This is a genomic window from Streptomyces sp. NPDC048566 (genome assembly GCF_043199735.1).
Classification (GTDB): Bacteria; Actinomycetota; Actinomycetes; order Streptomycetales; family Streptomycetaceae; genus Streptomyces.
Genome location: NZ_JBICWL010000017.1, coordinates 1 through 112,020, shown reverse-complemented (window position 1 = coordinate 112,020; position 112,020 = coordinate 1). Strand labels below are relative to the sequence as shown.

The 112,020-nt window shown below is 73.8% G+C and carries 104 protein-coding genes, 1 pseudogene and 1 riboswitch (1 of these 106 only partly in view); of the genes and pseudogenes, 50 read left to right on the top strand and 55 right to left on the bottom strand.

The genetic code is table 11. The features are described from left to right. Positions 1 to 43, top strand: the end of a protein-coding gene (locus ACGFS9_RS23800; protein WP_393255952.1) for a hypothetical protein. 1,382 nt of this gene lie to the left of the window's left edge; only the last 43 of its 1,425 coding nucleotides appear in the window; its start codon lies off the left edge, out of view; the stop codon is at positions 41 to 43. Positions 44 to 738: 695 nt separating this feature from the next. Further along, the gene (locus ACGFS9_RS23795) at positions 739 to 2,211 is read left to right on the top strand and encodes an alkaline phosphatase PhoX (RefSeq protein WP_393255951.1); all 1,473 of its coding nucleotides are present in this window, start codon (positions 739 to 741) and stop codon (positions 2,209 to 2,211) included. Positions 2,212 to 2,414: 203 nt separating this feature from the next. Here the strand turns inward: ACGFS9_RS23795 and ACGFS9_RS23790 are convergent, their stop codons facing one another. The 8 genes from ACGFS9_RS23790 to ACGFS9_RS23755 form a co-directional block, all read right to left on the bottom strand. Further along, a complete protein-coding gene (locus tag ACGFS9_RS23790; protein ID WP_393256002.1) occupies positions 2,415 to 3,620 on the bottom strand; it encodes a TerD family protein in 1,206 nt (401 codons plus the stop codon). Positions 3,621 to 3,734: 114 nt separating this feature from the next. Further along, positions 3,735 to 4,724: a zinc-dependent alcohol dehydrogenase family protein gene (locus ACGFS9_RS23785; protein WP_393255949.1), complete on the bottom strand. Its 990-nt coding sequence runs from the start codon at positions 4,722 to 4,724 to the stop codon at positions 3,735 to 3,737. After that, positions 4,721 to 5,575: a carbohydrate ABC transporter permease gene (locus ACGFS9_RS23780; protein WP_393255947.1), complete on the bottom strand. Its 855-nt coding sequence runs from the start codon at positions 5,573 to 5,575 to the stop codon at positions 4,721 to 4,723. The genes ACGFS9_RS23785 and ACGFS9_RS23780 overlap by 4 nt, the downstream gene beginning before the upstream one ends. Continuing rightward, positions 5,575 to 6,510, bottom strand: coding sequence for a carbohydrate ABC transporter permease (locus tag ACGFS9_RS23775; RefSeq protein WP_393255945.1), 936 nt, complete (start codon positions 6,508 to 6,510; stop codon positions 5,575 to 5,577). The genes ACGFS9_RS23780 and ACGFS9_RS23775 overlap by 1 nt, the downstream gene beginning before the upstream one ends. Further along, a complete protein-coding gene (locus tag ACGFS9_RS23770; protein ID WP_393255943.1) occupies positions 6,507 to 7,877 on the bottom strand; it encodes an ABC transporter substrate-binding protein in 1,371 nt (456 codons plus the stop codon). The genes ACGFS9_RS23775 and ACGFS9_RS23770 overlap by 4 nt, the downstream gene beginning before the upstream one ends. Before the next feature lie 100 nt (positions 7,878 to 7,977). After that, positions 7,978 to 8,748 carry a DeoR/GlpR family DNA-binding transcription regulator gene (locus ACGFS9_RS23765; RefSeq protein ID WP_393255941.1) on the bottom strand — a complete coding sequence of 257 codons (771 nt, stop codon included), beginning with the start codon at positions 8,746 to 8,748 and terminating at the stop codon, positions 7,978 to 7,980. Positions 8,749 to 9,011: 263 nt separating this feature from the next. Further along, the gene (locus tag ACGFS9_RS23760) at positions 9,012 to 9,821 is read right to left on the bottom strand and encodes an NAD-dependent epimerase/dehydratase family protein (RefSeq protein WP_393255940.1); all 810 of its coding nucleotides are present in this window, start codon (positions 9,819 to 9,821) and stop codon (positions 9,012 to 9,014) included. A 337-nt stretch (positions 9,822 to 10,158) separates the two neighbouring features. Next, positions 10,159 to 11,346: a serine hydrolase domain-containing protein gene (locus ACGFS9_RS23755; protein WP_393255938.1), complete on the bottom strand. Its 1,188-nt coding sequence runs from the start codon at positions 11,344 to 11,346 to the stop codon at positions 10,159 to 10,161. 561 nt (positions 11,347 to 11,907) lie between these two features. Between ACGFS9_RS23755 and ACGFS9_RS23750 the strand changes: the two genes are divergently transcribed. The 3 genes from ACGFS9_RS23750 to ACGFS9_RS23740 all read left to right on the top strand — a co-directional run bounded on the left by ACGFS9_RS23750 (position 11,908) and on the right by ACGFS9_RS23740 (position 15,215). Further along, complete coding sequence (locus ACGFS9_RS23750) at positions 11,908 to 12,495, top strand: TIGR03086 family metal-binding protein (protein WP_393255937.1); 588 nt, start codon at positions 11,908 to 11,910, stop codon at positions 12,493 to 12,495. Positions 12,496 to 12,739: 244 nt separating this feature from the next. Further along, a complete protein-coding gene (locus ACGFS9_RS23745; RefSeq protein WP_393255936.1) occupies positions 12,740 to 13,534 on the top strand; it encodes an HAD family acid phosphatase in 795 nt (264 codons plus the stop codon). A gap of 229 nt (positions 13,535 to 13,763) precedes the next feature. Then, positions 13,764 to 15,215: an NCS2 family permease gene (locus tag ACGFS9_RS23740; RefSeq protein WP_393255935.1), complete on the top strand. Its 1,452-nt coding sequence runs from the start codon at positions 13,764 to 13,766 to the stop codon at positions 15,213 to 15,215. A 90-nt stretch (positions 15,216 to 15,305) separates the two neighbouring features. Here ACGFS9_RS23740 and ACGFS9_RS23735 read toward each other — a convergent pair whose 3' ends face one another. Both ACGFS9_RS23735 and ACGFS9_RS23730 read right to left on the bottom strand, forming a co-directional pair. Next, entirely contained in the window at positions 15,306 to 16,757 is a 1,452-nt protein-coding gene (locus ACGFS9_RS23735; protein ID WP_393255934.1) for a peptidoglycan D,D-transpeptidase FtsI family protein, read from the bottom strand. Between the two features lie 105 nt (positions 16,758 to 16,862). Then, positions 16,863 to 17,636, bottom strand: a complete 774-nt coding sequence (locus tag ACGFS9_RS23730; RefSeq protein ID WP_393255932.1) for an IclR family transcriptional regulator — start codon at positions 17,634 to 17,636, stop codon at positions 16,863 to 16,865. Between the two features lie 131 nt (positions 17,637 to 17,767). Here ACGFS9_RS23730 and ACGFS9_RS23725 point away from each other — a divergent pair, with 131 nt between their 5' ends. From ACGFS9_RS23725 to ACGFS9_RS23705, 5 genes are all read left to right on the top strand, one after another. Further along, a complete protein-coding gene (locus ACGFS9_RS23725) occupies positions 17,768 to 19,297 on the top strand; it encodes an aldehyde dehydrogenase (NADP(+)) (RefSeq protein ID WP_393255930.1) in 1,530 nt (509 codons plus the stop codon). Positions 19,298 to 19,445: 148 nt separating this feature from the next. Then, positions 19,446 to 20,054 carry a DUF1349 domain-containing protein gene (locus tag ACGFS9_RS23720; RefSeq protein WP_393255929.1) on the top strand — a complete coding sequence of 203 codons (609 nt, stop codon included), beginning with the start codon at positions 19,446 to 19,448 and terminating at the stop codon, positions 20,052 to 20,054. 92 nt (positions 20,055 to 20,146) lie between these two features. Continuing rightward, the gene (locus ACGFS9_RS23715) at positions 20,147 to 20,620 is read left to right on the top strand and encodes a GNAT family N-acetyltransferase (RefSeq protein WP_393255927.1); all 474 of its coding nucleotides are present in this window, start codon (positions 20,147 to 20,149) and stop codon (positions 20,618 to 20,620) included. Positions 20,621 to 20,694: 74 nt separating this feature from the next. Next, positions 20,695 to 21,414, top strand: a complete 720-nt coding sequence (locus ACGFS9_RS23710) for a DsbA family oxidoreductase (protein ID WP_393255926.1) — start codon at positions 20,695 to 20,697, stop codon at positions 21,412 to 21,414. A gap of 95 nt (positions 21,415 to 21,509) precedes the next feature. After that, positions 21,510 to 22,559 (top strand): aminotransferase class V-fold PLP-dependent enzyme, encoded by a 1,050-nt coding sequence (locus tag ACGFS9_RS23705; protein ID WP_393255924.1) that lies wholly within the window; start codon positions 21,510 to 21,512, stop codon positions 22,557 to 22,559. Between the two features lie 91 nt (positions 22,560 to 22,650). On the opposite strand, the gene thpD is transcribed toward ACGFS9_RS23705, so the two are convergent. The 5 genes from thpD to ACGFS9_RS23680 all read right to left on the bottom strand — a co-directional run bounded on the left by thpD (position 22,651) and on the right by ACGFS9_RS23680 (position 27,395). Beyond that, positions 22,651 to 23,538, bottom strand: a complete 888-nt coding sequence (thpD, locus tag ACGFS9_RS23700; protein ID WP_393255923.1) for an ectoine hydroxylase — start codon at positions 23,536 to 23,538, stop codon at positions 22,651 to 22,653. A gap of 7 nt (positions 23,539 to 23,545) precedes the next feature. Continuing rightward, the gene (locus tag ACGFS9_RS23695; protein WP_393255921.1) at positions 23,546 to 23,950 is read right to left on the bottom strand and encodes an ectoine synthase; all 405 of its coding nucleotides are present in this window, start codon (positions 23,948 to 23,950) and stop codon (positions 23,546 to 23,548) included. A gap of 50 nt (positions 23,951 to 24,000) precedes the next feature. Beyond that, a complete protein-coding gene (gene ectB / locus ACGFS9_RS23690; protein ID WP_393255919.1) occupies positions 24,001 to 25,272 on the bottom strand; it encodes a diaminobutyrate--2-oxoglutarate transaminase in 1,272 nt (423 codons plus the stop codon). Between the two features lie 59 nt (positions 25,273 to 25,331). After that, positions 25,332 to 25,871, bottom strand: a complete 540-nt coding sequence (ectA, locus tag ACGFS9_RS23685) for a diaminobutyrate acetyltransferase (protein ID WP_393255917.1) — start codon at positions 25,869 to 25,871, stop codon at positions 25,332 to 25,334. Between the two features lie 423 nt (positions 25,872 to 26,294). Further along, positions 26,295 to 27,395 (bottom strand): pyridoxal-phosphate-dependent aminotransferase family protein, encoded by a 1,101-nt coding sequence (locus ACGFS9_RS23680; RefSeq protein WP_393255916.1) that lies wholly within the window; start codon positions 27,393 to 27,395, stop codon positions 26,295 to 26,297. Between the two features lie 176 nt (positions 27,396 to 27,571). On the opposite strand from ACGFS9_RS23680, the gene ACGFS9_RS23675 reads away from it, so the two are divergent. The 5 genes from ACGFS9_RS23675 to ACGFS9_RS23655 all read left to right on the top strand — a co-directional run bounded on the left by ACGFS9_RS23675 (position 27,572) and on the right by ACGFS9_RS23655 (position 32,596). Further along, entirely contained in the window at positions 27,572 to 28,417 is an 846-nt protein-coding gene (locus tag ACGFS9_RS23675; RefSeq protein WP_393255914.1) for a transporter substrate-binding domain-containing protein, read from the top strand. Next, complete coding sequence (locus tag ACGFS9_RS23670) at positions 28,414 to 29,244, top strand: amino acid ABC transporter permease (RefSeq protein WP_393255913.1); 831 nt, start codon at positions 28,414 to 28,416, stop codon at positions 29,242 to 29,244. Before ACGFS9_RS23675 ends, ACGFS9_RS23670 begins: the two co-directional genes overlap by 4 nt. Continuing rightward, positions 29,241 to 30,071, top strand: a complete 831-nt coding sequence (locus tag ACGFS9_RS23665) for an amino acid ABC transporter ATP-binding protein (protein WP_393255912.1) — start codon at positions 29,241 to 29,243, stop codon at positions 30,069 to 30,071. Before ACGFS9_RS23670 ends, ACGFS9_RS23665 begins: the two co-directional genes overlap by 4 nt. 165 nt (positions 30,072 to 30,236) lie before the next feature. After that, positions 30,237 to 31,328 (top strand): amidohydrolase family protein, encoded by a 1,092-nt coding sequence (locus tag ACGFS9_RS23660; protein WP_393255910.1) that lies wholly within the window; start codon positions 30,237 to 30,239, stop codon positions 31,326 to 31,328. Between the two features lie 284 nt (positions 31,329 to 31,612). Continuing rightward, the gene (locus ACGFS9_RS23655; protein WP_393255909.1) at positions 31,613 to 32,596 is read left to right on the top strand and encodes an SCO1860 family LAETG-anchored protein; all 984 of its coding nucleotides are present in this window, start codon (positions 31,613 to 31,615) and stop codon (positions 32,594 to 32,596) included. A gap of 100 nt (positions 32,597 to 32,696) precedes the next feature. On the opposite strand, the gene cobC is transcribed toward ACGFS9_RS23655, so the two are convergent. The 6 genes from cobC to cobM form a co-directional block, all read right to left on the bottom strand. Beyond that, complete coding sequence (gene cobC / locus ACGFS9_RS23650; RefSeq protein WP_393255907.1) at positions 32,697 to 33,776, bottom strand: Rv2231c family pyridoxal phosphate-dependent protein CobC; 1,080 nt, start codon at positions 33,774 to 33,776, stop codon at positions 32,697 to 32,699. Beyond that, entirely contained in the window at positions 33,766 to 34,695 is a 930-nt protein-coding gene (locus ACGFS9_RS23645) for a sirohydrochlorin chelatase (RefSeq protein WP_393255905.1), read from the bottom strand. Before ACGFS9_RS23645 ends, cobC begins: the two co-directional genes overlap by 11 nt. Beyond that, a complete protein-coding gene (locus tag ACGFS9_RS23640; protein ID WP_393255904.1) occupies positions 34,692 to 35,327 on the bottom strand; it encodes a precorrin-8X methylmutase in 636 nt (211 codons plus the stop codon). The genes ACGFS9_RS23645 and ACGFS9_RS23640 overlap by 4 nt, the downstream gene beginning before the upstream one ends. Beyond that, positions 35,324 to 37,030, bottom strand: a complete 1,707-nt coding sequence (cobJ, locus tag ACGFS9_RS23635; RefSeq protein ID WP_393255902.1) for a precorrin-3B C(17)-methyltransferase — start codon at positions 37,028 to 37,030, stop codon at positions 35,324 to 35,326. Before cobJ ends, ACGFS9_RS23640 begins: the two co-directional genes overlap by 4 nt. Further along, positions 37,027 to 38,286, bottom strand: coding sequence for a precorrin-6y C5,15-methyltransferase (decarboxylating) subunit CbiE (gene cbiE / locus ACGFS9_RS23630; protein ID WP_393256001.1), 1,260 nt, complete (start codon positions 38,284 to 38,286; stop codon positions 37,027 to 37,029). Before cbiE ends, cobJ begins: the two co-directional genes overlap by 4 nt. 77 nt (positions 38,287 to 38,363) lie before the next feature. After that, positions 38,364 to 39,200, bottom strand: coding sequence for a precorrin-4 C(11)-methyltransferase (cobM, locus tag ACGFS9_RS23625; protein ID WP_393255901.1), 837 nt, complete (start codon positions 39,198 to 39,200; stop codon positions 38,364 to 38,366). 109 nt (positions 39,201 to 39,309) lie between these two features. Between cobM and ACGFS9_RS23620 the strand changes: the two genes are divergently transcribed. Continuing rightward, positions 39,310 to 40,038 (top strand): ZIP family metal transporter, encoded by a 729-nt coding sequence (locus ACGFS9_RS23620; RefSeq protein ID WP_393255899.1) that lies wholly within the window; start codon positions 39,310 to 39,312, stop codon positions 40,036 to 40,038. Positions 40,039 to 40,112: 74 nt separating this feature from the next. Here the strand turns inward: ACGFS9_RS23620 and cobI are convergent, their stop codons facing one another. The 9 genes from cobI to ACGFS9_RS23575 form a co-directional block, all read right to left on the bottom strand. Continuing rightward, complete coding sequence (gene cobI / locus ACGFS9_RS23615; protein WP_393255897.1) at positions 40,113 to 40,844, bottom strand: precorrin-2 C(20)-methyltransferase; 732 nt, start codon at positions 40,842 to 40,844, stop codon at positions 40,113 to 40,115. Then, on the bottom strand, positions 40,841 to 42,322 hold the full coding sequence (locus ACGFS9_RS23610) for a cobyrinate a,c-diamide synthase (protein WP_393256000.1): 1,482 nt from the start codon (positions 42,320 to 42,322) through the stop codon (positions 40,841 to 40,843). Before ACGFS9_RS23610 ends, cobI begins: the two co-directional genes overlap by 4 nt. Continuing rightward, positions 42,319 to 42,918, bottom strand: coding sequence for a cob(I)yrinic acid a,c-diamide adenosyltransferase (gene cobO / locus ACGFS9_RS23605; protein ID WP_393255895.1), 600 nt, complete (start codon positions 42,916 to 42,918; stop codon positions 42,319 to 42,321). Before cobO ends, ACGFS9_RS23610 begins: the two co-directional genes overlap by 4 nt. Further along, the gene (locus ACGFS9_RS23600; RefSeq protein ID WP_393255894.1) at positions 42,918 to 44,942 is read right to left on the bottom strand and encodes a putative cobaltochelatase; all 2,025 of its coding nucleotides are present in this window, start codon (positions 44,940 to 44,942) and stop codon (positions 42,918 to 42,920) included. The genes cobO and ACGFS9_RS23600 overlap by 1 nt, the downstream gene beginning before the upstream one ends. Then, complete coding sequence (gene cobN, locus ACGFS9_RS23595; RefSeq protein ID WP_393255892.1) at positions 44,939 to 48,607, bottom strand: cobaltochelatase subunit CobN; 3,669 nt, start codon at positions 48,605 to 48,607, stop codon at positions 44,939 to 44,941. Before cobN ends, ACGFS9_RS23600 begins: the two co-directional genes overlap by 4 nt. After that, entirely contained in the window at positions 48,604 to 50,151 is a 1,548-nt protein-coding gene (locus ACGFS9_RS23590; protein WP_393255891.1) for a cobyric acid synthase, read from the bottom strand. The genes cobN and ACGFS9_RS23590 overlap by 4 nt, the downstream gene beginning before the upstream one ends. Beyond that, positions 50,148 to 51,095, bottom strand: a complete 948-nt coding sequence (locus tag ACGFS9_RS23585) for a cobalamin biosynthesis protein (RefSeq protein ID WP_393255889.1) — start codon at positions 51,093 to 51,095, stop codon at positions 50,148 to 50,150. The genes ACGFS9_RS23590 and ACGFS9_RS23585 overlap by 4 nt, the downstream gene beginning before the upstream one ends. 103 nt (positions 51,096 to 51,198) lie before the next feature. Next, positions 51,199 to 51,343: riboswitch (cobalamin riboswitch) on the bottom strand. 136 nt (positions 51,344 to 51,479) lie between these two features. Next, positions 51,480 to 51,698: a hypothetical protein gene (locus ACGFS9_RS23580; protein WP_393255887.1), complete on the bottom strand. Its 219-nt coding sequence runs from the start codon at positions 51,696 to 51,698 to the stop codon at positions 51,480 to 51,482. Positions 51,699 to 51,718: 20 nt separating this feature from the next. Then, on the bottom strand, positions 51,719 to 52,957 hold the full coding sequence (locus ACGFS9_RS23575) for an anion permease (protein ID WP_393255886.1): 1,239 nt from the start codon (positions 52,955 to 52,957) through the stop codon (positions 51,719 to 51,721). Positions 52,958 to 53,389: 432 nt separating this feature from the next. Between ACGFS9_RS23575 and ACGFS9_RS23570 the strand changes: the two genes are divergently transcribed. From ACGFS9_RS23570 to ACGFS9_RS23560, 3 genes are all read left to right on the top strand, one after another. Next, positions 53,390 to 54,133: a class II aldolase/adducin family protein gene (locus ACGFS9_RS23570; protein ID WP_393255885.1), complete on the top strand. Its 744-nt coding sequence runs from the start codon at positions 53,390 to 53,392 to the stop codon at positions 54,131 to 54,133. Between the two features lie 80 nt (positions 54,134 to 54,213). Beyond that, positions 54,214 to 55,341: an alpha/beta hydrolase gene (locus ACGFS9_RS23565; protein ID WP_393255884.1), complete on the top strand. Its 1,128-nt coding sequence runs from the start codon at positions 54,214 to 54,216 to the stop codon at positions 55,339 to 55,341. Between the two features lie 200 nt (positions 55,342 to 55,541). After that, positions 55,542 to 56,954, top strand: a complete 1,413-nt coding sequence (locus tag ACGFS9_RS23560) for a hypothetical protein (RefSeq protein ID WP_393255882.1) — start codon at positions 55,542 to 55,544, stop codon at positions 56,952 to 56,954. A gap of 484 nt (positions 56,955 to 57,438) precedes the next feature. Here the strand turns inward: ACGFS9_RS23560 and ACGFS9_RS23555 are convergent, their stop codons facing one another. Then, entirely contained in the window at positions 57,439 to 57,873 is a 435-nt protein-coding gene (locus tag ACGFS9_RS23555) for a VOC family protein (RefSeq protein ID WP_393255880.1), read from the bottom strand. Positions 57,874 to 58,025: 152 nt separating this feature from the next. Next, positions 58,026 to 58,916, bottom strand: a complete 891-nt coding sequence (locus ACGFS9_RS23550; RefSeq protein ID WP_393255878.1) for a neutral zinc metallopeptidase — start codon at positions 58,914 to 58,916, stop codon at positions 58,026 to 58,028. Positions 58,917 to 59,281: 365 nt separating this feature from the next. On the opposite strand from ACGFS9_RS23550, the gene ACGFS9_RS23545 reads away from it, so the two are divergent. The 3 genes from ACGFS9_RS23545 (at position 59,282) to ACGFS9_RS23535 (ending at position 62,454) form a co-directional block, all read left to right on the top strand. Beyond that, positions 59,282 to 60,880, top strand: coding sequence for an ABC-F family ATP-binding cassette domain-containing protein (locus tag ACGFS9_RS23545; RefSeq protein WP_393255876.1), 1,599 nt, complete (start codon positions 59,282 to 59,284; stop codon positions 60,878 to 60,880). A 404-nt stretch (positions 60,881 to 61,284) separates the two neighbouring features. Further along, positions 61,285 to 61,506: a helix-turn-helix domain-containing protein gene (locus ACGFS9_RS23540; protein WP_043439149.1), complete on the top strand. Its 222-nt coding sequence runs from the start codon at positions 61,285 to 61,287 to the stop codon at positions 61,504 to 61,506. Positions 61,507 to 61,650: 144 nt separating this feature from the next. Further along, the gene (locus ACGFS9_RS23535) at positions 61,651 to 62,454 is read left to right on the top strand and encodes an enoyl-CoA hydratase/isomerase family protein (protein ID WP_393255875.1); all 804 of its coding nucleotides are present in this window, start codon (positions 61,651 to 61,653) and stop codon (positions 62,452 to 62,454) included. Positions 62,455 to 62,525: 71 nt separating this feature from the next. On the opposite strand, the gene ACGFS9_RS23530 is transcribed toward ACGFS9_RS23535, so the two are convergent. Further along, positions 62,526 to 63,323: a nucleopolyhedrovirus P10 family protein gene (locus ACGFS9_RS23530; protein ID WP_393255873.1), complete on the bottom strand. Its 798-nt coding sequence runs from the start codon at positions 63,321 to 63,323 to the stop codon at positions 62,526 to 62,528. 88 nt (positions 63,324 to 63,411) lie between these two features. Here ACGFS9_RS23530 and ACGFS9_RS23525 point away from each other — a divergent pair, with 88 nt between their 5' ends. The 5 genes from ACGFS9_RS23525 (at position 63,412) to amaP (ending at position 65,870) form a co-directional block, all read left to right on the top strand. Beyond that, positions 63,412 to 63,894 carry an Asp23/Gls24 family envelope stress response protein gene (locus tag ACGFS9_RS23525; protein WP_393255872.1) on the top strand — a complete coding sequence of 161 codons (483 nt, stop codon included), beginning with the start codon at positions 63,412 to 63,414 and terminating at the stop codon, positions 63,892 to 63,894. Positions 63,895 to 63,997: 103 nt separating this feature from the next. Then, entirely contained in the window at positions 63,998 to 64,183 is a 186-nt protein-coding gene (locus tag ACGFS9_RS23520; protein ID WP_393255871.1) for a hypothetical protein, read from the top strand. A gap of 57 nt (positions 64,184 to 64,240) precedes the next feature. Then, positions 64,241 to 64,609: an Asp23/Gls24 family envelope stress response protein gene (locus tag ACGFS9_RS23515; protein WP_393255870.1), complete on the top strand. Its 369-nt coding sequence runs from the start codon at positions 64,241 to 64,243 to the stop codon at positions 64,607 to 64,609. Next, the gene (locus ACGFS9_RS23510) at positions 64,606 to 65,286 is read left to right on the top strand and encodes a DUF6286 domain-containing protein (protein ID WP_393255869.1); all 681 of its coding nucleotides are present in this window, start codon (positions 64,606 to 64,608) and stop codon (positions 65,284 to 65,286) included. Before ACGFS9_RS23515 ends, ACGFS9_RS23510 begins: the two co-directional genes overlap by 4 nt. A gap of 5 nt (positions 65,287 to 65,291) precedes the next feature. Continuing rightward, positions 65,292 to 65,870 (top strand): alkaline shock response membrane anchor protein AmaP, encoded by a 579-nt coding sequence (gene amaP, locus ACGFS9_RS23505; RefSeq protein ID WP_393255868.1) that lies wholly within the window; start codon positions 65,292 to 65,294, stop codon positions 65,868 to 65,870. A 32-nt stretch (positions 65,871 to 65,902) separates the two neighbouring features. On the opposite strand, the gene ACGFS9_RS23500 is transcribed toward amaP, so the two are convergent. The 5 genes from ACGFS9_RS23500 to ACGFS9_RS23480 all read right to left on the bottom strand — a co-directional run bounded on the left by ACGFS9_RS23500 (position 65,903) and on the right by ACGFS9_RS23480 (position 70,887). After that, entirely contained in the window at positions 65,903 to 66,658 is a 756-nt protein-coding gene (locus ACGFS9_RS23500) for an SDR family oxidoreductase (RefSeq protein ID WP_393255866.1), read from the bottom strand. Between the two features lie 55 nt (positions 66,659 to 66,713). Beyond that, complete coding sequence (locus ACGFS9_RS23495) at positions 66,714 to 68,543, bottom strand: glycoside hydrolase family 15 protein (RefSeq protein ID WP_393255864.1); 1,830 nt, start codon at positions 68,541 to 68,543, stop codon at positions 66,714 to 66,716. 85 nt (positions 68,544 to 68,628) lie between these two features. Then, on the bottom strand, positions 68,629 to 69,423 hold the full coding sequence (locus ACGFS9_RS23490) for an SURF1 family protein (RefSeq protein WP_393255863.1): 795 nt from the start codon (positions 69,421 to 69,423) through the stop codon (positions 68,629 to 68,631). A gap of 88 nt (positions 69,424 to 69,511) precedes the next feature. Then, positions 69,512 to 69,745: a hypothetical protein gene (locus tag ACGFS9_RS23485; protein ID WP_393255862.1), complete on the bottom strand. Its 234-nt coding sequence runs from the start codon at positions 69,743 to 69,745 to the stop codon at positions 69,512 to 69,514. Positions 69,746 to 69,900: 155 nt separating this feature from the next. Then, complete coding sequence (locus ACGFS9_RS23480; RefSeq protein ID WP_393255860.1) at positions 69,901 to 70,887, bottom strand: DEDDh family exonuclease; 987 nt, start codon at positions 70,885 to 70,887, stop codon at positions 69,901 to 69,903. A 322-nt stretch (positions 70,888 to 71,209) separates the two neighbouring features. Between ACGFS9_RS23480 and ACGFS9_RS23475 the strand changes: the two genes are divergently transcribed. From ACGFS9_RS23475 to ACGFS9_RS23465, 3 genes are all read left to right on the top strand, one after another. Beyond that, entirely contained in the window at positions 71,210 to 71,920 is a 711-nt protein-coding gene (locus tag ACGFS9_RS23475; protein ID WP_393255859.1) for a VIT family protein, read from the top strand. Positions 71,921 to 72,093: 173 nt separating this feature from the next. Beyond that, positions 72,094 to 73,032: a sterol desaturase family protein gene (locus tag ACGFS9_RS23470; protein WP_393255858.1), complete on the top strand. Its 939-nt coding sequence runs from the start codon at positions 72,094 to 72,096 to the stop codon at positions 73,030 to 73,032. 38 nt (positions 73,033 to 73,070) lie between these two features. After that, on the top strand, positions 73,071 to 74,114 hold the full coding sequence (locus tag ACGFS9_RS23465; RefSeq protein ID WP_393255856.1) for a zinc-dependent alcohol dehydrogenase family protein: 1,044 nt from the start codon (positions 73,071 to 73,073) through the stop codon (positions 74,112 to 74,114). Positions 74,115 to 74,336: 222 nt separating this feature from the next. On the opposite strand, the gene ACGFS9_RS23460 is transcribed toward ACGFS9_RS23465, so the two are convergent. The 3 genes from ACGFS9_RS23460 to ACGFS9_RS23450 all read right to left on the bottom strand — a co-directional run bounded on the left by ACGFS9_RS23460 (position 74,337) and on the right by ACGFS9_RS23450 (position 78,740). Then, entirely contained in the window at positions 74,337 to 75,389 is a 1,053-nt protein-coding gene (locus ACGFS9_RS23460) for a CopD family protein (protein WP_393255854.1), read from the bottom strand. Between the two features lie 255 nt (positions 75,390 to 75,644). Then, positions 75,645 to 77,060 (bottom strand): CoA transferase, encoded by a 1,416-nt coding sequence (locus ACGFS9_RS23455; protein WP_393255853.1) that lies wholly within the window; start codon positions 77,058 to 77,060, stop codon positions 75,645 to 75,647. A gap of 153 nt (positions 77,061 to 77,213) precedes the next feature. Continuing rightward, the gene (locus tag ACGFS9_RS23450; RefSeq protein WP_393255851.1) at positions 77,214 to 78,740 is read right to left on the bottom strand and encodes a S8 family serine peptidase; all 1,527 of its coding nucleotides are present in this window, start codon (positions 78,738 to 78,740) and stop codon (positions 77,214 to 77,216) included. 390 nt (positions 78,741 to 79,130) lie between these two features. Here ACGFS9_RS23450 and ACGFS9_RS23445 point away from each other — a divergent pair, with 390 nt between their 5' ends. The 3 genes from ACGFS9_RS23445 (at position 79,131) to moaA (ending at position 82,284) form a co-directional block, all read left to right on the top strand. Beyond that, entirely contained in the window at positions 79,131 to 79,487 is a 357-nt protein-coding gene (locus tag ACGFS9_RS23445) for a DUF485 domain-containing protein (RefSeq protein ID WP_393255849.1), read from the top strand. Then, positions 79,484 to 81,121 carry a cation acetate symporter gene (locus tag ACGFS9_RS23440; RefSeq protein WP_393255848.1) on the top strand — a complete coding sequence of 546 codons (1,638 nt, stop codon included), beginning with the start codon at positions 79,484 to 79,486 and terminating at the stop codon, positions 81,119 to 81,121. The genes ACGFS9_RS23445 and ACGFS9_RS23440 overlap by 4 nt, the downstream gene beginning before the upstream one ends. A 173-nt stretch (positions 81,122 to 81,294) precedes the next feature. After that, positions 81,295 to 82,284: a GTP 3',8-cyclase MoaA gene (moaA, locus tag ACGFS9_RS23435; protein WP_393255846.1), complete on the top strand. Its 990-nt coding sequence runs from the start codon at positions 81,295 to 81,297 to the stop codon at positions 82,282 to 82,284. 34 nt (positions 82,285 to 82,318) lie between these two features. On the opposite strand, the gene ACGFS9_RS23430 is transcribed toward moaA, so the two are convergent. After that, positions 82,319 to 82,555, bottom strand: coding sequence for a hypothetical protein (locus ACGFS9_RS23430; protein WP_393255844.1), 237 nt, complete (start codon positions 82,553 to 82,555; stop codon positions 82,319 to 82,321). A 378-nt stretch (positions 82,556 to 82,933) separates the two neighbouring features. Next, complete coding sequence (locus ACGFS9_RS23425) at positions 82,934 to 83,320, bottom strand: DUF3099 domain-containing protein (protein WP_393255998.1); 387 nt, start codon at positions 83,318 to 83,320, stop codon at positions 82,934 to 82,936. Between the two features lie 243 nt (positions 83,321 to 83,563). Here ACGFS9_RS23425 and ACGFS9_RS23420 point away from each other — a divergent pair, with 243 nt between their 5' ends. After that, a complete protein-coding gene (locus ACGFS9_RS23420; RefSeq protein WP_393255842.1) occupies positions 83,564 to 83,842 on the top strand; it encodes a GlsB/YeaQ/YmgE family stress response membrane protein in 279 nt (92 codons plus the stop codon). A 93-nt stretch (positions 83,843 to 83,935) separates the two neighbouring features. Here the strand turns inward: ACGFS9_RS23420 and tyrS are convergent, their stop codons facing one another. The 3 genes from tyrS to ACGFS9_RS23405 are packed head-to-tail and all read right to left on the bottom strand — an operon-like array spanning position 83,936 to position 88,163. Beyond that, the gene (gene tyrS / locus ACGFS9_RS23415) at positions 83,936 to 85,204 is read right to left on the bottom strand and encodes a tyrosine--tRNA ligase (RefSeq protein WP_393255841.1); all 1,269 of its coding nucleotides are present in this window, start codon (positions 85,202 to 85,204) and stop codon (positions 83,936 to 83,938) included. 44 nt (positions 85,205 to 85,248) lie between these two features. Further along, positions 85,249 to 86,643 carry a metallopeptidase TldD-related protein gene (locus ACGFS9_RS23410; protein WP_393255840.1) on the bottom strand — a complete coding sequence of 465 codons (1,395 nt, stop codon included), beginning with the start codon at positions 86,641 to 86,643 and terminating at the stop codon, positions 85,249 to 85,251. Then, on the bottom strand, positions 86,640 to 88,163 hold the full coding sequence (locus tag ACGFS9_RS23405) for a TldD/PmbA family protein (protein WP_393255838.1): 1,524 nt from the start codon (positions 88,161 to 88,163) through the stop codon (positions 86,640 to 86,642). Before ACGFS9_RS23405 ends, ACGFS9_RS23410 begins: the two co-directional genes overlap by 4 nt. 261 nt (positions 88,164 to 88,424) lie before the next feature. On the opposite strand from ACGFS9_RS23405, the gene fabG reads away from it, so the two are divergent. The 3 genes from fabG to ACGFS9_RS23390 all read left to right on the top strand — a co-directional run bounded on the left by fabG (position 88,425) and on the right by ACGFS9_RS23390 (position 90,432). Beyond that, a complete protein-coding gene (gene fabG, locus ACGFS9_RS23400; protein ID WP_393255836.1) occupies positions 88,425 to 89,144 on the top strand; it encodes a 3-oxoacyl-[acyl-carrier-protein] reductase in 720 nt (239 codons plus the stop codon). Positions 89,145 to 89,149: 5 nt separating this feature from the next. Next, entirely contained in the window at positions 89,150 to 89,917 is a 768-nt protein-coding gene (fabI, locus tag ACGFS9_RS23395) for an enoyl-ACP reductase FabI (protein ID WP_393255834.1), read from the top strand. A 152-nt stretch (positions 89,918 to 90,069) separates the two neighbouring features. Further along, a complete protein-coding gene (locus ACGFS9_RS23390; RefSeq protein WP_393255832.1) occupies positions 90,070 to 90,432 on the top strand; it encodes a hypothetical protein in 363 nt (120 codons plus the stop codon). A gap of 3 nt (positions 90,433 to 90,435) precedes the next feature. Here ACGFS9_RS23390 and ACGFS9_RS23385 read toward each other — a convergent pair whose 3' ends face one another. Further along, positions 90,436 to 91,140: a FadR/GntR family transcriptional regulator gene (locus ACGFS9_RS23385; protein ID WP_393255830.1), complete on the bottom strand. Its 705-nt coding sequence runs from the start codon at positions 91,138 to 91,140 to the stop codon at positions 90,436 to 90,438. Positions 91,141 to 91,239: 99 nt separating this feature from the next. On the opposite strand from ACGFS9_RS23385, the gene ACGFS9_RS23380 reads away from it, so the two are divergent. The 4 genes from ACGFS9_RS23380 (at position 91,240) to ACGFS9_RS23365 (ending at position 94,170) form a co-directional block, all read left to right on the top strand. Further along, positions 91,240 to 92,556, top strand: coding sequence for a CynX/NimT family MFS transporter (locus ACGFS9_RS23380; RefSeq protein WP_393255829.1), 1,317 nt, complete (start codon positions 91,240 to 91,242; stop codon positions 92,554 to 92,556). A 72-nt stretch (positions 92,557 to 92,628) separates the two neighbouring features. Beyond that, positions 92,629 to 92,745: an SGM_5486 family transporter-associated protein gene (locus ACGFS9_RS23375; protein WP_326788600.1), complete on the top strand. Its 117-nt coding sequence runs from the start codon at positions 92,629 to 92,631 to the stop codon at positions 92,743 to 92,745. A gap of 341 nt (positions 92,746 to 93,086) precedes the next feature. Then, the gene (locus ACGFS9_RS23370) at positions 93,087 to 93,299 is read left to right on the top strand and encodes a hypothetical protein (protein WP_393255827.1); all 213 of its coding nucleotides are present in this window, start codon (positions 93,087 to 93,089) and stop codon (positions 93,297 to 93,299) included. A gap of 352 nt (positions 93,300 to 93,651) precedes the next feature. After that, on the top strand, positions 93,652 to 94,170 hold the full coding sequence (locus ACGFS9_RS23365) for a SixA phosphatase family protein (protein WP_393255826.1): 519 nt from the start codon (positions 93,652 to 93,654) through the stop codon (positions 94,168 to 94,170). A 66-nt stretch (positions 94,171 to 94,236) separates the two neighbouring features. On the opposite strand, the gene serB is transcribed toward ACGFS9_RS23365, so the two are convergent. Continuing rightward, positions 94,237 to 95,454: a phosphoserine phosphatase SerB gene (gene serB, locus ACGFS9_RS23360; RefSeq protein ID WP_393255824.1), complete on the bottom strand. Its 1,218-nt coding sequence runs from the start codon at positions 95,452 to 95,454 to the stop codon at positions 94,237 to 94,239. Positions 95,455 to 95,771: 317 nt separating this feature from the next. After that, positions 95,772 to 97,610 carry a streptophobe family protein gene (locus ACGFS9_RS23355; RefSeq protein WP_393255822.1) on the bottom strand — a complete coding sequence of 613 codons (1,839 nt, stop codon included), beginning with the start codon at positions 97,608 to 97,610 and terminating at the stop codon, positions 95,772 to 95,774. Positions 97,611 to 97,849: 239 nt separating this feature from the next. Here ACGFS9_RS23355 and ACGFS9_RS23350 point away from each other — a divergent pair, with 239 nt between their 5' ends. Further along, on the top strand, positions 97,850 to 100,348 hold the full coding sequence (locus ACGFS9_RS23350) for an FHA domain-containing protein (protein ID WP_393255820.1): 2,499 nt from the start codon (positions 97,850 to 97,852) through the stop codon (positions 100,346 to 100,348). Positions 100,349 to 100,475: 127 nt separating this feature from the next. Here ACGFS9_RS23350 and ACGFS9_RS23345 read toward each other — a convergent pair whose 3' ends face one another. Both ACGFS9_RS23345 and ACGFS9_RS23340 read right to left on the bottom strand, forming a co-directional pair. Further along, positions 100,476 to 101,234, bottom strand: a complete 759-nt coding sequence (locus ACGFS9_RS23345; protein ID WP_393255819.1) for a transglycosylase SLT domain-containing protein — start codon at positions 101,232 to 101,234, stop codon at positions 100,476 to 100,478. A 488-nt stretch (positions 101,235 to 101,722) separates the two neighbouring features. Continuing rightward, positions 101,723 to 102,082: pseudogene (locus ACGFS9_RS23340) on the bottom strand (S-adenosylmethionine:tRNA ribosyltransferase-isomerase); the annotation flags it as partial. Between the two features lie 226 nt (positions 102,083 to 102,308). Here ACGFS9_RS23340 and ACGFS9_RS23335 point away from each other — a divergent pair. The 4 genes from ACGFS9_RS23335 (at position 102,309) to ACGFS9_RS23320 (ending at position 105,002) form a co-directional block, all read left to right on the top strand. Continuing rightward, positions 102,309 to 103,475, top strand: a complete 1,167-nt coding sequence (locus ACGFS9_RS23335) for a GAF domain-containing sensor histidine kinase (protein ID WP_393255817.1) — start codon at positions 102,309 to 102,311, stop codon at positions 103,473 to 103,475. Beyond that, on the top strand, positions 103,468 to 104,109 hold the full coding sequence (locus ACGFS9_RS23330) for a response regulator (protein WP_393255815.1): 642 nt from the start codon (positions 103,468 to 103,470) through the stop codon (positions 104,107 to 104,109). Before ACGFS9_RS23335 ends, ACGFS9_RS23330 begins: the two co-directional genes overlap by 8 nt. 211 nt (positions 104,110 to 104,320) lie before the next feature. Next, on the top strand, positions 104,321 to 104,566 hold the full coding sequence (locus ACGFS9_RS23325) for a chaplin (RefSeq protein ID WP_393255813.1): 246 nt from the start codon (positions 104,321 to 104,323) through the stop codon (positions 104,564 to 104,566). 196 nt (positions 104,567 to 104,762) lie between these two features. Further along, complete coding sequence (locus ACGFS9_RS23320; protein WP_393255812.1) at positions 104,763 to 105,002, top strand: chaplin; 240 nt, start codon at positions 104,763 to 104,765, stop codon at positions 105,000 to 105,002. Positions 105,003 to 105,249: 247 nt separating this feature from the next. On the opposite strand, the gene ACGFS9_RS23315 is transcribed toward ACGFS9_RS23320, so the two are convergent. After that, a complete protein-coding gene (locus ACGFS9_RS23315; protein ID WP_393255810.1) occupies positions 105,250 to 106,038 on the bottom strand; it encodes a hypothetical protein in 789 nt (262 codons plus the stop codon). Between the two features lie 121 nt (positions 106,039 to 106,159). Between ACGFS9_RS23315 and ACGFS9_RS23310 the strand changes: the two genes are divergently transcribed. The 3 genes from ACGFS9_RS23310 (at position 106,160) to ACGFS9_RS23300 (ending at position 108,573) form a co-directional block, all read left to right on the top strand. Beyond that, positions 106,160 to 106,951, top strand: coding sequence for an ABC transporter ATP-binding protein (locus ACGFS9_RS23310; protein ID WP_393255808.1), 792 nt, complete (start codon positions 106,160 to 106,162; stop codon positions 106,949 to 106,951). Between the two features lie 94 nt (positions 106,952 to 107,045). Beyond that, positions 107,046 to 107,480, top strand: coding sequence for an NfeD family protein (locus ACGFS9_RS23305; RefSeq protein WP_393255806.1), 435 nt, complete (start codon positions 107,046 to 107,048; stop codon positions 107,478 to 107,480). Positions 107,481 to 107,610: 130 nt separating this feature from the next. Then, positions 107,611 to 108,573, top strand: a complete 963-nt coding sequence (locus tag ACGFS9_RS23300) for an SPFH domain-containing protein (RefSeq protein ID WP_393255805.1) — start codon at positions 107,611 to 107,613, stop codon at positions 108,571 to 108,573. A gap of 62 nt (positions 108,574 to 108,635) precedes the next feature. Here ACGFS9_RS23300 and ACGFS9_RS23295 read toward each other — a convergent pair whose 3' ends face one another. The 3 genes from ACGFS9_RS23295 to ACGFS9_RS23285 form a co-directional block, all read right to left on the bottom strand. Beyond that, entirely contained in the window at positions 108,636 to 109,142 is a 507-nt protein-coding gene (locus ACGFS9_RS23295; protein WP_393255803.1) for an HNH endonuclease, read from the bottom strand. A gap of 144 nt (positions 109,143 to 109,286) precedes the next feature. Beyond that, on the bottom strand, positions 109,287 to 109,826 hold the full coding sequence (locus ACGFS9_RS23290) for a YbhB/YbcL family Raf kinase inhibitor-like protein (protein WP_393255801.1): 540 nt from the start codon (positions 109,824 to 109,826) through the stop codon (positions 109,287 to 109,289). 196 nt (positions 109,827 to 110,022) lie between these two features. Next, entirely contained in the window at positions 110,023 to 110,808 is a 786-nt protein-coding gene (locus tag ACGFS9_RS23285; RefSeq protein ID WP_393255799.1) for a sporulation protein, read from the bottom strand. 211 nt (positions 110,809 to 111,019) lie between these two features. Between ACGFS9_RS23285 and ACGFS9_RS23280 the strand changes: the two genes are divergently transcribed. After that, positions 111,020 to 111,661, top strand: coding sequence for a DNA-3-methyladenine glycosylase (locus tag ACGFS9_RS23280; RefSeq protein WP_393255798.1), 642 nt, complete (start codon positions 111,020 to 111,022; stop codon positions 111,659 to 111,661). Positions 111,662 to 112,020: the final 359 nt, after the last annotated feature.

The following is a 112,020-nucleotide window of genomic DNA, read 5'->3' as shown; positions in this document are numbered from 1 at the left end:
CCGCAAGGCGGCGTTCAAGGCCCGCTCCCAGCAGGCGGGCTGACGCCCGGCCCCGGGTGCCCGCGGCGCGGCCCCGGGCATCCGGCGGAGCGTACGCCGAGGCGGTGACCGGTCCCGCCGCCGCGAACGGGCCCGTCCCTCCGGCCACGCAACGGCTGTCGGCCGCAGTGCGGTCGGGGCCGGACCGTACCCGTCGAGCGGGCCGCGGACGCCGCGCGGCCCGATCGGCGGGCGCTGCTCCCTTCCGCCCGGCCCGCCCGCCCCGCCCGCCCGGCCCGCGCGGAGCGTTCGGCGCGGCCGGTGACGGCCCGACGTCCGTCCGCGCCGCCCGTGCGCCGGGCCCGCACCGGCCGCGCGACGGGTGGGGCGCGGACCGGGGCGAGCCAGTGCCCGGGCCCGGCGAACACCGCGCGGGGGAGCGGTGCCCGCCACGGCCGGGGCGGGTACGCGCACGCGGGTGCTCGGGTGCTCGGGTGCTCGGGTGCTCGGGTGCGACGACGGCGTCCGGGCGGCCGACGGGGTGCGGGATGGGGGCCGCGAGGGGTCCGGGCAGCGGCGGTGCCCGGCGCGGCGTGCGGTGCTCCGGATGCGCCGGGCGGGTGGATTCACGCAAGCGGGCCCCCTGGCGTCGGTGCGCGTTCAACTCGCGTTCAGACGGGGGCGGGACGGTGTGGCCGCGTACGAGGTCGCCACCCGCCCCCCACGGCAGCCCGAGTCCACCGTCACAGGAGACATCACATGTCGCTCACCCGCAGGGACTTCGCCAGACAGTCCGCGATCACCGGCGCAGGCGTGGCCCTGATCGGCAGCGTAGGAGCCCTCGCCACCGCGCCGAACGCGCTCGCGGCCACCGAGACGGACGCCCACGCCGGCGACGGGTCCGCCGCGGGCCGCCACGGTCACGACCACGGCCACTGCGGCGTCGGCTACGGTCCGCTCGTCACCGACCCCGAGGGCCTGCTCTCCCTCCCCGCCGGATTCAGCTACCGGGTCATCACCCACAGCGGTGTCACCAAGCTGGAGTCGGGTGAGTTCACCCCCTCCAACCACGACGGCACGTCCACCTTCAGCGGCCCGCGCGGCGCCACCCTGCTGGTGAACAACCACGAGCTGGCGGGCGCCCGCGCCAAGTGGCCCTTCCCCGTCCCGCTCGCCGAGGGCCTCGTCTACGACCCCGCCGCCGCGGGCGGCTGCACGGTCGTCGAGGTGCGCCGGGACAAGGTCGCCGAGTGGGTCGGCATCGCCGGCACGGCCACCAACTGCGCGGGCGGCAACACCCCGTGGGGCACCTGGCTCACCTGCGAGGAGACCGAGGACAAGGCCGGCACCAACGGCTTCACCAAGGACCACGGCTACGTCTTCGAGGTCGACCCCGAGGACCGCCGCCGCAACCGGGACCCCAAGCCCATCAAGGCCCTCGGCCGCTACGCCCACGAGGCCGTCGTCGTCGACCCCAAGCGCGGCCGCCTCTACCTCACCGAGGACGCCTCGGGCCCCAACGGCCTGCTGTACCGCTGGACGCCCCCGCAGGGCTTCGAGCACGGCCACGGCCGGCTCCGCACCCTCGGCGACACCGACGGCTCGCTCCAGGCCTTCAAGTGCTTCGACTCCGGCGGCCGGTACGTCGACGACCTTTCCCGCGCCACGAAGATCGGCACCGTGTACGGCGTGGACTGGGTGGACGTGCCCGACCGCGACGCGAAGACCGTCTCGGTCCGCAAGCAGTTCACCGACGGCCAGGTCACCCGCGCCCGCAAGCTCGAGGGCATGTGGTGGGGGGACGGCGGCGTCTACATCGTCTCCTCCTTCGCCCGTACCGAGAGCCCCGGCCGGCCGCACGACGGCGCCGTCTGGTTCTACGACCCCAAGCGCCGCACCCTGACGCTGAAGATCCTGCTGGGCGTGAACCCCGACCCGTCGGTGGACGGCGCGTTCGACGGCCCCGACAACATCACCGTCTCCCCGTACGGCGGGCTCGTCATCGCCGAGGACGGCGACGGCATCCAGCACCTCTTCGGCGCCACGGAGAGCGGCCGCACGTACCCGATCGCGCGCAACGAACTCAACATCGGCACGGCGGAGGAGCCCGAGTACAGCGAGTTCACCGGCGTCACCTTCTCGCCCGACGGCCGGACCCTCTACGCCAACATCCAGACGCCGGGCATCATGCTCGCCATCACCGGCCCCTGGAAGCGCCAGAAGCGCGGCTGAACACCCTTCCCCCCAAGCTCCCTGCCCGTCGGCGTCCCTGCCGGAGGGTGTCCGCGGCATCCGGCCCGGTCCCGTTCGCGGAGCGGGGTCCCGGGCGCGGCCGAGGGAGGGGGGCGAGGGAAGAGGGGCAGGGGCGCGAGAAGGCCGTGCGGGGCCCCGGGGGCGGGGAAGCGAGCCGCCCCCGGGGCCGGCGGGCCGCCCGGTCAGAGGGACTCGGCGGCCGGCTTCACCATGCTGCGGACGGTGCGGCCCTTGACGAACTCGCCCATGGCGGTCATCTCCCACTCGCCGGAGAACTGCCTGATCAGTTTCGCCATCATCACGCCCGTCTGCGCCTCGGCGTTGGTGAGGTCGAAGCGGACGAGTTCCTCGCCGGTGGCGGCGTCGAGGAGACGGCAGTAGGCCTTGGCGACCTCGGTGAACTTCTGGCCGGAGAAGGAGTTCACCGTGAACACCAGGCCGGTGACCTCCTGGGGCAGCCGGCCCAGGTCGACGGTGATCACCTCGTCGTCCCCGCCGCCCTCACCGGTGAGATTGTCACCGGAGTGCTTGATCGCGCCGTTCACGATCGACAGCTTGCCGAAGTAGCAGCTGTCGACGTGGTTGCGCTGCGGCCCGTAGGCGATGACCGAGGCGTCCAGGTCGATGTCCTTGCCGCGGTAGGCCGGCTCCCAGCCGAGGCCCATGCGGACCTGGGAGAGGAGGGGACGGCCGTCCTTGACCAGGGAGACCGTCTGGTTCTTCTGGAGGCTGACCCGGCCCTTGTCCAGGTTGATCTTCCCGCCGCCCGGGGCGGCGGCGGGGGGAGCCGGAGGCGCCGCCGGGGCCGGCGGAGCGGTGACGCGGGGGTCGGCGGCCGGCGCCGGGGGCGTCACGGGGGCCTGCGGTGCGGCGGCCTGCGGGGCGGCCGCAGCGGGCTCCTCCACGCTGACGCCGAAGTCGGTGGCGATGCCCGCCAGGCCGTTCGCGTACCCCTGGCCGACGGCGCGGGCCTTCCACGCGCCGTTGCGGAGGTAGATCTCGACGATCACCAGGGCCGTCTCCGTGCCCAGCCGGGGCGGGGTGAAGGTGGCCAGCACCGCGCCGTCGTCCGCGCCGCGGATCGTCGCGGTGGGCTCGATGCCCTGGAAGGACTGGCCGGCGGCGTCCGGGCTCGCCGTGACGACGATCTTCTCGATGCCCGGCGGGACCGCGGACGTGTCGACGGTGATCGCGTCCGGTGCGGCGCCGCCGCCGGAGCGGTAGGTCACGCCGGGGCCGGCGGGCTGGTTGTAGAAGATGAAGTCCTCGTCGGAGCGCACCTTGCCGTCGGCGGTGAGCAGCAGGCCCGACACGTCGAGCCGCACCGGGGCGGTGACGTCCACCGTCACGCGGGAGACGGGGAGGGGGATGTTCGAGCCGGGGGTCATAGCGGTCATGCCTGGGGTAACGAGCAAGGGCGCTTTACCGTTCCCTTACCCGGGACCCGGGACCCGGGAGCGAGGGCGGGACGAGCGGTCCGCCCCCGCACCGCACCGGACGGGTCAGGGCACGACGACGATCTTCCGTCCGACGCCGGAGGCGAACTGGGCCAGGGCCTCGGGATAGCCGCTCAGCGGCAGGCGGTCGCTGATGAAGACCGACGGGTCGAGGACCCCGGTCGCGAAGAGCTCCGCGGCGCGCTCGAAGCTGTGCAGCACGGCCATCGAGCCGGTGATGGTGATCTCCTGGTTGTAGATGCGGTACGGGTCGATCGTCACCCGGGTCGCGTAGTCGGCCACCCCGAACTGGAGGAACGTGCCGGCCTTGGCGACCCGGTCCAGCCCGTCCTGGATCGCGGCGGCGTTCCCGGTGGCGTCGATCACCAGGTCCCAGCCCTGCGGGCGGTCCAGCTCGTCGGGGGTCGCCGCCGAGCCGGAGACCCCCAGGGACTGGGCGGTGGCCAGGCGCTCGGCGTTGAGGTCGACGACGTCGACACGGGCCGCGCCGGTGCGCTTGGCGAGCTCCAGCATCATCAGCCCCATCGTTCCCGAGCCGTAGATGAGGACGTGGGCGCCGAGCCGGGACCGCAGGACGTCGTAGCCGCGGACGGCGCAGGAGAGCGGCTCGACGAGGGCCGCGTCCTGGGTGCGGACGTGCTCGGGGAGCTTCACGCAGTTCGCGACGGGCGCGGTCGCGTACTGGGCGGCGCCGCCCGCGGTGGTCACGCCGATCGCGGCCCACCGTTCGCAGAGGTTGTTGTGGCCGGTCCGGCAGTAGCGGCACTCGTAGCAGTACAGCGAGGGGTCGACGGCGACGCGGTCGCCGACGGCGAGTTCGGTGACCTGGGTGCCGACCCCGACGATCTCGCCCGCGAACTCGTGGCCCGGCACGATCGGCAGCTTGGGCGCGAACTCGCCCTGGAGGATGTGCAGGTCGGTGCCGCACAGGCCGCAGGCGGCGACCTCGACCACCACCTCGCGGGGTCCGGGCGTGGGGTCCGGGACCTCGGTGACGACGGCGCGGCCGACGGACTCGATGACTGCGGCCTTCATTTCACGGCTCCCAACGACAGGCCCTGGACCAGTTTGTCCTGGGCGGCGAACCCCGCGGCGAGCACCGGCAGGGAGACGACGAGCGAGGCGGCGCACACCTTCGCCAGGAACAGGCCCTGGCTGGTGATGAACCCGGTGAGGAAGACGGGGGCGGTCTCGGCGACCACACCGGTGAGCACCCGGGCGAAGAGCAGTTCGTTCCAGCTGAAGATGAAGCAGATCAGGGCGGTCGCGGCGATGCCCGGCAGGGCGATGGGCGCCACCACGCGGGCCAGCACGGTCGGCAGCCGGGCCCCGTCGATCTGCGCCGCCTCGATCACCGCGACGGGGACCTCGGCGAGGAAGGACTGCATCATCCACACCGCGATCGGCAGGTTCATGGACGTGTAGAGGACGACCAGCAGCCAGATGTTGTCGAGCATGCCGGTGTTCTTGGCGAAGAGGTAGATCGGCAGCAGGCCCGCCACCACGGGCAGCATCTTGGTGGACAGGAAGAAGAACAGGACGTCGGTCCACTTCTTCACCGGCCGGATGGACAGCGCGTAGGCGGCCGGCAGGGCGAGGAGCAGGACGCACAGGGTGGAGACGACCGAGGCCACCGTGGAGTTGGCGAGCGCGGGCCAGGGGCTCGCGCCGCCGCCCGTGCCGAAGAACTCGCGGTAGCCGTCGAGGGTCAGGGACGCGCCGAGGGCGGGCGGGTTGCTGGCCGCGTCGGACTCGGAGTGGAAGGAGGTCAGGGCCATCCAGGCGATGGGCAGGAAGAACACGATGCCCAGCGCCCAGGCCGCCAGGCCCAGGCCGGCTCCCTTGGCACGGCGGCTGCGGGCGTGCGTCGTCGCGGTGGCGCTCATCAGCGGGACACCTCCTCACGGAACAGGGACGACACGACGCGCAGGGCGAAGGTCGCGATGACGATCGAGCCGATGACCACCAGGACGCCGGCCGCCGAGGCGAGGCCGTTCTCGTGGGCCTGGTAGAAGCTCTGGTAGACGGTGTAGGGCAGGTTGGCGGTTCCGAGGCCGCCCGAGGTGAGGGTGAACACCGCGTCGAAGTTCTGGACGATGTAGATCGAGCCGAGCAGCGCGCCCAGTTCGAGGTACCGGCGCAGGTGCGGCAGCGTGAGGTGGACGAAGACCTGCCAGTCGTTCGCGCCGTCCACCCGGGCCGCCTCGATCTGCTGGTGGTCGCGGCTCTGCAGCCCGGCCAGCAGGATCAGCATCATGAACGGCGTCCACTGCCACACCAGGGAGGCCTCGACCGCGAGCAGCGGGGTGTTGGAGATCCAGTCGGGCTGAGGTCCGCCCACGGCGTGCAGCAGGCCGTTGAGCAGCCCGTACTCGGGGTTGTAGAGCACGTGCTTCCACAGCAGGGCCGCCGCCACCGGGACCACCAGGAACGGGGCGATCAGCAGGGTGCGGACGATGCCGCGGCCCCGGAACCGCCGGTCCAGCAGCAGGGCGAGGCCCAGCCCGAGCACCAGGCTCGCCAGGACGACGGTGACGGTCAGCAGGACGGTCGTCCACACGGACTGCCGCAGGGAGGCGTCGGTCAGGACGTCGGCGTAGTTGCCGAAACCGGTGAAGTGGCGGGCCTTGGGATAGAGGGCGTTCCAGTCGAAGAAGGAGATCACCAGGGTGGCGACGAAGGGGAGTTGGGTCACCACGATCATGAAGATCAGGGCGGGGAGCAGCGGTCCGCGCCGTGCCCAGGCGCGCAGCCGGGCCGGCGGTTGCTGGTGGGTGCGTACGGGTGGGGCGGCCACGCGGGCCGTGGTCGTGGCGGTCATCGTCCCTCGTACTCCTTGGAGATCTGCTCGGCGAGTTTCTGGGACGTGCTCAGGGCCGCGTCGACGGACTGGCGTCCGGCGATGGCCGCGCTGATCTCCTGCGAGACCTTGGTTCCGAGGTCGGTGAACTCGGGGATGCCGACGAACTGGATGCCGGGGGCGGGGCGCGGCTGGACGCCGGGGTCCTTCGGGCGGGCGCCCTCGATGGCCTCGCGGGTCATGTCCTGGAAGGCCGCCGCCTCCTTGCGGTAGGCGGCGTTGGTGTAGGTCGAGGCGCGCTTGCCGGCCGGCACGTCGGACCAGCCGGCGGTGTCCCCGACGAGTTGCTCGTACTGCCGGGAGGAGGCCCAGGAGACGAACTTCCACGCCTTGTCGGCGTTGTGCGATGCCTTCTGCATGCCCCAGGCCCAGGTGTAGAGCCAGCCGGAGGACTCGGTCTTCTCGACCGGCGCGGGCGCGTAGCCGAGCTTGCCCCGGACCGGGGAGTCCCCGGCCTCCAGCAGGCCGGCGGCGGACGTGGCGTCGTACCACATGGCCGTCTTGCCCTGGGTCATGTTGTTGAGGCATTCGGCGAAGCCGGCCTGCGCCGCTCCGGACTCGCCGTGCTCGCGCACCAGGTCCACGTAGAAGGCGGTGGCCTTCCTGAACTCGGGGGAGTCCAGGCGTGCCTTCCAGTCCTTGTCGAACCAGGTGCCGCCGAAGGTGTTCACGACCGTGGTGAGCGGAGCCATGATCTCGCCCCAGCCGGGCAGGCCGCGCAGGCAGATGCCCTTCATGCCGGGCTCGGCGCCGTCGGCCCTCGCCGCGAGGTCGGCCACCTCCTGCCAGGTGGGATGGGCGGGCATCTTCAGGCCCTTGGCGGCGAAGACGTCCTTGCGGTACATGAGGAAGGACGACTCGCCGTAGAACGGCTGGCCGTACAGCTTGCCGTCGTCGGCGGTCAGCGACTGCCGCATCGGCTTGAGGATGTCCTGCTCGTCGTAGGCGGGGTCGTCGGCGACGTAGGAGTCCATCTCGTGCAGCCAGCCGTTGCGGGCGTAGATGGGTATCTCGTAGTTGGACAGCGTGGCCACGTCGTACTGGCCGGCCTGGTTGGCGAAGTCCTGGCTGATCTTGTCGCGGACGTCGTTCTCCGGCAGGACGGTGAAGTTCACCTTGATGCCGGTGTCCTTGGTGAAGTGGGCCTTGGTGAGTTTCTGCAGCTCGACCATCTGCGGGTTGTTCACCATCAGGACGTTGATGGAGTTCCCGCCGGAGCCGGCCCCGCCCGCTCCGGCCCAGCAGCCGGAGAGGAGCGGGGTGAGCAGCGTCCCTGCGGCGACCGCGGCGAGCAGCGCGCGCGGCCTCCGTCGGCTCGGGGTTCGCATGGATCACTCCTGGAGAAATCTGGAGGAACGGGGAGACAGCGGGCGGTACGAGGCAGGGCGGTGCCCCGGGATGAGGATGCGGGGGAAGATCGTTCGGTTGTCAGACGCGGATGACCTGGGGGCCCTGGAGGGAGTAGCGGTGCGCCTCGGACGCCGGGAGCAGCGTGCTCGTGACGATCGCCTCCAGGGCGCTGATGTCGGCGAACCGGCAGAAGCTGACGGCGCCGAACTTGGTGTGCGTTCCGGCGAAGACGGTGCGCCGGGACGCCCTGATCGCCTGTGCCTTGACCTCGCTGACGGCCGGGTCGGGGGTGGTGAGGCCGTGTTCGCGGGAGATGCCGTTGGCGCCGATGAACGCCAGGTCGATGACGAAGCCGGCGAGCATCTTCGTCGTCCAGTGGTCGACGGTGGCGAGGGTGCCGGGGCGGACCCGGCCGCCGAGCAGCAGGACGCCGGTGTTCTCGGCCTCGGCGAGCGCGCCCGCGGTGGCGAGGGAGGCGGTGACGACGGTCAGTTGCCGGTCCCGGGGCAGCGCCTCGGCGATGAGCTGCGGGGTGAAGCCCTCGTCGACGAAGACGGTCTCGGCGTCCCCGAGCAGGTCGGCCGCGGCGGCGGCGATCCGGCGCTTCTCGGGCACGTGGCTCGTGGTGCGGAAGGCGAGCGTGGTCTCGAATCCGGCGCTCTCCACGGGGTAGGCGCCGCCGTGGGTGCGGCGCACCAGACCGTGGTCCTCCAGGGTGCGCAGGTCGCGCCGGACGGTCTCCTTGGCGACGCCCAGGGCGTCGGCGAGTTCCGTGACGTCGACCGAGCCCGTGCGGCGTGCCACCCGGACGATCTCGCGCTGTCGTTCTTCCGCCGTCATCGCCGTCATGGTCTCACCCGCTCCCTCGCGCACTGCCCGTTCGGGCCCGGTGGAGCCCTTGAGGGAAGTTCTACAGCGGGTACCGGCCACTCACCAGGTCTGTTGACCGCCCGATCCTGCCCGGCTGTGCCCGCTCGGCCGGGTCGCCCTCGCCGGACGACCTGGGAAGCGGCGCGAGCGGGGGTGTGTTCGGGCAGCGCGGGTGCCCGAACACCGGGGAGGGCGGGCCCGTTCGGTGCCCGCCCGCCGTCCCGCCGGTGCCGCGTCGCGCCTCAGTGCGGCCAGATCGGCGGGTCGGTGGTGAAGTGGCCCCCCAGGTGGGCCTGGCCGGGGTCGTCCGGGTCGAGTTCGCCCTGCTCGGCGACGAGCCGGGCGGCGTGCGGCTCGGAGTCGTCGCGCGGCTCGTAGCCGAGGGCCCGCGCGCTGGAGAGGTCCCACCACAGGCGGGTGTTGGCGGAGGAGCCGTAGACGACGGTGTGTCCCACGTCCTCGGCGGTGAGGGCGGCGTGGACGAGGCGGGCGCCGTCCTCCGGGCTCAGCCAGACCGACAGCATGCGCACGGTGGTGGGCTCCGGGCAGCAGGCGCCGATGCGCACCGAGACGGTCTCCAGGCCGTGCTTGTCCCAGTAGAACTGGGCCAGGTCCTCGCCGAAGGACTTGGACAGCCCGTAGAGGGTGTCGGGGCGGCGCGGGGTGTCGACCGGGATCAGCGGGTCGCCGTCACGCGGGCGGGGGGTGAAGCCCACCGCGTGGTTGGACGAGGCGAACACGATCCGGGCCACCCCCGCCTCGTGCGCCGCCTCGTACAGGTGGTGGGTGCCCTCGATGTTGGCCTTGAGGATCCTGTCGAAGGAGGACTCCAGCGAGATGCCCGCGAGGTGGACGATCGCGTCGACGCCGCGTACCGCCGCGCGCAGCGCCGTCCGGTCCGCGAGGTCCGCGGTGACGGCCCCGGGTTCGCCCTCCACCGGGCGCATGTCGAACAGGCGCAGGGTGTGGCCGTACCGCGGCAGCAGCCCGCGCATCAGGGTGCCGAGCCCGCCGGCGGCTCCGGTGAGCAGGACGGTGCGGGGAGCGGGCATACGGGTCTCCTCGGTGCGGGCCGGTCCGCCGCGGTGGCGGCTCCGCCGGCCGGGACGCCCGCGAGGGCGATCGTCTTCGTGCAGGAGATTCACATGCCTGGGCACGCTAGGGATCGCCGACGGATCGCGTCAAGGGCTGCGCGGGTGAGGAGTGCGGCACCGGCGAGTCCCCGCGCCGACCCCGAGGAGTTCGCCGTCCGCGACGGGCCGCCGCGGAGGTCACCGCGGGACGCGTGCCGGTGGTCGCGGCCGCCGGATGAGGGTCGTGAACGGGCGGGAGCGACGGTGCTCCCGGGCGACGGCTCCCCGGCCCCGCCCCCGGGGAACCGCGGGGCGGTCAGTCCCGCAGCAGCGCGCAGACGAAGTTCTCCTCGACCGCGCGGACCCTCTCCAGCAGGTCCGGCGTGGTCTCCTTGTTCACCTGGGTGGTGAGCGAGAAGGTCAGCGAACGCCGGCCGTCCGCGGTCGCCGCGATCAGCTGCGTGTAGCCGGGGAAGTTGCCGGTGTGGCCGAGGACCACTCCGCAGCGGGTCGTGTAGCGGAAGATCGCGGCCCCCGCCGCGTTCCTGCCCGGGCCCGCCGGCTCGGAGGCGCCGTCGACCCAGCGCCGCTGCTCGCGCAGCGTGGCCGGCGACACCAGGGCCCCGCCCGCGTAGCCGCTGACGAAACGCGTCATGTCCGCCGGGGTCGACACGATGCCGCCCGAGGCCCACACCCCCGACGCGCCGAGCGCCTCGCTCACGTCCTCCGGCGGGCCGGGCGGCGTGACGTCGTAGCCGTGCATGTACGGCTCGGGCATCCGGTAGCCCTGCGGGAGGCTGGTCTCGCGCAGGCCCAGCGGCCGGTAGATCAGGCCGCGCAGCAGTTCCTCGTAGCGTCTGCCGGTGGCCGCCTCGGCCATCAGCGCGACGGCGATGTTGTCGGAGTTGGAGTACGCGTAGCGCGATCCCGGGCGGAACAGCAGCGGATCGCCGGCCACGTAGTCGAGGAGCCGCCGGGAGTCGAAGCGGTGGTGCGGGTCGGCCGTGAGGACCTTCGCGAACGCCGGGCTGCGCGTGTAGTCGGGCAGGCCGCTGGTGTGGTTCAGCAGCTGACGCAGCGTCACCGCGTGCCACTTCCGGGGCAGGGACGGCAGCCGGCGTCCGATGGTGTCGCCGAGCCGCAGCGCGCCCCGGTCCACCAGGCGCAGCGCGACGGCCCCGCTGAACGCCTTCGCCGTGCTGGCGATCCGCATGTGGTCGCCGGTCGAGATCGGGCGCCCGCTCTCCACGTCCGCGACACCGGCGCGCACGACGCGCACGTCGCCGCCCCGCCGCAGCACGGCGATGGCACCGGGCGGTCCGCCGGGGCCGCGCACCAGCTCGTCGAGCTGTCGGCGCAGGGCCCGGTCCCGGTCGCGGTCGGCCGGCGCGGCGGAGTCCGCGCCGGCGGGGACGGACACGGCACCGGTCAGGCAGGCGGCGGCCAGCAGCGCGGCGAGCGGCAGGCGCAGCCGGGGCCGGCGGGACGGGGGTGATGACGGCATGGGGTTCTCCCGGGTCGGTCGGAGGCCGGAGCACGCCCAGCTTCGACCCCGCGCCGGCGGCTCGCCCGCGCCGCTGCTGCATCCGGCCGAGCGCCCTCACCACGGCCGGACGCGCGGGGCCCCCGTCCGCCCCGCCCGCCCGTGTGCGCGGTTGCTGTGGTCCGCTTCTCTCGCCGGGTGCTCCGCGCGGGAACGGCCGGTCGGGAGGGGCCTCGGTCAGCCTCCGGCCCGTCCGGCCGGGGCCGCGCCGGCCGCACGGTGGAGCTGCCGCTCCGGCCCCGTTCGGCCGCTGAGAGGGGCCGATGCGCCGGGGACTCGCCTCGCCACCGGCCCGTCGGCTGCCGCCCGGCCCGTCCGCCCCGTACGTCTCCGCCCGCCGGGCCGTCCCGGCCGTCCCGCCCCGGATTCCTCCTCCGGTGCCGCGTCCCGCCCGGCGCGAACCCGGCACCGGACGGGAGGGATCAGGGGCCCACCGATGAGTTCCCGGCGCGGACGGGGTCCCCATCGACAGGAGAAACCCTCCCCGGACCCTTCGGGTCCGCACCTGCTGAGGAGAAGCGGATGACCGGCCAGACCTTCGACCTCGGGCCGCAGGCCCTGATCGTGGCGCGCCTCGCGGAGGGCGTCACCGACGAGCATCTCGACGGCCGCACGCCCTGCCCGCAGTACGCGGTGCGCCACCTGCTGGGACACCTCGCCGGACTGGCCGTGGCCTTCCGCGACGCGGCGGGCAAGGAGCTGGGCGCCTCGACCGACACCGCCCCCGGCTCCCGGCTGCCCGACATCGGTCCGGACTGGCGGCAGGCGCTGCCCAAGGCGCTCGACGAGCTGGCCGGCGCCTGGCGGGACCCGCGGGCGTGGACCGGAACGACCCGCGCCGGCGGGGTGACCCTGCCCGGTGCGGTGGCCGGTGCCGTGGCCGCCGACGAACTCGTGGTGCACGGCTGGGACCTCGCCCGCGCCACCGGCCAGGAGTACGTCGCCGACGAGAGCGCCCTGCGGGCCGCGCACGCGTTCCTCGCCGCCGCCGCCCAGGACCCGACGGGCGGCGGCGGCATCTTCGGACCCGTCGTCGCGGTGCCCGACGGCGCGTCCCTCCTCGACCGCGCGATCGGCCTCAGCGGCCGGGACCCGGGGTGGACGCCGTAGCCGAGGCCATCCGACGCGGGCGGTGCGGGTCCCGGGGCGCCGGGCCCGCTCCGGCCTCGCTCCCGTCCCGCGCGCGGGACGAACTCGGCGCAGGGGAGGCGGACTTGGCCGACCGCGGGCGGACGCCCCCGTGGCCCGCGGGAGGGACGGCAGGGGGAATGCGGCGCACATCACACCTGTGGAGTGTGTATCGATCGGGCAAAGGGCCTCGCCTTCGGAGGCGTGACGCGCGTAGAAGATTGTCATGCATAAGCCACTGCGTATCGCGGCCGTCGCCGCCACCTGTGCCGTCGCCGGTGCCGCCCTGTTCGGGTCCGGTGCCGCCACCGCCCACCAGTCGACGGCCAACTCGACGCACGAGCCCTACAACATCGGGGTTCTCGTCAAGGACATCGACACCTACTACGGCGCCACGCTCGACGCCGACGGGGTGTACCAGGCGTCGCCGACCAGCCAGTACGCCAAGGACCTCGCGCGCATCGACGCCGCCGCCCGGCGGGACATCGACAAGGCGGCCCACAAGGCCCGCCACCACCACGGCAGGCCCGCCGTCGTCTTCGACATCGACGACACCCTGCTGCTCTCCTTCGACTACGAGAGGAAGACCAACTACACCTACAACTCGACGACCTGGGCCGACTACGTCGCCAAGGCGGACCGCCCCGCGGTGTTCGGCAGCCCCGAACTCGTCGAGTACGCCGCGTCCAAGGGCGTCGAGGTGTTCTACAACTCCGGTCTCAAGGAGTCGCAGCGCGCCTCGGCGGTCGAGAACCTGAAGAAGGTCGGTGTCGACGTCAACCTCGACTCCGCCCACATGTTCCTCAAGGACACGGCCAACCCGCCCGCCTACCTGGGCGACTGCGCCACCGCCGCGGCCTGGAACTGCACGACCGTGCAGTACAAGTCCGGCACCCGCAAGCACATCGAGTCCCTCGGCTACGACATCGTCGGCAACTTCGGCGACCAGTACTCGGACCTCGACGGCGGCTACGCCGACAAGACCTACAAGATCCCCAACCCGACGTACTTCGTGGGCTGATCCTCCGCGGTGCGCGAACGCCCCCGCCGGTCGTCACCGGCGGGGGCGTCGTGCTGCCGGCCACGAGGGGGGCTCAGGCCGGCAGGTCCACACCCTGAAGGACGCCGGGAACGGCCGACTGGTTGTCTGCCGGATTCCGTAACACGGGGAAAACCTGAACCGGGTCGAGGAAGGGAAGAATCCAGCCGGCATTCCCCCACCAGGCGCGCAGGTACCGAGGAGTATCGCCATGTCCGAAGCGCAGCAGGTCGACGCCCGGCCGAGTGCCGCACCCCCACCGGCTGGCGGGGTCGACGGGTTCTTCGAAATCTCCGCGAGGGGCTCCACGTTCGGGCGGGAGATCCGCGGCGGCTTCGCCACGTTCTTCACGATGGCCTACATCCTCGTCCTCAACCCGATCATCCTCGGCAGCGCCAAGGACAGGTTCGGGCATCAGCTGGACGCGGTCCAACTCACCACCGCCACCGCCCTGGTGGCCGCGGTCATGACGATCGTCATGGGTGTCGGCGGCAACCTGCCGCTCGCTCTCGCCGCCGGCCTCGGCCTCAACGCGGTCGTCGCCTTCCAGATCGCCCCGCTGATGAGCTGGGACGACGCGATGGGCCTCATCGTCCTGGAGGGCCTGCTCATCTGCGTCCTGGTGGTGACCGGCCTGCGGGAGGCCGTCATGCGGGCGATACCCCAGGCGATGAAGCAGGCCATCAGCGTCGGCATCGGTCTGTTCATCGCCTTCATCGGCTTCGTCGACGCGGGCTTCGCGACCCGCATCCCGGACGCCGCGAACACCACCGTGCCGGTGCAACTCGGCGGCACCGGCACGCTGTCCGGCTGGCCGGTCCTCGTGTTCTGCCTGGGCGTGCTGCTGACCGTGGCGCTGCTCGCCCGCAAGGTCAAGGGCGCCATCCTGATCAGCATCGTCACCATGACGGTCGTGGCGATCGCCGTCGACTCCGCGGCCGACGTCACGAGCTGGGGACTGACCACCCCGAAGGTCCCCGACGACGTCGTGGCCTCACCGGACTTCGGACTGCTCGGTCACTTCAGCCTGTTCGGCGCGTTCGGCGCGACGAGCGTGATCACCGTGGTCCTGCTGGTGTTCACCCTCATCCTGTCCGACTTCTTCGACACCATGGGCACGGTCGTCGGCATCAGCGCCGAGGCGGGCCTGCTCGACGAGGAGGGCAGGGTGCCCGGACTCGGGCGGGTCCTGCTCATCGACGGGGCCGCTGCGGTCGCCGGCGGCGCGGCCTCCGCCTCCTCGGCCACGTCCTACATCGAGTCGGCGGCGGGCGTCGGCGAGGGCGCCCGCACCGGCTTCGCCAACCTGGTCACCGGCGGGCTGTTCGCGCTGGCGCTGTTCCTCACGCCGGTCCTCACGATCGTCCCGCTCCAGGCCGCCGCGCCCGCGCTCGTCGCCGTCGGCTTCCTGATGATGACCCAGGTCAAGAACATCGACTGGGACCGCTACGAGATCGCCGTCCCCGCGTTCCTGACCATCGCCGTGATGCCGTTCACGTACTCGATCACCAACGGCATCGGCGCCGGCTTCCTCGCGTTCGTCCTGATCAAGGCGGTCCTCGGCAAGGCCAGGGAGGTCCACTGGCTGCTGTGGGCCGCCTCCGCGCTGTTCCTCGTCTACTTCGCGATCGACCCCGTGGAGCAGCTCCTCGGCGTCCGGTGACCGGCCCCGGCCGACGGGACGGCCCCCGCACCGGGCAGGTGCGGGGGGCCGTCCCGTCGCCCGGGCCGCCCCGGGTCCGGCGCGCCCCGGTCAGCTCCCGAGGGCAGCCCGCATCATCGCCCGGGCGACCGGGGCCGCCAGGCCGTTGCCGCTGACCTCGGAGCGGGCCGCGTCCGACTGCTCGACGATCACCGCGACGGCGACCTGCTTGCCGGTGGAGTCCGACGTCCCGTACGAGGTGAACCACGCGTACGGCGTCTTGCTGTTCTTCTCGCCGTGCTGCGCCGTGCCGGTCTTGCCGCCCACGGTCGCGCCGGCGATCCGCGCGTTGGTCCCGGTGCCCTTCTCGACGACCGTGCGCATCGCGGACCGCAGCTGGCGGGCGGTGTCCGCGCCGACGATCCGCTCGCTGCCCGCGTCGTCGTCGTAGTTCTTCAGCACGGTGCCGCCGGCGTCACTGGTCCGGGACACCATGTGCGGCGCGACCAGCTTGCCGTCGTTGGCGATCGCCGCGGACACCATGGCCATCTGGAGCGGGGTCGCGGTGACGTCGAACTGGCCGATGCCGGTCAGCGCCGTCGACGACCTGTCCATCCCGGAGGGGTACACGCTGGTGTACGCCCGCACCGGCACGTCCTGCGCCGTGTCGTTGAAGCCGAACTTCTCCGCCATCGCCCTGACCTTGTCCTGCCCGAGGTCGACGGCCATCTTGGCGAAGACGTTGTTGCAGGAGTACTGGAGCGCGACCCGGATCGTGGCGTCCTCGCACGGAGCGGACGTGTTCTCGTTGCGCAGCACGGTGCGCGTGCCGGGCAGGGTGTAGGGGTCGGGGCTGTCCGTGCGGACGTCCACGCCGTCGTACAGGCCGCTCTCCAGCGCCGCGGACGCCACGACCAGCTTGAACGTCGAGCCCGGCGGCAGCGGCTGCCGCAGCGCGCGGTTGACCAGCGGTTTGTCCGGGTCCTGGGTCAGCTGCCGCCAGGCGTCGCCGTCGCCCGTGCTGATCTTCGAGGGGTCGTACGACGGGGTCGAGACCACGCCGAGGATCCTGCCGGTCCTCGGGTCGATCGCGACGGCCGCGCCCTTCTTGTCGCCGAGCGCCTCGAAACCGGCCCTCTGCACCGCGGGGTCGATGGTCGTGATCACGTCACCGGGGTCGGCGCGCTGGTTCGTCAGGCTGTCCAGGGGGTTCTTCAGCCGGACGTCCGAGCCGTCGAGCAGGTTCCGGTAGATGCCCTCCAGCTGCGTGGCCCCGTACACCTGCGAGCTGTAGCCGGTGACCGCCGCGTACAGACTGCCGTTCGTGTACGTCCGCCGGTACTTGAGGTCGCCGCCTTTCGTCGGAGCGGAGCCGGTGATCGCGTCTCCGGCCACGATGATGTTCCCGAGCGGGTTCGCGTACAGCGAGATCGCGTTCCGCCGGTTGTCCTTGTCGTCCGCCAGTGCCCTGCCGTCGTAGAACTGCACCCACGTCGCCCTCACCAGCAGGGAGAGGACGAGCAGCAGTGTGAAGACGGAGGCACGCCTGATCGTCTTGTTCATGCCGAGGGTGAAGACGAGCGGGCGGGCTCCCTTCGTTCCCGTCCGTACCCGTTTCTCATGGTTCCTTCATGGAACCGGCACCCGCGCCCGGCCCCGCGCGGCCCCTCACAGGCGGCGCGTCGCCAGGGTGAGCCGGTCGCGGGCGTCGAACAGGGCGTCCTTGACCGTCTGCTCGTGTCCCGGGGTGAGCCGCGCCACCGGCACCGAGCAGCTGATCGCGTCACGGGCCGGCGTGCGGTACGGGATCGCCACGCCGAAGCAGCGCAGGCCCAGCGTGTTCTCCTCGCGGTCCACGGCGAAGCCCTGCTCGCGCACCCGGCGCAGCTCCTCGATGAGCCTCTCCCGGTCCGTGATCGTGTGCTCGGTGAGCGCGGGGAGCGTCTCGGGCAGCATCGTGCGCACCTGTTCGTCGGTGTGCGTGGCCAGCAGGGCCTTGCCGAGCGAGGTGGAGTGGGCGGGCAGCCTGCGGCCGACCCGGGTGAAGGGGCGCAGGTAGTGCTGCGACTGGCGGGTGGCGAGATAGACGACGTTCGTGCCGTCCAGGCGGGCGAGGTGGATGGTCTCCGTGGTGTCGTCGGACAGCCGGTCGAGGGTGGGGCGGGCCGCCGCGACCACCTCGTCGCCGTCGATGTAGGAGGTGCCGACGAGCAGGGCGCGCACGCCGATCCCGTAGCGCGTGCCCGTGGCGTCCGTCTCGACCCAGCCCAGCTCGACCAGCGTGCGCAGCAGCATGTAGAGGCTGGACTTGGGGTAGCCGACGGCCTCCTGGACCGCGGCCAGGGAGTGCATGCCGGGGCGGCCGGCGAAGTACTCGAGCAGTTCCACGGTCCGTACCGCGGACTTGACCTGTGCCCCGCCGCCTGCCTCGCCTGCCGACATCGCCCTTGACCCCTTCGCTGGACGGGAAATAGTCTCCGACCGATATTCATCACCAGAGACGGTGTTCAGCATATCGAACGCCCCTGGTGCGTGACACACGAACTGCGGCATCACATCTGAAGGGACCCGCGGTGGCAGCAGCACCAGTCTGGAGTGTCGACCCCCGTACCGGGAAGCAACGCGAACAGGTTGCGGCGGAGGCCACAGCCCAGGAGGTCGACGAGGCCGTCCGCGCCGCGCGCGCCGCACGCCCCGCGCTCGCCGACCGCACCGTCCGCGCCGCGTTCCTGCGCACCGCCGCCGACCTGCTCGCCGACGCGGGGGAGCACCTCGTCGAGGTCGCCGACGCCGAGTCCGCGCTCGGCCCGGTCCGGCTGAAGGGCGAACTCGCCCGCACCTGCCACCAGTTGCGTGCCTTCGCCGGCATCGTCGACGAGGGGGCCTTCCTGGACGTGGTCATCGACCACCCCGACGCCGGCGCGACCCCGCCGGTGCCCGACCTGCGCCGCCACAAGATCCCGCTCGGTGTCGTGGCCGTCTACTCGGCCTCCAACTTCCCCTTCGCCTTCTCCGTCGCCGGAGGCGACACCGCGAGCGCGCTGGCCGCGGGCTGCCCCGTCGTGGTCAAGGCCCACCCCGACCACCCCGCCCTCTCGGAACGCGTCGCCTCCGTGCTGCGCGCCGCCGCCGCCCGGCATGACGTCCCCGCCGGTGTCGTCGGCCTGGTGCACGGCTTCGAGGCGGGCGTCGAACTGGTGCGCCATCCGCTGGTCGCGGCCGCCGGGTTCACCGGCTCGGTCCGCGGCGGCCGGGCCCTGTTCGACGCCGCCGCCCGGCGCCCGGTGCCCATCCCCTTCCACGGCGAGCTGGGCTCCCTCAACCCCGTCGTGGTGACGGAGGCGGCGGCCGTGGAACGCGCCGAGGAGATCGGTGCGGGCCTGGCCGGCTCGATGACGCTGGGCGTCGGCCAGTTCTGCGTGAAACCCGGCCTGGTCCTGGTGCCGGCCGGCGCGGCGGGGGACCGGCTGGTGAAGACGCTGGCCGACGCGGTGGGCGGCACCGACGCCGGTGTCCTGCTCGACCACCGGATGCGCGACGGCTTCGTCGCGGGGGTCGCCGAGCGGGCGCAACTGCCCGACGTGGCATCGCCCGTCACCCCGGGCGCGGGCGGCGAGCACACGGTGAGCGCGGGATTCCTCACCGTGCCCGCCGGACGGCTCACCGGGCCGGGCCCGCACGACCTGCTCCTGGAGGAGTGCTTCGGGCCGCTCACCGTCGTCGCCCGCTACACCGACGCGGCCGAGGCGCACGCCGTCCTGTCCCGGCTGCCGGGCAACCTCACCGCCACCGTGCAGCTCTCCGCACGGGAGGCCGCGGGGGAGGGGCGCGGCGCGGAGATCCTCGCCGACCTGACGCCGATCGCCGGCCGGGTCCTGGTCAACGGCTGGCCGACCGGCGTCGCCGTCGCCCCCGCCCAGCACCACGGAGGCCCCTACCCGGCGACCACCTCCACCTCCACGTCGGTCGGCGGCACCGCCATCGAGCGCTGGCTGCGGCCGGTGGCCTACCAGGGGGTGCCCGAGCCGCTGCTCCCGCCCGAGCTGCGCGACGACAACCCGCTCGGCCTGCCCCGGCGCTACGAAGGACGCCTGGAGCGCTGAGCGCCGGCGGGACGCGGGCCGGACCGGGCCCCGACCGCGCCGCCGCCCGGCGCGCGCTCCCGTGTCCCCGGCGCGGCCCGCCGTCCGCACCCGCCGCCCCGTCCCCGCCGGCCTCCCCGGCGCGCGGCCCACCTGAGAGACTCGGACCATGGACGTCTCCCTTCCCGAACTGCCCTTCGCCCTGCGCACCTACGGGCCCGACGGCCACTGGTCGCACGAGGACGGCGTCCTGACCGGCTGGGCCGGTCCCCGGCAGGACCGCTTCGTGCCGCCCACCGGCGAAGCACTGGACCCGGTCGCGGACGCACCCCGGCTGCTCGGCGCCCCGGAGGGCGACTTCCAGCTCGTCGCCCGCGTGACCGTCGGCTTCCGGGCCTCCTTCGACGCCGGCGTGCTCTACGTGCACGCCGGCGAGCGGGCCTGGGCCAAGCTCTGCCTGGAGTTCTCCCCGGACGTGCCGACCGTCTGCACGGTGGTCACCCGCGGCCACTCCGACGACGCCAACTCCTTCACCGTGGACGGCAGCTCCGTCTGGCTCCGGGTGAGCCGCACAGGCCGCGCCTTCGCCTTCCACGCCTCCCGCGACGGCGAGCGGTGGACCTTCGTGCGCCTGTTCACCCTGGCCGGCGAGAAGGAGACCGGCGCCGCACTGGTCGGCTTCATGACCCAGTCGCCGATGGGGGAGGGCTGCGTGGTCACCTACGACCACATCGCCTTCCACGAGGAGTGGCCCCGCGACCTGCGCGACGGCGGCTGAGCCCGGGCCGGCGGCCGGCGGCCCGGAACCGGCGGGTCCGCGCCCGCGTCCTGACCAGTGTGATCAAGGACCGTGTGAACCCAGGGCGCCGGATGATCAGAACCGCGCTCCCCGCCGAGGCGGCGGCCGTCGCCGACCTGCACGCCCGGGCCCGGGCGACCTACTATCCGGACGGAGTGCCGCAGGACGGCACGGACTGGCTCGCGGCCTGGCGGAGCGCCATCGAGCGCCCCGACGGCCATGTGCTCTGCCTCGTCCAGGACGGCCGCATCGCCGCGATCGCCTCGTTCCGCACCGCCGAGGGCGCACCCTCCGACACCGTCAAGCTCTACCAGTTCCACGTGGAGCCCGACCAGTGGCGGTCCGGTCTGGGCTCGGCGCTGCACGCCGCCTGCGTCGAGGAGTGGCGTGCGGACGGCAAGCGCGCGGCGACCCTCGACGTCCACGTCGGCAACCGGCGCGCCCGCGCCTTCTACGCGCGCCTCGGCTGGGTCGCGGACCCGGCGCACCCGCCCGCCGAGGACGACCACCACCTGGCGCTGCGCCACCCGGTGACCGGGGAATGACGCGTCCCGGTTGAACGTTCACACACCGACGGCCCCGGAGGGCGCCCCCATCACGACCTGGAGAGAACCGAAGTATGCGCGTCGAGATCTGGTCCGACATCGCCTGCCCGTGGTGCTACGTGGGCAAGGCCCGCTTCGAGAAGGCCCTCGCGGCCTTCCCGCACCGCGACGAGGTCGAGGTCGTGCACCGCTCGTTCGAACTGGACCCCGGCCGGGCCAAGGACGACATCCAGCCCGTGCTCGCCCTGCTCGCCGGGAAGTACGGCATGAGCGAGGCGCAGGCCCAGGCCGGTGAGGACGACCTCGGGACGCAGGCCGCCGCCGAGGGCCTGGACTACCGCACCCGGGACCGCGACCACGGCAGCACCTTCGACATGCACCGCCTGCTCCATCTCGCCGGGGAGCGGGGCCGCAGGGACGAGCTGATCGGCCTGCTCTACCGGGCGAACTTCGCGGAGGAGCGGAGCGTGTTCGGCGACGACGAGCGGCTCGTCGAACTCGCGGTCGCCGCCGGCCTCGACGCGGCCGAGGCCCGCCGGGTGCTCGCCGATCCGTCCGCCTACGCCGACGCGGTCCGCGCCGACGAGCGCGAGGCGGCCGAACTCGGCGCGCGCGGCGTGCCCTTCTTCGTCCTCGACCGCGCCTACGGCGTCTCCGGCGCACAGCCCGCCGAGGTCTTCGCCCAGGCGCTGTCCCAGGCGTGGGGCGACCGGCCGCGGCTCACCCCGGTGCAGGGCGTCGCGGGTGACGCGGAGGCGTGCGGCCCGGACGGCTGCGCCGTTCCCCAGGGCTGAAAACGCAGGTCACGACGCTTCCATAAGCGCCGCTTGGGGGAACGGTACAGAAATCGGCAATGGACTTGGGGATGCTCCGGGCCCACAGTGGTCCCATGGAGACCTTCGAGACCCTCGTCCGTGCCGAGTTCGCCGCGAAGAACACCTATCTGAACACCGCGAGCACCGGTCTGCTGCCGGCCCGCACGGTCGCCGCCATGGGCGCTGCCGTCGCCTCCGTGGCGGCCGGGCAGCCCGCCGACATGTTCGCCGACGTCGAGGCGGCCCGCGCCGCGTTCGCCCGCATGCTCGACGTGCCGGCGCGCCGGGTCGCCGCGGGCGCCTCCGTCGCGGTGTACAGCGGACTGATCGCCGCCTCGCTGCCGCGCGGGGCCGAGGTCCTCACCGCCGAGGGCGAGTTCAGCTCGGTGGTGACGCCCTTCCACGTCCGCGGCGACCTCCGGGTCCGCGCCGTGCCGCTGGAGCGGATCGCGGAGTCCGTGCGCCCCGCGACCGCGCTCGTCGCGGTGAGCGCCGTCCAGTCCGCCGACGGGCGGACCGCCGACCTCGACGCGATCGGGGAGGCCGCGCGGCGGCACGGCGCCCGGACCTACGTGGACGCCTCCCAGGCGGCCGGCTGGCTGCCGCTCGAAGCAGGCGCCCACGACTTCGTCTCCTCGGTCGCCTTCAAGTGGCTCCTGTGCCCGCGGGGCGTCGCCTTCCTCGTCGTCCCGGAGGACTTCGGCGGGCTGACCCCGGTGTTCGCCGGCTGGGTGGCGGGCGAGGCGCCCTGGGACAGCTGCTACGGCCCGGTCGCGGAACTGGCCCGCTCCGCGCGGCGCTTCGACGAGAGCCCCGGCCTCTTCGCCTACGCCGGGGCCCGCCACTCCCTCGCACTCCTGGAGGAACTCGGCGTGGAGCGGATCGCCGCGCACGACCTCGCGCTCGCCGAGCGGTTCCGCGCCGGGCTGCGCGACCGCGGCCACGACCCGGTCCCCGCGCCCGCCTCCCCGATCGTCTCCGTTCCCGGACTCGGCCGCCTCCAGGGCGAGTTGAGCCGCGCCGGGGTGGAGGTCTCGGACCGGGCGGGCCATCTGCGGGCCGCGTTCCACCTCTACAACACCACGGAGGACGTCGACCGGCTGCTCGGCGCGCTGCCGGGCTGAGCACGCACGGCGAGGGCCGGGGCCCTTCCTCGCGTACGGCGTGCGTACGCGAGGAAGGGCCCCGGCCCGTGTCCCGCGAGGCGGGCGAAGGTCAGCGCACCGGGGTGAAGTCCCGGGCGCCGATGAACTCCGGCCTGCGCACCGGAGCCGCGAACGGCTCCACGGCGGCGTTCTCCACGCTGTTGAACACGATGAACACGTTGCTGCGCGGGAACGGCGTGATGTTGTCGCCCGAGCCGTGCATGCAGTTGCAGTCGAACCAGGTCGCCGAACCGGCCTTGCCCGTGAAGAGCTTGATGCCGTGCTCGGTCGCGAACCGGGTGAGCGCCTCGTCCGAGGGCGTGCCCGCGTCCTGCATCTGGAGCGACTTCTTGTAGTTGTCCTTCGGGGTCTCTCCCGAGCAGCCGAGGAAGGTCTTGTGCGACCCCGGCATGATCATGAGACCGCCGTTGGTGTCGTAGTTCTCGGTCAGCGCGATCGAGACCGACACCGTGCGCATGTTCGGCAGGCCGTCCTCGGCGTGCCAGGTCTCGAAGTCCGAGTGCCAGTAGAAGCCGCTGGCGCCGAAGCCCGGCTTGACGTTGATGCGCGACTGGTGCACGTACACGTCCGAGCCGAGGATCTGCCGGGCCCGGCCCACGACGCGCTCGTCGCGGACCAGACGGGCGAAGACCTCGCTGATCCGGTGCACCTCGAAGACGGACCGGATCTCCTGCGACGCCGGCTCGACGATCGACCGCTCGTCGGCACGGATCGCCGGGTCGGTGACGAGGCGCTCCAGTTCCTGGCGGTAGACGGCGACCTCGTCCGCGGCGATCAGCTCCTCCACGGGGAGGAAGCCGTCGCGCTCGTAGGCCTGGAGCTCGGGAACCGTGATGGGGCCGGGCTCGCCCGGGGCTCCCCAGAGGACCGGGTCCTGTCGGGGCACGGCCACTTCGGTGGCGCCTCGGCTGGGGTACAGATCGGTGAGCGTGGTCATCGGTATGTCACACCTCCTCGGGTTCGGTGAGCAGCGGGTAGACGCCGTTCTCGTCGTGGTCCTCCCGCCCGGTGACGGGAGGGTTGAAGACGCAGACGCACCGGAAGTCGGTCTTGGGGCGCATGGTGTGGCGCTCGTGGCCGTCCAGCAGGTACATCGTCCCGGGCGAGATCCAGTGCTTCTCGCCGGTCTCCTCGTTGGTGAGCTCGGCCTCGCCCTCGACGCAGAGCACGGCCTCGATGTGGTTCGCGTACCACATCTGCGTCTCCGTACCCGCGTACAGGGTCGTCTCGTGCAGGGAGAAGCCGACCTTCTCCTTGGCGAGCACGATGCGCTTGCTCTCCCAGGTGCCGGTCGCCGCCTTCACATGCCGGTCGGTGCCTTCAATGTCCTTGAACGAACGGACTATCACGGTGGTGCGATGCCTCTCTCTCGTGTTTCTCGTGGTGTGCGGCGGTCTGGTCAGGCGGTCTCGCGGACGGCGCGGGCGAGGGTGCGCAGCCCCGTGTCCAGCTCGTCGGGCGTGATGGTGAGCGCGGGCAGCAGCTTCACGACCTCGCTCTCGGGGCCGGACGTCTCGATGAGCAGGCCGAGTTCGAAGGCGCGCTTGGCCACGCGCCCGGCGCGGTCCTTGTCCTTGAACTCCAGGCCCCAGACCAGTCCGCGGCCCCGGTACTCCTTGACGTCGGCGAGGTTCTCCTCGGTGATGGAGATCATCGCCTGCTCGATCTGCTCGCCGCGCGAGCGGGTCTGCTTCTCCATCGCGGAGCCGTCGGCCCAGTAGGCCTCCAGGGCGGCGGCGGCCGTGACGAAGGCGGGGTTGTTGCCGCGGAAGGTGCCGTTGTGCTCGCCCGGCTCCCAGATGTCCAGCTCCGGCTTGAACAGGCACAGCGACATCGGCAGGCCGTAGCCGCTGATGGACTTGGAGACCGTCACGATGTCGGGCACGACCCCGGCCTCCTCGAAGGAGAAGAAGGCGCCGGTCCGGCCGCAGCCCATCTGGATGTCGTCGACGATCAGCAGCATGTCCTGGCGCTTGCACAGGTCGGCCAGGGCGCGCAGCCACTCGGCGCGCGCGACGTTGATGCCGCCCTCGCCCTGCACCGTCTCGACGATCACCGCGGCGGGCCGGTTGAGGCCGGAGCCCTGGTCCTCCAGGAGCCGCTCGAACCACAGGAAGTCCGGGACCTGGCCCTCGAAGTAGTTGTCGAACGGCATCGGCGTGCCGTGCACCAGCGGGATGCCGGCGCCGGCCCGTTTGAAGGAGTTGCCGGTGACGGCGAGCGAGCCGAGCGACATGCCGTGGAAGGCGTTGGTGAACGAGACGATCGCCTCGCGGCCCTTCACCTTGCGGGCCAGCTTGAGCGCGGACTCGACGGCGTTGGTGCCCGTCGGGCCGGGGAACATGACCTTGTAGGGCAGGTCGCGCGGGCGCAGCACCAGGTTCTGGAACGCCTCCAGGAAGCGGCGCTTGGCGGTCGTCGACATGTCGAGACCGTGGGTGACGCCGTCGCGCTCCAGGTAGTCGATCAGGGCCCGCTTGAGCACGGGGTTGTTGTGCCCGTAGTTGAGGGACCCGGCACCGGCGAAGAAGTCGAGGTACTCGTGGCCGTCCTCGTCGTACATCCGGCTGCCCTGGGCGCGGTCGAAGACGGTCGGCCAGTTGCGGCAGTAGCTGCGGACCTCCGACTCCAGGGTCTCGAAGACACTCAGGTCGGGCTGGGTGATGGTCACGAAATCGCTCCTCGAAGCGTCGGGGCGGAAGAACAGGGGGGGCGAGGGGTGAAGAACGTTCAGCGGGAGAACGGGCCGATGCGGTACAGCACCTCGGGGTCGTGCGGTCCGTCGGGGAACTGGCCCGTCTCGAACAGCACCTCGCGCTCGACGGCCGCGCCATGGCGTTCGGCGTACGACAGGAACAGGCGCTCGGAGGCGGTGTTGCCCGGGGTGATGGTCGTCTCCACGTCGGACAGTCCGCGCTCGGCGGCCACCCGTGCCGTCAGACCGTCGAGCAGTCGCGCGGCCAGTCCGCGACCGCGGTACGCCGCGTCCACCGCCACCTGCCACACCAGCAGGGTGCTCGGACGCTCCGGGCGTACGTACGCGGTCACGAAGCCGACGGGGCGCCCGTCGGGGTCGCGCGCCACCGCGGAGGTGCCGGCGAAGTCACGGCACCACAGCAGGTAGCTGTACGAGGAGTTCAGGTCGAGGGTTCGGGAGTCCTTGGCGATGCGCCAGAGGGCGGCCCCGTCGGCCACCTCCGGACGGTCGATCCGAAGGCCCTCCGGCATTTCCAGGAATTCCGCGGACAGGTCTGGGTGTGCGGCGGTCATGGGGATTTAATTTACCGACCGATGGTTGAAATTGCATCGTCGGGCGCGGTTACGGCAGGCCGTCGCATGTGTTATCACGCGCCCGTGAGGCGGGAGCCGCCGACGGGGCTCTATGACCGTTTTTGCGCGGAAAATACCTCAGAAAACGGACGCCCTGTGGAATGCGTCACAGCGACGTAATGCGCCGGAGATCAACCCGAATTACGTCGTCCGACGCTCGCCGATTCTTTGTGTTTAGACTCCGGGAAACCGGGCAGAAGAATGCGGGAAGCTGTGCTGGGCCAATTCAATACGAATTAATAACAGCATAAGCGCGGGGCGTCGATCTGTCATCGTCCCGCGGCTATCCTCGGGATGTCGTGTCTCTCCCGCCGTCCGTCCGGGAGGGGCCGGCGGACGCCGGCCCCCGTCGTGGGCGCCGGCTCAGCCCCGGACCCCCGCCACGGCGCGCCGCGCGGCCTGCGCGTCCACCGTGAAGCCGGACTCCGCCAGCGCGGCGCCGAGCCCGTCGAGGGCGCCGAGCACGGCCTCCCGACCGGCCGCCGGGCCGTAGTGGTTCACCCGGACCATCGACCGCGCCAGCGAGCCGCCCCCCGCGGCCAGCGGCAGCGCCGGGTCGGCCGCCAGCGCCTTCGCCACCAGCGCGGAGGCGTCCGCACCGGCCGGCACCCGCAGCGTCGTCGCCACCGGTGCCGCGTCGCGGGCGTCGTGCACGTACGGCGCCAGACCGCCGCCGAGCGCCACGGCCCCCGCCCGGCACGCCGCCGCGGCCTCGGCGTGCCGGGCCGCCACCGTGTCCGCGCCCTCGCTCTCGATCCGCTCCACGCACGCCTCCAGCGCCAGCATCTCCAGCTGGGCCGGGGCGTGCGGCAGCGTCCGGCGCCCGCCGTCGAGCCAGCGCTCCTTCCAGTCCAGCAGGGACAGGTAGGAGCGGCGGGGGGCGGCCGGGTTCGCGGCCATGCGCGCCCACGCCCGCTCGCTGACGGACACCGCGGACACCCCCGCGGGGCCGCCCATCGCCTTCTGGGCGCCGATCACGCACAGGTCGACGCCCCACGCGTCCGTCAGCACCGGCTCGGCGGCGATCGACGCGACGGCGTCCAGGTAGAACAGGGCGCCGTGCTCACGGACCACCCCGCCGATCTCCGCGACGGGGTTGGTGTTGCCGGTGGCGGCCTCGGCGTGCACGAGCGAGACGAAGTCGATCTCCGGGTGCTCGGCGAACGCCTCGCGGATCTGCCCGGCGGTGACCGCGGTGTGGAACGGCACCGCCAGGTCGATCACCGTGGCGCCGCAGTCCCGCAGCCAGTCGCCGAACGTCTGCCCGTACGGGCCGGTGACGACGTTGAGGGCGGTGGTGCCGGGGCCGGCGCAGCCGCGGATGGCGCCCTCCAGGGGCAGCAGCGCCTCGCCCTGCATGATCACGACGTCCCGCTCGGTGCGGAGCAGCCGGGCGACGCGGTCCTCGATCGACGCGAAGTGCGCGGCGCTCAACGGCGCCAGGTCCAGAAGGGGGTGGGTCACGGAGGTGCTCTCTTCGCTCGCGGAGGGTCGACGATCCGAGCGTATCCGCCGGTCTCCGGGGTGCCCGGACCGGAGAGTTCCGAGGCCGAGCGGGTGAGTGACCAACGGATTGTTTTGAGGAACTCAAACATCTCCTTATAATCGGAAGTCTGCATTCCCCCGCACAGGAGGTCCCCGTGAACCCCGCCCCCGGCCGCCGGCCCCTCATCCTGGCCGCCACCACCGCCACGGCAGGTCTGCTGCTCGTGGCCGGCTGCTCCTCCGACGGCGGGGGCGGCACGTCCACGACCGCGGACGGGGTGCCGCTCGTCAAGGCGGGCCAGCTCACCACCTGCACCCACCTGCCGTACCCGCCGTTCCAGTCGGAGATCGACGGCAAGGTGCAGGGCTTCGACGTGTCGCTCATCGACCTGGTCGCCAAGGACCTCGGCGTCGAGCAGCACATCGTCGACACCCCGTTCGAGAACTTCAAGACGGGCGCCTTCCTCAACTCCGAGCAGTGCGACCTCGCCGCGGCCGGCATGACGATCACGGCCGAGCGGAAGAAGAACGTCGACTTCTCGGACCCGTACTTCGACGCCACCCAGGCCGTGCTGGTGGACAAGAAGAGCGGCATCGGCTCCTTCGCCGACCTCAAGGGCCGCAAGGTCGGCGCCCAGGCGCAGACCACGGGTGAGGAGTACGCCAAGAGCAAGGGCCTCGACCCCGTCTCCTTCGAGTCCTCCGACGCCGTGCTCAACGGCCTGCGCACCGGCCAGGTCCAGGCCGTCGTCATCGACTACCCGGTCGTCCAGGGCTGGCTGAAGGACCAGGCCAACGCGGACGCCTTCACGGTGGTCGACAACCTCAACACCGGCGAGCAGTACGGCTTCACGGTCAAGAAGGGCAACACCAAGCTCGCCGCCGCCATCAACGAGGCGATCAAGGACGCGAAGGCCGACGGCACCTACAAGAAGCTCTACGAGAAGTGGATCGGCCCCTACGACGAGGCCGCCGCCTCCGCCTCGCCGTCCGCGTCATGAGCGATCCCGCCGCACGCCTCCAGCCGCGCCGCTCCGGCCTGAGCCCGCGCCGCAGGCGCTCGCTCTCGCGCGGCGCCCAGTACGTCGTCTTCGTGGCCGTCGTGGCCCTCGTGGCCGCGACGGCGGACTGGGGCAGGCTGAAGAACCAGTTCGCCCAGTGGGACCTGGTCCAGCAGATGTTCCCCGACGTCATCACGCTGGCGCTGAAGAACACCGTGCTCTACACGGTGTCCGGCTTCGCCGTCGGACTCGTGCTCGGTATGGTCATCGCCCTGATGCGCCTGTCGTCGGTGGGCCCCTACCGCTGGGTCGCCGGCGTCTACATCGAGATCTTCCGCGGCCTGCCCACCCTGCTGATCTTCGTCTTCGTGGGCGTGGCGGTGCCCCTGGCCTTCCCCGGCACGGAGATCCCCGGCGGAACGTACGGCAAGGTCGCCATCGCGCTCGGCGTGGTGGGTGCCGCCTACATGGCGGAGACCTTCCGCGCGGGCATCCAGGCGGTCCCCAAGGGGCAGATGGAGGCGGCGCGTTCACTGGGCTTCTCGCACGCCCGGGCCATGGTCTCGATCATCATCCCGCAGGCGTTCCGGATCATCCTCCCGCCGCTCACCAACGAACTCGTGACGCTCTTCAAGGACTCCTCGCTGGTGCTGATCCTCGGCGTCACCCTGGAGGAGCGGGAACTGTCCAAGTTCGGCCGCGACCTGGCGAGCACGTCCGCCAACTCCACCCCGATCCTCGTCGCCGGCCTGTGCTACCTCCTGGTGACGGTGCCGCTCGGCTTCGTCGTCCGGCGTCTCGAAGCGAAGTCCGCGGAGGCACAGTGAGCACCCCCGAGATCCAGGTCGAGGACCTGCACAAGTCCTTCGGCGACAACCGGGTCCTGCGCGGGATCGACCTGGAGGTCGCCCAAGGCGAGGTGGTCTGCGTCATCGGGCCGTCCGGCTCGGGCAAGTCGACGCTGCTGCGCTGCGTGAACCTGCTGGAGGAACCCACCGCGGGCCGGGTACTGGTCGGCGGCACCGAGATCACCGACCCCGACGTCGACATCGACGCCGTGCGCCGGCGCATCGGCATGGTCTTCCAGCAGTTCAACCTCTTCCCGCACCTGTCGGTGACCGAGAACCTCACGCTGCCGCAGCGCCGGGTACTCGGCCGGGGCAAGGCGGAGGCCGCGCGGGTCGCCGCCGAGAACCTCTCCCGGGTGGGGCTCGCGGACAAGGCCGCTGCCTACCCCTCCTCCCTGTCCGGCGGCCAGCAGCAGCGCGTCGCCATCGCCCGCGCCCTCGCCATGGGCCCCCAGGTCATGCTCTTCGACGAGCCCACCTCGGCCCTCGACCCCGAACTGGTCGGCGACGTCCTCGCCGTCATGCGGATGCTCGCCGACGAGGGCATGACGATGATGGTCGTCACCCACGAGATGACCTTCGCCCGCGAGGTCGCCGACCGCGTCGTCTTCATGGACGGCGGCGTGATCGTCGAGGACGGCACCCCGGCCCGGGTCATCGGCGACCCGGCCCACGAGCGGACCCGCAACTTCCTGTCCCGGCTGCTCGACCCGGCGATGGCCGACGTGCCGGAGGCGAGCGGGCGGACCGCCGGCGAGGGCGGCGACGGGGACGCGGCCTCCGGGAACCCGGCGGCCACGCCGTAGGCGCGGGCGGACGCCTCGCGATCCGCGGGGACGGCCGCCCGTGGCGCCGGGGCGCCTTCACCGGCGCCCTGACCGGAAGGGTTCGCCGGCTCGCGCTGCCCGGCACGGCACCTCGCCGCGAGCTGCCCGGCGAACCCCTCCGGCCACGGCACTAGGGTGCGGAGCATGAGCGATGACGCTGTGCTGCACGTGAAGGGGCGGGTCCTCGTCGGGCCGCAGGACGTTCGCGACGAACTGTGGGTGGTCGGCGGCCGGATCGCCTACGAGCGCCCCGGCGGCGCCCGCGACGTCCGGACCGTGGAGGGCTGGGCGCTGCCGGGCCTGGTCGACGCGCACTGCCACGTCGGCCTCGACGCGCACGGCCCGGTCCCGGACGAGGTCTCGGAGAAGCAGGCGCTGACCGACCGCGACGCCGGCACCCTGCTGGTCCGGGACGCCGGCTCGCCCTCCGACACCCGCTGGGTCGACGGCCGCGACGACCTGCCGAAGATCATCCGAGCGGGCCGGCACATCGCCCGCACCCGCCGCTACATCCGCAACTACGCCCACGAGATCGAGCCCGACGACCTCGTGGCGTACGTCGCCCGGGAGGCCCGGCGCGGCGACGGCTGGGTCAAGCTCGTGGGGGACTGGATCGACCGCGGCACCGGCGACCTGAGCGCCTGCTGGCCCCGCGACGCCGTCGAGGCGGCCATCGCCGAGGCGCACCGGCTCGGTGCCCGCGTCACCGCGCACTGCTTCGCCGAGGACTCGCTGCGCGACCTGGTGGAGGCGGGCATCGACTGCGTCGAACACGCCACCGGCCTCACCGAGGACACGATCCCGCTGTTCGCCGAGCGGGGGGTCGCGATCGTGCCCACCCTCGTGAACATCGCCACCTTCCCGCGGCTCGCGGACGGCGGCGAGGCGAAGTTCCCGGCCTGGTCGGCGCACATGCGCCGGCTGCACGAACGCCGCTACGACACCGTGCGCGCCGCCTACGACGCGGGCATCGCCGTCTACGTCGGCACCGACGCCGGCGGCAGCCTCCCGCACGGCCTGGTCGCCGCCGAGGTCGCCGAACTCGTCACCGCCGGCATCCCGCCCGTGGAGGCCCTCTCCGCCACCGCCTGGGGAGCGCGGAGCTGGCTGGGCCGCCCGGGGCTCGACGAGGGCGCCCCCGCCGACCTCGTGGTCTACGACGAGGACCCGCGCCGGGACGTGCGGGTGCTGGCCGCGCCCCGCCGCGTCGTCCTGCGCGGACGGGTGGTCGGCTGACGGGACCGCCCGGGCCGGCCGCCCGCGCGGTTGACGGCACGTGACGATCGGGGCGGTGCGATCGTTGGGCACCTCGCGCCGCTCCGGTGCACGCAGCGGCGCTCGACCAGCGCGTTCACCCGGAAGTGGGGAACAAGAGGCGCAGGGGAACGGCCGTGCCGCCGGATTCGAAGGCGTGCGCGGTAAACCCACGTACGGGTGAACTCACGCCAGGTCGCTGACTGTTCACTCTCCGTGCGTAATTCTTTCCGGGTCCCAGGCTTTCTCCTATGGGGGTCCCACCCTTGAACAGCACCAACTACCGTATGCCCGCACGCCGTTTCGCCGTCTCGGCGGCGGCCGTCGTGCTCGCCGCGGGTCCCGCCGCGCTGGCCGGTGCGGGTTCCGCCCACGCGACCGGCGACCACGGCCGCGCGAGCGCCTTCGTGCTCCGCACCGGGCTCGACGTGTCCCTCCTCGACAAGACCGTGGACGTCCCGCTCGCGGTCTCGCTGAACGAGGTGCGGGCGCCTCGCAGCGCGGACCGGACCGCGCTCACCACCCGGCTGGACGGCGTCGACCGCGGGCGCCCCTTCAACGTGCTGCGCGCGGACGTCGCCGAGTCCAGGGCCACCGTCGAGGACGGGAAGGCGGAGGGCTTCAGCCGCCTCGCGCACGCCAGGGTCCACGTCCCCGGGCTCCCGCTGCTGTCCGTCGTCGAGCTGGACGCGGTCTCCTCGACGGCCACCTGCGAGGCCGGCAGGCGGCCCGTGGCCACGGTGAACGTGCCGGGCTCGGTCCGCGTCCTCGGCAAGCGGGTGCGGCTGACCGCGGGCGGCCCGACCGAGGTGCGGGTCCCCGGCGTCGGCGAGGTGCGCCTGGAGCTGTCCAGGACGCGGACCACGACCCGCACGGCGGCCGCGTCCGCCCTCGAACTCAAGGTGTCCATCAACCCGTTGAAGCTGAACGTGGCGGAGGTCGAGGGAACGCTCACGCTGGCCGGGGCCGCCTGCCGGACGCCCGCGGCGCGGGCCGCCCAGGAGGCGGAGCCGTCCGAGCCCGCGGAGCACACCGAGCCGTCCGAGGCCGCCGAGGAGCCCGGGCCGGCCGAGCCGTCCGAGCCCGCGGCCGAGCCGGTGACCGAGGTGAAGCCGCAGGGTGCGCACGCGGAGGCCGGACTCGCCGAGACCGGCGGCAGCTCCACGACCCCCTACATCGCCGGCGGCGCGGTGGCGCTGCTCGCCGCGGGCGGGGGAGCGGTCGCGCTCTCCCGGCGCCGGCGCGGCTGACCTCCCGGTCCGGGGCCGCGGCCCCGGACCGGCGCCTCCCGGCCGCCGCGGGTGCTCGTCCCGGCACCGCGGCGGCCGGACGGCGGGGCCTCGTCCCGGGTCACTCCCCTCCCGCGGTGAGCGCCCGGTCCAGCGCCTGGAGGAAGCGGTTGACCGTCGCCCGGTCCCGCACCGCGACCCGCAGCCACTCCTCGCCGAGCCCGGGAAACGTGTCCCCGCGCCGCACCGCGAATCCGAGGCGGCGCAGACTCCGCCGCACCCCCGCGGCCCGCGGCAGCCCGATCAGCACGAAGGGACCCGCCGCCGGCTCCACCACCCGCAGTCCGTCCGAGCAGCCGAACTCCCGCAGACCGGCGACCAGATGGGCCCGGTCCGCCGCGATCCGGTGGGCCGCGTGCGCGGCCTCCGCCAGCGCCCGCGGGGACACGCAGGCCTCGGCGGCCACGAGTGCCGGGGTCGACACCGGCCACAGCGGCTGGGCCCGCTCCAGCGCCCTGATCGTCCCTGCTCCGGCGAGCACGTACCCGATCCGCAGGCCCGCCAGCCCCCAGGTCTTGGTGAGGCTGCGCAGCACCACCAGGCCGGGCACGTCGGTCCGCCCGGCGAGAGCCTCGCGCTCCCCGGGCACCGCGTCCATGAACGCCTCGTCCACCACCAGCACCCGGCCGGGGCGGGCCAGCCGGGCGACGTCCGAGGCCGGGTGCAGCACCGACGTCGGGTTGGTGGGGTTCCCGATCACGACGAGGTCGGCGTCCTCGGGGACGGCGGCCGGGTCGAGGCGGAAGCCGTCCTCCGCGCGCAGCACGAGTCGCTCCACCGTGTGGCCGGCGTCCCGCAGCGCTGCCTCCGGCTCGGTGAACTGCGGGTGCACCACGACCGGACGGCGCACGTCGAGAGCCCGCGCGAGCAGTACGAACGCCTCGGCGGCACCGGCGGTCAGCAGCACCCGCTCCACCGGCAGGCCGTGCCGGGCCGCCACCGCGGCCCGCGCGCCGCGGCCGTCCGGATAGGCCGCCAGGCCGGTCAGCGACCGCGCCATCCGCTCGCGCAGCCACTCGGGGGGAGTGTCCGCGCGGACGTTGACGGCGAGGTCCGTGAGCGCGGAGCCGTCGTCGCGCACCTCGGCGTCCCCGTGGTGCCGCAGATCGTGCCCGCCGTCGGCGGCCTCGTCAGTGCGCATGGGAGTGCGGGTGCCCGCCGTGGTGGTGCCCGTGCCCGTGCTCGCCGTCGTCGTCCGGGTGGAAGTGCGGCTGCTGGGGGAGTCCGACCTTGTCCTCGAAGCCGGGCAGCGCGATGCGGTAGACGCAGGAGTCGCAGTTCATCCGCAGGTCCCCTCCGACGGCCTCCCGGTAGCGCTCCATGACCAGGTCGAGCAGCTCCGGCTCGGGGCCGATCACGTCGGCGGACCGCACGTCCACCTCCGGGTGGGCGGCGGCCCAGCCCTCGGTCTGCCGGCGCACCCGCTCCGGGAGGATGCCGGTGAACAGGAAGTACGGCAGGACCACGATCCGGCGCGCGCCCAGGGCCACGCACCGGTCCAGGCCCGACGGCACGTCCGGCGCCGCCAGCGACACGAACGCCGTCTCCACCCCCGCGTAGCCGCGGCCCTCCCACAGCAGCCGGGCCGCCTTGTGCACCTCGGCGTTGGCGTCCGGGTCGGTGGAGCCGCGGCCCACCAGCAGCACGGTCACGTCGGAGCGGTCCTCGGGCGTGCGCGCCGCAGCGCCGAGCGCCTCGTCCAGCCGCCGCTCCAGCACCGCCAGCAGCGAGGGGTGCGGGCCCAGCGGGCGCCCGTAGGTGTACGAGATGCCCGGGTGGCGCTCCTTCTCCCGGTTCAGCGCCGCCGGGATGTCCCCCTTGGCGTGCCCGGCGGACACCAGCATCAGCGGGACCGCGGCGAACCGGCGCACACCCCGTGCGACGAGTTCGGTGACGGCGTCGCCCAGCGGGGGCGGCGACAGCTCGATGAAGCCGCCCGCGACGGGCAGTTCGGGATGCCGCAGGCCCACCTCGCGGACGAAGGAGCGGAACGCCTCGGCTCCGGACTCGTCCCGGGTGCCGTGGCCGGCGATGAGCAGTGCGGGGGGAGGGGTGGTCACGATGTCTCCTTGACGGGCGCCGGGTCCTCGGCGGCCGGACGGGTGGGGGCGGGGTGGTACAGCAGGGCGTTGAGCGCGGCGGCGGCGACCGCCGAACCGCCCTTCTCGGACACGTTGCTGACGGCGGGCAGCCCGCTCGCCCGCAGCGCGGCCTTGGACTCGGCGGCGCCGACGAAACCGACGGGCAGGCCGATGACGAGCGCGGGGTCGGCGTCCAGCCGCAGCAGCTCCTCCAGCGCGGTGGGCGCGCAGCCGATCACCCACAGGGCGCCCGGACCGACCTGTTCCCAGGCCAGCCGCACGGCGTGCGCCGACCGGGTCAGGCCGGGGCCGGCCACGGCGTCCCCGAGGCGGCAGACGGTGGCGCGGCGGGTGATGCCCGCCGCGACCATCTCGACGTCCACCACGACGGGCGCCCCGGCGTGCAGCGCGGCGTGCGCGCGGTGCAGGGCGTCCTCGTCGGTGACGAGGTCGCGGGCGTACTCCAGGTCGGCGGCGGAGTGGATCACCCGCTCCACCACCGCCCGGGTCAGCGGCGGGAAGTGCGAGGTGTCCAGCCGCGAGCGCAGCCTCCGGAACGACTCCTGCTCGATCGGATGGACGACCCGTTCCCGCCCGGACTCCCGGCTCACGCGTTCTCCTCCTGCCAGCGGTAGCCGCGCGGCGTGACCATGCGCCCGGCGATCTCACGGGTCGCCGTGTTGCCCACGGTCACCACGGTCATCATGTCGACGATGCCCGGATCGAGGGACTCCAGCGTCGTCACCCGGCCGGACTCGTCCGGCCGCGAGGCGTTGCGGACGACGCCGACGGGCGTGCCGGCCCGCCGGTGCTCGGCGAGCAGGGCCAGCGCCTTGGGCAGCTGCCAGTCCCTGCCCCGGCTGCGGGGGTTGTAGAACGTCACGACGAGGTCGGCCTCGGCCGCCGCCCGGACCCGCCGCTCGATCACCTCCCACGGGGTGTGCAGGTCGGAGAGGCTGATCGACACGTGGTCGTGGCCGAGCGGGGCGCCCAGGATCGCCCCGGCCGCCAGCGCGGCGGTCACCCCCGGCACCCCGACCACGTCGATGTCGTCGGACGCCTCGGCCAGCGCGGGCGACGCCATCGCGTACACGCCCGCGTCACCACTGCCGATGAGCGCCACCGCCTTCCCCCGGCGCGCCTCGGCCACCGCCGTGCGGGCCCGCTCCTCCTCGGCGCCGAGCCCCGACTCCAGGACGAGGGTGCCGGGCCGCAGCAGGTCGCGGATCTGGTCGACGTACTGGTCCAGGCCCACGAGCACCGCGGCGCGCCGCACCTCCCGCTCGGCGCGCGGGGTCATCAGGTCGCGGGCGCCGGGGCCGAGGCCCACGACCGCGAGCCGTCCGCGGACCGGCCGCCGTGCCACGGCGACCGTGGCCATCGCGGGCGAGCCGTCCGCCCGCACCGACTTGCGCTTGGGGACGAGCAGTTCACCCCCGCCCACGAGGGCGGCGGCCTCCGCGACCGAGGGGGTGCCGACGGCGGCGAGCGGGGCGTGCGACGGGTTCGGGACGGCGACCGCCGCCAGGTCCTGGGCCGTGTGGGTGACGACCGGCACGCCCAGGCGGGCGGCGGCCCCGACGATCCCCGGCTCCTGCGACTTGGCGTCCACGGTGGCGAGTTCGGCGACCGACCGGACCGAGAGGCCGGCCTCCCGCAGCGCCTCCTCGACCAGGCCGAGGACCTCCTCCACGGGGGCGCCGCGCGAGGCGCCGACCCCCACCACGAGGGACGGCGGGCGCACGAGCACCTCGCGCCGGGCCGGTGCCGCGGCGCGGTCCGACACGCGGATCGCGGCCGACCCGGCCGGCGCGTCCGCTCCGACGTTCGCCGGCAGCGCCGGCAGCGGCCAGCGGCTCGCCCCGTCCAGCGCCACCGGCTCGCCGTCGAGCACCGCCCGCGTCACCCCGGCGACGTCGCCCTCCACGGGCAGGCCGAGCATGTCCAGGCCGGGCACCCCCGCCGCGTCGGTCGCGGTCGTCACCACCGGCTCGGCGCCCAGCACGGCGGCCACCTCGCGGGCCAGCTCGTTGGCCCCGCCGGCGTGGCCCCCCACCAGCGACACCGCGAACCGGGCCGCCTCGTCGACGCACACCACACCGGGGTCGCTCGCCTTGTCGGCGAGCAGCGGTGCCACGAGCCGGACCACCGCGCCGGTGGCCAGGAAGCACACCAGCCGGTCGCACTCGGCGAAGGCGCGCCCGACGGCGTCCGCCACGGGCCCGTCGTACACCCGGGTGCGCGCGGGCCACGCCGCGGCCAGCCGGTCACGGGCCGCCGCGCCCGCCGCCGTGGCGGAGATCAGGCCGATCACTGGGGAACTCCTTCGGTACGGTCCGGGGGCCGGACGCCCCACAGCACGAAAACGGGGTTGATCGCCGCGAGCCGGGACACCTCGCCCGGCAGCGGGGCGAGCCGCGAGGACTGGAGCAGCACGCCGTCGCAGGCGAAACCTGCCGCGGCCAGCGCGTCCCGGGCAGCCGGAACGCGGTCGAGCGAGGCCATCGCGATCACGACGGCCCGGCGCGCCCGGCGGGCGCAGGCCGTGACGATCGTGGGCAGGTCGCTGCCGCCGCCGCCGATGAACACCGCGTCGGGATCGTCCAGTTCGGCCAGCGCCGTGGGCGCGGCGCCCAGCACGACGTGCACGTCGACGCCGTGCGCGGCGGCGTTGGCGCGGATCCGCTCGCAGCCGTCCGGCGTCTTCTCCACCGCGGTCACGGCCGCGCCGAACCGGGCGCACTCGACGGCCACCGAGCCGGAGCCCGCACCCACGTCCCAGACCAGCTCGCCCAGCCGCGGCCCGAGCCGGGCCAGCGCCAGCGCCCGCACCTCGAACTTGCTGATCATCGAGTCGCGGTGGGCGAACGCGGTCTCCTCCAGGGCCCACCGGGCCGGCCCGGCCGCCGGACCGGCGACGGTCCGCGCGGTGCCGGGAGCCCGGTCCGGGTCCAGGCAGAGGACGACACTGACCGCCGTGCCCCAGTCGCGGGCGGCGGCCTCGGCGGGCGTGACCCGTTCGACGCGCTCCTCCTCCGGGTCGCCGAGCGCGGTCGCCACGACCAGCACCCGGTCGGACGCGGGGTGGACGAGGGCGGCGCCCAGCTCGGCGGGGCCCGCGCCGGGCCCGGTGAGCACGCCCACCTTCGGCTGCGACCGGCAGACCTGGACGGCGGTCCGCAGGTCCCGGCCGTGGGCGCTCACGACGACGGCGTCGTCCCACGTCAGTCCGGCGCGCGCGAAGGCCGCCGCCACCGAGGAGACGCCGGGCCGTACGTCCAGCCGCCCGGCCCCGAAGCGTTCGGCGAGCGCCCGGACGATCCCGAAGAACCCGGGGTCGCCCGAGGCGAGCACCACGACCGGCCCGTGCGGCGCCCCGTCGAGGGTGTACCGCTCGATGGCGTCGAGCGCCGGTGCCAGCGGACCGAGCACGATCCGCTCGGCCCGCGCGGCCGGCTCCGCCGCCGCGAGATGCCGCCGGGCGCCCACGACCAGCCCGGCCCCGGCGAGGGCGTCCAGCGCCTGCCGGGGGAGCGGCGCGCCCGTGCCCGTACCGACGACGGTGATCACCGCGGAGCGGTCGGCGGGCCCGGCGCGCCCGCCTCCGTCCTCCGCGCCCGCGGCCCCGGTGTCCAGGGCCTGCGTGCTCATGAGGTGGACTCCTGTGCCGCGCTGCGGCGGGCGGCGCGCAGTTCCGCGCGTGCCTGCGGGTCGGCCTTGCGGAACCCGTGGAAGTGGCCCGGGTGGTACAGGTGCGAGCGGGTCCCGCTCGCGTCCAGGGCCGGACCGACCAGGAAGAGCGTGTGCTTCCAGAGCCTGTGCTCCTTGACCGTCTCCTCCAGCGTCCCGATCGTGCAGCGCACGAGCAGTTCCTCCGGCCAGGTGACCTGGTGCGCCACGATCACCGGCGTGGAGGTCGGATAGCCGCCCTCCAGCAGTTCCCGGACGAGCTGGCCGCTGCGGGCCGCCGAGAGGAACAGCGCCATCGTCGTGCCGTGCCGGGCGAACTCCCGCACCTCCTCGCCCGGCGGCATCGGCGTCTTGCCGCCGCCGAGCCGGGTGAGGATCACCGACTGCGCCACCTCGGGGATCGTCAGCTCGCGCCCCGCGAGCGCGGCCACCGCCGAGAACGACGAGACGCCCGGCACGATCTCGGTCGCGATGCCGAGGGCCGCGCACCGGTCCACCTGCTCCTGGGTGCCGCCCCACAGCGCCGGGTCGCCCGAGTGGATCCGCGCCACCCGCAGACCCTCCTCACGGGCCCGCTCGTACACGGCGACGACGTCCTCCAGCGACATCGTCGCCGAGTCGAGGATCTCGGCGCCCTCGCGGGCGTGGGCGAGGACGTCGGCCTGTACCAGGCTGGCCGCCCAGATCACCACGTCTGCCTCGGCGATGGCGCGCGCGGCACGGAAGGTCAGCAGGTCGGCGGCGCCGGGTCCGGCGCCGACGAAGGTCACGGTGCCGGCAGGGGCAGCGGCCATGGGAATACGGTCCTCTCCTACGGAAAAACCGGGGTGATGCGGTACATCAGCGGACATGGGGGCGTCGCCGAAGGTGCGCGGACGGGGGTTGATCGGATAGCAAGGGCCTATGGCGGTCCTCGTCGCGCTCGGCGCGTTCCTGATGACGCTGGCCGGCGGCTGGACGGCACAGCGGGTGACCGACCGTCGCCATCTGGTTCTCGGACTGGCCGGCGGCCTGATGCTGGGCGTGGTCGGCCTCGACCTGCTGCCGGAGGCGCTCGCGGCGGCGGGCCGCGAGGTGTTCGGCGTCCCCGCCGCGCTGCTGCTGTTCGTGGCCGGCTTCCTGCTGGCCCATCTGGTCGAGCGCCTGCTGGCTCATCGGCAGGCCGCGCACGGCGGCGGAGAGCACGACGGCCGCGCGCCCGAGGTGGGCCTGACGGCCGCCGGCGCGATGGTCGGGCACAGCGCGATGGACGGCGTCGCGATCGGCGCGGCCTTCCAGGTCGGCGGCGGCATGGGGCTCGCCGTCGCCCTCGCGGTCGTCGCCCACGACTTCGCGGACGGCTTCAACACCTACACGATCACCAGCCTGTACGGGAACGCCCGCCGCAAAGCCCTGCTCATGCTGTTCGCGGACGCCGCGGCCCCCGTCGTCGGCGCCGCCTCCACGCTCTTCGTCACGATCCCCGAGGGGCTGCTCGGCGGCTATCTGGGCCTCTTCGGCGGCGTGCTCCTCTATCTCGCCGCCGCGGAGATCCTCCCCGAGGCGCACCACGATCATCCGGCCCGCTCGACCCTGCTGTTCACGGTCGCGGGCGTGGCCTTCATCTGGCTGGTGGTGGGCATCGCGAGCTGAGCGCGCACGGCCTCCGCCGCCCGCGGGACGTGCCGGGCGGGCCGGGTGCTCCGGGCATGCCGGACGGGTTCGGCTCACAGCTTCCCGCCGCGCTCGCCGTGGCGGGGCGCGGGCGCGATGAGCGTCGACAGATAGGGCAGCGCCTCCCCGTCGAGGTCGCCGGCCGGCCGGATCGACTCGTCCTCCAGGCCGAGCGCCGAGCCCCAGACCGCGCTGTCGATCCGCCCGCTGTCCTGCAGGGCCTCGGCGACCTCCCGGGCCTGCCGCCCGAACTTGTACGCCACGACCGTGCCCGGCCCGTTCAGCGCGTCCTTCAGCACGGCCGAGCCCGCCGTCACCGGCACCAGCGTGAGCGGTTCGGTCCCCTCGGTGAGCACGGCGCCCGACCGGGCCGCGAGGTCCTGCATGGCGGTGATGCCGGGAACGGTCTCGACGACGGTGCCGGGCAGCAGCTCGCCGACGGTGTGCGCGAGGTAGGTGAACGTGGAGTACACGTTGGGGTCCCCGATGGTCGCGAACGCCACCGTCGCGTGCCGGGCGAGGAGATCCGCCACGCGTGCGCCGGCGGCGTCCCACGCGGCCTCGCGCCGCCCGCGGTCGCTGCGCTCGTTGAGGGCGAACACCACCCGGAGCACCTTGTCCTCGGGCACGTAGTGCAGGACGGTCGCCTCGGCGCGCCCCCGCTCGCCCGTGTCCATCACGGGGACCACGACGACCTCGGCGGCACGCAGCGCGTTGACGCCCTTCACCGTCACCAGTTCGGGGTCGCCGGGGCCGACCCCGACACCGATCAGCGTTGCGTTCATGACGTCAGGCACCTCTCCACGAACCGACGGGCCACACCGGGCTCGGACGCCCAGTGCGTGTGCAGGTAACTCGCGTGCACGCCGCGCCGCACGAATCCCTCGACGCGCCGCTCGGGCGTGCGCACCCCCCAGGCGGGGGCCGGACCGGCGCCCGGCTCGACGACGGTGCGGTGGAACTCGTGGCCGCGCATCCGGGTGCCGGCCGCGGCGAGCACGCTGTCGGTCACCGCCACGGCGTCGCGGTAGCCGAGGGTGAGCCGCTCGTGCATCCGGGCGGTGGCGTCGACCACCCCGCACATGGGCAGACCGTCGAGGTCGCGGGACAGGTAGAGCAGCCCGGCGCACTCGGCCGCGACCGGGGCGCCGGCCGACGCCAGCGCGGCCACCGCCCGGCGCAGCGGCTCGTTCGCCGACAGCTCGGGTGCGTACACCTCGGGGAAACCGCCGCCGACGACCAGGCCGCCGGTGCCCGGCGGGAGCCGTTCGTCGCGCAGCGGGTCGAAGGGCACGACCTCGGCGCCGGCCGCGGTGAGCAGCTCGGCGTGTTCGGCGTAGGAGAAGGTGAAGGCGGCGCCGCCCGCGACGGCGACGGTGCGCACCCCGGACGGCGCCGGGGTTCCGTCGGCGCCGGGGCCCGCCGCCGACGGTCCGGGGGAGTGCAGCGGCCCGCCCGCGGGCGGCGCCCCGGGACCGGCCGGGGCCGCCCCGGCCGCGTCGCGGTCCGGCGGCGCCGCGGCCCGGACCGCCTCGGCCGCGTCCCAGGCCCCGCCCGGCAGCGCTCCCGCCCCGCGCGCCAGCGCGAACAGTGCGTCCAGGTCACACCCGGCGCGCACCTGCGCCGCCATCGCGGCGACCGCCCCGACCGCCTCCGCGCGCCGCTCGGCGACCGGCACGAGCCCCAGGTGCCGGGACGGCGTGCCCACCGCAGGGGACCGCCGCAGCGCGCCGAGGACCGGCACTCCCGACGCGTCCAGGGCCTCCCGGAGCATGGCCTCGTGCCGGTCGGAGCCCACCTTGTTGAGGATCACCCCGGCGAGACGCACCTCGGGGTCCCAGGACGCGAAGCCGTGCACCAGGGCGGCCACCGACCGGGACTGCGAGGAGGCGTCCACGACGAGCACCACGGGCGCGCGCAGCAGCTTCGCGACCTGTGCCGTGGACGCGAGGTCCCCCTCCCCGGCGGCACCGTCGTAGAGCCCCATCACACCCTCGACGACCGCGAGGTCGCAGCCGTGCGCCCCGTGCGCGAACAGCGGGGCGATCAGCTCGGTGCCGCACAGGTAGGCGTCCAGGTTCCGTCCCACGCGCCCGGTGGCGAGCGCGTGATACCCGGGGTCGATGTAGTCGGGCCCCACCTTGTGCGGGGACACGGCGAGCCCCCGCTCGGCGAACGCCGCCATCAGCCCGGTGGCCACGGTGGTCTTGCCGCTGCCCGAGGAGGGCGCGGCGACGACCAGCCGGGGGACGCAGGACGTCACCACTCGATGCCCCTCTGGCCCTTCTGGCCCACGTCCATCGGGTGCTTGACCTTGGACATGTCCGTCACCAGGTCGGCGATCCCGACGAGCTTCTCCGGGGCGTTGCGACCCGTGACGACGACGTGCTGGGTCCCGGGCCGGTCCCGCAGCACCTCCACCACCTCGTCGGTGTCCACCCAGCCCCAGTGCAGGGGATAGGCGAACTCGTCGAGCACGTACAGCCGGTACGTCTCGGCGGCGAGATCCCGCTTGACCTGCTCCCAGCCCTCGCGGGCCTTCTCCTCGTTGTCCATCTGCGCGTCGCGCTGGACCCAGGACCAGCCCTCGCCCATCTTGTGCCAGTCGACGGTGCCGCCCTCGCCGGAGGCTCCGAGGACGCGCAGCGCGTTCTCCTCGCCGACCTTCCACTTCGCCGACTTGACGAACTGGAACACCCCGATGGGCCATCCCTGGTTCCAGGCGCGCAGCGCGAGCCCGAACGCGGCCGTCGACTTGCCCTTGCCGATCCCCGTGTGCACGACGACCAGCGGCCGGTTCCTTCGCTGACGTGTCGTCAGCCCGTCGTCCGGTACGACACTCGGCTGTCCCTGCGGCATTACGCGGCCCTCCTCGACGTCCCCTGCACATCCCGCACCAGCCCGGCGAGGGAGTCCGCCCGCAGCGCGTCCAGCGTCACCGCCGTGCCGCCCAGTTCACCGGCGAGCCGTCCGGCGAGCCCGAGCCGGACCGGCCCCGACTCGCAGTCGACGACCACCGAGGCGACCCCGTCGGCAGCGAACAGCCCTGCCGCGCGCCCCGCCGTCGCGACCGGTTCCGGCCCGCCCGTGGCGCGCCCGTCGGTCACCAGCACGACCAGCGGCCGGCGCGCGGAGTCCCGCAGCCGCTCGACGCGCAGCACCTCGTGCGCCCGCAGCAGCCCGGCGGCCAGCGGGGTCCGTCCGCCCGTCGGCAGCGACTCCAGCCGGACCGCCGCCGCGTCCACCGACGAGGTGGGCGGCAGCGCCACCTCGGCGGCCGATCCGCGGAAGGTCACCAGGCCCACCTTGTCGCGCCGCTGGTAGGCGTCGAGCAGCAGCGACAGCACGGCCCCCTTGACCGCGCCCATCCGCTGCCGCGCCGCCATGGAACCGGAGGCGTCCACGACGAACAGCACGAGGTTGCCCTCACGGCCCTCGCGTGTCGCCTGCCGCAGATCGTCCCGCCGCACGACCAGACCGCGTCCCGACCTCCCGCGCGCCACCTGGTGCGGTGCGGCGGCCCGGACGGTCGCCGCCAGGTGCAGCTTGGTGAGCGTCCCCCGGGGGCGCCGGGAGCCGGTCGTCCGGCCGTGCTCGGTCCGCGCGCGGGAACGGCGGCCCGCCGCGCCCTCGCCGAGGCCGGGCACGCTCAGCACCTTCGTCCGGAACGGCTCGGCCGCCCGGACCGGCGACTGCTCGCCCGCGCCCCGGCCGGCCGGGGCCTGCCCGTCCTCCGACGGCTCGCCCTGCGCGGGCACGTCACCGGCCGGGGAGCCGTCGTCCGGCCCGTCCTGCGGCGGACGACCGCCACCGCCGGGACCGTCCGGGTCGGGGTCGGGCTCGTCGTCCGGACCGTCGCCGTCGCCGTCCGAACCGCCGAACTCCTCCAGCGTCTCGTCCAGTTTGTCCTCGTCGAGGCCGGGCGCGTCGAAGGGGTTGCGCCGCCTGCGGTGCGGCAGGGCCAGCAGCGCCGCCTGCCGGACGTCCTCGGCGAGCACGTCCGTACGGCCGGCCCAGGCGGCGAGCGCGGTCGCGGTGCGAGCCATCACGATGTCGGCGCGCATGCCGTCCACCTCGAAGGCCGCGCAGGTCGCCGCGATCTGCCGCAGCGCCGCGTCCCCGAGCCGCACGGACGGCAGCAGCGTGCGGGCCGCCACGATCCGGGCCCGCACCTCGGCCTCGTCGTCCGCCCAGCGTGCCGCGAAGGCCGCCGGGTCGTCGTCGTGGGCGAGCCGCCGCCGCACCACCTCCACCCGCTGGTCCGGCTCCCGCGACGCGGCGACCTCGACGGTCAGTCCGAACCGGTCGAGCAGCTGCGGCCGCAGCTCGCCCTCCTCGGGGTTCATCGTCCCGACGAGCAGGAACCGCGCCGCGTGCCGGACGGAGACGCCCTCGCGCTCGACGTAGGAGGCGCCCATCGCCGCCGCGTCGAGCAGCAGGTCGACCAGGTGGTCGTGGAGCAGGTTGACCTCGTCGACGTACAGGATGCCGCGGTGCGCCTCGGCCAGCAGGCCCGGCTCGAACGCCTTGACGCCCTCGGACAGCGCCCGCTCGATGTCCAGGGCGCCCACCAGCCGGTCCTCGGAGGCCCCCACGGGCAGCTCCACCATCCGCGCCGGACGCGTCGCGGTCCCCTCCGCCGGGTGCGGGCCGTCGGGGCAGCCCGGGTCCGGGGCGGCCGGGTCGCAGGAGAAGCGGCAGCCGCCGGCCACGTCGACGGCCGGCAGCAGGGCCGACAGGGCGCGCACCGCCGTCGACTTGGCGGTGCCCTTCTCGCCGCGGACGAGCACGCCGCCCACGGCCGGGGACACGGCGTTCAGCAGCAGCGCGAGGCGCAGGTCGTCCTGGCCGACCACCGCGGTGAACGGGAACGGGGTACTCACTTCTCGTCGCCCTCCAAGTCGCCTTCGAGCTCCAGATAGCCGGCGCGCAGCCGCTCCAGCGTCTCCGCGTCCGGCTCGGCCCACAGACCGCGTTCGGCGGCCTCCAGCAGCCGCTCGGTGATCCCGCGCAGCGCCCACGGGTTGGACTTCTTCATGAAGTCCCGGTTCTCCGCGTCGAAGACGTACTCCGCGCTGAGCTTCTCGTACATCCAGTCGTCCACCACGCCGGCCGTGGCGTCGTACCCGAAGAGGTAGTCGACCGTCGCCGCCATCTCGAAGGCGCCCTTGTAGCCGTGCCGCCGCATCGCGGCCATCCAGCGCGGGTTGACCACCCGGGCGCGGAACACCCGGTGCGTCTCCTCGCCGAGCGTGCGGGTCCGCACCTGGTCGGGCACCGCCGAGTCGCCGACGTACGCCTCCGGGCTGGAGCCCGTCAGATGGCGCACCATCGCGACCATGCCGCCGTGGTACTGGAAGTAGTCGTCGGCGTCGACGAGGTCGTGCTCGCGGGTGTCGACGTTCTTCGCCGCGACCGCGATGCGCTTGAACGCCGTCTCCATGTCCCCGCGTGCCGCCCGCCCGTCGAGCCCGCGCCCGTAGGCGTAGCCGCCCCACACCGCGTACACCTCGGCGAGGTCCGCGTCCGAGCGCCAGTTGCGCGCGTCGATCAGCGGCAGCAGTCCGGCCCCGTACGCGCCCGGCTTCGAGCCGAAGACCCGGGCCGTCGCGCGCCGCCGGTCGCCGTGCTCGGCGGTGTCCTCGTCGGCGTGCCGGCGCACGAAGTTGCGGTCGGCGGGCTCGTCCAGCTCCGCGACCGCGCGCACCGCGTCGTCGATCAGCCCGACCACGTGCGGGAACGCGTCGCGGAAGAAGCCCGAGATGCGGACCGTGACGTCGATGCGGGGACGGCCCAGCTCGTCGAGCGGGACCACCTCGAAGCCGGTCACCCGCCGCGACGCGTCGTCCCACACCGGGCGGCAGCCCAGCAGCGCGAGGATCTCCGCGATGTCGTCGCCCTGCGTCCGCATCGCGGAGGTGCCCCAGACCGTCAGCCCGACCGACGTCGGGTACTCCCCGGTGTCCTGGAGGTAGCGCTGCACGAGCGAGTCCGCGAGGGACTGGCCGACCTCCCAGCTCAGCCGGGACGGAATGGCCTTGGGGTCGACCGAGTAGAAGTTCCGGCCGGTCGGCAGCACGTTGACCAGACCGCGCGTCGGCGAACCCGAGGGACCCGCCGGGACGTACCCGCCGTCGAGCGCCTTCAGGATGTGCCCGATCTCGTCCGTGGTGCGCGCCAGCCGCGGCACGACCTCGCGGCACGCGAACTCCAGCACCCGTACGGCATCCGGGAGTTCGGACCCCAGCACCTCGCGTACGAGAGCCGGGACGGCGGCGGCGTCCCAGCCGCGCTCCTCCATGCCCAGCGCCGCCCGCCGGCACAGCTGCTCCAGCAGGTCGACGGCGTCGGCCGCCGTCCGGTTCGGGCCCGCGACGAGGTCGCTCAGCTCGGCCGGGACCTTCACCGCGGCCCCCGGCTCGGCCAGCAGCTCCTTCTCCACCAGGCCGAAGTGCTCCGCGAGAGCCGCCCGCAGACCGGGCAGCGCGTTCGCCGCGCCGCCCCACACCTGCGCGGCGCGCAGCACCGCCAGCACCAGGTTCACCCGCGGCTCCGCCTCCGGGCCGCCGCCCAGGACGTGCAGGCCGTCACGGATCTGCACGTCCTTGATCTCGCACAGGTAGCCGTCGATGTGCATCACGAACTCGTCGAAGTCGCCGTCGTCCGGCTGCTCGTCGACGTGCAGGTCGTGGTGCAGCTCCGCGGCCTTCACCAGCGTCCAGATCTGCGCGCGGACCGCCGGGGCCTTCGTCGGGTCCAGGTCGGAGACCAGCGCGTACTCGTCGAGGAGCTGCTCCAGCTTCGCGAGGTCCCCGTAGGTGTCCGCGCGGGCCATCGGCGGCACCAGGTGGTCGACGACGGTGGCGTGCCCGCGCCGCTTGGCCTGCGTGCCCTCGCCCGGGTCGTTGACGATGAACGGGTAGACCAGGGGGAGTTCGCCGAGGACCGCGTCGGGTGCGCAGCCGCCGCCGAGCCCGAGGCCCTTGCCCGGCAGCCACTCCATCGTGCCGTGCTTGCCCATGTGCACGACGGCGTCCGCGCCGAAGCCGCCCTCCGACGGCGCGGCCTCCAGCCAGCGGTAGGCCGCCATGTAGTGGTGCGAGGGCGGCATGTCCGGGTCGTGGTAGATCGCGATCGGGTTCTCGCCGAAGCCGCGCGGCGGCTGGATCATCACCACGACGTTCCCGAACTCCAGGCACGCCAGCACGATGTCCTCGCCGTCCACGTAGAGCGAGCCCGGCGGTTCGCCCCACGCCTCCAGCATGCCCGCGCGCAGCCCGGGGTCGAGCGTGTCGAACCAGGCCCGGTACTTTGCCAGCGGCACCCGCGCCGGGGCGGCGGCGAGCTGCTCCTCGGTCAGCCACTCCACGTCGTGGCCGCCCGCCGCGATGAGCCGGTGGATCAACTCGTCGCCGTTGTCGGGGTGTTCGGCGACCCCGTACCCCGCGTCGCGCAGGGCGTCGAGGACCCGCACCGCCGAGGCCGGGGTGTCCAGGCCGACCGCGTTGCCGACCCGCGCGTGCTTGGTCGGGTACGCGGTGAAGACGATGCCGAGCTTCTTCTCCGCGTTCGGCTTGTGCTTGAGCACGGCGTGCCGCAGGGCGATCCCGGCGACCCGCGCGGCCCGCTCGGGATCGGCCACGTACACCGGGACGTCGTCCGGGCCCTGCTCCTTGAACGAGAACGGCACGGTGATCAGGCGGCCGTCGAACTCCGGGATCGCGACCTGCATGGCGGCGTCCATCGGGGACAGCGCCGCGTCGGACGCCTCCCAGGCGCTCCTCGACGAGGTCAGGCACAGCCCCTGGAGGACGGGGACGTCGAGGTCGGCGAGCGCCCCGATGTCCCAGGCCTCCTCGTCACCGCCCGCCGACGCCTGCGACGCGTGCGTGCCGCCGGCCGCGAGGACCGTGGCCACGAGGGCGTCGGCCCGGCCGAGGATCTCGTACAGCTCCGGGTCCGCCCCGCGCAGCGAACCGCAGTACACGGGCAGCGCGTTGGCGCCGCGGGCCTCGATGGCGTCGCACAGGGTGTCCACGAAACCGGTGTTCCCGGACAGCTCGTGCGCCCGGTAGAACAGCACTCCGACGGTCGGCCGGCCCTCGGTGAACTCCCGTTCGCCGTGCACCCCGAACGCGGCGGTCCTGTGCGGTTCCTCGAAGCCCTCGCCCGTCAGCAGCACGGTGTCGGACAGGAACCGGGCCAGCTCGGCGAGGTTCGCCGGGCCGCCCTCGACGAGGTAGCGCAGCGCCTCCGCCACCACGCCGGCCGGTGCCGACGACTCGGCCATCAGCTCGGCGTCCGGGACGGACTCGCCGCCCAGCAGCACGGTCGGAACGCCGGACGCCTTCAGGAAGGCCAGCCCGTCCTCCCAGGCCCGCTTCCCTCCGAGCAGCCGTACGACGGCGAGGTCCGCGCCCTCGACGAGCGCGGGGAGTTCGCCGGCGACCTCCACCCGGGTCGGATTGCCGATCCGGTAGGCGGCGCCGGAGGCACGGGCCGCCAGCAGATCCGTGTCGGCGGTCGACAACAACAACACTGTGCTCATGCGGGCGCTCCCGGTGGAATGAAGGGCAGTCCTTGCGGCGCGCCGGACTCGATGAGCCGCCACAGCGCGTCCGTGTCCGCGTGTTCCTCGATCAGATCGCCGAGCCGGTCCAGCTGCTCCTCGCGCAGCGCCCCGAACGACGTGTCGGCCGCCGGTACGAAGCGGCGGCCCGCGGCGGCGGCCACCTCGCGCAGGAAGGCCCGGCGGAAACCGTCCGACTCCAGCGAGCCGTGCCAGTGCGTGCCCCAGACGGAGCCGGTCCGGCACCCGTCCAGGAAGGGCTCGCCGCCGGTCACCTCGGCGACACCATGATGGATCTCGTACCCCTCGACGGGTTCGCCGAGGGCCTCGCCGACCGGCCGGGCCAGCGTCTTCTCCCGCGCGAACCGCACCCGGACGGGGAGGAGTCCGAGTCCGTCGACGTGCCCGGCCCGCGACTCGACCTCGTCCTCGATGTGCTCCCCGAGGAGCTGGAAGCCGCCGCAGATCCCCAGCACCGGGCGGCCCTCGGCGGCCCGGCGGGCGATCGCGTCCGCGAGACCCCGCTCGCGCAGCCACGCCAGCGCCTTCACCGTGCCCCGGGTCCCCGGCACGATCACCAGGTCCGCGTCGGCCAGTTCCTCGGCCCGGTCCACGAACCGCACGACGACGCCCGGTTCGGCGGCCAGCGCGTCCACGTCGGTGAAGTTCGACATCAGCGGGACCGCGCACACCGCGACCCGCAGGACGTCCGCGCCGACGGGGGAGGAGACCGCCGACTCGCGGACCGCGCCGCGCAGCGAGACCCGCAGCCCGTCCTCCTCGTCGATGCCCAGACCGTGCCGGAAGGGCAGCACGCCCAGGGTGCGGCGGCCGGTGAGGCCGTGCAGCATGTCGAGCCCGGGCTCCAGCAGACTCACGTCGCCGCGGAACTTGTTGACGAGGAACCCGGCGACCAGCGCCTGGTCCTCGGGCGACAGCAGGGCCACCGTCCCGAAGAACGAGGCGAACACCCCGCCCCGGTCGATGTCGCCGACGACCAGCACGGGCAGCCCCGCGTTCCGCGCGATGCCCATGTTCACGATGTCGGTGCGCCGCAGATTGATCTCGGCCGGACTTCCCGCCCCCTCACAGATCACCGCGTCATACGTGCCCCGCAACCGGTCCAGACAGTCGAGCACCGTCGCCAGCAGTGCCTCCCGGTGCCCCCCGGACGCGAGCGCCGACGGCTCCTCGCCCGCCGGGCCGCCGAAGAATCCGCGGGCGCTCATCTCGCCCACCGGCCTGCCCAGCAGCACGACCTGGCTGGTCCGGTCACCGCCCGGCTTGAGCAGCACGGGGTTCATCAGGGCGGTCGGCTCCACCCGGGCGGCCTGCGCCTGCATCGCCTGCGCCCGCCCGATCTCGGCGCCCTCCCGCGTCACGAACGAGTTCAGGGACATGTTCTGCGCCTTGAACGGCGCCACCTTCACCCCGTGGCGCACCAGCCACCGGCAGATCCCGGCGGTCACCACGCTCTTGCCCGCGTCCGAGGTGGTCCCGGCGATCAGCAGCCCGCCGCTCACGCGCCACGCCCCTTCCGGCTCAGCAGAGCCCGTCCGCCGGCGCACACGCCCAGCGCCAGCCAGCCGACGCGGCGCGAGAGCCGCACGGCCCGCTCGATGTCGGCGACCCGGACGGTGCGCCCGGCGCCGTTGAGTACCGGCCGGTGCTCGATCCGTCCGGCGTAGGAGAGGGTGCCGCCGAGCCGCACCCCGAGCGCGCCGGCGAACGACGCCTCCACCGGACCGGCGTTGGGGCTCGGGTGCCGGCCGGCGTCGGCACGCCAGGCCCGCACCGCGCCGCCCGGGTCCGTCCCGGCGACGGCCGCGAGCAGCGCGGTCAGCCGGGCGCCGGGCCAGCCCGCGACGTCGTCGAGCCGGGCGGAGGCCCAGCCGAAGCGGCGGTGGCGCGGGGACCGGTGGCCCACCATCGCGTCCAGCGTGTTGACGGCGCGGAAGGCGACGAGGCCGGGCACGCCGGCCACGGCGCCCCAGACGAGCGCGCCCACCACGGCGTCGGAGGTGTTCTCGGCGACGGACTCGACGACCGCGCGGGCGATGCCGTCGGCGTCGAGCGCCTCGGGGTCCCGCCCGCACAGGTGCGGCAGGCGTTCCCGGGCGCCGCGGAGGTCCCCGGCCGCGAGTGCGCCCGCGACCGCCCGCCCCTCGCGGCCGAGCGAGGTGCCGCCCACCACGGCCCAGGTGGTGGCGGCGGTCAGGGCGAGGGAAGCGGCTCGCGAGGAGCGCAGGGAGCGGTGGGCGAGTACGGCGAGGGCGGTGGCGCCGCCGCCGCACACGGCGGTGTGCAGGGCGCCCCACCCGCGGTGGTCGTGCCACAGGCTCCGCTCGACGGCCCCGGCCGCCCGCCCGAACGCGGCGACCGGATGCCCGCGGCGGGGATCGCCGAGCAGCAGGTCGCCGAGGAGGCCGGCGGCGGCGCCGTACGCGAAGACGCGATCGGCCCGCACGGGGTCAGCCGGCCGCGGGGTGCGGCGGAACGCTCGTACTCGACAGGACCGGCAACGGGCAGCCGCGCATGGCGATGTGTCCTCACTCAGGGTGTCCACGCCCTGGTTCGACGAGACCGGCGGCGAGAGTTCCTGGCTCCCGGGGAGTCGCCTCCCCGGTCACAGTGGCGGGACCGCGCCGGATTCACACCGGCTTCCTCTCATGCCCCCGTACTTGGCCTGGGCAGTCCACCACGCGTGAGAACGGCAGTCAACTTGCTGTTGACCTGCACGAGGAGAGTGTGCGCAGCCCCACACGCCCGTGGGGTGCGGGACGGATGTTCCGTCCCGCACCCCACGTGAAGTGCTGCCCGATGACGGCCCGTTCGGGCCGTTCGTCCGGTTCTACTTGCTCATGATGAGCGTGATGCCGTACGCGACCGCCGCGGCGCAGGCGGCGAAGCACACGTAGGCACCGGTGGCCGCCGCGACGGCGGAGCCGCCCTGCGACGACTCCTTCTTGGAGAGGCCGGCGACGCCGAGGGTGAAGAGGCCGACGAGGGCGACGGTGGCCGCGAGGCTCACCCCGAAGACGGAACCGAGGGCTGACCAGTCGATGTGCATGCTGTTTCTACCTTCGGTTCTCAGGCCACGCGCGACGGCGCCGGCGGGTTCGCCGCGGGCTCGGCGGGAGCGGGGATGGTGGCCGCGAGGTCCTCGGCCACGGAGCCGGCGGGCGGCGGGGTGACGGCGGCCATGGCGGTGGTGACGACGCCCGCGGGCTCGTCGTCGTTCACGTTGGTGTGGTCGATGACCTCGCGCCGCGAGCGGCGCCAGATCGCCAGGCTGGAGACGACAAGGAACACCGCGACCAGCGTGGTGCCCCAGGCGCCGAAGCCGGTGACCCACTCGGCCAGGGCGCCGACCAGGGCGGCGGCCGGCAGCGTGAGCACCCAGGCGACGAGCATGCGGGTGGCGGTGGACCAGCGGACCACGCCGCCCTTGCGGCCGAGGCCCGCGCCCATCACGGACCCGGAGACCGCGTGCGTGGTGGAGAGGGAGAAGCCGAGGTGCGAGGAGGCGAGGATGACCGTCGCCGCGCTGGTCTGGGCGGCGAAGCCCTGCTGCGGCTGGAGGTCGGTCAGGCCCCTGCCCATGGTGCGGATGATGCGCCAGCCGCCCAGGTAGGTGCCGAGCGCGATCGCGAGACCGGCGGAGAGGATGACCCAGACCGGCGGGTCGGAGTCGGGCGCCACGGCGCCGCCGGCGACCAGGGCCAGGGTGATGATGCCCATCGTCTTCTGCGCGTCGTTGGTGCCGTGGGCCAGCGAGACCAGGCCCGCGGAGGCGATCTGCCCGGCGCGGTACCCCTTCTCGGTCGCCTTGCCGCCGGCGTTCCGGCCGAGGCGGTAGGACAGCCGGGTGGCGAACAGCGCGGCCAGGCCGGCGACGATCGGGGCCGCCACGGCGGGGATGAGCACCTTGCCGACCAGGACGTCCCCGTGCACCGCGCCGGTGCCGGCCGAGGCGATGGTGGCGCCGACCAGGCCGCCCATGAGGGCGTGGCTGGAACTGGACGGCAGTCCGATGAGCCAGGTCACCAGGTTCCAGAGGATCGCGCCCACCAGGGCGGCGAAGATCACTTCTGGCCGGATGCCGGACTCGTCGACGAGGCCCTTGGAGATCGTGTTGGCGACCTCGACCGAGAGGAAGGCGCCGACAAGGTTCAGCACGGCGGACATCGCCACCGCGACCTTGGGCTTGAGCGCGCCGGTCGAGATGGTGGTGGCCATCGCGTTGGCGGTGTCGTGGAAACCGTTCGTGAAATCGAACACGAGAGCGGTGACGATCACGATTCCGAGGAGGAGCGTGATGTGTTCCATTTACCCAGGCTTCTGTTGGACGTCAGTGGCAGGTGGACCGTAGGCAACCTGGATGAACGGAAGATGAACTGGGTCGGGCTTTGTGGTGTCCCGAAGGGCGAATCCGTCCTCCGCTTGTCCCCGGGGGAGGCCGCGACACTCGAACAGAGGTCGAACACCCGGTCCCCGTACGGGTCGCCGCACGCCTCGGGACCGGCCCGGACCGCCGGGCCTGCCGCCGGGGAGATCCTCGTCACGCGCCGGGGCCGTGGAGGCTCCGGCGGCCTCCGCTCGGCACCCTCCGCGCGTCCTCGCCCCCCGGCCGGTCGCCCTCCGGCCCGCGGCTGACAGGATTCCCGCACGGAGGGACCCGGCGCGGCCGGCGAACCCGCCCGCGAGCGCGGGCGGGCGGCGGCACGGGCCGAGCGCGGCGACGACGGGGAGGATCGACCCATGACGGATGAGCACGAGGGCCGCGGCGCACGGCACGGCGGACCGCCGGCGCGCCCCGCGGACGCGGGCCCGCCCCGCCGCGCGGCGGGCGCGCTGGAGGAGGCGTGGGGCGACCTCGTGGCGACGGCGCGCCGCACGGTGGCCGACGGACTCGTGGTCGGCACCTCGGGAAACGCCTCCGTGCGCGTCGGGGACACCGTGCTGGTGACGCCGACCGGCGTGCCCTACGACCGGCTGACACCCGCCGACGCCGTCGGGGTCGACCTCGACGGCCGGCAGGTCCTCGGGTCGCTCCGCCCGACCAGCGAACTGCCGATGCACCTCGCCGTCCACCGGGAGACCGACGCCCGGGCCGTGGTCCACACCCACGCCGCGCACGCCACGGCCGTCTCGCTCCTCGTCCCCGAACTGCCGCTGGTCCACTACATGGCCGGAGCCCTCGGCGGCCCCGTCCGCGTCGCCCCGTACGCCGCCTACGGCACCCCGGAACTGGCCGCGCACGTGCTCTCGGCGCTGGCCGGGCGCACCGCCTGCCTCCTGCGGAACCACGGCACGCTGGCCTACGGGGACTCGCTGGAGCAGGCGTACGACCGCACCGCGCAACTGGAGTGGATGTGCCGCGTCTGGCTGCTGGCCTCCTCGGTCCCGGGCCACTCGCCCTCGCTGCTGTCCCCGGCCCAGCTCCGGGAGGCGGGCGAGCGGCTGCGGGACTACGGGCAGCCGGGCCCGCGCGGCGGCGGCTGAGCCGTCCGCCGGTCGGGGCGCCGGTCACCACCGGCCCCCTCCCACTGGCCGACGGCGGGCCGCGCCGGGAGACTGGACGGGTGCGCACCCCAAGAGCCGCGGCCGCAGCCGTCACCGTCGCCACAGCCGCCGTCGCGGCCGCCGTCGCGGCGGGCCGGTTCGCCTGCGACGCCGCGCTGAAGACGCGTCCCGGCAAGCCCCTGCCCACCGAACCCCGGCTCACCGTGCACGCCACGGCGGACGGCGGGATCACCCTGACCCGTACCCTGGCCTCCCTGCGCCCCGGCGTCTACGGCCTCGCGGCCGACGGCACGCACGCCATCGCCGGACCGGTCCAGGACGCCACCCCGCACACCGCCGACACGGTCGTGCGCCGGCTGGACGGGGTCACCCACGGCTCCCTGGAACCCGGCGACAAGGTCTGGCTCGTCCCGAACCTGTACGTCGGAGACCCGGGGTCGGCACTGGGCCTGGAGCACAGCGACGTCGACGTGCCCGGGGAACTGGGCCCGCTGCCCGCCTGGTTCGTGCCCGCCGTACGCGACACCTGGATCATCACCGTGCACGGCCTGGGCGCCACCCGGGAGCACCCCATGAACGTGATGCGCTTCCTGAACGAGCGCCACTTCCCCGTGCTCGACCTCGCCTACCGCGGCGACCTCGGCGCGCCCCGCTCCCCGGACGGGCTGAACCACCTGGGCGAGACCGAGTGGCGCGACCTCGACGCGGCCATCCGCTACGCCGTGCGGTACGGCGCCCGCCGGATCATCCTCTACGGCTGGTCCACGGGCGCCACGATGGCCCTGCGCGCCGCCGCCCACTCGGCGCTGCGCGAACGGATCTCCGGACTGGTGCTGGACTCGCCCGTCCTCGACTGGGAGGTCACGCTGCGCGCCCTGGCCGGCGCCCGCCACACCCCGGGGTTCCTGCTGCCGCTCGCGGTGCGCGCCGCCCAGGGGCGCACCGGGGTCCGCGGCGACCGCATCGCGAGCGCGGCCCGCCCCGACCGGATCACCGTGCCGACCCTGCTGGTGCACGGCCCGGACGACACCATCGCCCCCTGGGGCCCCTCGCGCCGCCTCGCCGCGAGCCGCCCGGACCTCGTCACCCTGCACACCGTCGCGGACGCCCCGCACGCCGCCCTGTGGAACGCCGACCCGGCGGCCTACGAGGAGGCGCTGCGCCGCTTCCTCACCCCGCTGATGTGACACCGGCGGCCGTCCCCCGCCGCCGGCGCCCGGGGCGGCGGGAACGGCTCCGGGGCGCTTCCGGTTGGGTCCGGGACAACTCCCCGGGGCGTGCCCCGCGGTGCCCCGAACGCCCCGGCGGGCCGCCGTCCCGGGCGCCCGCGCGGGCCGCCGGGGCATTCCGTTTGGGTTTTCGGACCGTCAACCGGAAGACTGCACCCGTGACGTCCCGTAACCCGCGCGACTCCAGGCTCCGACTCGTCGGCCCGCGGCCCCTCGCGGCCGCTCCCCGAGCGGTGACCCGGCGCCGCACCGCCCGCCCCGCGCCGCGGCCGCCCGAGGGCACCCCGCCGCCCGCGGAACTCGCCCGGATGGCACGCACCGGCCTGTCCGACGCGGCCCGGGTCGCCCGCTGGGCCGACGCGGCGCTGCGCCCGGGACGCGACGGCGCGAGTTCCGACGGCAAAGGCGCCCTCTCCGACGCGACCGCCGAACGGGCCGCCGCCGAACTGGATCTGACGACGCGTCAGGTGCGGGCGGACTGGGACACCGCGCGGCTCGCCGGCCTCATCGAGGTGCACGGCGACAGCGCCCGCCCCGGCTGGCGGCTGCGGGCCTGGAGCCGGGACGACAGCGCCGTCCTGCGGGGCTGGGTCGCCCTCTTCGACGCCTGGTCGCTGGCCCACCCCGAGCCCGCGGACCGGGAACCGGCCGCCGTCGCCGAGGTCGTCTCGGCGATGCCCCAGGTGCTGTCCTTCCTCCAGCTGTCCGCCGGTCCCGTCCCGGTGGAGCAGCTCCTCGACCTGCTCCAGCAGCGGGTCACGGAACTGCGCACCGAACGCTGCGAGGTGCCCTACGGGCCCCGGCCCGAGCCCGTCGCGGAGCCCGCCGCGGTCCCGGACGCCCCGCTCGCCCCGCTCGCCCCGCTCCTGGACTGGGCGCTGCGGGCCCTCGCCTCGGTCGGCGCGCTGACCTACGGCGACGGGCAGGCCACCCTGACCCCGCTCGGCAGCTGGGCGGTGTGGGTCAAACTGGAGCAGATCTGCGTGGCCGCTCAGAGCCCTGCCGGGAACATCGAGCAGTCCGCCGAGGACATGCTCCGCGGCTGCGCCCAGCTCCGGCCGAACGCGGCTCGCGCCGAGTACCGCGCGTGGCTCGCCGCCCGCCCCGTCGGCAGCGCCGTCGCCGAACTGCTCGCGGCGGCCCGCGGCGAGGACGCCCTCACCCGCGGACTGGCCTTCGAGGCGCTGCGGGTGGTCGGCGCCCCTGCCGAGCCCGACGTGAGCGCCGTGGCCGACGAGCCGTGGCTGCGGCCGTACGCGCTGCTGTGGCTCGCCGAGCACGACGGCCACGACCCGGAGGACGCGCACGAGGTGCTGACCCGCGCCGAGTCGACCTGGCTGTGGGTCGACACCGCCGCCGCCGTCGCCGACCACGGCGACGCGCCGCTGCTCGTGCGCCACCTGGAGTCGGCGGTGCAGCCCACCGTGCCCGCGCTCCTCGACGAGGTGCGCGCGGTCGGGCACCCGCGCACCGTGCAGGTGCTCGTCGCGCTCGCCGCCGCCCACCCGGACCCGGCGCTCGCCAAGGCCGTGCGCCGGGCCGCCTTCCAGGTCCACACCGGCGGGAACTGACCGTGCGGGCCCGCGGCCGGTACGGCGGGGCCCCCGCGCCGGGCACAGCGTGGGAGCGGGCCCACGGAATCCGGCGGCGTTGACGCCCCACCGGCGGCCCGCGAACTGGCACGGGCGGCGGAGCCGCGACGCCCCCGCACCGAGGCCCACGGGACGACCGGGCGCCGAGTGCGCCGCCCCGGCCGGGTCGGGCGGGCGCGACGCGAAGGCCGTGGCCCGGCGCCGAACGGCCGCGTGGGCGGGGGATGCGGGGGCGGGGCCGAGGCCGGGCCCGCCCGCCGAGCGCGACGGGAGCCCGGAGGGTCCTCGCCCGACTGGCATCCGCAGGTACCGCCGCAGAGCGTCCGGCACGGCGGACGTAACCATCGGAGCCCCGTCGACCGGGTCGGCGCCTGCCCGTTCCGGTTCGGCGGCTCCCGTCGGGTTCCTCGGGCCTCCGGAGCAGGCCGTCACTCTTCGCGGGAGCCCTCCCGCACCCGGTGCCTCACCCCGGCGTGACGCCCGCGTCCCCGCCGCCCACCTCCGGCGCGTAGGTGCCGAAGCTCCAGATGTTGCCCTCGATGTCGCGGGCCATGTAGTCCCGCGCGCCGTAGTCCTGGTCGGTCGGGGGCATCAGGATCTCCGCACCGTGCTCCGCGGCGTGCCGGTGGTGGGCGTCGACGTCGTCCACCACGATGTACACCCCGCACGGGCCTGCGTTCTTCATGGCCTCGTCGAACCGGCCGCCGCGGCCCTTGGAGCCGAGCATCACCGCGCCGTTGCCCTGCACCAGTTCGGCGTGCATGACCGAACCGTCCTCGCCTTCGTAGACCGACAGCTCGGTGAAGCCGAGGGCCTCCGTGAGCTGGCGGATCGCCGCCTTCGCGTCGGCGTACAACAGGGAGGGGTAGATGCTCGGACGCCCGCCGCCACCAGTCATGCCGATCACTCCGTCTCGTCACCTCGCCGGAAAACCGTTGCGCCGTCCAGTCTGGCACCGGCCACCGACAGCCACCCCCCGGCCGCGGCCGGGGGTCCGCGCCGCACGGCCCCGGCCCGTCCCCGCAGCGGGCGGCCCGCAGCGGCTCCCGGTCAGCGGAACGTGTCGCACTGCGCCATGTCGCCGCTGCTGAAGCCCTGGTAGAACCACTGCCGGCGCTGCTCGGCCGACCCGTGCGTCCACGTCTCCGGGGTCACCCGGCCCTGGTACCGCTCCTGGATGCGGTCGTCGCCGACGGCGCCGGCCGCGTCCAGACCGTCGCGGATGTCGGCGTCGGTCAGCGAGGTCAGCAGCGGCTTCCCCGAGGACGTGGACGGGGTGGTCGTCGCGTGCCGGGCCCACACGCCCGCGTAGCAGTCGGCCTGGAGTTCCGTCTTCACGGAGTTGCTGTCCGCGCCGGTCACGCCGTCCCGCGCCCGGCCGAGCGCGCCCGTGAGGTCCTGCACGTGGTGCCCGTACTCGTGCGCCACCACGTAGGCCTCGGCGAACGGTCCGCCGCTGGAGCCGAACTGGGTGCGCAGGTCGTCGAAGAAGCCCAGGTCCAGATAGACCTTGCGGTCGCCGGGACAGTAGAAGGGCCCCACGGCCGAGGAGGCGGAGCCGCAGGCGGTGCCCACCCGGCCGTCGAAGAAGACCGTGGGGGAGGGCGCGTAGGTGCCGCCCCGGCGGGCGAACTCCTTCGTCCAGTAGGTCTGGATGCTGTTGACGACGGCGACGACCCGGCAGTCCTGCCGGGCGTTCGCGTCCCGTCCCGTCCGGCAGGACTGCTGCACCCGGCCCAGGGAGGAGGCGGACGCGCCCGGCCCGCCGCCGTCCGAGGAGAGGCCGAGCTGGTCCGGCCCCACCCCGAAGAACAGCCCGAGGACCAGGGCGACCAGCGCGGCGAGGCCGCCGCCGAGGGTCGCCCTGCCGCCGGGGAGGCGGCTGCCGCGCACGTCCTGGACCTCGGACGTGTCCAGGTCGGCGTCGTCGTCGAACTGCATGCCCGTACCACCCTCCGCCGTTTCCCGGTCGCCCGCTCCGTGGCGCCATCCTCGTACGCCGCCGGTCCCGGGGCCGCGACCGGCGGTCCGAACGGGCTACCGGCCCTGCGGGGGCCTGGTGCCCCGGGACGACCGGGTGACGCCCCTCGCCCCTCGTCCCGTCACCGCGGGTGACGGGGCGAGGGTCACAGCACCGGAGGGCCCCGGGCCGGAAAAGTGCTTGCACGGCCCCGTTAGACTTGGCCCATGGCCTGTCTCCTCGCGCATTAGACGGCGGGAACGCCCTCAGCCGTCCGTCCGCCAATCTCCCCCCGAGCTCTCGGCTCCGCTCGTCGAGCAGGGGACACAAGCCCTGGAGTCCGTCCTTGATCTCCGCCTCCGGTATCGAGCTGCGCGCCGGCGCCCGCATCCTCATCGAGTCCGCCACCTTCCGCATCACCAAGGGCGACCGCATCGGCCTGGTCGGCCGCAACGGCGCGGGCAAGACGACCCTCACCAAGGTCCTCGCGGGCGAGGGCCAGCCGGCCGCCGGCACCGTCACCCGCTCCGGCGAGGTCGGCTACCTGCCCCAGGACCCGCGCACCGGCGACCTCGACGTCCTCGCCCGCGACCGGGTGCTGTCCGCGCGCGGCCTGGACACCCTGATCCGCAAGATGCGCGAGAACGAACAGCGCATCGCGAACGGCTCGGGCGCCACCCGGGAGAAGGCCCTGCGCCAGTACGAGCGCCAGGAGACGGAGTTCCTCACCAAGGGCGGATACGCCGCCGAGGCCGAGGCCGCGACCATCGCCGCGGCGCTCAACCTGCCCGACCGGGTGCTCGGACAGCCCCTGCACACGCTCTCCGGCGGACAGCGACGCCGGATCGAGCTGGCCCGCATCCTGTTCTCGGACGCCGACACCCTGCTGCTCGACGAGCCGACGAACCACCTGGACGCCGACTCCATCGTCTGGCTGCGCGACTACCTGAAGACCTACCGCGGCGGCTTCATCGTGATCTCCCACGACGTCGACCTCGTCGAGACGGTCGTGAACAAGGTCTTCTACCTGGACGCCAACCGCGCCCACATCGACGTCTACAACATGGGCTGGAAGCTCTACCAGCAGCAGCGCGAGGCCGACGAGAAGCGCCGCAAGCGCGAGCGGCAGAACGCCGAGAAGAAGGCCGCCGCGCTGAACTCGCAGGCGGACAAGATGCGGGCCAAGGCCACCAAGACGGTGGCCGCGCAGAACATGGCCAAGCGGGCCGACAAGCTGCTCGCCGGGCTGGAGGCGGTCCGCGTCTCCGACAAGGTCGCCAAGCTGCGCTTCCCCGAGCCCGCGCCCTGCGGCAAGACCCCGCTGATGGCCGAGGGCCTGTCGAAGTCCTACGGTTCGCTGGAGATCTTCACCGACGTCGACCTGGCCGTCGACAAGGGCTCCCGCGTCGTCATCCTCGGTCTGAACGGCGCCGGCAAGACGACCCTGCTGCGCCTGCTCGGCGGCGCCGAGCAGCCCGACACCGGCGAGGTCATCGAGGGTCACGGGCTCAAGCTCGGGTACTACGCCCAGGAGCACGAGACCCTCGACCCCGAGCGCACCGTCCTGGAGAACATGCGCTCCGCCGCCCCGGACCTGGACCTGGTCGAGGTGCGCAAGACCCTCGGCTCGTTCCTGTTCTCCGGCGACGACGTCGACAAGCCCGCCGGCGTCCTCTCCGGCGGCGAGAAGACGCGGCTCGCGCTCGCGACCCTGGTCGTCTCCTCCGCGAACGTCCTCCTGCTCGACGAGCCGACGAACAACCTCGACCCCGCCAGCCGCGAGGAGATCCTCGGCGCGCTGCGCACCTACAAGGGCGCCGTCGTCCTCGTCACCCACGACGAGGGCGCCGTGGAGGCCCTGCAGCCGGAGCGCATCATCCTGCTGCCGGACGGCGTCGAGGACCTGTGGGGCGCCGACTACGCCGACCTGGTCGCCCTCGCCTGACCCCGCCCGCGGGCCCCGCGCCCGCGCCGCGCGGGCCCGCCCGTCCCGGGCCGGGGCCGGCGCGCGGAGATCGAATGGCTGATCCACCGTGTATGGATCATTCGGCCGATCGGTGATCCATCATCTGTGTGAGATCTCCTCGTACCGAGGTGTGTCGTACACCGATTTTCCGGCCGAGCCCCTCAGTCCGCGGGGCTCGGCCGTCCCGCGTCGCTGACCAGGTACTTCGTGGAAGCACCCGTTCAGCGGTATCGACGGCACCAGCCGGAACCAAGGGTTCCGCTCGTGGGGACGGGCTCCTGTCGTCACAACCTTGTCCCACGGACCTTGCCGAATGGGTGGCCATGACGCGCGGGAGGGGTGATCATGAGAGTCCAGAGCGCACTTCCCATGAGGAGGCACGGGTGGCCGAGACTCTGAAGAAGGGCAGCCGGGTGACCGGCGCCGCGCGCGACAAGCTCGCGGCAGACCTGAAGAAGAAGTACGACTCCGGTGCGAGCATCCGAGCGCTGGCCGAAGAGACCGGCCGTTCGTATGGCTTCGTGCACCGGATGCTCAGCGAGTCGGGCGTCACGCTTCGAGGGCGTGGCGGAGCGACGCGCGGCAAGAAGGCCCCTTCGGCCTGAGGCCGGGCGTCCCCATCGGCTTCGGTGGTGACCACCCGGTCGGACGACCGGCCGACCGGGTGGTTACTGTGCAGTCACTTAGGCGTGTCCTCGTGATGTCACGAGGCGCGCGCCTGATCCGACCGCACCCATCGGAGGCGCCCCATGGCTTCGCTCGACAAGGATCTCGAACCGGTTCTCGACCAGGACGGCGTACGGCTCACCGTCGACGACGCGATCGCCACGGTGACACTGACCCATCCGGCCAAGCGCAACGCCCAGAGCCCCGCTCTGTGGCGGGCGCTGACGCGGGCCGGCCGGTCGCTGCCGGGCTCCGTCCGGGTCGTGGTCCTGCGGGCCGAGGGCCAGTCCTTCTCCGCGGGGCTCGACCGGCAGGCGTTCACGCCCGAGGGCTTCGACGGCGAACCGTCGTTCATCGACCTCGCGCGGGGCTCCGACGCGGACCTCGACGCGACCATCGCCGAGTACCAGGAGGCGTTCACCTGGTGGCGGCGCAGCGACATCGTGTCCGTCGCCGCCGTGCAGGGCCACGCCATCGGTGCCGGGTTCCAGCTCGCGCTCGCCTGCGACCTGCGGGTCGTCGCGGACGACGTGCAGTTCGCCATGCGCGAGACGAGCCTCGGCCTCGTCCCCGACCTCACCGGCACCCACCCTCTGGTGGGCCTCGTCGGTTACGCGCGCGCCCTGGAGATCTGCGCCACCGGCCGCTTCGTGCTCGCCGAGGAGGCCGAGCGCACCGGCCTCGCCAACCTCGCGGTCCCCGCGGCCCAGCTCGACGACGCCGTCGGCGACCTCGTCTCGGCGCTCCTGGCCGCCCCGCGCGACGCCGTCATCGAGACGAAGGCCCTGCTGCGGGGTGCCCAGGAGCGTTCCTACGAGGACCAGCGCACCGCCGAGCGAGCCGCCCAGGCCCGCCGGCTGCGCGACCTCGCGGGCGTCGGCGACTGACGTCGGCCGGGGCGTTCCGACGGCCGGGACGCCGGTCGGTCCACCCGGGACCGACGGCCCGGCCCCGGCGCTCAGCCGACCGCGGTCACCAGCACCGCCACGGACGGGGTGTCCCGGGCGGCCCCCGCGACCGCCGTCCTGACGGCGCGCGCCACGTCCACCGCCCGACCCTCCGCCTGAACGGCGACCTCGACGCGGACGTGACGGCGGGGGACGGCCGGACCGGTCTCTGCCGGCGTCGCGATGTCCACCGAACGGCCCAGTGCCGACGTCAGCCGGGTGACGCCGGGTACGGCCCGCGCGGCGGCGGCGAGCCGCGCCTCCTCGGATGCCCCGGAGTCCTCGCGCCCGGAGGGCCCCTCGGCCGCCTCCGGCCGCTCCGGGCCACCGGCCGCGGCGGCCGTCCCCTCCCCGGCCGGTGCGTCCCCGGCCGGGGAGCCGCCGGACGGCGCCGGGTCCGCGAGCAGCTCCGTCACCCGGAGGTCCACCTCGGACACCTCCAGGCCCAGCCGGTGCGTCGCGGCGGCCGACAGTGCCCGGCGCAGCCGGTCCGCGGCGACCGGCAGGGCCTGCGCGCCCACGTCCCCGGGGTCCGCGGCCACCGCGCACTCCGCCGCCACCCGCAACGGGCCCGGGGCCAGGGCGCTGGGCGGGGCGGGGACCGCCGGCGCGTCCGTGCCGTCCGGATCGACGAGCGCGATCCGCAGCCTGCCGAGCCGCACGCCGCCCACCGAGGCGGCGGCCCGCCGCAGCACCGACTCCGCGGCCTCCTCCGTGATCCAGGCGCCGTCGCGCGCCTCCCCCAGCGGCAGCAGCCTGCCGAGGCGGAGCTGATGCCGTACCGCCTGTGCCCACCGGTCAGCCGTCATTGCTCCAGCCTGCCCCATCAGCGGGCGCGCGACCGCGCGACCCGACCTAATGTGAGATCAGGAGGACGACCGAAAGGGACGTATCGCTATGACCGATATGACCGAGCGGAACCGGACCGAGGGCCCCGACACCGACAAGGGCACGGGCAACAGGCCCGTCAAGCGGGGCGGCGGCGCCCCCGGCACCCGGGGGCGGACCACCATCGCCGACGGGGTCGTGGAGAAGATCGCCGGGCTCGCGGCGCGCGACGTGGTCGGCGTGCACGCCATGGGCAGCGGAATGAGCCGGACCTTCGGGGCGGTACGCGACCGGGTGCCGGGCACCGGCAGCGGCAAGTCCGTGACCCGCGGGGTGAAGGCCGAGGTCGGCGAGGTGCAGACCGCCCTCGACCTGGAGATCGTCGTCGACTACGGGGTCTCGATCTCCGACGTGGCCCGCGACGTCCGGGAGAACGTCGTCGGCGCCGTCGAGCGCATGACCGGTCTCGAAGTGGTGGAAGTCAACATCGCGGTGAGTGATGTGAAGCTCCCCGAGGAAGAAGACGAGGAACCGGAGTCCCGTCTCCAGTGACCTCCCGTCACCGACACCGACACCGTCACCCGCACGTCCCGGACCGCCCGGCCGCCCCGGCCCCGGGTGAGCGGACGGCAGCCGAACCGCTGAGGAGCGCACCATGAGCTTGGCCGTTGTCGGCATGATCGCCGGTATGGCGCTGGCCTTCGCCGGGTACTTCGGCGGATTCGGCGCGTTTCTCCTGGTGGCCGCACTGGGTGCCGTCGGGTACCTCGTCGGGAGGTTCCTGGAGGGGGACCTCGACGTGGGCGACCTGTTCCGCACGCGCGACGAACGGCGGCGGTGACCCGTGCCGGGTCAGGCCGTCCGGCCCGGCGGCACCGGGCCGGACACGGGAGTCGTGGTGGCGCCCGAACGGGGCGCCACCCGGATCGCCGACCGGGTCGTCGCGAAGATCGCCTCACGGGCGGCCCGCGAGGCCCTTCCGCCGCTGCCGGGGGACGCGGTCGCCCCGCACGCCACGGTGGTCGTCCGCCGGCAGTCGGCCGGTGCCGGCGGGCCCGGTGAGCGCCCCACGCACAGTGCCCGGGTCCGCGTCAGCCTCGAACTCGGCTACCCCTCCGACATCGGCGGCCTGTGCGGCGCGGTGCGTCGTCATGTCGCCGAGCGGGTAGAGGCGTTGGCGGGAATGGAAGTACCGGAGGTGGCCGTCCAGGTGGAGCGGCTGCACCTGGCGAACGGGCCGGGACCGGCACAGCGGAGGACGCGATGAGCGAGCCCCAGGGCTCCGAGGACACCCGGAGACTGCCCGTCCTGGAGAAGACCGGCGACGACGCGGCCACGCTCGGGCAGTCCGCCTCGGCGGCGGCCTACGAGCCGTCGGGGACCCTGGGCGACGACGACGGCCGCCAGGGCCGCTTCTGGTCCGCGCGCCGTGTCCCGGCGGCGGTCCTGGCGCTGCTGCTCCTGGTGGCCGCCGGCTTCCTGCTCTACGACGTGGCGGCCGTGCGCGCCGGCCACGGCGCCATGCGGTGGCGCACCTCGCTCGCCCGCCAGCTCGCCGAACGTCCCCTGGACGACACGGCCGTCCTGGTGGGCGCGGGCGTCGCCGCCGCGCTCGGACTGTGGCTGGTCGTGCTCGCCGCCACCCCCGGGCTGCGCGGTCTGCTGCCCATGCGGCGCACCCATCGCGACGTGCGGGCCGGACTGCACCGCAAAGCCGCCGCCATGGCCCTGCGCGACCGGGCCATGCAGGTCGCCGGCGTCCAGTCGGTACGGGTGCGCACCAAGCGCCGGAAGGTCGACGTCCGCGCCGTGTCGCACTTCCGCGAACTCGACGACGTCCGCGCCGACCTGGACACCGTGCTCACCGACGGCATCCGCGGACTGGGACTGTCCCGTCCGCCGGGCCTCTCGGTGCGGGTGGCCCGTCCCGGACGGAAGGGGTGAGGTCCGTGCGCCGGACCGTCAACCGTGTCCTCATCGGCCTCGCCGGGCTGATCCTGCTCGCCCTCGGCGGTTCCGTCCTCGCCGTCGGGCTCGGCGTGCGGCCACCCTCCTGGTGGATCCACGACGGACGGCACGACGTCCTCCTCAGCACCGCCGAGCGCACCAAGTGGCGCGACGAGGGCTGGTGGTGGCCCGTCGTCATCGCGGCGCTGGCCGTCCTGGTGCTGCTCGCCCTGTGGTGGCTGATCGCCGACCTGCGGCGGCGCCGCCTGGCCGAGGTGCTCGTCGACACCGGCGACGGGGAGGGCGCCCTGCTGCGCGGCCGGGCCCTGGAGAGCGTCCTGGCCGCCGAGGCCGACGCGCTCGCGGGCGTGGACACGGCCCGCGTGCGGCTGACCGGCCGCCGCAGCCGACCCGAGGCGCGCGTGCGGCTCCGGCTGGAACCCCACGTGGACCCCGGGTGGGCGCTGAACCGGCTGACCGAGGAGGCCCTCGCGCACGCGCGGAACTCGGCCGGCCTCGCGGCGCTGCCGGCGGAGGTGCGGCTGCGCGGCGTCAAGCACCGCGCGGAGCGCGTGACCTGAGCGCGTGACCTCGGCGCGGGAGGGCCGGGCGCTCAGAAGCCGCTGCGCATCCCGCCGTCGACGGGGACCATGATGCCGGTCAGGTAGGAGGCGGCGGGGGAGAGCAGGAACGCGGCCGTGCGGCCGAACTCCTCCGGGGTGCCGTAGCGCCGCAGCGGGATGCGGGCCTCGTTGGCGGCGCGGGTGGCCTCGGGGTCCGCCGACCGGCCGTCCAGCTCGCGCACGCGGCCCGTCTCGATGCGCGACGGCAGCAGTCCGACGACCCGGATGCCGCGCGGGCCCAGCTCGTCGGCGAGGGACTTGGCGAAGCCGGCGAGTCCGGGGCGCAGCCCGTTGGAGATGGTCAGACCGCCGATCGGCTCGTAGACCGACCCGGAGAGCACGAAGCCGATCGCGCCGCCCTCGCCGAGTTCCGCGGCGGCGGCGCGCGCCAGCCGGACCGCGCCCAGGAAGACCGACTCGAAGGCGGCCGTCCACTGCTCGTCGGTGTTGTCCGCGGCGAAGCCGGGCGGCGGTCCGCCCACGCTGACGAGGATGCCGTCGAAGGCGCCGAAGTGCTCCCGGGCGGCGCCGATGAGCCGCGCCGGCGCCTCGGGGTCGGCGTTGTCGGCCGCCACCCCGACCGCGCCCGGGCCGAGCTTCGCGGCGGCGTCGGCGGCGCTTGCGGCGTCCCGCCCGCTGACGACCACCTTCGCGCCGTCGGCGAGGAGTTCACGCGCGGCGGCGTGGCCCAGGCCCCGGGTGGCTCCCGTGACGACGTACACACGATCCTTCAGTCCAAGGTCCATGGGCCCATCCTCCCCCATGCCGCACGGCCGCCCCGGGGCGGCCGTGCGGGCCGTGCTACGGCCGGTCGGGGGTGGCCGGCCCCGTGCCGTCGTCCCGCTGCCCGCCGGGCGGTACGCCGAAGAGGCTGAGGGCGCTCACGACCAGGCCGATGTGGCTGAAGGCCTGCGGGAAGTTGCCGAGCTGGCGCTGCCCGACGGGGTCGTACTCCTCGGACAGCAGCCCGACGTCGTTGGCGAGCCCGAGCAGCCGCTCGAACAGGTCGCGCGCCTCGCGTGTGCGGCCCGTCAGGTACAGCGCGTCGGCGAGCCAGAACGAGCAGACGACGAAGGCGCCCTCGTCGCCGGGGAGTCCGTCGACACCGGCGGCCTCCGTGCTGTAGCGGCGCACCAGGAAGTCGTCGGGGGCGAGTTCGGCGCGGACGGCGTCGACGGTGCCGACCACCCGGGGGTCGTCGGCGGGCAGGAAGCCGACCCGCGGGATGAGGAGCAGGGAGGCGTCGAGTTCGGCGGAGCCGTAGGACTGGGTGAAGGTGTTGCGCTCGGTGTCGAAGCCGTGTTCGCACACCTCGCGGTGCACCTCGTCGCGCATCGCGCGCCAGCCCTCCAGGTCCCCGTCGAGCGACGGGTCGTCCTCCAGGGTGCGCACGGCCCGGTCGGCGGCGACCCAGGCCATCACCTTCGAGTGGACGAAGTGCCGGCGCGGGCCGCGGACCTCCCAGATGCCCTCGTCGGGCTGCCGCCAGGCGACGCGCAGGAAGTCCATCATGGCGCACTGCACGCGCCACATGTGCGGCCTGGACGGCAGGCCCGAGCGGCGCGCCAGCCACAGCGAGTCGATGACCTCGCCGTAGACGTCGAGCTGCAGCTGCTCGACGGCGCTGTTGCCGACCCGGACCGGCGCGGACCCGGCGTAGCCGGACAGCCACGGGATCTCGTACTCCGGCAGCCGGCGTTCGCCCGACAGGCCGTACATGATCTGCAGGTCCGCCGGATCGCCCGCCACCGCGCGCAGCAGCCAGTCGCGCCAGGCCTGGGCCTCCTCCAGGTACCCGGCCGACAGGAGCGCCCCGAGGGTGAGCGTGGAGTCGCGCAGCCAGCAGTAGCGGTAGTCCCAGTTGCGGACACCGCCCAGCTGCTCGGGGAGCGAGGTCGTGGGGGCGGCCACGATCCCGCCGGTGGGTGCGTAGGTGAGGGCCTTCAACGTGAGCAGGGAGCGTACGACGGCGTCCCGGTGCGGCCCGTCGTAGCGGCAGCGGGACACCCAGGCGCGCCAGTCGGCGACGCTGGTCTCCAGCGCCTTGAGCGGGTCGTGGAGCGCCGGCCGGGGCCGGTGCGAGGGATGCCAGGTCAGCACGAACGCGACCTTCTCGCCCTCCTCGACGGTGAACTCCGAGTAGGTGCGGAAGTTCTTGCCCCAGGTGGGCACGGGCGGCTCGCTGCGCAGCCACACGGAGTCCGGGCCGGCCACCGCCACCCGGTGGCCGTCCGCCCGGCGCATCCACGGCACCACGGAGCCGTAGTCGAAGCGCAGCTGGAGCTCGCTGCTCATCCGGACCCGGCCGCCGAGCCCCTCGACGACCCGGACCAGGTCGGGGGCGTGCTCGCGCTGCGGCATCAGGTCGGTGACCCGGACCGATCCCTCGGGGGTGTCCCATTCGGTGTCGAGCACCAGGGTGTCCTCGCGGTAGGAGCGCCGGGTGCAGGTGTCGGCCCCCTCGGGCGCGATCCGCCAGCGGCCGTTGTCCTCGTCGCCCAGCAGGGCCGCGAAGCAGGCGGCGGAGTCGAAGCGGGGCAGGCAGAGCCAGTCGACGGAGCCGTCACGCCCCACCAGAGCGGCGGTCTGTTCGTCCCCGATGAGCGCGTAGTCCTCGATGCGTCGGTGCACGGTGGACGGGTTCCCGACCCGGGCGGGTGCCAATCGGGCCGCCGGAGTGGCGCGGACAGCCGGTGTTCCGCGCCGGCGTCCGGGCTCAGACGCCCGCCGGCTCCGCTTCCGCCTCCGGCGCGGTCTGCGCCGCCGCCTCCGCGCGGTCGCGGCGTTCCCGGCGGGCCAGCACCACCCAGCCGACGGGGACGCCCGCGGCGAACAGCCACCACTGGATGGCGTAGGCCATGTGGGGGCCGATGTCGCTGTGCTCGGGGTCGCCGATCAGCTCGGGGGAACCGTGCGCGGGCCGTGGCGCCGTCTGCTCGACGTAGCCGCCGAGGACGGGTGCGCCGAGCCGCTTCGCCTGCTGCTCGCTGTCGATCAGCATGACCTGGCGGTCGGGCAGTCCGCGGACGTTCTTGATGCCGCTGTCCGCGGTGGTCTGGTCGGCCATCAGCCGGCCCGTGACGGTGATCCGGCCGCTCGGGGGCGCGGGGATCTTCGGGAAGGCGGTCTGCGCGCCGTCCGAGGAGACCCAGCCGCGGTTGACGAGCAGGACACGGCCGTCGTTCAGCACGAACGGGGTCAGGACGTGGTAGCCGACCTCGCCGTCGGCGTTGGTGCGGCGCCGGACGACCTCTTCGTGCGCGGTGTCGAAGTGGCCCGTCGCGGTCACCCGGCGGTACAGGTCGTCGTGCCGGACCGGGCGGCCGGGCGCGGTCAGCGTCTCGGCGGGCACCGGCTTCGCGGCCAGCGAGTCCGAGATCACCGCGTTGAGGGCGACCTTGTGCTCGTGCCGGTGCAGCTGCCAGAAGCCCAGCTTGATCATCGTGGGGATGAGCGCGAGGGCCACGAGGGTGAGGATCACCCACTGCCGGGACAACAGGAAGCGGTACACCCCATTGACGGTACTCGGCACGGTTTCGGCCCCCGACGGGAGGGTCCCGCCGAGGGCCGCGCGGTCCGCCGCCGGTCCGGGCGGGCGGTCAGACCTTGTCGACGATGCCGGTCCTCCCCTCCGCGCGGGCGCAGTGCGCGCCGCAGTACCAGTGGCCCTCGACCTCGACGCCCTGACCGATGACCTGGACCCGGCAGTGCTCGCAGATCGGGGCCATCCGGTGGATCGCGCAGGAGAAGCAGTCGAAGACGTGCACCGCGCCCTGCGCGTGCACCTCGAAGGTCATGCCGTACTCGTTGCCGCATACTTCGCATCTCGCCATGGGCCACAGGGTGGGGGGCCGCCGCGGCGGGTGCGAGCGGGAACCGGGCGCGTCGCGCGTCAATCACCCGTACGACCGTCACTCCCGCGGGTGTCTCGGTCACTCGTGCGGCGGCCGTTCGAACGCCGGGCCGCCGGCCGGCGGCCCGGCCCCGCTCAGGCGGGCTCGACGTCCCGCAGGAGCTGGCCGAAGGCCGCCTCGTCGATCACCGGTGTGCCGAACTGCCGGGCCTTGACGACCTTCGAGGTGCCGGCCTCCGGGTCGTTGGTCACGAGCAGGCTGGTGAGCCGGGACAGGCTCGTCGCGACGTGCAGCCCCGCCTCGACGGCGCGGTCCTCCAGGAGTTCGCGGTCCACCGAGGTGTCCCCGGAGAAGGCGACCCGCATGCCCTGCTTGAGAGGTTTGCCCGACTCGTACCGCCCCGGGTTGGGGTAGGGGCAGGCGGGGCGCTTGCGGGAGGGGCGCCAACTGCCGGACGGATACCCCCCGGAGCCGTGGGCGCCCTGCCGTCCGATCCGCGGCGCCGCACCGCCGCCGGACCACTCCTTGAGCGGGAGGCACTCCAGCAGGGGCAGCCGCACCCCGTCGCGCGCGGCGGCCCGCAGGCTCGGGCGGAACGCCTCCGCCAGCACCCGCGCGTCGTCCAGCGCGTGGTGCGCGCGCTGCTGCACGACACCGAAGTGCGCCGCGAGCGACTCCAGCTTGTGGTTCGGCAGCGGCAGGCCGAGCTCCTTGGCGAGCGCGATGGTGCACAGCCGCTGCCGCACCGGCGCCTCGCGCCGGGCGCGCGCGTACTCGCGGGCGATCATCGACCAGTCGAAGACCGCGTTGTGCGCGACCAGCACCCGGCCGTCGAGCCGGGCGGCGAACTCCTCGGCGATCTCCGGGAACAGGGGGGCGGACCGGAGCATGTCGTCGGTCAGCCCGTGGATCCACACCGGGCCCGGATCGCGCTCCGGGTTGACCATCGTGTACCAGTGGTCCTCGACCTCGCCGCGCGCGTCCAGCCGGTAGACGGCGGCGGAGATGATCCGGTCGTCGCGGGCCAGCCCTGTGGTCTCCACGTCAACGACCGCGTATCCCTGCGGATACGCGGCCGGCCAGGAGGCTGGGGACGCTGCGGTCGTGAGGTCTTCGAGCATGGTCCCTGAGGATACGGGCCGGGACGGACAGCGTCGCCGCCGCCTTGCCCGGACCCGGGGCGTGCCCGGTCCCCGGACCGGGCTTCGCGCGCGCGGGCCGCCGCGGACCGCGGTGACGGTCCGTCAGGAGGCCGCGGTCGCGGCCGGTTCGGCTCCGGCCCGTCGCGCGGGTCCGCTTCCGGGCGGGCGCCGCCCGCCGCCCGCCCGGCGCGGCCTTTGACCCGGGCCGACCCGTCCGCGGGGCCGCGGCAACGGCGCCCCCGGGCCGGGAAAGACCGGGTCGGTGCGGCGCGCCCGGCCGCCCGGATGGCATCCTCCCCGTGTGACGGAACCGACGCACGACGAGGCCCACGGCGCCACCCTCGGCTCGCGGCTCAACTGGCTCCGGGCCGCGGTCCTCGGCGCCAACGACGGCATCGTGTCCACCGCCGGCCTGGTGGTCGGCGTGGCCGGCGCCACCCACGACCGGGCGGCCCTGCTCACCGCGGGCCTCGCGGGGCTCCTCGCCGGATCGATGTCGATGGCGGCCGGCGAGTACGTCTCCGTGTCCACCCAGCGCGACTCGGAGATGGCGGCGCTCGCCACCGAGCGGCGCGAACTGAGGGAGGAGCCCGAGGCCGAACTGGAGGAGCTGACCCAGATGCTCCAACAGCGCGGCCTGTCCCGGCAGGTGGCGCGCGAGGCGGCCGAACAGCTCACCGAACGCGACGCCCTCAAGGCGCACGCGTCCGTCGAACTCGGCATCGACCCCGACGACCTCACCAACCCCTGGCACGCGGCCTGGGCGAGCTTCCTCGCCTTCACCGTCGGCGCCCTGCTGCCGCTGCTCGCGATCGTCCTGCCGCCCGCGGCCTGGCGGCTGGGCGTCACCGTGGTGTCCGTGCTCGCCGCGCTCGCCCTCACCGGCTGGAGCAGCGCCCGGCTCGGGGCGGCCGACCCGCGGCGCGCGGTCGTGCGCAACATGAGCGGGGGAGCGCTCGCCATGGCCGTCACCTACGCGGCCGGAGCGCTTCTGGGGGCGGCGGGCGTCTGAGCCGGCGGCGGGCCCGGCGGGCCCGGCGGGCTCGCCGGGCGCCACCGCGGACGCGCACCGGACCCGCCCCTCGCGCGACGGCCGGTGCCGGGCCGCCCGGCCCCGGGGGCCGGACCGTACTTGTGGGTAACGACCTCTGGCCGCGGGCCGACCGGCGGCCCTACCGTGCATCCATGCCGAACCTGCCCGACGTCGTGCTCTGGTCCATACCCGCCTTCGTGCTGCTCGCCGTGATCGAGATGGTGAGCGTCCGCCTCCATCCGGACGACGACGCCGCGGGCTACGAGGCGAAGGACGCCGCGACCAGCGTCGGCATGGGCCTCGGCAGCCTGGTCTTCGACTTCCTGTGGAAGATCCCCATCGTCGCGGTCTACGCCGCCGTCTACGCGCTGACGCCGCTGCGGGTGCCGCTGCTGTGGTGGACGGTCCCGCTGATGCTGCTGGGCCAGGACTTCCTCTACTACTGGGCGCACCGCGGCCACCACGTCGTCCGCATCCTGTGGGCCTGTCACGTCGTGCACCACTCCAGCCGCCGCTTCAACCTCACCACCGCGCTGCGCCAGCCCTGGACCAGCTGGACGTCCTGGCCGTTCTACCTCCCGCTGGTCGCGCTCGGCGTGCACCCCGCGGCCCTGGCGTTCTGCTCGTCCCTGAACCTCGTCTACCAGTTCTGGATCCACACCGAGCGCGTCGACCGGATGCCCCGCTGGTTCGAGTTCCTCCTCAACACCCCCTCCCACCACCGTGTGCACCACGCCTCGCAGGGCGGCTACCTGGACCGCAACTTCGGCGGCATCCTCATCGTCTGGGACCGGCTCTTCGGATCGTGGGTCGCCGAGACCGAACGGCCCGTCTACGGGCTCACCAAGAACATCGCCACCCACAACCCGCTGCGGGTGGCCACCCACGAGTACGCGGCGATCGCCCGGGACGTGCGGGCCGCGGCCACCTGGAGCGAGCGTGCCGGGCGCGTGCTGCGCGGGCCGGGCTGGCAGCCCGCCCCGCCCGCCGCCCGCACCCTCCCCGGGCCGGACGCCGCGATCGGCCCGTCCGGCCGCGCGGCGTCCGGGGCCGCGGCGACGTACGGTGGGGTGCGCTCGACCACCCCCTGAGCGCACCCCAGCACACCCGCACGAGAGGGACCCTCGCCATGCGCGCCACCACCATCCACGCCCCGTTCGACATGCGTGTGGAGGACGTGCCCGACCCCACGGTGCAGCTGCCCACCGACGCCGTCGTGCGGGTCCTGCGCTCCTGCATCTGCGGCAGCGACCTGTGGGCCTACCGCGGCGAGGCGGCCCGGCAGGCGGGGCAGCGCATCGGCCACGAGTTCCTCGGCATCGTCGAGGAGACCGGCTCCGAGGTGGCCGGCGTGCGCCGCGGCGACCTGGTGGTGGCGCCCTTCATGTGGTCCGACGGCGTCTGCGACTACTGCCGCGACGGCCTCACCACCTCCTGCGAGCACGGCGGCTTCTGGGGCGCGGTCGGGTACGACGGCGGGCAGGGCGAGGCGGTCCGCGTGCCGTTCGCCGACGGCACCCTGGTGCAGCTGCCCAAGGAGGCGGCCTCCGACGACCACCTGCTCTCCGCGCTGCTGACGCTCTCCGACGTCCTCGGCACCGGACACCACGCGGCGCTCGGCGCCGGGGTGCGCAAGGGCGCCACGGTCGCCGTCGTGGGCGACGGCGCCGTCGGCCTGTGCGCCGTGCTGGCCGCCCGCCGGCTGGGCGCCGAGCGGATCATCGCGCTGGGCCGGCACCAGGCGCGCACCGACATCGCGCGCCGCTTCGGCGCCACCGACGTGGTGGCCGAGCGGGGCGAGGCCGCCGTGGAGGCCGTGCGCGAGCTGACCCGCGGTCAGGGCGCGGCCTGTGTCGTCGAGGCCGTCGGCACCGAGCAGTCCATGAGCACGGCCGTGAACATCGCCCGCGACGGCGGCGCCATCGGCTTCGTCGGCGTGCCTCACGGCAGCGGCACGGGCCTGGACCTCGGGGTCATGTTCGACCGGAACATCGCCCTGCGCGGCGGCGTCGCCCCGGTCCGCACCTACATCCCCGAGCTGCTGCCCGACGTCCTCGACGGCACCGTCGACCCCTCGCCGGTCTTCGACCTGACCGTCGGTCTGGACGGCGTCCCCGGGGGCTACCGGGCGATGGACGAGCGGACCGCCCTGAAGGTCCTCGTCACCGGCTGACCGAGCGGCCGGCGGCCGGCCCGGGTGACGCGACCGCGGCCCGCCGGACCGCCCGCCCTCCCCGCGCGACCGGCCCGCGCCTCCGCCCGGCCGGTCCCGCGACCGGGAGCCGCCCGGTCACCGGCCCGCGGAACGGCCGGACACCGGCCGCGCGACGACCGACGACGAGGGGGCGGTCCCGCTGCCGGCCGGACCGGTTCCCCGGCGGTGCCGGGCCGCGGTTCACCAGCGGACGGGCAGCGGCAGCGCCGTCAGCAGGCCGGATACGGCGACGACCACGCCCAGCACGACCACCTCGGCGCGCGCCGGGGCGCAGGCGCCGAGCGGGTCGCGCGCACGGGCCAGCCGCAGCCGCGCGACGAGGGCCAGGGCGGCGACGGCCGCCACGAGCAGCACCTTCGCCAGCAGGGTGCGCCCGTACGCGGTCGCCGTCAGCTGGTCCACGATCGTCCCGGCCGGCATCCGGCGCAGCGAGCTGCACACGCCGGTCGCGGTGACCGCGGCGAACAGCAGGGCCGCCGCGCGGGCGTAGCGGCCGAGCAGGGCGGGACCGGCTCCGCGGGAGCCGGCCGGACCCGGTCCGGTGCCGGCCGCCGCCTGCGGTGCCCGCCAGGCCCGCAGCAGCCGCAGGACGTGCAGCAGCCCGCCCGTCCACAGTGCCGCGCAGGTCAGGTGGACGACGGTCAGGGCCGAACCGGTCGGGGCCGCCTGCTCGGTCGCCGGGTGGGCGCGCAGCGCCTCGGCCAGCACCACCGCGGCCAGCGGCCACACCTGGAGCCCCGGCCGGCGGGAACGGGCGCAGAACCAGGCCACCGCGAACGCGTTGACCTCCAGGAGCGCCAGCCTGCCGTCACGGCCGGCGTAGAGACCGCCGAGGTCCAGGTCGGCCGGCCGGTGCGGCAGCAGGTTGCCGGTGGCCACCACGCAGGCAAGTCCGAGCGCGGCGGCACCCCCGGCGACGGCCGCGTACCCCGACCAGCTGCGGGGTGCCTCCACGGCGGGGGCGCCGGGCACCCGGTGGGCGAGCCGGGCCGCGAACAGCTCGCCCGCCGGGACGCAGAGCGCGGCGAACAGCACGGTGCGCAGGAGGGCGATGCCCCCGGCTCCCGGCGCGGCGGCCTCGCCGGTGCCCATCAGCGCAGCGCGCGGGCCGAGCAGCGGGAGCAGGGCGGCGACGGTCACCAGACCGAGCACGGCGAGGGCCCTTGCGGTGGCCCGTCGCCCTTCCGCCGCCCCCGTGCCGTCCGCCCCGGCCGTCGGTCGTGTCAACGTCACCCCACGATGCTCACCGGCCGCCGTCCGCCCGGCATCCCACGTTAGCCCGTCCGGCTCCGCGCGTTGCGGCCCGCGGACATCCCCCGCACCCGGGGGCGGAAACGGACAGGCGCGTTCCGGCACCGCCCCTCCGCCCGGGCGGAAGGAAGGACCGCCGGCCGGGTGCCGGCCGGCGGGGCGGCCGGCACCCGGGCACCGCGCGCCGCCGGGTCGCGGGCGCGGCCGGCCGGTGCGCGGCGGCGAGGCTCCGCCCCGTCAAGCCCAGCGGGGCGCGTCCGCCCCCCAGGGGCCGGGCGGCCGGGACCAGTCGGCCGGGCCTCCGGCGATGACGACCGGAGGGAGGGCGTGGCGGATGGGGCCGGCCGGTCCCGCGCGTTCGGACAGCCAGCGGTCCGGACCGTCGTAGGCGTGGCCGTCCCGGGACTCCCGGGCACCGGAAGCGGCGCCGCCCTCCGCGTCGGCGTCGATGCCGTGGGTCAGCCACGCTGCCGTGCGCGCGAGGGACAGGCGGACCAGCCGCCCCCGCCCGTCCCCGGTGCGCTCGGTCAGGGCCCGCAGGACGGCCGCAGCCAGCAGATACCCGGTGCCGTGGTCGAGGGCCTGCGCGGGCAGCGCGCCCGGACGCTCCCGCGACCCCTCCGTGGCGGCGATCCCGGTCGCCACCTGCACCAGGCTGTCGAAGCCCCGCCGGCCGCCCCAGGGCCCCTGGTCGCCCCACGCCGAGAGCTGCGCCACGACCAGTCCCGGGTGCTCGGCCAGCGCTTCGGCGGAGAGCCCGTACCGGTCGAGGGAGCCCGGCCGGTAGCCGGTGACCACGACGTCGGCCGTCGCCAGGAGCGCGGCGAGGGTCTGCCGGCCGGTGGCGAGGTCGAGGCGCGCGGACCGCTTCCCGAAGCCGGTGTCGGCGTGCGCGTCGGCCGACTCGGGCAGCTGCGGCGGGTCCACCCGCAGCACGTCGGCGCCGAGCAGGGCGAGGGTGCGGGTGGCGACGGGGCCCGCGATGACCCGCGTCAGGTCGAGCACGCGCACGCCGGCGGCGGGCAGCAGCGGGCCGGGGTCCGCGAGCGGGGGCAGCGGGCGGCCGGTCGCCGGGCCCGTCGGCGCGTGGTCGACCAGGGGCCGGGCCGCCACCGCCCGCCCCTGCCCGTGGGCGGCCCACTGTTCCGGGGTGCGCAGCGCGACGGCGAGTCCGCCGGCGGCGTACACCGCCTCCTCGGTCTCCGGGGCCGTCCGCTCGGCGAGCACCGCCGCCAGGTCCTCGGCGGTGGCCCCGTCCGGCAGACCCAGCGCCGCGAGCAGCCGGGCCCGGTGGTGCGGGTAGTTGGCGTGCGTGCGCACCCAGCCGTCCGCCGTCCGCCAGAAGCGCGACAGCGGTGCGAAGGAGACGGGCGCGCGCCCGTCGACCAGCAGATGGCGTTCGCTCGTGAAGGCGGTGGCGACGGCGCCGTCGTCCACCGTCACCCGCGGGACCCGGCCGTCGCTCCGGCCGCCCCGGCGGGCCGCCAGCTCCGCGCCGGCCAGCGCGCAGACTCCCACACAGGCCCGTGCCATCTCCCGCACGGGCAGCCGGGCCGGCAGCGCGCCCGCCCGCACCACGGTCGACACCCCGGCCACGAGGCCGGGGTCCCCGCCCAGTTCCCGCCATGCGGCGGCGATCGGTGATTGCGTCATACCGGCACTATGCGGCGTCGACCGGATCGGCGGATGCGCGGCCCCCGGAGAACGGCGGAGCACGACGGCGGACGGCGGGCGGGGGAGCGGGCGGTCCGCCGGGACACGGCGTGGCCCCGGTCGCCGCCGCGGGAGGCGACCGGGGCCGGGGTGCTACTTGACCGCGCGCAGGGCGTTGACGATGCCGAAGCCGTAGAAGCCGTTCACGTGTCGGCCGCCTTCGCAGGTCGCGTCGACGACGCCGTCACCGTTGCCGTCGTACGGCTCGGACGGGCAACCCGGGTTGTCCGCCTGGGCCTTGAGGAGGATCTGGAGCTGGGCGGGTGACGCCCAGGGGTGTGCGGACTTCAGCAGCGCGGCCACGCCGGCGACGTGCGGCGTCGCCATCGAGGTGCCCTGGAGGAAGCCGTAGGTGTTGTTCGGCAGCGTCGAGAGGATGCGGCCGTTCTGCGAGGGGGTGTCCGGGATCTGGTACCGGTCGCCGCCCGGCGCCGCGACGTCGATGACACCCTTGCCGTAGCTGGAGAAGTACGACTTCGTGCCCTTCACGCCGGTCGAGGCGACCGTGACGACGCCCGGCAGCTGGGTCGGGATGTCGAGGCACCGGTGCGGGTCGACCGTCCGCGTGGTGGGCGTCGAGTCGTCCGGGCTGGACGCGTCCGTCAGGGCGTCCGCGTCGAGGTCGTCGTTGGAGTTGCCCGCGGCGGCGACGTTCAGGGTGCCCCGGCGCTGCGCGTACAGCTGGGCGCGGTTGACCGCGTCGACGATCGCCTTCTGGTCGGGGTCGTCGGTGCAGTTGTACAGCCAGGGGTCGACGTAGTAGCTGTTGTTGGTGATCTCCACGCCGTGGTCGGCGGCGAACACGAAGGCGCAGACGACGCTCTCGGGGTAGAACAGCTGGGTGGAGTCCGGTTCGGCGACGGTGATGCCGGAGACCTTCACCCCGGGCGCGACCCCGGCGACGCCGACGCCGTTGCGGGCCGCCGCGATCTCACCGGCGACGTGGGTGCCGTGGTAGTGGTCGGCGTCCACCGGGCGCCAGGAGCCGTACGTCGTGTCCGGCTTGCCGCCCACGCAGTTCGCGGACTGCGAGGGCGAGAAGTTCGGGGCGATGTCCGGGTGCGTGTCGTCGACGCCGACGTCGATCACGGCGACGGTGACCTTCCTGCTCCCCGGGTTCACCGCGGCGGCCTTGTCGGCGCCTATCGCGCGCAGGTCCCACTGGTCGGCCTCCAGGGGCTCCTCGCCGGGCGCGGCGGCCTCGGCCAGCCTGGCCGCCTCCCCGGCGGAGAGCACCTGGGCCGCGCCCTCGTCGGTCGTGCCCGCCGGGGCCAGCGGCGCGGTGCGGGTGGCGCCGGCCGACTGCACTCCGCGCGCCGCCCGTATCCGCCGTCCGAAGTCCGGGTCGGCGGAGTGGACGACGATCACGCCGATCTGCTCGTACGCGATGACGACGCTGCCGCCGGCCGCGGCGATCGCCTTCTTCACCGAGGCGACGGTGCGGTGACCGGCCCGCGTGTTGACCACGTAGGAGAGGTTCGGTCCGTCGGCCGCGGTCACGGTGGGCGCGGTGGCCGGGGCGGCGGACGCGACACCCGGCAGGAAGCCCAGCGAGGCGGTGAGCGAGAGCACCACCGGCACGGCGAGGGCGAGGCGGCGTCTGGAACGCAGATGAGCCATGGGATCTCCACATCATCCGGAAAACGGAGCTGCCCGAACACAGGTGGTGCCCGGGCAGGTACATGACGGAATTGGCGCAGGCCGAAGCTATCCTCCCGCCGCCCGGGCCAGCAATGACTTCCGCCGACGACTTCCCGAAGAAGCCGACTTCCGAAAGAAACCGGCGGAGTTGAACCGGCCCACGCGTGGCGCCGTGACCTCGGGCAGGGGGCCCGTGGACGATCGAGCCCCCCGCCGGATCACGGTACGGAGTGGCCGTCTCGCACTCCGTGACGTGATCCATGTCACCGTGAGGTCCGCCGCATGCCCGATCCCGAACCGCCGCCGTCCGCGAGCACCGGCTCGCCCCCGTCCACCGTCGCAAGCGCCCCCGCACCGCGAGGAGACACCGTGGCCACCGACGCACCGCCCCCCTCGACCACCGGCACCACGCTGCCGACCACCGAGGAGTTCACCGAGGTCCAGCAGAGCGCCGAGTTCGCCGAACTCCGGCGCGCCCACCGTTCGTTCGCCTTTCCCCTGACCGTCGGCTTCATCCTCTGGTACCTGCTGTACGTCCTGCTCTCCAACTACGCCGGCGACTTCATGGGCACCACGCTGTTCGGCAACGTCAACGTCGCCCTGGTGCTCGGTCTCGCCCAGTTCCTCACCACGTTCCTCATCGCCTGGTGGTACGCGCGGCACGCCGCCGCCCGCCTCGACCCCAAGGCCGAGGCCATCAAGTCCCGGATGGAGGGCGACGCATGAGTTCCGCACAGACCACCGCGCACGCGACGGTGCTGGCCGCCGGCGAGGCGAGCGAGCACCGGCCGCTGATCATCACCCTGTTCGCCGTGTTCGTCGCCGCGACCCTCGTCATCACCGTGTGGGCGGGCCGCCAGACCCGGGACGCCGCCGACTTCTACGCGGGCGGGCGCCAGTTCACCGGCTTCCAGAACGGCCTCGCGGTCTCCGGCGACTACATGTCGGCCGCGTCCTTCCTCGGCATCGCAGGTGCCATCGCGCTCTTCGGCTACGACGGCTTCCTCTACTCCATCGGCTTCCTCGTCGCCTGGCTGGTCGCCCTCCTCCTGGTCGCCGAGCCGCTGCGCAACTCCGGCCGGTACACCATGGGCGACGTCCTCGCCTACCGCATGCGCCAGCGCCCGGTGCGCACCGCCGCGGGCGCCTCCACCATCGTCGTGTCGATCTTCTACCTGCTGGCCCAGATGGCCGGCGCGGGTGTCCTGGTGTCCCTGCTCCTCGGCATCACCAGCGACGGCGGCAAGATCGGCATCGTCGCCCTCGTCGGCGTCCTGATGATCGTGTACGTGACCATCGGCGGGATGAAGGGCACCACCTGGGTCCAGATGGTCAAGGCCGTTCTGCTGATCATCGGCGCCCTGCTGCTCACCTTCCTGGTGCTGTTGAAGTTCGACTTCAACATCTCCGAACTGCTCGGCAGGGCGGCCGAGAACAGCGGCAAGGGGTCGCCGTTCCTGGAGCCCGGCCTGAAGTACGGCGTCACCGCCACCACCAAACTCGACTTCCTCTCGCTCGGCATGGCCCTCGTCCTCGGCACCGCCGGCCTGCCGCACATCCTGATCCGCTTCTACACGGTGCCCACCGCCAAGACCGCCCGGAAGTCCGTCAACTGGGCCATCGCCCTCATCGGCGTCTTCTACCTGATGACCCTCGCCCTCGGCTTCGGGGCCGCGGCCCTGATCAAACCGGACGAGATCATCGGCTCGAACAAGGCGGGCAACACGGCGGCACCCCTGCTCGCGCTGCACCTCGGCGGCGTCGACTCCACCTGGGGCGCGGTCCTGCTGGCCACCATCTCCGCCGTCGCCTTCGCCACCATTCTCGCGGTCGTCGCCGGGCTGACGCTGGCCTCGTCCTCGTCGTTCGCGCACGACATCTACGCGAACGTCATCAAGAGGGGCCAGGCCACCGAGAAGCAGGAGATGAAGGCCGCCCGCTACGCCACGGTCGGCATCGGTGCCGTGTCGATCCTCCTCGGCGCCCTCGCCCGCGACCTCAACGTCGCCGGTCTCGTCGCCCTCGCCTTCGCGGTCGCCGCCTCGGCCAACCTGCCGACGATCCTCTACAGCCTGTTCTGGAAGCGGTTCACCACCCAGGGCGCGCTCTGGTCGATCTACGGCGGCCTCGTCGCCGCCGTCGGCCTCGTCCTGTTCTCCCCGGTGGTCTCGGGCAAGCCCTCCTCGATGTTCCCCGACGTGGACTTCCACTGGTTCCCGCTGGAGAACCCCGGCCTCATCTCCATCCCGGTCGGCTTCCTGCTGGGCTGGCTCGGCACCGTGCTGTCCAAGGAGGAGCCCGACGCCGGCAAGTACGCCGAACTGGAGGTCCGCTCCCTCACGGGCACCGGAGCGCACTGAGGCACGGCGTCGCGCGGGCCCGTCGCGGAGGACCACCGGTGGATCACCACTCGTAGGTCCCTACGACGGGCCCGCGCCGCGTCTCGTGGGATCGGGCCGCTGTCCCCGCGGGCCCCGTCGCGTAGGCTCGCAGGTGTCCGCACACGTGATCGGCATCGAGGGAGGGGGCCCACGTGCTCATCGACAGCTTTGGCCGAGTAGCCACCGACCTGCGGGTTTCCCTGACAGACCGGTGCAACCTGCGCTGTACGTACTGCATGCCGGAAGAGGGCCTGCAATGGCTCGCCAAGCCCGACCTGCTCACCGACGACGAGATCGTCCGGCTGATCGGCGTCGCCGTCACCCACCTCGGGATCGAGGAGGTCCGCTTCACCGGAGGCGAGCCGCTGCTGCGCCCCGGCCTCGTCGGCATCGTCGAGCGGGTCGCGGCCCTCGACCCCCGTCCCCGGATGTCCCTCACCACCAACGGCATCGGGCTCAAGCGCGTCGCGCCCGCCCTGAAGTCCGCGGGCCTGGACCGGGTGAACGTCTCGCTGGACACCCTGCGGCCCGACGTCTTCAAGACGCTCACCCGCCGCGACCGGCACCGCGACGTCGTCGAGGGGCTCGAAGCCGCGCACGCCGCCGGCCTGACCCCCGTGAAGATCAACTCGGTGCTGATGCCGGGCCTGAACGCCGACGAGGCCCCCGACCTCCTCGCCTGGGCCGTCGCCCACGACTACGAACTCCGCTTCATCGAGCAGATGCCGCTGGACGCCCAGCACGGCTGGAAGCGCGAGGGCATGGTCACCGCCGGCGACATCCTCGCCTCCCTGCGCACCCGCTTCGAGCTGACCGAGAAGGGCGCCGGCGAGCGGGGCTCCGCGCCCGCCGAGCGGTGGACCGTCGACGGCGGCCCGCACCGCGTCGGCGTCATCGCCTCGGTGACCCGCCCGTTCTGCGCGGCCTGCGACCGCACCCGGCTGACCGCCGACGGCCAGGTCCGCACCTGCCTGTTCGCCACCGAGGAGACCGACCTGCGGGCGGCGCTGCGCGGGGACGCGCCCGACGAGGAGATCGCCCGCATCTGGCGCGTCGCCATGGCGGGGAAGAAGGCGGGAGCGGGCCTGGACGACCCGGCCTTCGTGCAGCCCGACCGCCCGATGTCGGCGATCGGCGGCTGACGGCCGCCGGAACCGGCCGTCGCGGCGGGGCCGCTCAGTCCTCGGGCGACTCCCACTCGGCCAGCGGGACCACGTCCTTCAGGAACCCGCGGACGCCGAGGAAGGACGACAGGTGCTCGCGGTGTTCCTCGCACGCCAACCAGGTCTTCCTGCGCTCCGGCGTGTGCAGCTTCGGGTTGTTCCATGCCAGCACCCACACGGCGTCGGCACGGCATGCCTTGGCCGAGCAGACGGGGGAGACGGGGTCGGAGCCGGGCACGTTCAGGATCATCCCGCCGACCCTAGCCGAGGCCGCGTCCGGCGTGTCCGCCGCGCCCCGGTGGGCGGGCGCCCCGGAGGGACGCGGCCTCCCGGCGGCCCCGCAAAGGCGACGCCGAGCAGCCACGGGGGGAGCTGCCCGGCGTCGGTCTGTCGCTCCGACGGGGGATGCGGAGCGCGTACGAAGTATGTCACGGCCCACCCGCCGCCCGGCACCTGAACAACATGATTGATCTGAGCTTTTCTTGAGCTTCGCGGCCGACCGCATTCCGCTTCGGCGGACGCCCCCGACCCGGTGGACACGGCTCTCCCCGCCGCCGCACGGCGGCACGGCGCACCGCCCGCGGACCGCTCCCGGCGGCCGCCCGGAGAGCGGCGCGCACGCCCCGGGTCAGCTCCGCCCGTCCGCCTCGGGACGCGACGGCGCCTCCGGGCCGGAGGCGCCCTCCTCGCGGGCGGCCCCCGCGCGGGTGTCCTGCCCGGGCGCGGCGATCATCGGGCGGGAGGGCACGCCGACGAACGTCGACGGCAGTCCCGGGGCGTTCTCCCGGCCCGCGTTGGCGATGACGACGGCGACGTAGGGCAGCAGGATGCCGAGCACGAGCGCGCCGATCGCCACGTACCGCTCCACGTTCCACAGGGTGGCCGCGAGGATCACCGCGACGGTGCGGACCGACATGGAGATGACGTACCGGCGCTGCCGGCCCCGGACGTCCTCGTCCAGTCCCTGCCGTGCTCCGGTGATCCGGAAGACCTGGACGTCGTTCTGCTTCCTGATCACGCTCCACCACCCGCCTGTCCCGGACGCTGCCCCGCCCGTACCCGGTACGAACCCGTCGAGAGCGGGCCGGACTGACCTCCCACGGTACGCCGCGCGTCCGCCGCGCCGGATACCGGGGCAGGTACCGGAGGGGCGGACGGGGGCACGCGTCCCGCGGATGGCTCCGTCCGACATGCGCCGTTTGCCGTACACCCCGAAACTGGCGGTACTGCTCACGGAGAGCCGTACTAGGAGGCAGACATGGGCTGGTTGTGGGCGATCATCGTCGGGTTCGTGCTGGGCCTGATCGCCAAGGCGATCATTCCCGGCAAGCAGCACAGCCCCCTCTGGCTGACCACCATCTTCGGCATGCTCGGAGCCATCGTCGGCAACGCGATCGCACGGGGGTTCGGCATCGCCGAGACCCGCGGGATCGACTGGGGGCGCCACGCGCTCCAGCTCGCCGCCGCGATCGTGATCGTCTTCCTCGGCGACATGCTCTACATGGCGGTGCGCGGCAACAGGAAGGCGACCCGGTGATCGTGCCCCGGTGAACACGGCACGACGGCGAAGGGGACGGCTCCGCTGCGGGAGCCGTCCCCTTCGCCGTCGCGCGCCCGCGCCGGGCGGGACTCAGCCGCCGGTCACCTCGACCGCCGCCAGGTTCTTCTTGCCCCGGCGCAGCACCAGCCAGCGCCCGTGCAGCAGGTCCTCCGCGCCCGGCACCGCGTCCTCGGCCGCGACCTTCACGTTGTTCACGTAGGCCCCGCCCTCCTTGACCGTGCGCCGGGCGGCCGACTTGCTCGCCACCAGGCCGACCTCGGCGAGGAGGTCGACGACCGGTCCCGGCTCGGCCACCCGGATGTGCGGCAGCTCGGAGAGGGCCGCGGCGAGCGTCGCCTCGTCCAGGTCGGCCAGCTCGCCCTGCCCGAACAGCGCCTTGGACGCGGCGATCACGGCGGCCGTCTGGTCGGCGCCGTGCACCAGCGTCGTCAGCTCCTCGGCCAGCGCCCGCTGCGCGGCACGGGCCTGCGGACGCTCCTCGGTCTGCCGCTCCAGCTCCCCCAGCTCCTCGGGGGAGCGGAACGACAGGATGCGCAGGTAGGTGGAGACGTCCCGGTCGTCCACGTTCAGCCAGAACTGGTAGAACGCGTACGGCGTCGTCATCTCCGGGTCGAGCCAGACGGCGCCGCCCTCGGTCTTGCCGAACTTGGTGCCGTCCGCCTTGACCATCAGGGGGGTCGCCAGCGCGTGCACCTGCGCCTGCGGCTCCAGCCGGTGGATCAGGTCCAGCCCCGCCGTCAGGTTGCCCCACTGGTCGCTGCCGCCCTGCTGGAGGGTGCAGCCGTAGCGGCGGTACAGCTCCAGGAAGTCCATGCCCTGGAGCAGCTGGTAGCTGAACTCCGTGTAGCTGATGCCCTCCTCGGACTCCAGCCGGCGGGCGACGGAGTCCTTGGTGAGCATCTTGTTCACCCGGAAGTGCTTGCCGATGTCGCGCAGGAACTCGATGGCCGACAGCCCGGCCGTCCAGTCCAGGTTGTTCACCATGACCGCGGCGTTCTCGCCCTCGAAGGACAGGAACGGCTCGATCTGCGAGCGCAGCCGCGTCACCCAGTTCGCGACCGTCTCCGGGTCGTTCAGCGTGCGCTCCGCCGTGGGGCGGGGGTCGCCGATCTGGCCCGTCGCCCCGCCGACCAGCGCGAGCGGCCGCAGCCCCGCGCGCTGGAGCCGGCGCATCGTGAGCACCTGCACCAGGTGGCCCACGTGCAGGCTCGACGCGGTCGGGTCGAACCCGCAATAGAACGTGACGGGACCGTCCGCGAGCGCCTTGCGCAGTGCATCTTCGTCGGTGGACAGGGAGAACAGCCCCCGCCACTTCAGCTCGTCGACGATGTCCGTCACGGTTCTCTTATCTCCTCGGGTGGTCGCGTGGATCGGGTACGAGGTTATACGCCCTGGCTGACGGAGCTCATATTGAAGTCCGGCACCCTCAGGGCGGGCATCGCGGCCCGGGTGAACCAGTCGCTCCACTCGCGCGGCAGCGTCTGCTCCGTCCGTCCCGCCTCCGTCGCCCGGCCCAGCAGGTCCACGGGCGACTCGTTGAACCGGAAGTTGTTCACCGCGCCGACGACCTGGCCGTCCTCCACCAGGTAGACGCCGTCCCGGGTGAGCCCGGTCAGCAGCAGCGTCGCCGGGTCCACCTCGCGGATGTACCACAGGCAGGTGAGCAGCAGACCGCGCCCGGTGCCGGCGACCATCTCCTCCAGCGAGCGGTCCTCGCCGCCGTCCAGGACGAGGTTCCCGATCGACGGGGTCACCGGCAGCCCCGTCAGCTCCGCGCTGTGCCGGGTGGTGGACAGGTGCCGCAGCTCGCCGTCGCGGATCCAGTCGGTGGCCGCGAGCGGCAGCCCGTTGTCGAACACCGAGGCGTCGTCGCCCGAGGAGTGGGCGAGCACGAACGGCGCGCACTCCAGGCCCGGCTCGCCGGGGTCGCTGCGCAGCGTCAGCGGCAGCCCGGTGAGCCGCTCGCCGATACGGGTGCCGCCGCCCGGCCTGCTGAACACCGTCCGGCCCTCGGCGGCGTCCCGGGCGGCGGCGGACCACATCTGGTAGATCATCAGGTCCGCGACGGCGGTCGGCGGCAGCAGCGTCTCGTAGCGTCCCGCGGGCAGGTCCACCCGCCGCTCCGCCCAGCCGAGCCGGACGGCGAGCTCGGCGTCGAGCGCCGCCGGGTCGACGTCCTTGAAGTCGCGCGTCGAGCGGCCCGCCCACGCCGACCGGGTCCGGTCCGGCGACTTGGCGTTCAGCTCCAGCGTCCCGTTCGGCTGGTCGTGCCGCAGCCGCAGCCCCGTCGACGTGCCCACGTAGCTGGTGACCAGTTCGTGGTTGGCGAAGCCGTACAGTTCGCGGCCGCCGGACCGCGCGCGGGCGAAGGACTCGCCGAGCGCCGGCGCGAAGTCGCCGAACACCGCGGACGAGGTCTCCGCCGGCGGGTCCGCGAAGTCGGGGGACTGCTCCACCCCCGTCACCAGCGGACGGCCGTCCTCCGCGGGACCCGCGCCGCGGGCCGCCGCCTCGGCCGCCCGGACCAGGGGCTCCAGCTCGTCGGCGGTCACGGCCGACCGCGAGACCACACCGGAGGCGGTGCCCTCCCGTCCGTCGACGGTGGCGATCACGGTCAGGGTACGGCCGCGGGTGACGCCGTTGGTGGTCAGCGCGTTGCCCGCCCAGCGCAGGTTGGCCGAGGACTCCTCGTCGGCGATCACCACGCAGCCGTCGGCCCGGGACAGGGCGAGGGCGCGCTCGACGACCTCGTGCGGCTTGCTGGTACGGGCGCTCATCGACCGGCCTCCTGCGTCGTGTTCAGAATGGTGACGCCCTTGAAGAGGGCGGAGGGGCAGCCGTGCGAGACCGCCGCGACCTGACCCGGCTGGGCCTTGCCGCAGTTGAAGGCGCCGCCCAGGACGTAGGTCTGCGGGCCGCCCACCGCGGCCATCGACCCCCAGAAGTCGGTGGTCGTCGCCTGGTAGGCGACGTCCCGCAGCTGGCCCGCGATCCGGCCGTTCTCGATCCGGAAGAAACGCTGGCCGGTGAACTGGAAGTTGTAGCGCTGCATGTCGATGGACCAGGAGCGGTCGCCGACGACGTAGATGCCGCGGTCCACCCCGCCGATCAGATCCTCCGTGGACAGGCCGCCCGGGTCCGGCCGGAGGGACACGTTCGCCATGCGCTGCACGGGCACGTGCCCGGGGGAGTCGGCGTACGCGCACCCGTTCGACCGCTCGAAGCCGGTCAGCCGGGCGATCCGCCGGTCCAGCTGGTACCCGACGAGCGTGCCGTCCTTCACCAGGTCCCAGGACTGGCCGGCCACCCCCTCGTCGTCGTAGCCGATGGTGGCGAGCCCGTGCTCGGCGGTGCGGTCGCCGGTCACGTTCATCAGCTCCGAGCCGTAGCGCAGCTTGCCGAGCTGGTCGAAGGTGGCGAAGGAGGTGCCCGCGTACGCCGCCTCGTAGCCGAGCGCGCGGTCCAGCTCGGTGGCGTGCCCGATGGACTCGTGGATCGTCAGCCACAGGTTGGACGGGTCGACGACCAGGTCGTAGACGCCGGCCCGGACGCTCGGCGCCCGCATCTTCTCCGCGAGCAGCCCGGGCAGGCTCTCCAGCTCGGCGTCCCAGTCCCAGCCGGTGCCCCGCAGGTACTCCCAGCCGCGTCCCACCGGCGGCGCGATCGTCCGCATCGAGTCGAACTCGCCGCTCGACTCGTCCACCGCGACCGCGGTGAGCTGCGGATGCAGCCGCACCCGCTGCTGCGTGGTCACGGTCCCCGCGGTGTCCGCGTAGAACTTGTTCTCGTGCACCGCCATCAGCGAGGCGTCCACGTGGTCGACGCCGTCGGCCGCCAGCAGCCGCGCGCTCCACTCGGCGAGCAGCCCCGCCTTCTCCTCGTCCGGGACCGAGAACGGGTCGATCTCGTACGAGGACACCCACGTCCGGTCGGCGTGCACCGGCTCGTCCGCCAGCTCGACCCGCTCGTCGGAACCGGCCGCCCTGATCACCTGGGCCGACAGCTTCGCCATCGCCACCGCCTGGGAGGCGACCTTCGCCGCCGCGTCCATCGTCAGGTCGACACCCGACGCGAACCCCCAGGTCCCGCCGTGCACCACCCGCACCGCGTACCCGAGGTCCGTGGTGTCCGACGACCCGGCCGGCCTGGCGTCGCGCAGCCGCAGGGTCGCGCCGCGCACCCGCTCGAACCGGAAGTCCGCGTGCTCGGCGCCGAGCGCCCGCGCCCGGGCCAGCGCGGCGTCGGCGAGAGCGCGCAGCGGCAGCGCCGTGAACGCCGCGTCGATGGAATGAGGCACCGAGGTCTCCCTGCTGTCGTGGCCTGTCGGGTCCGATCATGTCGCGCGGGCGGGCCGCGGGGCCACGCCTTTCCCGCCACCGGGCCTTTTTTCGGCCGGGTGGCGCGGCTTTCTGTAGGGACCCGACAGCAGGCACCCGAACCCACTGTCGGTGCCCGATTCCCTGACGGACGGGACGGACCGATAGGTTTCCGAGGAAGGCGCCTGCACGCAGGTGTCCCCTGTGCAGGGGTTTCCGTCCGCTATCGAAAGGGTGATCCGTTGAGCCGCTCGGTTCTCGTCACCGGAGGCAACCGGGGCATCGGCCTCGCCATCGCCCGCGCGTTCGCCGACGCAGGCGACAAGGTCGCGATCACGTACCGGTCCGGCGAGCCGCCGGCCGCCCTGGCGGCGCTCGGCGTCCTCGCCGTGAAGTGCGACATCACCGACACCGAGCAGGTGGAGCAGGCGTACAAGGAGATCGAGGCCGAGCACGGCCCGGTCGAGGTCCTCGTGGCCAACGCCGGCATCACCAAGGACCAGCTCCTGATGCGCATGTCCGAGGAGGACTTCACCTCGGTCGTCGACACCAACCTGACCGGCGCCTTCCGCGTCGTGAAGCGGGCCAACCGCGGCATGCTGCGGGCCAAGAAGGGCCGGGTCGTCCTGATCTCCTCGGTGGTCGGACTGCTCGGTTCGGCGGGCCAGGCGAACTACGCCGCCTCCAAGGCCGCGCTGGTCGGCTTCGCGCGCTCCCTCGCCCGCGAACTCGGCTCGCGCAACCTCACCTTCAACGTCGTCGCGCCCGGCTTCGTCGACACCGACATGACGCAGGCGCTCACCGACGAGCAGCGCGCGAACATCGTGTCGCAGGTACCGCTGGGCCGCTACGCCAAGCCCGAGGAGATCGCCGCGACGGTGCGGTTCCTCGCCTCGGACGACGCCTCGTACATCACTGGAGCCGTCATCCCGGTTGACGGCGGACTGGGAATGGGTCACTGATCACCATGAGCGGAATTCTCGAGGGCAAGCGCGTCCTGATCACCGGTGTGCTGATGGAGTCCTCCATCGCCTTCCACACCGCCAGGCTGGCCCAGGAGCAGGGCGCGGAGATCATCCTCACGGCGTTCCCGCGGCCGACGCTCACGGAGCGCATCGCCCGGAAGCTCCCGAAGCCCACGAAGGTCATCGAACTCGACGTCACCAACGACGAGCACCTCGCGCGCCTCGCCGACGTCGTCGGCGAGGAGCTGGGCGGCCTCGACGGCGTCGTGCACTCCATCGGCTTCGCGCCGCAGGACGCCCTCGGCGGCAACTTCCTCAACACGCCGTTCGAGTCGGTCGCCACGGCGATGCACGTCTCGGCGTTCTCCCTGAAGTCGCTGACCATGGCCTGCCTGCCGCTGATGCAGAACGGCGGCTCCGTCGTCGGCCTCACCTTCGACGCGCAGTACGCGTGGCCGCAGTACGACTGGATGGGTCCGGCCAAGGCCGCCCTGGAGGCCACCAACCGCTACCTCGCCCGCGACCTGGGCAAGCAGAACGTCCGCTCCAACCTCATCTCCGCGGGCCCCATCGGCTCGATGGCCGCCAAGTCCATCCCGGGCTTCGGCGAGCTGGCCTCGGTGTGGGACTCCCGTGCCCCGCTGGAGTGGGACCTGAAGGACCCCGAGCCCGCCGGCAAGGGCGTCGTCGCCCTGCTGAGCGACTGGTTCCCGAAGACCACCGGCGAGATCATCCACGTCGACGGCGGTCTGCACGCCATCGGCGCGTAGCACCCCGGACGGTACCGGCGCCCCGCCACCCGCGCTTCGCGGGAGGCGGGGCGTCCCCCGTTCGGCCCAGTCGGCCGGGCGCCCCGGGCGCCGCTGCACGCAGTCTGGAGGCACGCACCGCCCCGCAGCCGTTCGGCCGAGGAGGTCCCGTCGTGCGCCTGTCCCGCCGCATCGCCCCGGTACTCGCGGCCCTCGCCGTGCTGGTGACGGCCGCCCCGGCCGACGCGACCCCCCGGACGCCCGCGGACCACGGGGGCGCGCTCACCTCCCGCACCGCCGGGCCCCGGCCCTTCGGTGCCGCGTGCCGGACCGCCGTCAGCGGCTCGCACGCCGTCGCGTACTGCCACAACCCCTATGTGGACACCGACGCCGTCCGGCTGCACGTCGAGTGCGCCCGCTGGTGGGACGTCGACACCGACGGAGCACCCGTCGCCGTCGGGCCGGCCGTGACCGTCCGGCTGACCGGCCGGTGCTGGAAGGAGATCCGCGCGGTCTGGGTCACCCACGGCTCCTGACCCTCAGTGCCGGCCGGTCTCCGGCGCCCGGCCGTCCAGCCGCCCCGGGCGGCAGCGGAACGCGTAGCTGCCCGCCTCCTCGGCCGCCGCCTCCGCCGCGCCGGAGCGGATCGCGTCCACCAGCCGGGCGTGGTCCATGTGGCTCTCCGGCGTCAGCTCGGCGCCCACGTCCTCGCGGAGCCAGTCGCGCAGCACCTCGCCCAGGTCCGCGTACATCGCCGTCATGACGTCGTTGTGCGACGCCGCCACCACCGCCAGGTGGAAGGTCGCGTCCGCGGCCACGAACGCCTCCGCGTCCCCCGACTCCCAGGCATCCTCCCGCCGCAGGAGGAGGGCGTCCAGCTGCTTGAGGTCGCGCTCGGTGCGCCGCGCGGCGGCCAGGGCGGCGGCGCTCGACTCCAGGGTGGACCGCAGCTCGGCGATGTGCCGGGGATCGGCGTCGGCGAACCTGCGGTGCATCACGCCCGCGAGTTCGCTGGTCGCCACGACGTAGGTGCCCGAGCCCTGCCGGATGTCCAGCAGACCGTTGTGCGCGAGCGCCCGGACGGCCTCGCGCACCGTGTTGCGCGCGACGCCGAGCAGGTCGACGAGTTCCGGCTCGGTGGGGATGCGGGAGCCCACCGGCCACTCGCCCGAGGTGATCTGGTTCCGCAGCTCGGCGATGACCTGCTCGGACAGCGCCGAACGGCGGGGGTGGCTCAAGGGCATGACGGTCCTTCGTACGAGCCCCGCGCGGTCGGTCGCGCGGGCCGGGGACTTCCGGAGGTTAACGCAGGGGGAGTGGACAACCAATCATCCCATGATTCTATGATGGGTGACATGGCAAGCGAGGAGACCCGGACGACGGCGACACCCCCGATACCGCGCGCGACCGAGGCCACGGCGCCCCGGCCGCCGGTCCCGAGCGCGTGGACGACGCGCCTGGTGGTGGCCGGCATCGTCCTCACCGCCCTGAACCTGCGTCCGGCGATCACCAGTCTCGGCGCCCTCCTCGAAGAGGTGCGCGACGGGCTCGGCATGAGCGGCAGCGTCGCCGGCCTGCTCACCTCCGTACCGCCCCTGTGCTTCGCCGTGTTCGGCGTGACCGCGCCCCGGCTCGCCCGCCGCTTCGGGCCCGCCGCCGTCGTCTGCGCCGGGATGGCCGCCATCACGGCCGGCCTCGCCCTGCGCCCCTTCGTCGGCGGCACGGCCGGGTTCCTGACCGCCAGCGCCCTCGCGCTCATGGGCATCGCGGTGAGCAACGTGCTGATGCCGGTGATCGTCAAGCGCTGGTTCCCCGACCGGGTCGGCTCCATGACGGGCCTGTACTCGATGGCCCTCGCCCTCGGCACCTCCTCCGCCGCCGCCGTGACCGTGCCCCTGACCGGCGCGCTGGGAGGCTCCTGGAGGTCCGGACTGGTGGTCTGGGCCGCCCTGGCCGCGGCGGCCGTCCTCCCCTGGCTGCCGCTCGTCCGCGCGCGCGGCGTCGCCTCCGGCCCCGGCCACCCGGCTCCCGCCCGCCCGGACGCCCCCGCCCCCGCCCGCCGGGACGCCGACGGGCCGCGCATCACGCGCAGCCGGACCGCCTGGGCACTCGCCGTCTTCTTCGGCCTCCAGGCGACGGCCGCCTACATCACCATGGGCTGGATGGCGCAGATCTTCCGCGACGCGGGCGTGCCCGCGGGCACCGCCGGCCTGCTCCTCGCCGTCACCATGGTGATGGGCGTGCCGCTCGCCTTCGTCATCCCGCGCCTCGCCACCCGGCTGCCCCACCAGGGGCCCATCGTGGTCGCCCTCGGCCTCTGCGGCCTCGCGGGCTACGCCGGGCTCTACCTCGCCCCGGCCGCCGGCGCCTGGGCCTGGGCCGTCCTGCTGGGCATCTCCAACTGCGCCTTCCCGCTGGCGCTCACCATGGTCGGCATGCGGGCCAGGACCGGCGCCGGCGTCGCCCGGCTCTCCGCCTTCTCGCAGAGCACCGGATACCTGCTGTCGATCCCCGGCCCGCTCCTGGTCGGCGTCCTCTACCAGCACAGCGGCGGCTGGGGCCTGCCGCTCGCCCTCATGGCCGGCCTGATGGTCCCGCAGATCGCGGTCGGCATCCTGGCGGGCCGGGACCGGACGGTCGAGGACGAGCTGGCCGGCTGAGCCCGCCGGCGCCGGACACGCGAGCGGCGCCCCGGCGCGAGGACGGCCCTGCGGGAGTGCGAGACTGAGCCCATGCCTGTGCTCGACCCGAACCCCCAGAACGGCCAGAAGAAGCTGCTGCTCGTGCTCGGCGCGATGCTGGCCATCACGGTGATCATCGGGATCATCGCCTCCGTCGCCTCCCCGTGACCGGCCCGGCGCCCCGGCCGCCGCGCGGCGGCCCCGCCCGTGCGGGGCACCGGCGTCCGCACGGCTGACCCGGGCCCACCGGCACGCGGCCGGCGCTCGCCCCGCTCCGGCCCCTCCGGGGCTCCGGGGGCGCGCCCTGGGCGGCCCGGCCTCGGGGCCGCCCCACCGTGTGTCCGACGGGGCCGAGCCCGTGGGGTGGGGACAACCCCCCGTCCCCTAGGGGGAGAGTGTCAGGGTGCAGTGGGTGGATCACCGGATGGGCCGGGGCCCGCGTGGTCCGTACCGTCGAGCCGTGGCCGTCGGAAGCGGCCGGCGGAGCACTCGCAGACCACGGAGGCGGCATGTCGGCCCGCACGCACACCCGGATCCACCCGGCGACGTCCGGCCGCGGGGACACCCGCCTGCCCTGGTGGGCGCTCGCCCTGCCCACGCTCGCCTTCGTCGCGCTGCTGCTGCTGATCGTGAACCCCGCGGACGCCCACGCGACCGCCGGGGACCCGGCCGTCACGCACCTGTTCCACCACATCCGGACGGTCCTGCACACGGCCCCGTGAACCGCCCGGCCGGCAGGCCGCGCCCGGTCCCGCATAGCACCGCGTTCCGCCGGGGACGGGGCGCACGGTGCCCGGAGTGAGCGCATGGCGCCTGCGCCCCGCCCCCCTCCTCCCGGCCCGCCCCTCGCGCGCCATGGCACTCCGTGCCGAGCCGGCACCGTCCGCCGCCCCGGCACTCCACGCCGTCCTGCGGCCCCGGGAGGCCCTTCCCGCATACTTCCGGCCACCCGGAGCGACCGCCGCGGTGCTCACGGGCACGGCATCACCCCTGACGGGGGAGACGGCCGGCCGCGTCGGAGGAGCACCTCAACTCCCTGCGCCTCGCGGCGTGTTTCGTGCGAAGCTGGGACGCATGAGCGTCGCAGAACCCCGCAGGATCGTCCTCTTCCGGCATGCGAAAGCCGACTGGCCGCAGATCTCCGACCACGAGCGGCCGCTCGCCGACCGGGGCCGTATGGACGCCGCCGTCGCCGGGCGCCGGCTGGGCGAGACCGGCATCCCCTTCGACCTGGCCGTGTGCTCCACCGCCGTGCGGACCCGGGAGACGTGGAAGCACGCCGTCCAGGAGCTTCCGCACCGGCCGAAAACCGTCTACGAGGAGCGCGTCTACGAGGCGTCGCCCGGCGAGCTGATCGCGGTGCTCAACGAGACCCCGGACGACGCGCGGAACGTGATCCTGATCGGCCACAACCCGGGCGTCCACGGCCTCGCCGACATCCTGGCGGGCCGGTCCGAGGACGACACCCGGGAACGGATGAAGGCCCAGGGCTTCCACACCGCCGCCTATGCCGTGCTCTCCTTCGACGGGCCCTGGAAGGCCCTGGAACCGGGGTCGGCCGCGCTGGCCGAATACTGGGCCCCCACCGAGTGACCCGCCTCCCGCACCGACGGAGCCCGGCACCCCTCGGTGCCGGGCTCCGTCCGCGTCCGGGCCGCGTCAGTGCGCCTCGGCGTCCTCGTGCATGTCGGCGGCCTCGACCTCGTCACGTGTGACGCCCAGCAGATAGAGCACCGTGTCGAGGAACGGGAAGTTCACCGCGGTGTGCGCCGCCTCACGGACCACCGGCTTGGCGTTGAAGGCGACCCCGAGGCCGGCCGCGTTGAGCATGTCCAGGTCGTTCGCGCCGTCGCCGACCGCCACGGTCTGGGCCAGCGGCACCCCGGCCTCCGCGGCGAACCGGCGCAGCAGCCGCGCCTTGCCGGCCCGGTCCACGATCTCCCCGGTGACCCGGCCGGTCAGCCGGCCGTCGACGATCTCCAGGGTGTTGGCCTGGGCGAAGTCGAGCCCGAGCCGCTCCTTCAGGTCGTCGGTCACCTGCGTGAACCCGCCGGAGACGACCCCCACCTGGTAGCCGAGCCGCTTCAGCGTACGGATCAGGGTGCGCGCTCCCGGCGTCAGCCGCACCTGCTCGCGCACCTTCCGCACGACCGACTCGTCCAGCCCGGCGAGGAGCGCCACCCGCGCGTGCAGCGACTGCTCGAAGTCCAGCTCGCCGCGCATCGCCGCGGCGGTGACCTCCGCGACCTCGGCCTCGCACCCCGCGTGCCCGGCGAACAGCTCGATCACCTCGTCCTGGATGAGCGTGGAGTCCACGTCCATCACCACGAGGCGCTGGGCCCGACGGTGCAGACCCGCGGCGACGACCGCGATGTCGACGCCGAGGGCGGCCGCCTGGGTCACCAGCGCGGTCCGCAGCGCCTCGGTCTCGGCGCCGGACACCGCGAACTCGACCGCCGTCACCGGGTACTTGGCGAGGCGGAAGATCCGGTCGATGTTGCCGCCGGTGCCGGTGATCCGGGCGGCGATGGCGGCGGTCGACTCGGCGGTGAGGGGGTGCCCCAGCACCGTCACCAGCGAACGCCCCGACCCGCGCGGCCGGTTGTCGCCGAGGCCGGAGATGATCTCCGCCTGCATCCTCACCGATTCCGCCCAGCTGTGGACGGTGGCCCTCAGGTCGCCTTCCTGTCCGGAGGCCGGCTGGGTCACGAGCGCGCACAGCACCATGCGGCCGCGGGTGACGACCTGCTCGATGTCGACGACGTCGACGGAGTAGGCGGCGAGGGTGTCGAAGAGTCCGGCGGTGATGCCCGGGCGGTCCTTGCCGAAGATCTTGACGAGGAGCGTGGGCACATCAGAAGTCTGCGAAGCGCTCATGATGGTCCCACCGTATCCGGCACCGCGTGCCGCCCGCCCCGCCGGTCCGCCAGACGGACACCGAACACCCGATGGCCGGCAAGGGGCGCCGGGGCGACGCCCGTTCCCCGCCGCGGCCGGCCTCCTCGTCCGCGCGGCCCCGCCCGGGCGGGGCCGCGCGAAGCGGCGCGGCCCCGGTGGCGCCGGGCGGTGCCGACCGTCCGGCGCCCGTCGCCCCGCGGTCCGGGCGGCTCCCGGGACCCGCCGCACGGGCGCTCCGGCGGCGCCCGGCGCAGGCGCCGCCCGGCACCGCCGTCCGCGAGGAAGCCCGACCCGCGTCAGCGCCGGGGCCCGCCCCCCGGAGGAAGCGGCGGCGGAGGCGGGGGCGGGGGAGGCCCGTCGTCCGCACCCGCCGGGCGGCGCTTGCGCGGCGGACCCGTCGGCCGCATCACCGTCGGAGCCCCGTACACGTCCCCGGACCCGGCGCCCGACCCGGCGTCCGGGTCCCGTCCGGCCGCCTCTCCCGGCCGCCGGTCCTCCGGTTCCGGGGCGCCCGCCCTCCCCGGCCGCCGGTCCCGCGGTTCCGGCCCGAGCAGGTCCCCGGGCACCTTCAGGTAGGGATTGGTGTCCGGATTCGGCGGACGGTACGACCCCCGCGGCCGGTACGGGCCCGCCTCCCCGCTCCCGCCCGCCCCCGCTCCGGACCCCGCACCCCCGTGCGCACCGGCCGCCTGCGGCGACTCCGCCGCCGGTGCCGCCCGCCGCCCCGCCGCCCCGGACGCGCAGGCCAGCAGCGCGCCGACGCCCCCGGCCCCCGCACCCCACACCGCACCGAGCACCAGGGCCGCCCCCGTCCGTCCCGCCAGCCGGACGCCCGCGCCGAACGCGTCGAACCCGAGCACCGACAGCGACGCGTCCACCGACACATCGGTCAGCTGTACGAGGAGGGGCAGGGCCAGCGCGGTCACGACGCCGAGCCGAACCGCGCAGCGGCCGACGTGGCGCGGAACGCCCCCGCCTCGTCCACCGGGGCCGGTCCGAGCCGGCGCACCGGCCGCAGGCCCGGCCCCCGCAAACGGCGTACGCACGGCCGTCAGGACGCCCGCGGACAGCATCATGAGCGCGGCGGCCACGGCCAACAGCCAGACGCGCCCGTCCAGTTCGGCCAGCCGGCCGAGGGTGACGGGCCGGTCGGCGCCGCCGAGCAACCGGTCGAGCGGGTCCGGTAGCAGTCGGGCGAGTTCGCCGGTGGCCCGGCCGTCCCAGGGGACGAGGAGACCGAGCGGAACGGCCAGCCACACCCCGTTGGGGGCGCCGAGCAGGGCCGCCCCGGCGATCCGCCGCGGATGGTCGTCGCCGACGGCCGCGTAGGCCGCCGCCGCCAGTCCGGCGAGGACGGCGAGGAGCAGGACGGTGACGAGGGACGCGACGGCCGGGCGGACGACCCGGTGCACGACGCCCCAGCCCGGCGGCAGAGGGGTGCGCCGGGAGGCGAGCAGGGCGATGAGCAGGACCCCGGCGGCCCACGCCGCTCCGCCGAGGAGGGTGGGCGCGGTGTCGACGGAGAAGCCCACGGCCGCCTCGGCCCTCACGAGGGCGCCGACCTTGTCGGGCAGCAGACCGCCGAGGTCTCCCAGTCCGCCCGGCAGCCGGTCCGCGATGTCCCCGAGTCCGCCGCCGGCGCCCCCCGCCGCCCCGTCGAGGCCGAGCCGGCCGCCGTCGATGGTGACGACGTCGTGACCGGCCCAGGCCAGCCCGCCGAGGGTGACGACGAAGAGGGCGATCACCGAGCCCGCCCGCGCGAGGAGTTCGGCCGGCGCGACCACGGCCCGGCCGCGCAGGGACCGCAGGAAGAACCACGCCATGAGCAGCGCCCCCACCAGCCCGACGCCGAGCGGGGTGACCTGGAGGGCGGTGTGGGCCGGCGCGCCGTGCAGCCCGAAGGCGGACACGTCGCCGGAGGGGGTGACCGAGCCGTTCGCCGCCAGCGCGACGACGGCCGCGGTCATCGGGCCGAGCGAGCCCACCGTGTCCGCTCCGAGCAGGTGCAGGCCGAGCGCGGCGGTGCCCGCCATGCCGATCAGCGCCCAGCTCACCGCGGCGACCGCGGACAGCAGCACGTCTCCCCACGGCACGCCTCCGCCCGCTCGGCCGTGCCGCACGCTCCCGTTGCCCATCGCCAGACCCCCCGATCCGCGCCGCGGTGCCCCGCACCTGTCCTTCTCGCGGGGGAATACCACTCTCCGGCCCGGTTTCCACCCCGTCAACGGAATCGGGCAACCCCGCCCGTACCCGTCGTTCCCGCGGCCCGACTTTCGGTCGGGGGGCTCCTCCTGAAATAGTTCCCCACGATGTTCGACATCCCTAGACTCCCTGTGTTGGGGGTAACTCGGGGGACAACACAGGTGGGGCTGGAGTGCCGGAACTCGTACTGGAAATGAATGGTCGGACCTGGACGCTCGACGCCTCCAGGTCCTACGCCCTCGGACGTGATCCGCAGGGGGACATCGTGGTGGAGGACGCCCGGGTGTCCTGGCGGCACGCCACGATCAGCTTCAACGGCCGTAGTTGGGTCATCGACGACCACGGAAGCACCAACGGCACCTTCCTGCGGGGGCAGCGCGTCCACCAGACGGAGATCGGCCCCGGTTCGGCCGTGCACCTCGGCAACGCGACCGACGGCCCGCGGCTGAGCCTGTCCGGCGCGGCGGCCCCGGTGGCGCAGCCGCAGCAGCAGCCGTACGCCGCCCAGGGCGCGGGCCCGGGCTGGTCGCAGCCGGCGGCGCCGCAGCAGGCTCCGGACGCGGGGGGACAACAGCCGCGGCAGCCGGCGGGCATCCCGCCGCAGCAGGGTCCCGGCGCGGGAGCGGGTGCGCCTCCGGTGTACGGGGACCGCAGCCCGACGACGTTCCACCAGTTCTCGCTGGGGCGCGTGATGCGCATCGGCCGTGCCCTGGAGAACGACCTGGTGGTCTCCGACCTCCAGGTCTCCCGGCAGCACGCCGAGTTCCACGCGACACCGGACGGCCGCTGCGAGATCCGCGACCTCGGTTCGCACAACGGCACCTACGTCAACGGCATGCCGATCGCCAAGGGCGGTGCGGCGCTGCTCGGCCCGAACGACATCGTCGGTGTCGGCCACTCCACCTTCCGGCTCGTCGGGGACCGTCTCGAGGAGTTCGTCGACACCGGCGAGGTGTCCTTCTCGGCCCGTCACCTGACGGTCACGGTCGACGGCGGCAAGCAGATCCTCAAGGACGTCTCCTTCGGCGTGCCCGAGAAGTCGCTCATCGCCGTGATCGGCCCCTCCGGCTCCGGCAAGTCGACGCTGCTGAAGGCGCTCACGGGCTATCGCCCGGCCAACCAGGGCGACGTCCTCTACGACAACCGCAACCTGTACAAGCAGTTCGCCGAACTGCGCCAGCGCATCGGTCTGGTCCCGCAGGACGACATCCTGCACAAGGAACTGACCGTCAACAAGGCCCTCAAGTACGCGGCCAAGCTGCGCTTCCCGGCCGACACCACGGCCCAGGAGCGCGAGGCCCGGATAGACGAGGTGCTGCGCGAGCTGAAGCTGGACATCCACAAGGAGAAGAAGGTCACCTCCCTCTCCGGCGGCCAGCGCAAGCGCGTGTCGGTGGCCCTGGAACTGCTGACCAAGCCGTCGCTGATCTTCCTGGACGAGCCGACGTCGGGCCTCGACCCGGGCATGGACCGGGACGTGATGCAGCTCCTGCGCGGCCTCGCCGACGACGGCCGCACCGTCCTGGTCGTCACGCACTCGGTGGCCGAACTGGCGATCTGCGACAAGCTCCTCGTGATGGCGCCGGGCGGCGCGGTGGCCTACTTCGGTCCGCCCGAGGAGGCGCTGAACTTCTTCGGCTACGAGACCTGGGCCGATGTGTTCTCGGCGTTCGAGAACTACCGCGACTACGACTGGGCGGGCCGCTGGAAGGGCTCGCAGCACTACCAGATGTACGCCGCGGACATCGACGCGGTCGCCCCGCAGTCGACGCAGATGCCGCCGCCGCAGGCCATGAAGCCGCCGAAACCGCAGGGCTGGGGTTCCCAGCTGACGACGCTGATCCGCCGCTACGCCTCGGTGATCGCGTCCGACAAGGGGTTCCTGGCGCTGACGGTGATCCTGCCGGCGGTGCTGGGCTCGGTGAGCCTGCTCATCGACAACGGCAAGACCCTGCTCGTCAACGAGAAGGTGCTGCCCTCGGGTGTGCACGTCGCGAACGGCACGGCCACCACGGTGCTGCTGATCCTCGCGGTCGGCGCGTGCTTCGCGGGAGCCGCCAACTCCGTCCGTGAGCTGATCAAGGAACGGGTGATCTACGAGCGCGAGCGGGCGACCGGCCTGTCCCGGTCCGCCTACCTGATGTCGAAGGTGATCGTCCTCGGTGTGATCACCCTGCTCCAGGGCGCCCTGGTCGGCGCGATCGGCTTCGGCAGCCGCACGGTCCCGGACGAGGGCCTGATCCTCACGAGCCTGCCCAAGGTCGAGCTCACGATCCCGATCATGGCCCTGGGCTTCGCGTCGATGATGTTCGGCCTGGTCATCTCCTCGCTGGTGAAGACCGCCGAGAAGACGATGCCGCTGCTGGTGATGTTCGCGATCGTCCAGGTCGTCTTCACCGGATGCCTGTTCATCCTGAACGGCACGCTGGGCGTCAACCAGTTCTCGTACCTGATGCCGGCCCGCTGGGCCGTCGCCGCCTCGGGCGCGACGCTCGACTTCAACAACATCTTCCCGAACCAGGACGACCCGACGAACACGGACCCGCTGTGGGACCACTCGGCCGGCGTCTGGGCGATGGACATGGTGGCGCTGATCGCGCTCGGCGTCGCCTGCGGCTTCCTGGTGGCCCGCTTCCTGCGCCGCCACGAACCCGAGGTCATGCGCAAGTAGTCCCGCCTCGCGCGGGAACGGCGCGGCCGACGGCCCGTCCGGTTCCGCGTCCGAGGACGGCGCGAGGGCGGCACCCCCACCGGGGTGCCGCCCTTCGGCGTCTGCGACGAGAGCTCCGCGCCGGGCCTCAGTACGCGCTGTTGACGTTGTCCATCGAGCCGTACTTGTCCGCCGCGTAGTTGGCGGCGGCGGTGATGTTGGCGACCGGGTCGTAGATGTTCCAGGAGGTGCCGGCCACGTGGTAGGCCTTGAAGGTCGGCGGGATGACCTGGAGCAGACCCTTCGACGGGATGCCGTTGATCGCGTTGATGTCCCAGTCGTTGATGGCCTTCGGGTTGCCCGAGGACTCGCGCAGGATGTTGCGGTGCAGTCCCTCGTAGGAGCCCGGGATGCCCTTGGCCTTCATGATGTCCAGGGACTCGCGGATCCAGCCGTCGAGGTTGTTGGCGTAGGTCTTCGCGGCGACGGGCTGGACCTTGATCCGCTCGGCGGACCGGCTCGCGGCGGCCTTGGCGCGGGCCTCGGCGGCCTTCTTCTTCGCCGCGGCCTGGGCCGCGGCCTTCTTCTTGGCGGCGGCCGCCTCGGCCGCCTTCTTCTTGGCCGCCTCGGCGTCGGCGGCGGCCTTCTTCTTCGCGGCGATGGCCTGGGCCTTCAGGTCGGCGCCGGCCAGCCGGTCGGTGATGCTCGCCTTCACGTCCTTGATCGGCTTCTCGCTGTAGGCGACGTTCGCGGTCGAGGCGGCGTCGTCCGTCGTGGTGTGGGAGTTGTCCGGCACCAGCGAGAACGCGAGGGTGGCGGCACCAAGGGTGGCCACACCGGCGATCGAAAGGCGGTGAATCTTGGTCAGCTTCGGACGATGTCCAGGAGCGGTGATGTTCTTGGGCATGACTGATGACCTCTTCGAATAGCGCGGAGGTCGCTCGCGGTCCGGGGGACAGGGCTTCGTTGCATTTCGGACGAACGCGGCGGGGCGGAACCCGCTGCGCTGAGCGACGAGGGCAATTCTTAGCGGCCGCAAAATGGAGAGGCAAAGGTGTGACGTACGAAGCTCGATAGTGGACGCGGAAAGGGTAAAACGGGGCAGACTGGCACGTCTGCCCCGCTCATCGCGGGTCCTCTTGTCTCCTATGTCCGTTCGTACGTGATGTGCACCCTATGTGCGGGCTCACATTGCCCGCAGGGTCATCTCACCAAGAGTTGCTGGCGCAACGCTCTGTGTGAGGGCCTCTCAGGGCAGGATCAGCTGCACTCCGCCGAACTCGTGCCACCGATAGCGCCCCGCCCCGCGGCCGCGTGGCCGCGGCCCCGGGCGGCCCCTCCAGCATCGGCGGATGCGAGGCGTCGGGCTCGTGCGGGCCGGCCCACCACAGCCGCCAGCCGCGGCCCGCAGGCGCTCAGCGGCTCCTCCAGCACCGGCGGCACGCCGTCCGGCAGCCGCACCACCGCTCCCGCGGGCCCGCCCGCGCGCGCGGTTCCCTCCCCGTCGGGGTCCCGCAGCTCGACGGCCCACCGCCCGTCGGGAAGCGCGCCACCACGCGGCGGGCCCGAGCCGCCCGTCCACCGCCGCGGCCAGGGTGGCCGAGGTGCGCACGACCGGCAGGTCGCCGGCCGCGAGCTGACCGGGCAGGACCGCGCACGCGTGATGCGACACCGCCACCCGCGGGACACCGGCAGTCGCACGGCGTCCCGGTCGGGGCCCGGCCCGCGCTGTTCGGCCGGCACCCGCGCCGACAGCTCCGGCGGCGGAACACCTTCCGGGCCCGGCCGGCCGCGCCCCGCCGAAACGGGCCCCGCGGCCGTGTGGCGCCCACCCGCCCGACGCGTGCCGAGCAGCCGCAGGACGGCGGGCACCACCCGGTCCGGTAGCGCCCCGACCGGGCAGGACCTAGGTCCAACGGCGCAGGCCGGCGCCCTAGCCGGCCCGATACGCGCCGTCACCGTCCGCCGGTACGTTGGGGTCATGAGCCACGCATCCCGGTCGGGCCTGTACGCGGTCAGCGCCGCGCTGCTGGCCATGAGCAGGCACCTGGAGGTGCGCGACGTCCTCAAGACGATCGTCGCCTCGGCCCGCGAACTGCTGGACGCGCAGTACGCGGCCCTGGGCGTGCCCGACGACCACGGAGGGTTCGCCCAGTTCGTCGTCGACGGCATCGGCGACGCCGAGTGGAAGGCCATCGGCCCGCTGCCGCGCCAGCACGGCATCCTCGCCGCGATGCTGAGGGAGGACCGGCCCGAGCGGCTCGCCGACGTCCGCGCCGACCCCCGGTTCGAGGGCTGGCCCGCGGCCCACCCCGAGATGTCGGACTTCCTCGGCCTGCCCGTCCGCGACGGCGACGAGACCATCGCCGCGCTCTTCCTCGCGAACAAGCGGCGCCCGCCCGGGACGGACCCCACCGGCTCGGGCACCGGCGCGTGCGGGTTCACCGAGGAGGACGAGGAACTGCTCACGATCCTCGCCCAGCACGCCGCGATCGCCCTCACCAACGCGCGCCTCCACGAACGGGCCCGCGAGCTGACCATCGTCGAGGAGCGCTCCCGCCTCGCCCACGAACTGCACGACGCCGTCAGCCAGAAGCTGTTCTCGCTGCGTCTCACCGCCCAGGCCGCCGCCGCCCTCGTCGACCGGGACCCCGCCCGCGCCAAGGGGGAGCTCCAGCACGTCGCCGCCCTCGCCGCCGAGGCCGCCGAGGAACTGCGCGCCGCCGTGGTCGAACTGCGTCCCGCCGCTCTCGACGAGGACGGACTGGTGGCCACCCTGCGCACTCACGTCCAGGTCCTGGACCGTGCCCACTCCGCGCGCGTCACCTTCAGTGGCCGCGGGGTCCGGGCGCTGCCCTCCGCCCAGGAGGAGGCGATGCTGCGGGTGGCCCAGGAGGCCCTGCACAACGCGCTGCGCCACTCCGGCGCGGCCCGCGTCGACGTCACCCTGGACAAGCGCGGCCCCGGCGCCGTGCTGGCGGTCGTCGACGACGGCGGCGGTTTCGACCCCGCCGCGACCCGCGCCGCGGGCCGCCACCTCGGCCTGGTGTCGATGCGGGACCGGGCGAGCGGGGTGGGCGGCACACTCACCGTGGAATCGGCGCCCGGCAAGGGCACCACCGTCGAGATGGAGGTTCCCGGTGGCTGACACGATCAAGGTGCTCCTCGTCGACGACCACCAGGTCGTCCGCCGGGGACTGCGCACGTTCCTCGAGGTGCAGGACGACATCGAGGTCGTCGGAGAGGCCTCCGACGGCGCCGACGGGGTCGCCCGCGCCGAGGAACTGAGGCCCGACGTGGTGCTGATGGACGTGAAGATGCCCGGCATGGACGGCGTCGACGCGCTGCGCAGGCTCCGTGAACTCGCCAACCCCGCGCGCGTGCTGATCGTCACCAGTTTCACGGAGCAGCGCACGGTGGTGCCCGCCCTGCGTGCCGGCGCCGCCGGGTACGTGTACAAGGACGTCGACCCCGAGGCGCTCGCCGGAGCCATCCGCTCGGTCCACGCCGGCCACATCCTCCTGCAACCCGAGGTCGCCGGCGCCCTGTTGTCCCAGGAGGAGGCCAACGCCGGCCAGGGGCGCGGCGGTTCGCTCACCGAGCGGGAGCGCGAGGTGCTCGGGCTGATCGCGGACGGCCGCTCGAACCGGGAGATCGCCCGCGCCCTGGTCCTCTCCGAGAAGACGGTGAAGACGCACGTCTCGAACATCCTGATGAAACTGGACCTCGCCGACCGCACCCAGGCGGCCCTCTGGGCCGTCCGCAACGGGCTGGCGGGCTGATCGGACCGCCCCTCCCACCAGCGCGTTCCCTGCGTCGTCCCGCTCCGCGCGCCCGGCTCCGGCCAGCGGCGGCGCGACGGGTTCCGGTCCGGAATGAGATTCATACCGTCGGGTGTATGTCCCCCGGACGGCGCAACCTGCCGACGGTGCCGCCGTTCTCCAGTGCGGCTGCGGCGACCTGCCGCAGCGTTCGTCAGGAGGGGTATCAGAAGTGAAGAACCTGAAGAAGGTCACCGCTGTCGCGATGGTCGCCGGTGGCCTGGTCGCCGCCGGAGCCGGCATGGCCTCGGCCACCGACGGCTCGATGGCGCTCGGCAAGGCGGAGGGTTCCCCGGGTGTCGTCTCCGGCAACCTCGTCCAGGCCCCCGTGCACGTCCCGGTGAACGCGGTCGGCAACAGCGTGAACGTGATCGGCGTCCTCAACCCGGCCTTCGGCAACCTCGGTCTCAACCACTGAGGTCCGTCGCCGGTCGGCCGTGACCACCGGTTCCCGGGGACGTTCCGGGGAACCGATTCTCCGGTCCGTTCATACGCTGAATGCGGCGAACGGGGCAATCGGGACGCCCTCCCGTGCCGTCCCGGCCTTCCCGGCGTTGCTCAGCGTGCGGCCCGCGGGCCGGGTCGGATCCGTATACGCAGGAGGAACGCTTCTCATGAACATCGCCAAGAAGGCCGCCCTGGCCATCACCGTCGCCGGCATCGCCGCGGGCGCTTCCGCCGGTGCCGCCGTCGCCGACTCCGGTGCCGAGGGTGCGGCCATCGGGTCGCCGGGCGTCGCCTCGGGCAACGTCGCGCAGCTCCCGGTCCACGTGCCGGTGAACGTCGTGGGCAACTCCGTCAACGTCATCGGCCTGCTCAACCCGGCCTTCGGCAACGGCGGCGTCAACGGCTGACGCACCACCTGGAAGGGGCCCCGCACGGACACGCCGCGCGGGGCCCCTTCGCACACCCCCGCACGAAGCCCCCACAGCGCACCGCCCCGGGACCCGTCGGCCCCGGGCCCGCCATCCCCGGCCCGCCGGCCGCGGAAACCGGCGGCCCCGGGGACGGCCGGCGGTCACGGCGCGGACGGTCCCGGCGCCGCGGAGCGCCGACCGGGGCGGGCGCCCGGCGGCGGAGGCCGGCGGCCGGGGCGACGGCTCAGCGCATACCGCGTTCGCGCTCCTCCACGAACGCGTTGTACGCGGCCACCTGCGCCCGCCGGGCCGTCCGCTCCACCGGCCGCAGCGCCTGCGCGCGGGCGGCCATCTCCGAGGCGCTCACCGCCCCGCCGTGCCCGTTCTCGTAGGCCACCGAGATCAGCAGCCCCACCCGCTGCGCCAGCTCCAGCACCCGCACCGCACGCGGCGGATACCCCGGCGCGAGCACCTCCCGCCCGCGCTCGGCGCGCGCCCGGTACGCGTCCACCGCCGCCTCGGCGACCGGCCCCGACCCGGCCACGTCCAGCCGCGACAGCACCTCCGTCGCCTCGCGCAGGGCCTCCGCCAGCTCCCGCTCGGCCTCCCCCAGGGAGGGCACGTCCGCCGGGGGCGCCTCGCGTACCGCGAGACAGTGCCAGACGACCTCGACGTGCACGTCGCCCGCGGGCCCGGCCTCGCGGACCTCCGGGACGAGCCCGAGCGCCGCGCCGTGGCAGACGACGGCCTCCTCGGCCTCCAGGGCGCGCGCGTTGAACGCCGGCGGACCGCTGAGCCCGAGCGGATGGCCGGGCGCGGGCAGCGCCACCCGCAGCCCGGTCACCCCGAGCGCGCGGAGCCGGCCGAGGGCGAACGTGAGACCGACCGGCCCCGTCTCGCCCGGCAGCCCCTCGACCCGGTGCACGGCGTCGTCCCCGACGATGGAGAGCACGGCGTCATCGGGGGAAACAAGTCCGGCCAAAAGGGCATTTCCCCATGCGGCCAGCTGTCCTGAACGTGGTTCCGAGAGCATGCCCCCACCCTAAGGACCGGCCGATGGATCGGTGGGGCCGACCGGTGGCGTAGGTTTTCCCTGGGGACTGCGTCCACAGACGTAAGCGACGGCCGAGACTGCAATGGGAGACAACGCGCTCATGAGCGATGTACTGGAGCTGGAGGACGTGTCCGTGGTCCGCGAGGGCCGGGCTCTGGTGGACCAGGTCTCCTGGTCGGTCAAGGAGGGGGAACGCTGGGTCATCCTCGGCCCCAACGGCGCGGGGAAGACGACCCTGCTCAACATCGCCTCCAGCTACCTCTTCCCGAGCGCGGGCACCGCCACCATCCTCGGCGAGACCCTCGGCAAGGTCGACGTCTTCGAGCTGCGCCCGCGCATCGGCATCGCCGGCATCGCGCTCGCCGAGAAGCTCCCCAAGCGCCAGACCGTGCTGCAGACCGTCCTCACCGCCGCGTACGGCATGACCGCCGGCTGGAACGAGGACTACGAGGACATCGACGAGCAGCGCGCCCGCGCCTTCCTCGACCGCCTCGGCATGAGCGAGTACCTGGAGCGCCGCTTCGGCACCCTCTCCGAGGGCGAGCGCAAGCGCACCCTGATCGCCCGCGCCCTGATGACCGACCCGGAACTCCTCCTCCTCGACGAGCCCGCCGCCGGCCTCGACCTCGGTGGACGCGAGGACCTCGTACGCCGCCTCGGCCGCCTGGCCCGCGACCCGATCGCCCCGTCCATGATCATGGTCACCCACCACGTCGAGGAGATCGCCCCCGGCTTCACCCACGTCCTGATGATCCGTCAGGGCAAGGTGCTGGCGGCCGGCCCGCTGGAGCTGGAACTCACCTCGCGCAACCTCTCGCTCTGCTTCGGCCTCCCCCTCGTCGTCGAGCAGGTCGGCGAGCGCTGGACCGCGCAGGGCCTGCCGATGGCCTGACCCCACCGGCGCGCGGACGCGCACACCCCTTCCACGGAAGGCGAGTTGATCGCGCGCCCTGTCCGCGCGGGGAGCACGGTCCTACCATGACCCCGTGGACGACATCGAGGCGTGGGTGTGGTGGCTGATCGGCGCGGCGGGGCTGGGCATACCGCTCGTGGTCACGGCGATGCCGGAGTTCGGCATGTTCGCCGTGGGAGCGGTGGCCGCCGCCGTCGCCGCGGGGCTCGGCGCGGGCATCGTCGTCCAGGTCCTGGTCTTCGTCGCCGTCTCCGTCGCCCTCATCGCCGTCGTACGGCCCATCGCGGCCCGGCACGGCGCGCAGCGCCCCCGGATCGCCAGCGGCATCGACGCGCTGAAGGGCCGGCAGGCCGTCGTCCTGGAGCGGGTGGACGGCTCGGGCGACGGCAGGATCAAACTCGCCGGCGAGGTCTGGTCGGCACGCGCCCTCGACTCCGGCCAGGCCTACGAGGTGGGACAGGAGGTCGACGTGGTGGACATCGACGGAGCCACGGCGATCGTCATGTGACCTCGGACAACGCAAGTGAACCGAACGCCCCACGCGGTAGACGACGTTCTGTCAGACTCGTCCAGCAAGATCTTCAACAGCCGTAAGATCTTTCGGAGTTACCGAGCGCAGAAGGGTACGGGGAGCATCGATGGAACCGATCATCATCGTCCTGGTCATTCTGGTGGTGCTGGTCTTCATCGCCCTGATCAAGACCATCCAGGTCATCCCACAGGCCAGCGCCGCCATCGTCGAGCGGTTCGGCCGGTACACGCGGACCCTGAACGCGGGCCTCAACATCGTCGTCCCGTTCATCGACTCGATCCGCAACCGCATCGACCTGCGCGAACAGGTCGTGCCGTTCCCCCCGCAGCCGGTGATCACCCAGGACAACCTGGTCGTCAACATCGACACCGTCATCTACTACCAGGTCACCGACGCGCGCGCCGCCACGTACGAGGTCGCCAGCTACATCCAGGCCATCGAGCAGCTCACCGTCACCACGCTCCGCAACATCATCGGCGGCATGGACCTGGAGCGCACCCTCACCTCCCGCGAGGAGATCAACGCGGCGCTGCGCGGCGTCCTCGACGAGGCGACCGGCAAGTGGGGCATCCGCGTCAACCGCGTCGAACTCAAGGCGATCGAACCGCCCACATCCATCCAGGACTCGATGGAGAAGCAGATGCGCGCCGACCGTGACAAGCGCGCCGCCATCCTCACCGCGGAGGGCATCCGGCAGTCGCAGATCCTCACCGCCGAGGGCGAGAAGCAGTCCGCCATCCTGCGCGCCGAGGGCGAGGCCAAGGCGGCCGCCCTGCGCGCCGAGGGCGAGGCCCAGGCCGTCCGTACGGTCTTCGAGGCCATCCACGCCGGCGACCCGGACCAGAAGCTGCTCTCCTACCAGTACCTCCAGATGCTCCCGAAGATCGCCGAGGGCGACGCCAACAAGCTCTGGATCGTGCCCAGCGAGATCGGCGACGCCCTCAAGGGCCTGAGCGGAGCCATGGGGAACTTCGGCGGCATCGGCGGCGGCCCGGGAGGCAACACCGTTCCCCCGCAGGGCCCCACGGGCGGCACCGAACGCCGCGAGAAGCCCTCCATCACGGACTGACGCAGGCACAACGACGCCGGGGCCCGCCTCCGCCCGGGAGGTGGGCCCCGCTCGTACCCGGATCACGCGGCCGACTGCGCCAGCCACGGAGGAAGTGCCGCGAAGTCGTCCTGGCCGAGCGCCAGCAGCATGGCGTCCGCCGGTGTCGGCTCGAACGGCTGCCGCAGCAGCGGCATCTGAGCCTGCTCCGGCGTGCGGTCCGCCTTGCGGTGGTTGTCCTCGGCACAGGACGCGACGGTGTTCAGCCACGCGTCCCGGCCGCCCTGAGCCCGCGGCACCACGTGGTCCACGGTCGTGGCCCGGCGCCCGCAGTACGCGCACCGGTGCCGGTCACGTATCAGCACACCCCGTCTGGACCACGGCGCCTGTCTTCGGAACGGCACCCGCACGTACCGGCAGAGGCGGATCACCCGGGGCACCGGAATGTCCAGGGCCGCGCCGCGCATGCGCAGTTCGGGGTGGGCCTGCTCGACGACGGCCTTGTCCGTCAGCACCAGGACGACGGCCCGGTTCAACGTCACCGTCGACAGCGGCTCGAAGCTCGCGTTCAGCACCAGCGTGTCACGCATCCAGCCCACCTCCTCTTGCGCACCCGCCCACCTGCGGCGGGCTGGGATCAACTCTGGCCGGGCACGCCGAGAAGGACAACGCAATAAAAAATGCCCGCCCCTGATCACTTCCAAGACCAGGGGCGGGCAAACGTTCCGTGAACGTCAGTCTTGCGCAGGGGCGGCGTACTCACCGACGAGCTGGGCGCGCGCCAGCGTGTGGAACCGGAGGTTGAAGCCCACCACGGCGGGCGACGCGTCCGCGTCGGGACCGAGCTTCTCCTGGTCCACGGCGTACACCGTGAACACGTAGCGGTGGGCGGGATCGCCCGGGGGCGGCGCGGCGCCGCCGAAGTCGCGGGAACCGTAGTCGTTGCGCGCCTGGACCGCGCCGTCCGGCAGCCCGTCGAACGTGCCGCTGCCGGCACCCGCCGGCAACGCGGTCACCGACGCCGGGATGTCGAACACGACCCAGTGCCAGAACCCGCTGCCCGTCGGGGCGTCCGGGTCGAAGCAGGTCACGGCGAAGCTCTTGGCGTCCGCCGGGAACCCCTCCCAGCTCAGCTGGGGCGAGGTGTTCCCGGCGGCCTGCACCTGGGCGTCCTTCAGCACGGCCCCCGGCGCGACGTCCTCGCTGGTGACCGTGAACGCCGGCACCGGCGGATGGAAAGCGTGCGGGAGCGGCGCCCTGTCGAGCTCGGTCACGTCATACCTCCTGAACGGCGGGATCTCTGCGCACGAGCCTAAGGGCTGTCCCGTCGTCCGCGGCGGGCGCACGACGGCGGCCGCGGCACCTCGTCGGGTTGCCGGACCGCCCGCATACGCCCGATACGAGGACGGCCCTCCGCAGCCGACCGCGCGCTGATCTCCCGGGGATGACGGGACAGCCCTCGGGACGGTCCTAGAACCAGCTGCGCTTGCTGCCGACCTCGGACAGCCACTGATTCAGATAGGCGGCCCAGTCCGTGCCGTGGAAGTCGTGCAGGCCCACCTGGAAGGAGCGGTAGGAGTCGCTGCCCTCGCTGAAGAGTCCGGGCTTCTTGTCCATCTCCAGGACGACGTCCATCGCCCGGTCGTCCGCGACGAAGCTCAGTTCCACCTGGTTCAGCCCGCGGTACTGCGACGGCGGATAGAACTCGACCTCCTGGTAGAACGGCAGCTGCTGGCGCGTGCCCCGGATGTGGCCGCGCTCCATGTCGGCGCTCTTGAAGCGGAAGCCGAGCTGGATGAAGGCGTCCAGGATCGCCTTCTGCGCGGGCAGCGGGTGCACGTTGACGGGGTCGAGGTCGCCCGAGTCGATCGCCCGGGCGATCTCCAGCTCGGTGAACACCCCGATGTTCATCCCGCGCAGGCTCTGCCCGTCGATCATGGTGACCGGCGTCTCCCACGGGATCTCCAGGCCGAACGGCACGGCGTGGACGGCCCCGGCCTGCAACTGGAAGGCGCCGCCCAGCCGCAGCTTCGCGAAGTCGATGTTCTGCTTGTACTCCTGGTCGTCGTGCCCCTCGACCTCGACCTTGGCCCGCAGACCGACCGACAGCCCCTCGATCGACTGGTCGACCGATCCGCCCTGGATCCGCACCTCACCCTGGACGACGCCGCCCGGCACGGTGTTCGCCTCGGTCAGCACCGTCTCCACCGAAGCCCCGCCGGCCCCCAGGCTCGCAAGCAGCCGCTTGAACCCCATGTCACTTCCTCCCCAGGCAACGCCTGTTCCGTCCGGTGTCCGTATGGATCCCTTGATCCCTACAAACGCGATCCGGCCCCCGCCGGTTCCGCCTGCTCACCCTCCCAAGGAGGTGGACGTACGGCCACCCCTCGGCGGCGAGGCTCGCGGACCGCACCCCGCCGCCTGGGCCCCTCGTCGGTCCCGGCGGCGTGGACTACCCTCGGACGCCATGATCGCGGCCCCTGACCGTACGCCCCTGACGCGGGACTTCTTCGACCGGCCCGTTCTGGACGTGGCCCCCGACCTGCTGGGCCGCCTTCTCGTCCGCACCACCCCGGCCGGCCCCGTGGAGCTGCGCCTCACCGAGGTGGAGGCCTACGACGGAGCGAACGACCCGGGCTCCCACGCGTACCGCGGGCGGACGGCCCGCAACGGCGTGATGTTCGGACCGCCCGGTCATGTGTACGTCTACTTCACCTACGGCATGTGGCACTGCATGAACCTGGTCTGCGGTCCCGTGGGCAGGGCCGGCGGTGTCCTGCTGCGGGCCGGCGAGGTGACCGCGGGCGCGGACGGGGCCCGCCGGCGTCGACTCTCGGCCCGCAACGACAGGGAACTGGCCAAAGGGCCGGCCCGCCTCGCCACGGCACTGGACGTCGACCGCTCTCTCGACGGCACGGACGCCTGCGGCCCCGCGGGCTCTCCCGTGACCGTGCTGAGCGGGACACCCGTCGTCCCCGACCAGGTACGCAGCGGTCCCCGGACCGGGGTCTCCGGCGACGGGGGCGTCCACCCCTGGCGCTTCTGGATCGCCAACGACCCTACGGTGAGCCCCTATCGGCCCCACGCACCCCGCCGTCGCTCGACTTGACGCGCCCTTGCGTGAACCGTAATGTGTCCCGAGCCGCTTGACCCGGGTACGGCGTTCAGCCAGCAGCCGGAAGCGGCCAATCCACTACCTGCGACATCCCTCCGACGAGGCGAATTCTGCATGTCCGCATGCCTGAATTCCACCGCGCGGAACTCGATTATGAGTCACCAAGGGAATCGGTTAACGTAGTGAATGTCGAAAGGCCGAAGAAAAGCGAGAGCTTTCCCGAGACCTCACGACGTCCCGGCCGGCCGGGAATCGGGTCCGAAAGGATCTGATAGAGTCGGACTCGCCGGAAAGGGAAACGCGGAAGCGGGAACCTGGAAAGCACCGAGGAAATCGGATACGGAAACGGTCTG

Bases quoted from the DNA above. Each gene is read 5' to 3' on its own strand.
- ACGFS9_RS23660 (WP_393255910.1), top strand. From the start codon at position 30,237: ATGAGCGATGACGCTGTGCTGCACGTGAAGGGGCGGGTCCTCGTCGGG.
- ACGFS9_RS23430 (WP_393255844.1), bottom strand. From the start codon at position 82,555: ATGATCCTGAACGTGCCCGGCTCCGACCCCGTCTCCCCCGTCTGCTCG.
- ectA (WP_393255917.1), bottom strand. From the start codon at position 25,871: ATGACCGCCGCACACCCAGACCTGTCCGCGGAATTCCTGGAAATGCCG.
- cobM (WP_393255901.1), bottom strand. From the start codon at position 39,200: ATGGCCGCTGCCCCTGCCGGCACCGTGACCTTCGTCGGCGCCGGACCC.
- ACGFS9_RS23310 (WP_393255808.1), top strand. From the start codon at position 106,160: ATGAGCGATGTACTGGAGCTGGAGGACGTGTCCGTGGTCCGCGAGGGC.
- ACGFS9_RS23480 (WP_393255860.1), bottom strand. From the start codon at position 70,887: ATGCTCGAAGACCTCACGACCGCAGCGTCCCCAGCCTCCTGGCCGGCC.
- ACGFS9_RS23750 (WP_393255937.1), top strand. From the start codon at position 11,908: ATGACCGGCCAGACCTTCGACCTCGGGCCGCAGGCCCTGATCGTGGCG.
- cobC (WP_393255907.1), bottom strand. From the start codon at position 33,776: ATGCGCACTGACGAGGCCGCCGACGGCGGGCACGATCTGCGGCACCAC.
- ACGFS9_RS23535 (WP_393255875.1), top strand. From the start codon at position 61,651: ATGGCTTCGCTCGACAAGGATCTCGAACCGGTTCTCGACCAGGACGGC.
- ACGFS9_RS23525 (WP_393255872.1), top strand. From the start codon at position 63,412: ATGACCGATATGACCGAGCGGAACCGGACCGAGGGCCCCGACACCGAC.
- ACGFS9_RS23530 (WP_393255873.1), bottom strand. From the start codon at position 63,323: ATGACGGCTGACCGGTGGGCACAGGCGGTACGGCATCAGCTCCGCCTC.
- ACGFS9_RS23740 (WP_393255935.1), top strand. From the start codon at position 13,764: ATGTCCGAAGCGCAGCAGGTCGACGCCCGGCCGAGTGCCGCACCCCCA.
- ACGFS9_RS23670 (WP_393255913.1), top strand. From the start codon at position 28,414: ATGAGCGATCCCGCCGCACGCCTCCAGCCGCGCCGCTCCGGCCTGAGC.
- ACGFS9_RS23420 (WP_393255842.1), top strand. From the start codon at position 83,564: ATGGGCTGGTTGTGGGCGATCATCGTCGGGTTCGTGCTGGGCCTGATC.
- ACGFS9_RS23300 (WP_393255805.1), top strand. From the start codon at position 107,611: ATGGAACCGATCATCATCGTCCTGGTCATTCTGGTGGTGCTGGTCTTC.
- ACGFS9_RS23335 (WP_393255817.1), top strand. From the start codon at position 102,309: ATGAGCCACGCATCCCGGTCGGGCCTGTACGCGGTCAGCGCCGCGCTG.
- ACGFS9_RS23720 (WP_393255929.1), top strand. From the start codon at position 19,446: ATGGACGTCTCCCTTCCCGAACTGCCCTTCGCCCTGCGCACCTACGGG.
- ACGFS9_RS23780 (WP_393255947.1), bottom strand. From the start codon at position 5,575: ATGAGCGCCACCGCGACGACGCACGCCCGCAGCCGCCGTGCCAAGGGA.
- cobI (WP_393255897.1), bottom strand. From the start codon at position 40,844: ATGAACGCAACGCTGATCGGTGTCGGGGTCGGCCCCGGCGACCCCGAA.
- cobO (WP_393255895.1), bottom strand. From the start codon at position 42,918: ATGCCGCAGGGACAGCCGAGTGTCGTACCGGACGACGGGCTGACGACA.
- ACGFS9_RS23735 (WP_393255934.1), bottom strand. From the start codon at position 16,757: ATGAACAAGACGATCAGGCGTGCCTCCGTCTTCACACTGCTGCTCGTC.
- ACGFS9_RS23510 (WP_393255869.1), top strand. From the start codon at position 64,606: ATGAGCGAGCCCCAGGGCTCCGAGGACACCCGGAGACTGCCCGTCCTG.
- fabI (WP_393255834.1), top strand. From the start codon at position 89,150: ATGAGCGGAATTCTCGAGGGCAAGCGCGTCCTGATCACCGGTGTGCTG.
- ACGFS9_RS23775 (WP_393255945.1), bottom strand. From the start codon at position 6,510: ATGACCGCCACGACCACGGCCCGCGTGGCCGCCCCACCCGTACGCACC.
- ACGFS9_RS23365 (WP_393255826.1), top strand. From the start codon at position 93,652: ATGAGCGTCGCAGAACCCCGCAGGATCGTCCTCTTCCGGCATGCGAAA.
- ACGFS9_RS23620 (WP_393255899.1), top strand. From the start codon at position 39,310: ATGGCGGTCCTCGTCGCGCTCGGCGCGTTCCTGATGACGCTGGCCGGC.
- serB (WP_393255824.1), bottom strand. From the start codon at position 95,454: ATGAGCGCTTCGCAGACTTCTGATGTGCCCACGCTCCTCGTCAAGATC.
- ACGFS9_RS23760 (WP_393255940.1), bottom strand. From the start codon at position 9,821: ATGCCCGCTCCCCGCACCGTCCTGCTCACCGGAGCCGCCGGCGGGCTC.
- ACGFS9_RS23520 (WP_393255871.1), top strand. From the start codon at position 63,998: ATGAGCTTGGCCGTTGTCGGCATGATCGCCGGTATGGCGCTGGCCTTC.
- ACGFS9_RS23570 (WP_393255885.1), top strand. From the start codon at position 53,390: ATGACGGATGAGCACGAGGGCCGCGGCGCACGGCACGGCGGACCGCCG.
- ACGFS9_RS23790 (WP_393256002.1), bottom strand. From the start codon at position 3,620: ATGACCCCCGGCTCGAACATCCCCCTCCCCGTCTCCCGCGTGACGGTG.
- ACGFS9_RS23320 (WP_393255812.1), top strand. From the start codon at position 104,763: ATGAACATCGCCAAGAAGGCCGCCCTGGCCATCACCGTCGCCGGCATC.
- ACGFS9_RS23770 (WP_393255943.1), bottom strand. From the start codon at position 7,877: ATGCGAACCCCGAGCCGACGGAGGCCGCGCGCGCTGCTCGCCGCGGTC.
- ACGFS9_RS23345 (WP_393255819.1), bottom strand. From the start codon at position 101,234: ATGCCCAAGAACATCACCGCTCCTGGACATCGTCCGAAGCTGACCAAG.
- ACGFS9_RS23285 (WP_393255799.1), bottom strand. From the start codon at position 110,808: ATGGGGTTCAAGCGGCTGCTTGCGAGCCTGGGGGCCGGCGGGGCTTCG.
- ACGFS9_RS23485 (WP_393255862.1), bottom strand. From the start codon at position 69,745: ATGGCGAGATGCGAAGTATGCGGCAACGAGTACGGCATGACCTTCGAG.
- ACGFS9_RS23370 (WP_393255827.1), top strand. From the start codon at position 93,087: ATGTCGGCCCGCACGCACACCCGGATCCACCCGGCGACGTCCGGCCGC.
- ACGFS9_RS23730 (WP_393255932.1), bottom strand. From the start codon at position 17,636: ATGTCGGCAGGCGAGGCAGGCGGCGGGGCACAGGTCAAGTCCGCGGTA.
- ACGFS9_RS23470 (WP_393255858.1), top strand. From the start codon at position 72,094: ATGCCGAACCTGCCCGACGTCGTGCTCTGGTCCATACCCGCCTTCGTG.
- ACGFS9_RS23315 (WP_393255810.1), bottom strand. From the start codon at position 106,038: ATGCTCTCGGAACCACGTTCAGGACAGCTGGCCGCATGGGGAAATGCC.
- ACGFS9_RS23500 (WP_393255866.1), bottom strand. From the start codon at position 66,658: ATGGACCTTGGACTGAAGGATCGTGTGTACGTCGTCACGGGAGCCACC.
- ACGFS9_RS23745 (WP_393255936.1), top strand. From the start codon at position 12,740: ATGCATAAGCCACTGCGTATCGCGGCCGTCGCCGCCACCTGTGCCGTC.
- ACGFS9_RS23765 (WP_393255941.1), bottom strand. From the start codon at position 8,748: ATGACGGCGATGACGGCGGAAGAACGACAGCGCGAGATCGTCCGGGTG.
- ACGFS9_RS23450 (WP_393255851.1), bottom strand. From the start codon at position 78,740: ATGGCTCATCTGCGTTCCAGACGCCGCCTCGCCCTCGCCGTGCCGGTG.
- ACGFS9_RS23385 (WP_393255830.1), bottom strand. From the start codon at position 91,140: ATGCCCTTGAGCCACCCCCGCCGTTCGGCGCTGTCCGAGCAGGTCATC.
- ACGFS9_RS23375 (WP_326788600.1), top strand. From the start codon at position 92,629: ATGCCTGTGCTCGACCCGAACCCCCAGAACGGCCAGAAGAAGCTGCTG.
- ACGFS9_RS23555 (WP_393255880.1), bottom strand. From the start codon at position 57,873: ATGACTGGTGGCGGCGGGCGTCCGAGCATCTACCCCTCCCTGTTGTAC.
- ACGFS9_RS23580 (WP_393255887.1), bottom strand. From the start codon at position 51,698: ATGCACATCGACTGGTCAGCCCTCGGTTCCGTCTTCGGGGTGAGCCTC.
- ACGFS9_RS23410 (WP_393255840.1), bottom strand. From the start codon at position 86,643: ATGAGCGCCCGTACCAGCAAGCCGCACGAGGTCGTCGAGCGCGCCCTC.
- ACGFS9_RS23715 (WP_393255927.1), top strand. From the start codon at position 20,147: ATGATCAGAACCGCGCTCCCCGCCGAGGCGGCGGCCGTCGCCGACCTG.
- ACGFS9_RS23785 (WP_393255949.1), bottom strand. From the start codon at position 4,724: ATGAAGGCCGCAGTCATCGAGTCCGTCGGCCGCGCCGTCGTCACCGAG.
- ACGFS9_RS23755 (WP_393255938.1), bottom strand. From the start codon at position 11,346: ATGCCGTCATCACCCCCGTCCCGCCGGCCCCGGCTGCGCCTGCCGCTC.
- ACGFS9_RS23295 (WP_393255803.1), bottom strand. From the start codon at position 109,142: ATGCGTGACACGCTGGTGCTGAACGCGAGCTTCGAGCCGCTGTCGACG.
- ACGFS9_RS23440 (WP_393255848.1), top strand. From the start codon at position 79,484: ATGAGTTCCGCACAGACCACCGCGCACGCGACGGTGCTGGCCGCCGGC.
- ACGFS9_RS23280 (WP_393255798.1), top strand. From the start codon at position 111,020: ATGATCGCGGCCCCTGACCGTACGCCCCTGACGCGGGACTTCTTCGAC.
- cobN (WP_393255892.1), bottom strand. From the start codon at position 48,607: ATGAGCACAGTGTTGTTGTTGTCGACCGCCGACACGGATCTGCTGGCG.
- ACGFS9_RS23575 (WP_393255886.1), bottom strand. From the start codon at position 52,957: ATGGAACACATCACGCTCCTCCTCGGAATCGTGATCGTCACCGCTCTC.
- ACGFS9_RS23710 (WP_393255926.1), top strand. From the start codon at position 20,695: ATGCGCGTCGAGATCTGGTCCGACATCGCCTGCCCGTGGTGCTACGTG.
- ACGFS9_RS23355 (WP_393255822.1), bottom strand. From the start codon at position 97,610: ATGGGCAACGGGAGCGTGCGGCACGGCCGAGCGGGCGGAGGCGTGCCG.
- ACGFS9_RS23795 (WP_393255951.1), top strand. From the start codon at position 739: ATGTCGCTCACCCGCAGGGACTTCGCCAGACAGTCCGCGATCACCGGC.
- thpD (WP_393255923.1), bottom strand. From the start codon at position 23,538: ATGACCACGCTCACCGATCTGTACCCCAGCCGAGGCGCCACCGAAGTG.
- ACGFS9_RS23380 (WP_393255829.1), top strand. From the start codon at position 91,240: ATGATGGGTGACATGGCAAGCGAGGAGACCCGGACGACGGCGACACCC.
- ACGFS9_RS23550 (WP_393255878.1), bottom strand. From the start codon at position 58,916: ATGCAGTTCGACGACGACGCCGACCTGGACACGTCCGAGGTCCAGGAC.
- ACGFS9_RS23465 (WP_393255856.1), top strand. From the start codon at position 73,071: ATGCGCGCCACCACCATCCACGCCCCGTTCGACATGCGTGTGGAGGAC.
- ACGFS9_RS23455 (WP_393255853.1), bottom strand. From the start codon at position 77,060: ATGACGCAATCACCGATCGCCGCCGCATGGCGGGAACTGGGCGGGGAC.
- ACGFS9_RS23705 (WP_393255924.1), top strand. From the start codon at position 21,510: ATGGAGACCTTCGAGACCCTCGTCCGTGCCGAGTTCGCCGCGAAGAAC.